The organism is Streptomyces sp. NPDC048636, assembly GCF_040650655.1.
In the GTDB taxonomy this organism is placed as follows: Bacteria; Actinomycetota; Actinomycetes; order Streptomycetales; family Streptomycetaceae; genus Streptomyces.
On sequence record NZ_JBEZHR010000018.1, the window covers coordinates 57,672 to 148,707 of the forward strand.

Consider the following 91,036-nt stretch of genomic DNA (forward strand, 5'->3'; position numbering starts at 1 on the left):
GCGCCCTGGACGGTCGCCCCATCCGGCCCTCCCGCCCCCTCCCACCGGCGCAGCCGTTCACGGCGGGTTCGGTGACCCCAGCGCCCCCGGGCGGCGCACCCGAAGAAGGCCCGCCTTCAGGAGGCCCGCCCTCGGGAGGCCCGTCCTCGGGAGGACTGGCATCAGGAGGGCCACTCTCAGGCGAACTGCTCTCAGGGGGACCGGCCGTGGTGATGCCGCCGGTCGTTCTGCCGTCCACCGTCGCGCGAGCGGCCGGGGAGGGCCCCGCTGTTTCCGCGCCGCCACAGGTGCCAGCGCCACCGAAGCCATCCGCGACACAGCCCAGCGGGGCCCCGGCCGTCACCTCCGTAGTGCCTCCCACGGCCGGGTCACCACCACCAGCGGACCGCCGGATGGCCGCGGCGACCCTGCCGCGCCAGGACCCGGGTGTTCAAGCCCAGCGCAACCAGGCGCCCACGGCCCCGACCCTGATCCCGAGTGCCGCGCCGCCAACCGCCGTGACCCGCGGCAACCAGAGCCCGCCCGCCTCCGGCGGCCTCCCAACGGCGGCTCCCGATCCCCTCGACGACCCCGACCCGCAGGTCGCGGCCGACGCGGCCGGGGTCGAGAACCTGCTGCGCTGCTGGGTCCGGGAGAACCGCGCCCCACGCCCAGACGGCGACACGCTTCGCATCCCCCTCGCCGCGAGCGGAACCGTCCTCCTCGTCCCCGTGCGGTACTGGTCGCCCACCGGCTGGCACCGCTTCGGACCGCCGGTGCTGGAGCACGGTCCTCATGACGCCCCCTCCGTCGGCGCGGTGACCCTCGCGGCGCTGCTCACCCGCGAAGCGGCCTACGGCGCACGGCGTGACGACCCCGACGCGGACGGCACCGAACTGGTCGGCCGTGTCGCGGATTCGGTGCGACGCACCGCCGCGTTCCTCACCCACCGTCGAGCCATGCCCGCCGACCCCGTCGCGAGCACCCCCTTCCTCACCGCCGAACAGTCCCTCGTCCTCGGTCACCCCCTCCATCCCACGCCGAAGAGCCGCGAGGGTCTCTCCGACACCGAATCGTCCGTCTGCTCACCGGAGTCGCATGGCTCCTTCCCCCTTCACTGGATCGCCGTCGACCGGTCCGTGCTGGCGTGCGAGTCGGCCTGGACCGAGCGGGGCCGGACCGTGCCCGCCGAGCGGCTCGCCCTCTCTCTCGCGGGCACCGGCCTCCAACTTCCCGCCGAGACCGTGCCATTGCCGCTCCACCCCTGGCAGGCCCGCGAGGTCAGGCATCGCCCTGCCGTCGGCGCGCTCTTCGAAGCGGGAGTACTCCACGACCTCGGACCGTCGGGCGGCCCCTGGAGCCCCACGTCCTCGGTCCGCACCGTGTACCGGCCCGGTGCGCCCGCGATGCTGAAACTCTCCCTCGGTCTACGGATCACCAACTCCCGTCGTGAGAACCTGCGTAAGGAGCTACGCCGTGGTGTCGAGGTCCACCGGCTGCTCCGCAGCGGACTGGCCGAGCAGTGGCGGGCGGCCTTCCCAGGGTTCCCCGGCTTCGACATCGTCAGGGACCCCGCCTGGCTCGCGGTCGACGGGCCGGACGGGGAACCGCTGACCGGACTCGACGTCGTCGTCCGGCACAACCCGTTCGGGCCGGGCGATGACGCCGTGTGTGTCGCCGGGCTCATCGCGCTCCGCCCCTGGCCGGGACAGCCGGTGATGCGTTCCCGGCTCGCGCATCTCGTCGCCCGGCTCGCCGCCCACACCGGTCGCCCCACGGCGGCCGTCGCCACGGAGTGGTTCCTGCGCTATCTCCACACGGTCGTACGTCCCGTGCTGTGGCTGGACGGAGAGGCCGGGATCGCGCTGGAAGCCCATCAGCAGAACACACTGGTGTTGCTCGACCGCGATGGATGGCCCATCGGCGGTCGCTACCGGGACAACCAGGGCTACTACTTCCGTGAGTCCCGGCACGCCGAACTCCAGCGACGGCTGCCCGGAATCGGCGCCCGCAGCGACACCTTCGTATCCGACGAGATCGCCGACGAGCGGTTCGCCTACTACCTCGGTATCAACAATGTTCTCGGTCTGATCGGGGCGTTCGGGTCTCAGCGGCTCGTCGACGAGCGCGTCCTGCTGGCCGCGTTCCGCCGCTTCCTCGCCGCCGCGGCGGCCGGTCCCGGCCGCATCCGCTCGCCGCTGCCCGCACGGCTACTCGACACAGCCACCCTCCGCTGCAAGGCGAATCTGCACACACGGCTGCACGGCCTGGACGAACTCGTGGGCCCGGTGGACACCCAGTCGGTCTATGTCACCATCGCCAACCCCCTTGTCACAGCGGCAGCCTCCGCTGCCATCCCTTCACCCTGACGACCCCATGCGGCCTGTACCTCCGTGATCAACCCCCTTGCGCCCACACGCTCACCGATACCTGCCACACCGGCCGGCCCCGCGGCCAACGCCCCGCAGCGTCACGCTCCCCGCCGTGCCGGAGAACCACCACGAGCCTGAGACCCATGAGAGGAGAGCGTCGCCGTGCCGCACACCGACTCCACCACGAGCTCCGAGACCGACGACACCATTGACCTGCGGCTGCGCCAGGAAGAGGAGGGCGCCGCACAGCTCAGCGACGAGCGCCTCACCGGGGCGGAGGGCGACGGCCGTCCGGATCTGCTCGACCAGATCTCCGGATGGGGGCCCACCAGCACCCCGGCGGGTGCCTTCCAGCTCGTTCCCGTCCGCATCGGGCGCGATCTCCGTCTGATCGCCCAATGGATGAACGACCCCGCCGTCGCGGCCTTCTGGGAGCTGGACGGTCCCGACGAAGCCACCGCGAGCCACCTGGGTGGCCAGCTCGACGGTGACGGCCGGAGTGTGCCCTGCCTCGGCGTCCTGGACGGGGTGCCGATGAGCTACTGGGAGCTGTACCGCGCCGATCTCGACCCGCTCGCCCGCTACTATCCCGCCCGGCCGCATGACACCGGCATCCATCTCCTCATCGGCCGGGTCAGCGACCGGGGTCAGGGTCTGGGCACCACACTGCTGCGCGCCGCCGCCGATCTCGTCCTCGACCACCGCCCGTCCTGCGCCCGCGTCGTGGCCGAGCCGGATCTGCGCAACATCCCCTCTATCGCGGCATTCCTCGGCGCGGGCTTCCGCTTCTCCGCCGAGGTCGAACTCCCCGATAAGCGGGCGGCCCTGATGCTCCGCGACCGCGCACTGCGCCACCTCCTCTGACCCGTCATCCTCGATCCGCCTTCATATATGCCGAATCCATGATCCGTACCCTCCCCGCGCCGGTAACCATCTGTGATGCGTCGGCTCCGTTGTGCATCTCTGCCTTTGATACACCGCACGCGCCGATCCGGTTCCGCCCCGTCGGGAAGCGCGTCCGGATTCATCGGTCACCGAGCGGATCGAGGAGAGCGATGTCGGTGCCGCCCCGTAGGCTGGCAGCCCTATGACTGAATCGTCCTCGCCTCCCCTCGCCGACCTGCTCCACGCCGCCGTCACCGCCGTCGGCGGCACCGAACGCCCTGGCCAGACCGCTATGGCCGAAGCCGTCGCGGAGGCGATCGACGACAGCTCCCATCTGCTGGTGCAGGCGGGCACCGGGACCGGTAAGTCCCTCGGCTATCTGGTCCCCGCGCTCGCCCAGGGCGAGCGCGTCGTCGTCGCGACGGCGACCCTCGCCCTCCAGCGCCAGCTCGTCGAGCGCGATCTGCCCCGCACCGTCGAGGCGCTGCACCCGCTGCTTCGCAGGCGCCCTGAGTTCGCGATGCTCAAGGGCCGCTCCAACTATCTGTGCCTGCACCGCCTCCACGAGGGCGTACCGCAGGACGACGCCGACGAGGCCGGGCTGTTCGACCCCTTCGAGGCCGCGGCGCCCACCAGCAAGCTGGGCAAGGATCTGATGCGGCTGCGTGACTGGGCCGATGACACCGAGACCGGCGACCGCGACGACCTCACCCCCGGCGTCTCCGACCGCGCCTGGTCCCAGGTCTCGGTGACCTCCCGGGAGTGCCTCGGCGCCTCCAAGTGCGCCTACGGAGCTGAGTGCTTCGCCGAAGCGGCTCGTGAGCGCGCCAAGCTGGCCGAGGTCGTCGTCACCAATCACGCCCTTCTCGCCATCGACGCCATCGAGGGCGCCCCCGTGCTGCCCGGCCATGAGGTGTTGATCGTCGACGAGGCCCATGAGCTGGTCTCGCGCGTCACCGGTGTCGCGAGCGGCGAGCTCACCCCGGGCCAGGTCAACCGCGCGGTGCGGCGCGCCGCCAAGCTGGTCAACGAGAAGGCGGCGGATGCCCTCCAGACCGCCGCCGAGACCTTCGAGCGGCTCATGGAGCTTGCCCTGCCCGGCCGCCTCGAGACGATCCCCGAGGATCTCGGCTACGCGCTGATGGCGCTCCGTGACGCGTCGCGCACGGTCATCTCCGGGCTCGGCACCACACGTGACTCCTCCGTCCAGGACGAGGACGCCGTGCGGAAGCAGGCCCTCGGCGCCGTGGAGAGCATCCTCCAGGTGGCCGAGCGGATCGTGGAGGGTTCCGAGTTCGACGTGGTCTGGTACGAGCGTCACGACCGCTTCGGTGCCTCGCTGCGCGTCGCCCCACTGTCGGTCTCCGGGCTGCTCCGGGAGAAGCTGTTCGAGGACCGCTCGGTGGTCCTCACCTCCGCCACCCTCAAGCTCGGCGGAGACTTCAACGGAGTGGCCGCTTCCTTGGGCCTCAATCCCGACAGTCCCCAGGACCCGGAGGGCGAGGGGGACACCGCCCCGCGCTGGCAGGGTCTCGACGTCGGCTCGCCGTTCGACTACTCCAAGCAGGGGATCCTCTACGTCGCCAAGCATCTGGCGCAGCCCGGCCGCGAAGGCAGCCGCTCCGACATGCTCGACGAGCTCACCGAGCTGGTCGAGGCCGCCGGGGGACGCACCCTCGGCCTGTTCTCGTCGATGCGGGGCGCGCAGGCGGCCGCGGAGGCGCTGCGGGGCCGTCTGGACGTGCCCATCCTGCTCCAGGGCGAGGAGACCCTCGGCGAGCTGATCCGCACCTTCGCCGCCGATCCCAGGACCTGCCTGTTCGGCACGCTCTCCCTCTGGCAGGGCGTCGATGTGCCGGGTCCCAGCTGCCAGTTGGTGGTGATGGACCGGGTCCCCTTCCCCCGTCCGGACGACCCGCTGATGAGCGCCCGCCAGAAGGCGGTGGAGGAGGCCGGGGGCAATGGCTTCATGGCCGTCGCGGCGACCCATGCCGCTCTGCTGATGGCGCAGGGGGCGGGACGGCTGGTCCGGGCCTCCGGGGACCGGGGCATCGTCGCCGTCCTGGACCCCCGGGTCGAGCGGGCGCGCTACGGCTCGTTCCTGCGGAAGTCCATGCCGGACTTCTGGTACACCACCGACCGCAATCAGGTGCGCCGTTCGCTGGCCGCCATCGATGCCGCAGCCAAGGCCGACGGGGCATAGGCCGACGGGCATGGCCCAGCCGTCGAGCTGTCACTGAGTGCGGCCGTCGAGCGCTGTCGCTGCGTACAGACCCTCGCGTGAGTACAGCAGGGCCCCGGAACCGGCGCAGTGGTCCCGGGGCCCGGTCGTTGGGCACGCTAGGGGCGCACCTCGATCCGTTGTGTCAGACGCGCCGCAGCACCGCGACCACCTTGCCCAGGATGGTCGCCTCATCGCCCTGGATCGGCTGGTACGCGGCGTTGTGCGGGAGGAGCCACACATGGCCGTCCTCGCGCTTGAAGCGCTTCACCGTGGCCTCGCCGTCGAGCATCGCGGCGACGATGTCCCCGTTCTCGGCGACGGGCTGACGGCGCACCGTCACCCAGTCGCCGTCGCAGATGGCGGCCTCGATCATGGAATCGCCGACCACCTTGAGGACGAACAGCTCCCCGTCGCCGACCAGCTGCCGGGGCAGCGGGAAGACGTCCTCCACGGACTCCTCGGCGAGGATCGGGCCACCGGCCGCGATCCGGCCGACGAGCGGTACATAGGAGGCGGCGGGCTTGCCGGTGGTGTCCGTCGGCTGTGCGCTGGCCTGGTCCGAGCCGCGGACCTCATAGGCCCGGGGCCGGTGAGGGTCCCGCCGCAGAAAGCCCTTGCGCTCCAGAGCCATCAGCTGATGGGCCACGGAGGAGGTGCTGGAGAGCCCCACCGCCTGGCCGATCTCCCGCATGGACGGCGGGTAGCCGCGCCGCTGCACAGAGTCGCGAATGACCTCGATGACACGGCGCTGCCGGTCGGTCAGCCCAGAACTGTCCGCCCGGATGCCTGGAGGTCGTCCGGGTAGGGCGCGCGAGGGCTTCTGGCCCTCTGGGTTCGTGGCGTCGTTCATGGTGTGGGTCTGGTTCATCGCGTGTGTCTGTTCGAGCCTGCTCTGGGAGCGCTCCTGAGTGGTGATAGTGGTGCTCTCTGCGGTGGTGGTCACGACGGGCCCCTCTCGAGATGTTCTCCCTAGCTGGACAACGGTAGTTGCTTTCGAAAGGTTGCGCCAAACACACGTTCGAGTGAAATTTCGTAGATCGGCTGACGTGGTCACGGGGTTGGGTGTATAGGCCGGGTTCCGGCGGCCCCTTCCGGATGGCTCCAGTCTCCCACTCCGACCCCCGTGAATCCGTGACCCGGCGGGCTCGCGTAGTCTCGTGCCTGCTCCCGGCCCGTGACACGCAATCCGGCCCGGTTGAGCGCCAGACACCAGATCTAGTGGTTTGATGGATGTCAGCCACCTACAAGTTGTGGTCCCTGGTGATTCATCGCCGAGGTTTTCGCCTATGCTTGTGGTCGCTTCACCGGACCTCCACGGTCCGGTCGAGGCTATGCAGCCATGCGTCGTTCATAAGGGTGAGGGAGGGTTCGGAGTCATGCACTGCCCCTTCTGTAGGCACCCCGACAGTCGTGTGGTGGACAGTCGGACCACGGACGACGGCTGTTCGATCCGCAGGCGCCGCCAGTGCCCGGACTGCTCGCGACGCTTCACCACCGTGGAGACGGCGTCGCTGATGGTGATCAAGCGGAGCGGGGTCACCGAGCCCTTCAGCCGCGACAAGGTCATCTCAGGGGTGCGCAAGGCATGCCAGGGCCGCCCGGTCACCGAAGACGCCCTCGCCAAGCTCGGCCAGCAGGTGGAGGAAGCCGTACGCGCCACCGGCAGTGCCGAGCTGTCCACCCATGACGTGGGGCTCGCCATACTCGGCCCGCTCCAGGAGCTCGACCTCGTCGCCTACCTCCGCTTCGCCTCCGTCTACCGCGCCTTCGACTCGCTCGAGGACTTCGAGGCGGCGGTCACGGAGCTGCGAGACCAGCAACGGCCTCCCGCGCACGACCGCGGATCCGGTGCCGACGGGGCCGCGGAGGCCCCCGCACCGGCCATCGCCGCCGACTGACCGGCGGTCCAGACGTACCCGGGGCGCCCCGCGCGGCCGGGTGGAAGACACACACCGTGCCTGGGAAGAAATGGGCACATCAGGGCGTTTTCGCCCGTACAGGGAGGCGGAATGACAGAGACGACGAGCGGCCCGGCACGAGGCTCCCGCTCCAAGGGAAGCAAGGCGAACAAGGGTCTGCGTATCGAGCGCATCCACACCACCCCTGGCGTGCATCCGTACGACGAGGTGGTGTGGGAGCGCCGTGACGTCGTCATGACCAACTGGCGCGACGGTTCGGTCAACTTCGAGCAGCGCGGCGTCGAGTTCCCCGACTCCTGGTCGGTGAACGCGGTCAACATCGTCACGAGCAAGTACTTCCGCGGTGCAGTGGGTTCCCCGGACCGCGAGGCGAGCCTGAAGCAGCTCATCGACCGCGTGGTGCGCACCTACCGCGCGGCCGGGGAGAAGCACGGCTACTTCGCCTCGCCCGCCGACGCCGAGATCTTCGACCACGAGCTGACGTACGCCCTGCTGCACCAGGTCTTCAGCTTCAACTCGCCGGTGTGGTTCAACGTTGGCACCAAGCAGCCGCAGCAGGTCAGCGCCTGCTTCATCCTCTCCGTGGACGACTCCATGGAGTCGATCCTGGACTGGTACAAGGAAGAGGGGATGATCTTCAAGGGCGGCTCCGGCGCCGGTCTGAACCTCTCCCGCATCCGTTCCTCCAAGGAACTCCTCTCCTCCGGAGGCAACGCTTCCGGCCCTGTGTCCTTCATGCGCGGTGCCGACGCCTCCGCCGGAACGATCAAGTCCGGTGGCGCCACCCGCCGCGCCGCCAAAATGGTCGTCCTCGATGTCGACCACCCGGACGTCGAGGCCTTCATCGAGACCAAGGTGAAGGAGGAGGAGAAGATCCGCGCCCTGCGCGACGCGGGCTTCGACATGGACCTGGGCGGCGACGACATCACGTCCGTCCAGTACCAGAACGCCAACAACTCCGTCCGTGTGAACGACACGTTCATGAAGGCCGTGGAGTCGGGCTCGGCGTTCGGTCTGCGCTCCCGGCTGACCGGCGAGGCCATCGAGGAGGTCGACGCCAAGTCCCTCTTCCGCAAGATGGCGGAGGCGGCCTGGGCCTGCGCCGACCCGGGCATCCAGTACGACGACACCATCAACCACTGGCACACCTCGCCGGAGTCGGGCCGGATCACCGCCTCCAACCCGTGCAGTGAGTACATGCACCTGGACAACTCCTCGTGCAACCTGGCCTCGCTCAACCTCATGAAGTTCCTGCTGGACGACGACGAGGGCAACCAGCGCTTCGACGCCGAGCGCTTCGCCAAGGTCGTCGAGCTGGTCATCACCGCGATGGACATCTCCATCTGCTTCGCGGACTTCCCGACCCAGAAGATCGGTGAGACCACCCGCGCCTTCCGTCAGCTGGGCATCGGCTACGCCAACCTGGGCGCCCTGCTGATGGCCACCGGCCACGCCTACGACAGCGACGGCGGCCGGGCCCTGGCCGGAGCCATCACCTCCCTGATGACCGGCACGTCGTACAAGCGCTCCGCCGAGCTGGCGGCCGTGGTCGGCCCCTACGACGGCTACGCCCGTAACGCGGACGCCCACAAGCGCGTCATGAAGCAGCACTCGGACGCCAACGCCACCGCCAAGCGCATGGACGACCTGGACACCCCGGTCTGGGCCGCGGCCACCGAGGCATGGCAGGACGTCATCCGCCTCGGCGAGAAGAGCGGATTCCGCAACGCCCAGGCGTCGGTGCTCGCGCCGACCGGCACCATCGGCCTGATGATGGACTGCGACACCACGGGCGTCGAGCCGGACCTGGCCCTGGTCAAGTTCAAGAAGCTGGTCGGCGGCGGCTCGATGCAGATCGTGAACAACACGGTCCCCAAGGCCCTCAAGCGGCTCGGCTACCAGCCCGAGCAGGTCGAGGCGATCGTCGCCCACATCGCCGAGCACGGCAATGTGATCGACGCCCCGGGGCTGAAGCCCCGGCACTACGAGGTGTTCGACTGCGCCATGGGCGAGCGCTCCATCTCGCCGATGGGCCACGTGCGGATGATGGCCGCCGCCCAGCCGTTCCTGTCCGGCGCCATCTCCAAGACGGTCAACATGCCGGAGTCGGCCAACGTCGAGGAGATCGAGGAGATCTACTTCGAGGGCTGGAAGCTGGGCCTCAAGGCGCTCGCCATCTACCGCGACAACTGCAAGGTCGGCCAGCCGCTCTCCGCCAAGAAGAAGGAAGAGAAGAAGGCCGAGCAGGCCGCGCCCGAGCCCGAGAAGATCATCGAGTACCGCCCGGTCCGCCGGCGCCTCCCCAAGGGCCGTCCCGGCATCACCACCTCCTTCACGGTGGGTGGCGCCGAGGGCTACATGACCGCCAACTCCTACCCGGACGACGGGCTGGGCGAGGTCTTCCTGAAGATGTCCAAGCAGGGTTCGACCCTCGCGGGCATGATGGACGCCTTCTCGATCGCCGTCTCGGTCGGCCTCCAGTACGGCGTGCCGCTGGAGACCTACGTCTCGAAGTTCACCAATATGCGCTTCGAGCCGGCGGGCATGACCGACGACCCGGACGTGCGGATGGCACAGTCGATCGTCGACTACATCTTCCGCCGCCTGGCGCTGGACTTCCTGCCGTTCGAGACCCGCTCGGCACTCGGCATCCACTCCGCCGAGGAGCGTCAGCGACACCTGGAGACCGGCTCGTACGAGTCCTCCGAGGACGAGGTGGATGTCGAGGGCCTGGCTCAGTCGGCGCCGCGCCAGCTGGACGCTCCGGCGGCCAGCACCTCGTCCACGGCCGGGGCCGCCACGCCGGCTCCGAAGGAAGCCCACAGCTCGACCGAACTGGTCGAGATGCAGCTGGGGCTGAACGCCGATGCGCCGCTGTGCTTCTCCTGCGGCACCAAGATGCGGCGCGCGGGCAGCTGCTACCTGTGCGAGGGCTGCGGCTCGACGAGCGGTTGCAGCTGACGCGGTGAGCCGCCCGGAGGTGACCGACCTTCTCTCGGCGGCCTGATGCGGCATGAGGGCGGTGGAGCCGGTGATGCGGCCCCACCGCCCTCGGTCCGTGCGGGGTCCCGCTCCGAGACGCGCTGACGGCGGACGTCCGGGGGCGCAGAGGTGGTGGAAGGGGCGCGCACAACGCTCATGGTGGTGAACCATCGCTGCACGCGGGGTGGTTGGCCATGTGATGCGGGCCACCCGCGGGGCCGTAGGATAGCGCGGTGCTGGTCAAGTGGATTCGCTGCACCGTGATGGACCGTCCGGCTTTCGAGCGGGGGCAGCGGAAGTGGGCGGGGTTGCCCGGGGAACCGGGTTTTCGGGGGCAGGGCGGTGGCTGGAGCCGGGGACGTCACGATGTGGCGCACATCTTCTCGTTCTGGGAGAGCCGGGCGTTCTACGACTCCTTCATGGCCCGGTCGCACGACCGGCTGGCGGCCGCGCAGTCGGGGACCTACAAGGACATGCAGGTCCGGCTGTTCGAGCATCGCTTCGATGTGAAGGTGGGCTTCGAGCCGCGGTTCACCGACGTGGACGTGGTGCGGGTCGCGCACTGCCGGGTGCACGCGGAGCGGGTGGAGCACTTCACGCTGGTGCAGGAGAAGGTGTGGAATCCCGCGATGGCCGGGTCGCCCGGGATGCTGCGCGGCCTGTTCGGCGAGGCGCCGGGGAACGAGTTCCTCGTGCTGTCGATGTGGGACTCCGCCGCGGAGCATGGGAAGTACCGGGCCGAGCGGGTGGAGCGGCTCGGTCTGCGTGCTCAGATCGAGGCGGACGTGGCGGCCATCGCGGGTGATGTGGTGGGCGTCGAACCGGCCTGGACTGTCTGACCGCCTCGGATGCGTGTCGGTTGCCCGGCCTGCGCCCGGGCCCCGATCTGGTACCCGGTCACGGCCGAACGCCCGGCCCTGGTCCGGTGCCCGATGCGGTCAGTCGGCTGAATCCTGGGAGGTGTCCGGGAGATAGGCTCCGGCCCTGACGGCTGCGGCGACGGATGCGGCCGACTGGTCGGCGAGCGGCGTGCCGAGGGGTTCGCGGGTGACCACCGCCCGGAAGAACAGCGGGGCGGATACCGCCCGTACGACCGCCGCCGCATCGGTGCCGGGCGGGGCCTGGCCTCGTTCGACCGCCCGTTGTACGACGCTCTCGCAGCGGGCGAACCGCTCCGCGTAGAAGCCCCGCAGCGCCTCGGCCGTGCGCTCGGACTGGAACGCGGCCGCGATGAAGGCGGTCGGCGCGGCTGCGGCCGAGACGTCGCCGAAGGTGTCGATGACCTCGTGGGCGAGAGCGCGCAGATCTCCGTCCAGGCTTCCGGTGTCGGGGGGCGTCCAGGTGTCCTCGCCCGCGAGGTCGAGCGCGTCCGTCAGCAGCCCCTCGACGCTGCCCCAGCGCCGGTAGAGCGTCGTCTTGTGGACGCCGGAGCGCTCGGCGACGTACTCCACGGTCAGCCCGGGATAGCCGTGCTCGGCGAGGCCGGTCAGCACGGCGTCGCGGACGGCGGCACGAGTGCGGGCGGTACGCCCGCCGGGCCGGACGGTGCCCGGTGTGGCGGAGGCATCTTCTTCGGACAACTGCAACTCCCGTTGCGTTAGGCGTCATGTCGTGTCATGCTGAGGGTAACGCAACCACTGTTGCGTTTGCGGTGGGGCTCCCGCTCCCGCTGCCTGCTCTTCTGCTCGGAGGTTCGTCTTTGCCCACTCAGATCTCGCTGCGCGGCGTCACCCTGTCCCGGGGCGACCGCACGCTGCTCGACGACGTGTCCTTCTCGGTGCGGCCCGGTGAGCGAGTCGGCATCGTCGGGGAGAACGGCGCGGGCAAATCCACACTGCTCAAGGTGCTGGCCGGAAGGGAATCGTCCGGCGACGGCGCGGTGGTGACCGTGGCCGACGGGGGTATGGGGCATCTCGGCCAGACACCCGAGCTGCCTCCGGACCACTTGGTGGGAGACGCGATCGATGCGGCCCTGGCCGAGCTGCGCGTCATGGAGAGCAGACTGCGCGAGCTGGAGGCGGAGCTCGGCGGCTGTGCCCCCGAGGCGCTCGCCGCGTACGGCGATCTGCTCACCGCCTTCGAGGCGCGCGGCGGCTACGAGGCGGACGCCCGAGTGGACAAGGCCCTCCACGGCCTTGGGCTGGGCGCCATCGGGAGGGACCGGCGGCTCGGCAGCCTTTCGGGCGGCGAGCAGGCCCGGCTCGGTCTGGCTTGTCTGATCGCGGCCGCCCCTGAGGTCATGCTGCTCGACGAGCCCACGAACCATCTCGACGGTGCGGCCCTCATCTGGCTCGAGGACGCCCTGCGCGCCCATCCCGGCACCGTCCTCGCGGTCTCCCACGACCGGGTGTTCCTGGACCGGGTGGCGACCGCGGTCGTCGAGGTGGACGCCGACCGGCGCACGTTGGTGCGCTACGGCGGGGGCTATGGCGGATTCGTCGCCGAGCAGACCGCCGCGCGCCGCCGCTGGGAGCAGGCGTACGCGCAGTGGTGCACCGAGACGGCGGCGCTGACCGAGGCCGCCACGACGGTCGCCCGGCGGGTCGCCCCCGGCCGTGGGATGAAGGACGGCAACAAGGTCGCCTACGACCGGGACAAGGGGCGGGTGCAGTCCTCGGTCTCCAGCCGGGTGCGCAATGCGCAGGAGCGGCTGCGCAGGCTCCAGGAGGACCCCGTGGCCCGGCCGCCGGAGCCGTTGCGGTTCACCGCGCGTCCCGAGGCCGGCGGCGAGAGGGGCGTTCTGGTCGGTCTTCACCAGGTGCGGGTGGGCGACCGGCTCGCGGTGGACGGGCTCACGGTCGCCGCGGGCGAGAGGCTGCTCGTCCACGGCGCCAATGGCGCGGGCAAGTCGACCCTGTTGCGGATCATGGCCGGAGTGGATCAGCCGGATGCCGGTCAGGTGGTGCGGCGGGGCCGGATCGGCTATCTCGCCCAGGAGATACCGGTCGCCCGGCCCAGTGAGCGGCTGCTGTCGGCCTTCGGCCGCGGGCTGCCGGGGGCCCCGGAGGAGCTGACGGACCTGCTGTTGTCCTACGGGCTCTTCCGGGGGCGCGACCTCCATGTGCCGGTGGGGTCGCTCTCGGCGGGGCAGCGGCGCCGACTGGCTCTCGCCCGGCTGCTGGCCCGCCCCGCGGACCTGCTGCTGCTCGATGAACCGACCAACCATCTCGCCCTCGGCCTGGTGGAGCAGCTGGAGGAGGCGCTGGCGCAGTGGACCGGTGCGCTGGTGGTGGTGTCGCATGACCGCCTGCTGCGCAGCCGATTCACCGGGCGGCTGTGCGAGATACGCGACGGGCGGCCCATGGTGGACGAGGGGAGCGAGGCACCTGCCGCGGGCCCGATCTAGGGTGGCGACATGGCCAGACCCCGGCGCATCGTCCTGATACGGCACGGAGAATCGGAGGGAAATCTCGATGACACGGTGTACGAACGCGAGCCCGACCATGCGCTGAGGCTTACCGAGCGGGGGCGGCAGCAGGCGCAGGAGGCCGGTAAGCGGTTGCGTGCGACGTTCGACGAGGAGCGAGTTTCGGTCTATGTGTCGCCGTACCGGCGTACCCACCAGACCCTGACCCTGCTCGGACTGGATCCGTCCCGCACCCGGGTGCGGGAGGAGCCGCGGCTGCGCGAACAGGACTGGGGAAACTGGCAGGACCGGGACGATGTGCGGAAACAGAAGGCCTACCGCGACGCTTACGGGCACTTCTTCTACCGCTTCGCGCAGGGCGAGTCCGGTGCGGACGTCTACGACCGGGTGGACGCGTTCCTGGAAAGTCTGTGGCGCAGCTTCCAGGACCCCGCCCATCCGCCGAACGTCCTGCTGGTCACGCACGGGCTCACCATGCGGCTGTTCTGCATGCGCTGGCTGCACTGGACCGTCGCCGAATTCGAGTCATTGTCGAACCCCGGCAATGGCGAGACCCGGTCCCTGCTGCTCGGCTCCGACGGGCGCTACCGCCTCGACCGGCCCTTCGAGCGCTGGTGCACCCCCGAGCCGTACGGCCTCACCGGCTAAAGTGCCCAGCGATGACCGCTGACCGTTTCCACCGGGCCCTCGGGAGCCTGCGCGGGCTGTCCGTGGGCGATGCCCTCGGCTCCCAGTTCTTCGTACCCGCCAACTATCCGTTCCTCAAGCGCCGTGAGCTGCCTCCCGCCCCCTGGCAGTGGACCGACGACACCGAAATGGCGTGCTCCGTGCTGGCCGTCCTGGCCGTGCACGGGCGGATCGACCAGGATGAACTCGCCCGGTCGTTCGCCGAGCACCATGACTTCGACCGGGGCTACGGTCCCGCCGTGAACCGGATGCTCCGGCTGGTCAGAGAGGGCGGCGACTGGCGGGATCTGGCCGCCGCGCTGTTCAACGGACAGGGGTCCTGGGGCAACGGGGCCGCCATGCGGATCGCCCCGCTCGGTGCCTGGTACGCGGGCGATGTGGAGCAGGCGATCCACCAGGCCGAGATCTCCGCCTACACCACACACCAGCACCGTGAGGCGGTTGCGGGCGCGATGGCGGTGGCCGCCGCGGCCGCGCTGGTGGCCGACCCCGCGGGTCACTGCGGCCCGGCGGAGCTGCTGGAGCGCGTGACCGAGGCCGTGCCCCGAAGCGCCGTGCAGGCGGGGCTGCGCCGCGCCCGCGACATGCTCGACTACGCCGACGCGGGCACGGTCGCCGCGGTGCTCGGATGCGGCCGCCGTACCAGCGCCCATGACACCGTGCCGTTCGCCCTGTGGGCCGCCGCCCGCCACCTGGGCTCCTTCGAGGAGGCGTTCTGGCGGACCGCTCAGGCGGGCGGGGATGTGGACACCACGTGTGCCATCACCGGGGGAGTGATCGCCGCCGCGGCGGCGGGAGCACCGCCTCATGAATGGCGGGAGCAGACGGAGGCGCTGCCGGGGTGGCTTCCGGAGCCGCCCGCCTGACGTATGACGCTGCCGGGCCGCTCACCCCCGGCCCGGCACCCGGCACACGCCCCGTGGCCGCGGTTGGGTGAACCGGCCTCCCGCCGCCCGGTGTTGGGCCGGAAGGCCACCGGAGGCGCCGCTGGTGGTGGCGGGCACCGGCGGCCGGATCCGGCGGTCGCGGATCCGGGTTCCGGGCCTCCATGGTGGCGGCGTAAAGTTGTCCTCGCCATGGCCTATGAACCGCCCACCCACAGTGTCGAGCGCTCGCTCCGCGCCACCACAGGAGCAAAGATCGTCGTCGGTGTCGACGAGGTCGGGCGCGGGGCATGGGCCGGGCCGGTGACGGTCTGCGCGGCGGTCACCGGGTTGCGGCGTCCGCCGACCGGACTCACCGACTCCAAGCTGCTGAGCCCCAAGAAGCGCACGATGCTGGCGCAGCAGTTGGAGACGTGGGTCACCGCGCACGCCCTGGGTCACTCCTCTCCGGAGGAGATCGACGACCTGGGGATGACGGCCGCCCTCCGACTCGCCGCCACGCGGGCGCTGGACGGCCTGCCCGTCCGCCCGGACGCGGTGATCCTGGACGGCAAGCACGACTACCTCGGCTCTCCCTGGACGGTTCGTACGGTCATCAAGGGCGATCAGTCCTGTGTGGCCGTCGCCGCCGCCTCCGTGATCGCCAAGGTGCGACGGGATGCGATGATGGCCGAACTGGGGACCGCACACGCGGACTTCCGCTTCGGTGACAACGCCGGATATCCGTCCCCCGTGCACCGCGCCGCACTGCGGGAGCTGGGGCCGACCCCCCACCACCGGCTGACCTGGGCCTACCTGGACGGGCTGCCTCGGTGGCGGCATCTCAAGCGGGTGCGCACCGCACCCGGACCGGTCGGCCTGGAGGGCGAAGGCCAACTCGGCTTCGACTTCTGAGCGGACCATGCGGTGAAAACCGCCACCCGCCGATGCGAATCGCACCGACGTTTGATAGACATCAGCCCATGCCTCTCATCCCCGAGGAGCCTCAGATTCACGAGAGTGTCCCGGGTCCTCGCGCGACACCGGCCGCAGGCCGCACCGCGCCGACCCCTCGTCCTGTTCCTGGTCCCGGCCCCCGGGCCGTACCACGGTGGCCCGGAAGCCCCGGCCCGAGCCGCGGTACCGCCGGGACCTCGTCGGCTCCGTCGCAGCGCTCCACAAGCGATACGACGAAGCCCGTGCCGACCGCTCCGGCGGTCCCGGCTGCCAAGGCCGCTCCCGCTGCCGCCGCGACGGCCGCGCCCCAGATCCAGCTGATCCCCGCTCCGGTGGACGGCGCTCTGGACGCGGCGGACGAGGCGGTCGACCTGCTGCTGGACTCCGGTCGGGCACCCGGTGACATCCTGGTGCTCACCACCGCGGACCAGCATCCGTGGGCGGCCCATGAGTTGTCCTTCGGCGAGGCGTCCTACTGGGCGCAGCACGACGCCGGTGACGACGTCTTCTACGCCGCGGCGGGCGCCGACCGCGCCAAGGGCCGTCCGGTCGTGGTCGTCGCCGTCAACGGCGGGGCGGACGATCTCGTCGCCCGGGCGCTGCCGCACGCGATGGGCCGTGCCGGTGCGCTGCTGGTCGTCTGCGGCGACCCGGAGCGCATCAACACCCTGATCACCGCGGGCGTCTGAACTCGCACGCCTTCGTACGCCCGGTGCCCGGCAGTCTCTGTCCACGGTGACGGGGCTGTCCGGCGTCCGGCCGGACGGTGGCTACACGGCCGCGGAGTGGCTGAGCGCGCCCTGCGCTCCGCTGCGGGGCGGTGCCAGCGGCGCGGCCTCGCCGTCGCCGCCGGTGAAGCCGAGTGCGGTCCGGAGTGAGGAGGCGTGCGGCCGACGGCCGCTCCGCCCTTCGCCGAGGACCTGCCATCCGACGCGGGTCAGCGTGATGTACGCACCGCAGCGCAGCCCGTGCAGCGTGCAGGCGTCCCGCAACCCCCACATCCAGGCGCCGTCCTCCTGGGTCCACTGGCTCTCGCCGTCACGGCAGTAGAGCAGAACGGCGGTGCGCACCGGTGTGCGGCGGCGCAGATCGTGGGGGATGACCCGGCGCAGCTGGGCCAGGAGCGCGTTGCGGAACTCCCAGCCGTCCGCCGCGGAGGTGTCGCGCCGGGAGAACGACGCGCTGGCCGTGAGCCGTTCCTCCGGGTCCAGGACCGCCACGACCGCCGTGGACGGTGTGGGCATATGGCGGCTGTGCAGTCCTGTGACGAGCTCGCGTGGATTGCGGAGCAGGGGAATCCCGGCGGCGGCCCATTCCGAGGGTTCGAGGACCCGCCCGAGCCGGGAAGCGGGATCGGCGGACGGTGGCGGAGCGAAGCCGAAGGTCACGGTCCTCCCTTCGTCAGCGCGCCCAGGGGTCCGTGTCGGGCACGGGCGCAGGCCACGACGCTGCCCCAGCGGGACCACGGACTGGCCGGGGCGGGGAGCTGAGGGCAATTCTTGCGGTCGGTTCCCCGCGCGGCAATGAGCAGTTGGCACTACTGACCGGTTTACGTTGGTCCGCGTTCTAAATTCCCGGTCCGCCCGCGGCCGTGCGTGGGCGGAGCCAGTCACCCCTGCACGGCGAGGATCAGCGGAAACACCTCTGTCGCCCCGGCCTTCCTGAGCAGCCGGGCGGCTACGGCCATGGTCCAGCCGGTGTCCGACAGATCGTCCACCAGCAGCACCGGACCATCCGCTTCGGTGAGGGCCTCCGCCAGCGCCGGCGGCACCGTCAGCGCACCGTGCAGCGCACGCAGCCGCTGGGCGCTGTTGGTACGCGGCACCCGGGTGTCCACCTCCCCGTCCTGGTAGGCGACGGTGCCGAGCACGGGCATCCGGCCGATGGCGGCGATCCGCTCGCCGAGGCTCTCGATCAGCCGCGGCCGGGTGCGGGAGGCGATGGTGACCACGCCCACCGGCCGGGCCGGTGCGTCCGGCGCCCCCGACGCCCATCCGCCGGGGCCCCTGGCCCAGTCGGCCAGCACCGTCACCACTGCCTCGGCCACATCGTCCGAGACCGGCCCGTCCGGGCTCTGCGGGGCGAGCAGCGGCCGCAGCCGGTTTCCCCAGCCGATGTCGGAGAGCCGCCCGAGGGCCCGGCCGGGGGAGGCCTGCTCGCCCGCGGGGATACGGCCCTTGAGGTCGACGCCGACGGCAGGGAGCCCGGTCGGCCACATCCGGCGCGGCTCCACCTCCACACCGGGCCGCCCCAACTCCCCGCGTGCCGAGTCAAGGGAGGCCGCGGACACCTCGGCGGTGAACCGGGCTCCCGCGCAGTTGTCACAGCGGCCGCAGGGCGCCGCCTTCTCGTCGTCCAGCTGCCGGCGCAGAAACTCCATCCGGCAGTCGCCCGACGAGGCGTAGTCCCGCATGGCCTGCTGCTCAGCCTCCCGCTGCCGGGCCACCCAGGCATACCGCTCGGCGTCGTAGGTCCAGGGCTGACCGGTCGCGGTCCAGCCGCCGCGGACCCGGCGGACCGCCCCGTCCACATCGAGCACCTTGAGCATGATCTCCAGACGGGAGCGCCGCAGCTCGACCTGCGGCTCGAGTGCGGGCAGCGAGACCGGACGGTCCGCGGCCGCCAGGACATCCAGGGTGCGGCGCACCTGCTCCTCGGGCGGAAAGGCGAGCGAGGCGAAATACCGCCAGATCGCCTCGTCCTCGCGGCCGGGCAGCAGGAGCACCTCGGCATGCTCCACACCACGCCCGGCACGGCCGACTTGCTGGTAATAGGCGATGGGGGAGGAGGGCGAGCCGAGGTGCACCACGAAGCCCAGATCGGGCTTGTCGAACCCCATGCCCAGCGCAGAGGTGGCGACCAGCGCCTTGACCCGGTTGGCGAGCAGATCCTCCTCGGCCTGCTGCCGGTCGGCGTTCTCGGTCTTGCCGGTGTACGAGGTGACGGTGTGGCCGCGTTGCCGCAGGAACGCGGTCACCTCCTCGGCCGCGGCGACGGTGAGGGTGTAGATGATCCCGGACCCCGGCAGCTCGTCGAGGTGGTCGGCGAGCCAGGCGAGCCGGTGGGCGGCGTCCGGCAGCTGGAGCACACCGAGGCTCAGACTCTCCCGGTCCAGCGGTCCGCGCAGCACCAGGGCGCGCGTGGGCTCCTCACCGCCGCCCGGCTCCCGCCCTCCCGTCCCCAGTTGCTCGGCGACATCCGCGGTGACCCGGGCGTTCGCCGTGGCAGTCGTGGCCAGCACGGGGACGCCGTGGGGCAGATCGGCGAGCATGGTCCGCAGCCTGCGGTAATCGGGCCGGAAGTCATGGCCCCAGTCGGAGATGCAATGCGCCTCGTCGACGACGAGCAGGCCCGTGGCGGCGGCCAGCTTGGGCAGCACCTGATCGCGGAAGTCGGGATTGTTCAACCGCTCGGGGCTGACCAGCAGCACATCCACCTCACCCGCGGCCACCTCAGCCTGGATGGTGTCCCACTCCTCGGTATTGGCCGAGTTGATGGTCCGGGCGCGGATTCCGGCGCGCGAGGCGGCCTCGACCTGGTTGCGCATCAGCGCCAGCAGCGGGGAGACGATGACGGTCGGACCGCTGCCACGCTCCCGCAACAGCGCGGTGGCGACGAAATACACCGCGGACTTGCCCCAGCCGGTGCGCTGCACGACCAGCGCTCTGCGGCGCTCGGCCACCAGCGCCTCGATCGCGCGCCATTGATCTTCCCGGAGCCGGGCGGAGCCGGTGGAGTCGCCGACGAGGCGGGCCAGGACGCGGTCGGCCGAGATACGCAGGTCTTCGTCGCTCATGCCCCCATGCAACCCGATCCCCCCGACAATGCGCGAACGGATCGAGCGGCCTGTGGATAACGTTATCCACAGGCCTGGCGGGGTCGGCCCGGCTGCGAGACCGTCGGGCCATGACTTCACACGACGAAGCGGCCGGGCTCTCCGGCCAGGACCAGGTCACCCTGCGCAGCCCGGCGGAGCTCGCCGACGCCCTGCCCTATGTTCTTGGCTTTCATCCGGACGACAGCATCGTGATGATCGCGCTGCACGGCCCCCGCGGCCGGTTCGGCGGAAGACTGCGGCTCGGCATCCCCGGCACACCCGAAGAGTGGCCCGAGGTCTGCGATCAGCTCGCGGAGTGCCTGATCACCAGTAGCCAGCGGCGCGGCGAGCGCCCGGACGGGATCGTGCTGTTCGTATGCCAGGATCCGGCGCCGGGCGAGTCCGGGCTGGAGGCGATGGAGCGGTTACGGCCGCTCGCCCAGCGTCTGCGCATCGCCTGCGGGGCGATGGAGGTGCCGGTCTACGAGGCGCTGTGTCTGTCCGGCGGCAGGTTCTGGTCCTATGTCTGCCCCGACCGGCGCTGCTGTCCCCCGGAGGGTGTGCCCCTCGCCCTGCCCGGCACCTCGGTGATGGCCGCCGCCGCGACCTTCGCGGGTGTGCACGTGCGCGGTTCGCTGCGCGAGATGGAGGCCCGGCTGTCACCGCTGGTCGGACCTCGCGCCGAGGCGCAGGAGCATGCGCTGGACGTGGCCGCGGGTGAGCTGGTGCCGCGGATCCTGGAGCCCACCGACTGCGCCACGGTGCGGGCGGAGACCCTCGTTCTCGTGGGGGAGATGCTCGACCGGCTTCGCGGGGCTCCACCCGTCGCCGACTTCTGTGCCGCCGATCTCCGCGACGACGGCCTGCTCCGGGACGAGGAGACGGCGGCAGTGATCATCGGACTCCAGGACCGGGTGACACGGGACTGGGCCGCGCGCTGGATGGAGGGGCCGGACACGGAGGCGGCCCTGCGGGTGTGGCGTGCGCTGGCCCGCCGCTGTGTCGGCTCCTATGAGGAATACGCGGCGGCGCCGCTCACCCTCGCGGGCTGGGTCGCCTGGTCGGGAGGCGATGAGCCCGCCGCCCGGGTGGCGCTCAGCCGGGCGCTGAAGGCCGATCCCGAGTATCTCTTCGCCAGGCTGTTGCACCAGGCGTGCAACGAAGGGCTCAACCCGGAGCTGTTGCGCCAGTGCCTTCGTCAGGGCGGAGTGGACCGAGCCGTGCACGCCGCGGTCCAGGAGGAGTTGGCGCGGGCCGGTGTGATCGAGCCGATCGGCCGCGGAGAGGCGGACCCCGTGGAAACGGCGGAGGCGCTGCAATCAGCGGACAGGGCGCTGAGGGCGGCGACGGCGGAAGTGGAGCAGGGCGACCAGCCGGACGACCAGCAGGGCGAGCAGCAGGGGGACGGGGTGGACGAGGGAGAGGGACCGGAGCAGCGGGCGACAGGCGGGGCGGTCGGACCCGGCGGCCCGGCCGCCGCGAGGGCGCCGGGTGGCAGGCGCCGCCCGGAGGGCAGGCCGCGCACACGGCGCCGTACCGGGGGTCGCGGGACGCACAGCCGCCGCTGACCCGCGGTCGCGTCCGGGGCGGCGGTACGCGGAGACAGAGCGGCGGTATGCGGAGACGGATACGAGAATCGCGTGGGACACGGGGGGAGAGAGCGATCTCACGAACATCCACGATCACGCTGAAGTGCCTGTTTATCGTCAGGCAGACGACTATGATCGCGTCATGCCCTACGACCCTTCGGCCTTTCCGGCGTTCGCCGTCACCGTGGACCTGGTCGTGCTCACCGTGCGGCGGCATGCGCTGTGTGCGCTGGCCGTCCGCCGCGGAGAGTCGCCCTTCAAGGGGCGATGGGCGCTCCCGGGGGGATTTGTGCGGGGCGATGAGGACTTGGCCGCGGCGGCGGCCCGGGAACTGGCCGAGGAGACCGGGCTGCTCGCTCATGACCCGGCCCTCCCGGCCCCTCCGAACGCCGCCCATCTCGAGCAACTCGCCACATACGGAGATCCGAAGCGCGATCCCAGGATGCGCGTGGTCAGCGTCGCGTATCTCGCCCTCGCCCCCGATCCGCCCACACCCCGGCCCGGAGGCGACGCGCACAGCGTGCGCTGGGCTCCGGTCGAGACGCTTCTCGACCAGGAGGGAGCGTTCGGCCGCGAGGGCGAGTTGGCGACACCGCTCGCCTTCGACCACGCCCGGATCCTCGCGGACGGGGTCGAGCGGGCCCGCTCCAAGATCGAGTACTCCTCGCTGGCCACGGCCTTCTGCCCGCAGGAGTTCACGGTAGGTGAGCTGCGCCGGGTCTACGAGGCGGTGTGGGGGGTGGCCCTGGACCCGCGCAATTTCCACCGCAAGGTCACCGGCACCCCCGGATTCCTGGTGCCCACCGGAGGAACGACGACCCGTCAGGGCGGCCGCCCCGCCCAGCTGTTCCGGGCCGGAGGGGCCACGCTGCTCAATCCGCCGATGCTCCGCCCTGAGGTGTGACGGCGCGTGACACGACGACTCGTCAGAGGGTGAGGTTCCGACGAAATAGGACATAGCGGGTTACCGTGCTGCGGTACGTCACCAGTCCCCACGTGCCACCGAGCGGTTCCACGCCCCGCGGGAGAAGCAATGATCCAGGCCACCGGACTGACCAGCACCCCCCGCCGCAACCATCCGCCCGTCATCGACGATCTCACCTTCGAGGCCCCACCGGGCCGTGTCACCGTCCTGCTCGGTGGCTCCGGCGCGGGGAAGAGCAGTGCGCTCCGGCTGCTGCTGCAACTCGACCGCGGCCATGGCTCCGCCTTCTTCCGGGGGCGGCCTCTGCACCGCATCCGGCGCCCGGCCCGTGAGATCGGCGTGCTGCTCGAGGATGTTCCGGGCCATCCCGGCCGCACCGCGCGCAGCCATCTGAGGATGCTCGGAGCCGCGGTCGGGGTGCCCGCCTCACGCGCCGATGTGGTGCTCGATGTCGTCGGCCTCACCGACCTGGCCGATGAGCGCATCGGGGATCTCGCCGCCGGGATGGAGCGCCGCCTCGGCATCGCCGCCGCGCTGCTCGGGGACCCGCACACGCTCATCCTCGACAACCCCGCACGGGGACTGTCTCCCCGCGAGACCGCCTGGCTCCATGGGCTGCTGCGCGGATTCGCCGCACAGGGCGGTGCCGTTCTCGTCACCTCCGACGACCCAGAGGGTGTGATCCGCCTCGCCGACCGGGTGCTGACCCTGGAGGGCGGGCGGCTGGTCGCCGATCAGCCGGTCGAGGAGTTCGCCCGCACCCGGCTGCGTCCCCGGGTAGTGGTCCGCTCCCCGCTCGCCAGTCGGCTCGCCGCCGTCCTCGAGGAGGAGGCACACGCCATCCGGCAGGCCGCCGAGGCGGAGGCGGCCGCTGAGGCCGCGGCCAAGGCGGCACTCGCGGCCCGGACGGCAGAGGCCGCAGAAGCGCCCGGGACGGGCGGTCCCGCGGCCGCCGGATCGACCAACGGCACTGCCAGGGCCGCGCAGGCAGGGAAGGCAGGTAAGGGAGGTAAGGCGGAGAAGACTTCCAACGCGAAGTCGCGGTTCGGATTCCGGTTCCGCGCGAGAGCGGCGGCCAAGGCACCGGAACCGGCCCTGGCTCCGGCACCGGCTCAGGCCAAGCTCGCGGCGGGAGCCGCTGGCGCCGCGGGAGGAGTTGGGCCCGCATCGGCCACCGCGACGACCGTAGCCATGGCTGCCGCCACCGCCGACACCGCGCCCACTGTCGCCTTCGCCGCCGCGGCTCCCACCGCCGCGACCAAGGAAATCCGGACCGTCACAGCCGATGGCGCGGCCGTCCGCGACGGCAAGGGGATCTCGGGCGAGGTCGGAACCGAGGCCACAGCCACAGCCGCGGCCGAGCACGAGGGCGGGTTCGAGGAGACGGGGGCGCTCGCCGATCCATTCTCCGTGGTGCGGGACGACGAGGTCCACATCTCGGTCTACGGCCTCCCCACCGCCTCCGTCGGCGAGGCCGCCTACCGCCACGGCATCGTGGTGCACCGGCTCGTCGAGGAGACCGCCGACATGGGGCCGACGACCTCCGCGGGCGTCCGCGCCCGCGATCCCGAGGCGCCGCCGCCCCGCTTCCTGCCCCGGCTCAGCCTCCCCGGCCCGGCCTGGCCGATGCGCTACGAGCTGCGCCGCGCCACCGGCGTACGGACCGGGTGGATGATCGTCGTCGCGTCGATCGTCATCTCGCTCCTCGCCTCCGTGCTGCTCGCCCGTGCGGGCATCGTCGGTGAACTGCACCGGGTCACCGGCTGGCCCGTCGACCTTCCGCTGCCGCCCGTCGCCATCGGCGCGGGGCTCCTCGGCGCGCTCGCCTTCGGAGAGGAGTTCCGCTATCCCGCGCTGGCGCCCGCCCGTGACACCGTGCCACGCCGACTCGGCTTGCTCTCCGCGAAGTTCGCGATCTGCGCCGCCGGGGCGATCCTGCTGTCGATCGGCGTCGTCGTCCTGGACAGCGCGGCCCTTCTGCTCCTCGTCGGCGGTGACGCCGTCCCGCTGCCGGGCGACTGGCCCGAGTTGACCGCCAGCCTCGTCGGGCTGACCGTCGGTTCGTCGTGGGCCGGGCTGCTCGCCGCCGGAGTCTTCCGTTCCACGGCGCTCGGCCTGGCCACGGTGCTCGCCGTACCGGTTCTGGCGGTGCCCGTCGTGGAGCGGGTGCTGCGGGAGCCCGAGCTCCGTTCGCTGGCCATGCTGCCGCACCGGCTGCGCGCCGCCGCGCTCGAACGTCCGACCTCCGAATTCGACCGCGTGTTCGCGGTCCTGATGCGGCTCGCGGGCCAGCCCGTGGGCCAGGCGCTGATGCTGTCGGTGGCCGTCCTGCTCTGCGCGTATGCCCTCACCGGGTTGCGTGGCAGGAGCACGCGCCAGTAGTGCGCCGTGGGCCGGGTGTCCGGTCCGCACCCGGGCGTTCGGGCGTCCGGTCACCGGTTCCTCTCGTGAAGCGGCGCCCCGCCGGACCAGGTCGGGGGCCGTTTCGCAGGTCCATCGCACGAAGTGCTCGCAACTCCGCGAAGGGTGCTGCTTTCTGTCCGATTGAGCGTCAATTATGAGGTAATGGGCGATCACCCTTTCGTGTGCTTTTCACCAAAGACCTCAAGGGCCTTCGGAGCGTCGCCGACAAAGGATGCGTGAGTACCCTTGCGCACACCACGATGACCGCGGCTCGTCCCGCCGACTCCGGCCTGGCCGGCTCGGGCGAGCTTGACCGCTACTCCTACGCCGACGCCCCCGGCGCCGACCGCGGCAGCGTTCCCTCATGGGACGGCGCCGACGCGGAAATCGGACGGGTCGGCCGACGCGCGGCCGGCAACCGGGGCCGTGGACTGCACGGCCAACTCGTCCAGCAGCTGGGCCAGATGATCGTTTCCGGTGACCTGGGGGCGGACCGCCCTCTCGTCCCGGAGGAGATCGGCCAGCGCTTCGAGGTCTCCCGCACCGTCGTACGGGAATCGCTGCGTGTCCTCGAGGCCAAGGGCCTGGTCAGCGCGCGCCCCAATGTGGGCACCCGGGTCCGCCCGGTCAGCGACTGGAACCTCCTCGATCCGGACATCATCGAATGGCGCGCCTTCGGCCCACAGCGCGACGACCAGCGCCGCGAGCTGTGCGAGCTGCGCTGGACCATCGAGCCGCTGGCGGCCCGTCTCGCCGCGGGGCACGGCCGTGAGGACGTCCAGCAGCGCCTCGCCGACATGGCCGAGATCATGGGCCACGCGCTGACCCAGGGTGACACCCTCACCTTCTCCCGCGCCGACGCCGAGTTCCACTCCCTGCTGCTCCAGGTCGGGGGCAACCGGATGCTGGAGCACCTGGCGGGGATCGTCAGCGCCGCGCTGCATGTCTCCGGTGCGCCCAGCACCGGCTGCGAGCGCCTCTCCGAGGCGAGCGTCGGCCACCACCGCCGGATCGTCGAGGCGATCGCCGCGGGCGACGCCGTGGCGGCCGAGTCGGCGATGCGTCAACTGCTCACCGTCCACCCGGATCTCGACCATGCCGAGGTCGGGGTGCCCGCGCCGCGCGAGCACTGACCCCGCGGCGCGTTCCGCGCGCCCCGGAGCGTCGCGCGTCCGCCGATACGGTGCCCGCCCCGCGCGGCACCGGGCAGACGCGCCGGACGGGCCGGGAGGGCGGGTGGGCAGGGCGGCGTCCGGAAGCCGCAGGGCGGGCGGCGGGTGCCGACGCGCGGTGGGCGTACGACGTACGGTGTCGGATGCCGGGCGGACCGCGAGCGGCCAGCGAGGGTCCGGCGGGCGGGCGAGGGTCCGGCGAGCGCTGTACGACGTACGAGAGCGGCGCCGCCGAATCCCGTGTTCCGGGTTCGGCGGCGCGGCGCGCCGGATCCCGGCCGGAGCGATCCGGTAATCCGGCGGCCACGTGGTCATGTGCGGAATCCGTATGTGATCAACTCGGAGGTTTCTGTCCGGTTAGGTGGGTATTAATACCGCTATGGGGTGTGACTCGGGCCACGACGATTGGGCGTAACGCTCTTTGGGGCAGCGCGATGATTAAAGAGGTGGCAGCCGCGGAGGGAATACGGATGTCGCTCGAATCGCTGTACTCCTCCGCACTCCGCCCGCGCCGTCGGTTCATCCCTGCCGGCGGTCGTCGGCTCCCGTCCTCCCCGGGCGGAGCCGGAAGCCGTTTCCAACGTTCCGAGAGGTTGTTCGTGTCGGCCAGCACATCCCGTACGCTCCCGCCGGAGATCGCCGAGTCCGAGTCTGTGATGGCGCTCATCGAGCGGGGAAAGGCTGAGGGGCAGATCGCCGGCGATGACGTGCGTCGGGCCTTCGAGGCTGACCAGATTCCGCCAACCCAGTGGAAGAACGTACTGCGCAGCCTCAACCAGGTCCTCGACGAGGAGGGTGTGACGCTGATGGTCAGTGCCGCAGAAGCGCCCAAGCGCACCCGTAAGAGCGTCGCTGCGAAGAGCCCGGCCAAGCGCACCGCCACCAAATCCGTCGCGGCCAAGACGGTTGCCGCCAAGAAGGCCCCCGCCGCACCGGCCGATCCCGCGGCCGACGCGGGCGCCGCCGACGAGGAGTCCGCGGCGGCCCCGGCGAAGAAGGCCGCCGCGAAGAAGACCACGGCGAAGAAGGCCGCGGCCAAGAAGACCACCGCGGCCAAGAAGACCGCCGCGAAGAAGACCACCGCCAAGAAGGACGCCGCCGACGAGCTCATCGAGGGCGAGGACGCGCTGGAGGAGGCGCCGACGGGTAAGCCCGGCGGCCCCGAGGGCACCGAAGGCGAGCCCGAGAACCAGGGCTTCGTGCTCTCCGACGAGGACGAGGACGACGCCCCGGCGCAGCAGGTCGCGGCGGCCGGTGCCACCGCCGACCCGGTCAAGGACTACCTCAAGCAGATCGGCAAGGTCCCGCTGCTCAACGCCGAGCAGGAGGTCGAGCTCGCCAAGCGCATCGAGGCGGGTCTGTTCGCCGAGGACAAGCTGGCCAACGCGGACAAGCTGGCCCCCAAGCTCAAGCGTGAGCTGGAGATCATCGCCGAGGACGGCCGCCGCGCCAAGAACCACCTCCTGGAGGCCAACCTCCGGCTGGTGGTCTCGCTGGCCAAGCGCTACACCGGCCGCGGGATGCTCTTCCTGGACCTGATCCAGGAGGGCAACCTGGGTCTGATCCGCGCCGTCGAGAAGTTCGACTACACCAAGGGCTACAAGTTCTCGACGTATGCCACCTGGTGGATCCGTCAGGCGATCACCCGGGCCATGGCCGACCAGGCCCGCACCATCCGTATCCCGGTGCACATGGTCGAGGTCATCAACAAGCTCGCGCGCGTCCAGCGCCAGATGCTCCAGGACCTGGGCCGTGAGCCCACCCCGGAGGAGCTGGCCAAGGAGCTCGACATGACCCCCGAGAAGGTCATCGAGGTCCAGAAGTACGGCCGTGAGCCGATCTCCCTGCACACCCCGCTGGGTGAGGACGGTGACAGCGAGTTCGGTGACCTCATCGAGGACTCCGAGGCCGTGGTCCCGGCCGACGCCGTCAGCTTCACGCTGTTGCAGGAGCAGCTCCACTCGGTGCTCGACACCCTCAGCGAGCGCGAGGCGGGCGTGGTCTCCATGCGCTTCGGGCTCACCGATGGTCAGCCGAAGACGCTCGACGAGATCGGCAAGGTCTACGGCGTGACGCGCGAGCGCATCCGCCAGATCGAGTCCAAGACAATGTCGAAGCTGCGCCACCCGTCCCGCTCCCAGGTGCTCCGCGACTACCTGGACTAATACGTGGACTGATCCGTAGCGGCGAAAGCCGTGGCGGCGCATGGAACGGCACCGCGAAGGCCGGACCCCGAGAAGGGGTCCGGCCTTCGTACTGCCTCCGGCCGTACTCCGCACACCCCGTATGGCCCACCACCGGATGCGCTTCTCGCCGGGTCAGGTAACGCTGAGTATGCGCCACGCTCCGTAGGGTCAGGAGGCTGTATGCGTAGGTCGCTCCGCTCGCTCCTCGCCGTTCTCGCGGTCCCGCTGTCCGCCGCTCTCGCCCTGGTGCTGGTCGCCCCGGCGACGGCCGACCGCGGGGTGGTGGGCGGCCAGCCGGTCCGTACGATCGAGGCGCCCTGGGCGGTGGCCCTGTCCAGCCGGGCGGTGTTCGGTGACGCCCGTTCCGGCCAGTTCTGCGGGGGTGCGGTGGTGACTCCCACCACGGTCCTCACGGCGGCCCACTGTCTGAGCCGGGCGGTGCTCGGCCGCAGCTGGCAGGAGGTGCCGGACCTGCGGGTGATCATCGGGCGCAACGATCTGCGGGGGAGCGCCGGGGTGGAGTTCCCGGCGACACGGGTGTGGGTGAATCCGGCGTACCAGGGCGATGGGCGGGCCGGTGATGTCGCGGTGATCACCCTGAGCCGTCCCCTGCCGAACGCCTATGTCCTGCCCATGGCGCGCCAGGGCGACCCGGCGTACCAGGCCGGTACCCAGGCGGGGGTATACGGCTGGGGCGATACGGAGGGTGATGGCAGTTATGCGTCGACCCTGCGGATGGCCACGGTCCGTGTGCTGGCCGACGCGAGCTGTGAGACGGCTTATCCGGGCAGCGCGGAGGGGGACTACCAGGCGGACTCGATGGTCTGCGCCGGACTGCCGCGCGGCGGGCATGACGCCTGCCAGGGGGACAGTGGCGGGCCGCTGGTGGCCGGAGGGCGGCTGGTGGGGCTGGTGTCCTGGGGAAGCGGCTGCGCGATGGCGGGCCGGCCCGGGGTGTATACGAGGGTCTCGGCGGTGGCGCCGCTGGTGGCGGCCCATGGCTGAGCCGTCGGCGCTGGGCCCCGGCACGAGCACGGGCGGCCGCCCCCGTATGGGGACGAACCGCCCGAGATCCGGCCCTGGGCCGGCATCGCTCGTCGTCGTGGTGGGGCGAGGCGTCAGCGTTCGTCGTCGGACGCGGACGCGGACGCCGGAGCAGCGGTCAGCCGCTCGGTCTCGTCCTGTATCTCAGCGGCGATCTTCTTGAGCTCCGGCTCGAACTTGCGCCCGTGATGGGCACAGAAGAGCAGTTCACCGCCGCTCATCAGGACGACGCGCAGGTAAGCCTGGGCGCCGCAGCGGTCGCAGCGGTCAGCGGCCGTCAGCGGGCTCGCGGGGGTGAGAACAGTAGTCACGTCGCCTCTTCTCTAGCTCGACGAGCTGTCGTACCAGGGTCAACATCCAACCAGCCCGAAATCGTTCCCGCTCGTGGCTTTTTCCCAAAAGTTGCTTCTGAGTAGGCCGGATGGTGACGGTTGGCGGCGAATGAGCCGTATTGCGATGGTTTACAGAGTCACGTCGTTTGGTCGGTTATGTCCAGCCGACTGGGTTGCCGGTTGTTCATGAGGACGTGCCCGGAGCCTAAATGGTTCATGCCTGAAAGGGAACGTGATGTGTGCGTCACCCCAACGGGCGATCGAACGTACGAGCGAAATGCGGGGCGCCTCGACTAGCATGGACGTTTCACGGGTGGCGGCACAAAGGCTCTATCAAGCCTCGGTACCCTCTGACGGGCGACCCAGCCACCACCGTGCCCATAAGTCGGGCCAACCAGAAATTCAGCGAGGAGCGAACCGCGTGACCGCCGACACGTCCGTGCCGTCCACTGCGCTGCTGACCGGAGCAGACCGGGGCGGCTCCAACTACACCGCGCGGCACCTTCTCGTCCTCGAGGGCCTCGAGGCCGTGCGCAAGCGTCCCGGTATGTACATCGGGTCCACCGACAGCCGTGGTCTGATGCACTGCCTCTGGGAGATCATCGACAACTCGGTGGACGAGGCCCTCGGGGGCTACTGCGACCGCATCGAGGTCTTCCTCCACGATGACGGCTCCGTGGAGGTCCGGGACAACGGCCGGGGCATCCCGGTCGATGTCGAGCCGAAGACCGGGCTGTCCGGCGTCGAGGTCGTGATGACCAAGCTGCACGCGGGCGGCAAGTTCGGGGGCGGCTCCTACGCGGCCTCCGGCGGTCTGCACGGTGTCGGCGCCTCCGTGGTCAACGCGCTCTCCGGCCGTCTCGACGTCGAGGTGGACCGCGACGCCAAGACCCACTCGATCAGCTTCCGGCGCGGCGTCCCCGGGATCTTCACCGAATCCGGCCCCGACGCCCCCTTCGACCCCTCCAGTGGCCTCCTCAAGGGCAAGCGGGTCCCCAAGACCCGCACCGGCACCCGCATCCGCTACTGGGCGGACCGGCAGATCTTCCTCAAGGACGCCAAGCTCTCCCTGGACACGCTGTACGCCCGCGCCCGGCAGACCGCCTTCCTGGTTCCCGGTCTCACCTTGATCGTCCGGGACGAGCGGGGTATCGACGGGCAGACCGAGCCGGTGGAGGAGACCTTCCGCTACGACGGCGGCATCAGCGAGTTCTGTGAGTACCTCGCCCAGGACAAGGCCGTCTGCGATGTACAGCGCCTCTCCGGCCAGGGCACCTTCAAGGAGACCGTGCCCGTCCTGGACGAGCGCGGCCATATGACGCCCACCGAGGTCACCCGTGAGCTCGGCGTCGACATCGCGCTGCGCTGGGGCACGGGCTACGACAGCACGGTGAAGTCCTTCGTCAACATCATCGCCACCCCCAAGGGCGGCACCCATGTCTCCGGCTTCGAGCGCTCGATCACCAAGACCGTCAACGAGGCGCTGCGCGCCACCAAGACGCTGCGCGTCGCCGAGGACGACGTCGTCAAGGACGACGCCATGGAGGGCCTCACGGCGGTGGTGACCGTCCGGCTCGCCGAGCCGCAGTTCGAAGGCCAGACCAAGGAGGTGCTGGGCACCTCGGCCGCCTCCCGGATCGTGGCCAATGTCGTCGCCAAGGAGCTCAAGGCGTTCCTGACCTCCTCCAAGCGGGACGCCAAGGCGCAGGCCCGCGCGATCCTGGAGAAGGTCGCCGCGGCGGCCCGCACCCGGATCGCGGCCCGTCAGCACAAGGAGGCGCAGCGCCGTAAGACCGCGCTGGAGTCCTCCTCGCTGCCCGCGAAGCTGGCCGACTGCCGCAGCGACGACGTGGACCGCAGCGAGCTGTTCATCGTCGAGGGTGACTCGGCGCTGGGTACGGCCAAGCTGGCGCGCAACTCGGAGTTCCAGGCGCTGCTGCCGATCCGCGGCAAGATCCTCAACGTTCAGAAGGCGTCGATCTCCGACATGCTGAAGAACGCCGAGTGCGGGGCGATCATCCAGGTGATAGGGGCCGGATCGGGCCGCACCTTCGATATCGACCAGGCCCGCTACGGCAAGGTGATCTTCCTCGCCGACGCCGATGTCGACGGCGCCCACATCCGGATCCTGCTGCTCACCCTCTTCCAGCGCTATATGCGGCCGATGGTGGAGCAGGGCCGGGTCTTCTCGGCCGTTCCCCCGCTGCACCGGGTCGAGCTGGTCAACCCCAAGCGGGGTCAGTCGAAGTACATCTACACCTACTCCGACAACGAGCTCCGGGAGACGCTGCTGGACCTCCAGCGCCGCGGTGTGCGCTACAAGGACGGCATCCAGCGCTACAAGGGTCTCGGTGAGATGGACGCCGACCAGCTCGCGGAGACCACGATGGATCCGCGCCACCGCACCCTGCGGCGTATCAACATCAGCGACCTGGAGGCGGCGGAGCAGGTGTTCGACCTGCTCATGGGCAATGAGGTCGCACCGCGCCGGCAGTTCATCACCAACTCCGCGGCCACCCTGGACCGTTCGCGCATCGACGCCTGATCCGGTGGGGCGCCTCTCCACCCACGGGTGGACGGGTGCCGCACCGCCGGTGACCCGGAGATCCACCCCGGCTCCGATCCGCCCGGCGCCGCGCGTCCGTAGCGTCCCGGGGAGTGGTTGTGTCCGCTCCCCGGAGGCTCAGTGTGATGTCGGGAATCCCCCATGCCGTGGTGATCGCCGCGGTGGTCGTCGTCGTGATCGTCCGCCAGTTCCGGCCGCGGAAGGTGGTCGAGGACGTACGGCGCTGGTGGGTGCTGCCGGTCGTCCTCGGCTGGCTGGCGGTGCGGGAGCCGGGGCTGATCGACCCGCACCACCAACTGGCCGCCGTGGCGCTGCTGGTGGGGGATCTGCTCGTCGGTGCCGTCACCGGAGCCGCCTGGGCCTGGACCAGCCGGGTGTGGACCGATGACTCCGGCGCGGTCCGGGCACAGGCGGGGAGGGCCACGGCGGTGGTGTGGGCCGGCGGTCTGGTGCTCCGGCTGACCCTGGCCGGAGCGGGCGCGCTCGCGGGGGTGCGTCAGGAGAGCGGTTCGATCATGCTGACCCTGGCCGTGTCGCTGCTGCTGAGCGGTGCCGTCGTGATGCTGCGGGCGCACCGGCCGGAGTGGGTGACGCAGGGCGCGGGGAAGGGCACACTCGGCCGATGAGCGCATGGACACAGTGGCCGTCACGGCAGGCGCTGTCGGGCCAGGGGCTGCCCCGGATCCGGCGGGTGCTCGATCTCTGCGGATGGACGGCCGCCGTGTGCTGGCTGGTCCGGGGGCTGTTCCGGGACGAGGCACTCCCCGGTTGGGAACGGGCGGCGCTGATCGGCGCCCTGGCCGGGTGCACGGTCGCCATGTTCGTCTTCCGCCGGGTCACGGTGGACCACCGGCTGCTGCCCGCCCTGGCGCTGGTGGCCCTGCTGATCGGCGTGGCGGCCGCGATGCGGACGGCGGGGGCCGACCACCCGGCGGATGTGGTCCGGGGCGCCTGCGGGATCCTCGCGATGGAGCGGCTGCCCTTGCTCGCCGGAGTGGGCTGTGGTGTCACCGCGATGGTGTCCTCCGCGCTCACCGACGCCGATCCGTCGCTGAGCGGTGGCATCACCGGCGCGGGTCTGCTGCTCATCGGCTATACGCTCCGCCTCGACAACGAGGCCCGGGGCAACGGCTATCGGCTGCTCGCCCAGGAGCGGGCCGCCCGGCGGGCCGAGGCCGAGACGGCGGCCCTGGCCGAACGGACCCGGATCGCCCGGGAGATCCATGACGTGCTGGCGCACAGCCTGTCCGCCCAGCTCGTCCACCTGGAGGCGGCACGGCTGCTCATCGAGCGCGGAGAGGACTCCACGAAGGTCCTGGACCGCGTGGTGGCCGCGCGGGGGATGGCCCGCGAGGGGCTTACCGAGACCCGGCAGGCGCTGTCGGCGCTGCGCGGTGAGATGGTGCCGGTCGAGGACTTCCTGCGGGAGTCGGCGGCGGCGGAAGGCGCCGGATTCGCGACGGAGGGGGAGCGGAGAGGGCTGAGCGCCGAGTCGGGGCTCGCGGTGCGCCGGGTCGCACAGGAGGCGCTGACCAACGTCCGCAAGCACGCTCCGGGCGCCCGGGTGCGGCTGCGGCTGGTCTACGCGGAGCGCGTGGTGTCGCTGGAGGTGAGCGACGACGGCGCGCGCCGGGCGCCCCCGGCCGCCGGTCTGGCCACCACCGGCTCCGGGTACGGTCTGCTGGGGATGCGCGAGCGCGCCGAACTCCTCGGCGGCACGCTGGAGGCGGGGCCGGAGGGGGAAGGGTTCACGGTGCGGCTGAGGGTGCCGCTGTGAGGGACGGACATCGGACCGGCGGGGGCGCCCGGAGCGCGGGAGGTTTGACGGCGCGTGAGCGCAGAAGCCGACGGGCGCGAGCCGACGAGGCTCCATGCCCTGCGGTCGCGGCCATGAACGGGGTGGTGGGCACATGACGGACGACGCCAGCGGTGGAGCGCCGCCGGTGACCGCCCGGGTGGTGGTGGCCGACGATCAGACCGTGGTGCGCGAGGGAATCGTGATGCTGCTCGGGCTCCTCCCCGGTATCGAGGTCGTGGGATCGGCCGGGGACGGGGAGGAGGCGCTGCGGCTGGTCGCCGAACTCGCCCCGGACGTCGTCCTGATGGACCTGCGGATGCCGCGCTGCGACGGGGTCGAGGCCACCCGCCGGGTGCGTGCCGCGCACCCGGACACCCAGGTCGTCGTCCTGACCACCTACGCCGACGACGAATCGCTCTTCCCCGCGCTGCGCGCCGGTGCCCGCGGCTACCTCACCAAGGACGCCGACGCGGACGAGATCCTGCGGGCCGTCCGGGACGTGGTGTCCGGGGACGCCGGGCTCTCTCCCAAAGTGCAGCGGCTGCTGCTGGAGCGGCTCGCCGTACGCGACGGGCACGCCCCGCCCGTGTCAGGGCCGCCGCGCGCCGCGCCGGGCCCTCCTGCCGCGCTGCCCGACGGGCTCACCCCACGGGAGGCGGAGGTCCTGGCGCTGGTCGCGGAGGGGCTGTCCAACGCGGAGATCGCGCGCGGGCTGAGCGTCGCCCCCGCGACCGTGAAGACCCACATCAACAACCTCTTCGCCAAGAGCGGCGTGCGCGACCGGGCACAGGCCGTCCGCTACGCCTACCGGCACGGCATCGCCCGTCCCCCTGGGGACACTTCCGAGTCGTTCGTCACGTGAGTCACCTGATGGGGTGAACGTCCGGTATTGAAGGGTCCGGGATCTACCGGATCTGCCCATCCTTGGGCACGCGGCCAATGTGGCAGTGAACAAGGAGTGTTCGGGTGGACATGCACAACGCGCGCGATACGGGACCGGCCCGGCTGGAGGATCCCTGGTACGACGCGCTCGCGTCCGGCTGGGGAGAGTCGGACGACACCGACGACAGGACCCGGCGGGCGGGCCCGCCCGCCGCGGAGGACGTGTACACGGAGGTGCACGGCAGCGCCGCCTTCCAGGAGGTGCGCAGGCGCTACCGCCGGTTCGTGTTCCCCGCGGCCGCCGCGTTCCTCCTCTGGTACCTGGTCTACGTCGTCGCCGCGACCACCGCCCCCGATCTGATGGCCCGCCCCGTGATCGGCGTCCTCAATGTCGCGATGGTCGCCGGACTCGCCCAGTTCGCCACCACCTTCCTCCTCACCTGGGCGTACGCCCGCCACGCGCGGCTGCGCCGGGACCGGGTCGCGCTCGAACTGCGCTGGGTGACCCAGGAGATGATGCGGGGGCACGGGCGGTGACCGGCAATCAACAGAGCCTCGCCCTGCTGCTCTTCGGGGTTTTCGTGGCCGCCACGCTCGGGATCACCACCTGGGCGGGCCGCAGACGTCATGGCTCACCCGAGGAGTTCTACGCGGGCGGACGGCTGTTCTCGCCCATGGAGAACGGTTTCGCCATCGCCGGTGACTACATGTCGGCCGCGTCCTTCCTCGGTATCTCGGGACTGATCGCGCTCTTCGGCTATGACGGGGTGCTCTACTGCGTCGGCTTCTTCGTCGCCTGGCTGCTGGTGCTGCTCCTGGTGGCCGAACTGGTCCGCAACTGCGGCCGGTTCACCCTGGCCGACGTCCTGGCCGCCCGGATGCGCGAGCGCCCGGTCCGGATCGCCGCGGGCGTCTCGTCCGTCACGGTCTGTGTGCTCTACCTCGTCGCCCAGATGGTCGGCGCGGGCAGTCTGGTCGCCCTGCTGCTCGGCGAGACCGGCGCCCACGCCCGTACCTGGACCGTCATCGGCGTCGGCACCCTTATGGTGATCTTCGTGACGCTCGGCGGGATGCGCGCCACCACCTGGATCCAGATCGTCAAGGCCGCGCTGCTCATGGGCGGCGCGATCGCCCTGACCGTCCTCGTCCTCGTCCGCTTCCACGGCGACATCGACGCGCTGCTGAGCACGGCGGCGCGGCACAGCGGCCACGGCCCGGACTTCCTCGCCCCCGGCCTCAAGTACGGCGGCGACTGGACCGCGCGACTGGACTTCGTGAGCCTGGGGCTGGCCCTGGTGCTGGGCACCGCCGGGCTGCCGCATATCCTCTCGCGCTTCTACACGGTGCCCACCGCGCGGGCCGCGCGCCGCTCGGTCATCTGGTCCATCGGCCTGATCGGCGGCTTCTACCTGATGACGATCGTGCTCGGCTTCGGCGCGGCCGCGGTGCTGGGCACCGATGCCGTACGGGCCTCCAACGCGGCCGGGAACACGGCCGTTCCGCTGCTCGCGCTGGACCTCGGCGGCGGCGCCGGATCGACCGGGGGGACGGTGCTGTTCGCGGTCGTCGCCGCGGTCGCCTTCGCCACCATCCTGGCCGTCGTCGCGGGCATCACCCTCGCCTCCTCGGCCTCCGTCGCCCATGACCTCTACGCCTCGCTGAGCCGCCGGGCCGACCGCACCCCGCGCAGGGAGGTCGCGGTCGCGCGGCTCGCGGCGGTGGGGATCGGGGCCGTGGCCATCGGGCTCGGACTGCTGGCCCAGGACCTCAACGTGGCCTTCCTGGTCGGGCTCGCCTTCGCCGCCGCCGCCTCCGCCAACCTTCCGGTGCTGCTCTACTCGCTGTTCTGGCGGCGGTTCACCACCCGGGGCGCGGTGTGGTCGGTCTACGGAGGGCTGATCCCGGCGGTGGCGCTGGTGGTGCTGTCCCCGGTGGTCTCCGGTTCCCCGGGCGCGATCTTCCCCGGGCTGGACTTCCATGTCTTCCCGCTGGAGAACCCCGGACTGGTCTCCGTGCCGCTGGGCTTCCTCGCGGGATGGCTCGGCACGGTCACCTCACGCACGGCCGAGGACACCGCCGGGCACGCGGCCAAGCACGCGGAGACCGAGGTCCGGGCGCTCACCGGGGCCGGGGCCGCCTGACGGCCGCGGGCGGTTCCCCGCGGCCCGTTCAGACCCACACGTAGCGGTGTTCGGGGCGGCCGGTCTCGCCGTACTTGAGACTGAGCCGCACCCGGCCCGTACGCTCCAGCAGTTTCAGATAGCGCTGTGCGGTCTGTCGGCTCAGCGACGACCGCTCGGCGACCTCCTGGGCCGACAGCGGCCCTTCGGCACCGCGCAGTACCTCGCGCACGAGATCGGCGGTGAGCGCGGAGTGGCCCTTGGGCAGCTCCGCGGCTCCGGCCGAGGCGCCGCCCAGCGCGCCGAAGATCCGGTCCACCTGGTCCTGTCCGGCCTCGCCACCGCCCTCCAGCGCACGGCGCAGCGCGGCGTAGCCCTCCAGCTTGGCGCGCAGCCCGGCGAAGGTGAACGGTTTGACCAGGTACTGGAGGGCGCCGTGCCGCATGGCCGCCTGGACGGTCGCGATATCGCGGGCGGCGGTGACCATGATGATGTCGGTGTGATGGCCGAGTTGGCGCAGCCGCCGCACCAGCGCGAGCCCCGTCCCGTCCGGCAGGTAGTGGTCCAGCAGGACGAGATCGGCGTGGCCGTCTTCCAGAAAGGCCAGCGCCTCGGCGGCCGAGTGCGCCTGCCCCGCCACATGGAAGCCCGCCACCTTGGCCACGTAGGCGGCGTTCACCCGGGCCACCCGCAGATCGTCGTCCACGACCAGCACCTCGATGGGGGTGGGCGGGCCGGGTCCGTCGGTCATCGTGGCTCTCCTGTCGCGGTCAGGGGTGCCCCGCCCGGCTCCTCGGCCAGCGCCTCGGGGAGGATCACGGTGAACTCCGCGCCCCCGCCCGCGCGGTCGGACACCTGTGCGCTGCCACCCTGGCGTTCGGCGAGCCGCCGCACCAGAGCGAGACCGATACCGCGCTTGCCGTGCGCGGGCGGCTCCTTGGTCGACCAGCCCTCGGTGAAGACCAGGTCGCGGCGGTCGGCCGGGACACCGGGGCCGGTGTCCGAGACGCGCACCCGCACCGTAGGGGTCCCCTCGTCCGCGCACAGCGCCACCTCGACCGTCGGCTCGCGCGAGCCGACCGCCGCGTCCAGGGCGTTGTCGATGAGGTTGCCGACGATCGTCACCAGGCCCGGCGGATCCACCAGCCGGTCCGGCAGCAGGGTGTCGGAGGCGAGGGCCAGCGAGACACCGCGTTCGGTGGCGACCGTGGCCTTGCCCACCAGGAGGGCGGCGAGCAGTGGGTCATGGACCCGTTCGGTGACCTGCTCGGCGGTGGCACGGTGCACCCCGACCGCCTCGGTGATGAACTCCGTCGCCTCCTCGTGCAGTCCCAGCTCCAGCAGGCCCAGGAGGGTGTGCATCCGGTTGGCGTGCTCGTGGTCCTGGGCGCGCAGCGCGTCGATCAGCCCGCGGGTGCCGTCCAGTTCGCGGCCGAGCCGCTCCAGCTCGGTGCGGTCGCGGAGGGTGGCCACGGCGCCGCCGTCGTCCGTGGGCATCCGGTTGGCGACCAGCACCCGTCCGCCGGAGACGGTCAGCAGATCGGCACCGGTGACGCGCCCGGTGAGCACATCGGCCGTACGGCCCGGCGGCAGCACCGCCTCCAGCGGCTGCCCGGTGGCCTCGGGGCGCAGGTCCAGCAGGCGCTGCGCCTCGTCGTTCAGCAGCCGGATACGGCCGCGCGCGTCGAGGGCGACCACACCTTCGCGGATGCCGTGCAGCATCGCCTCGCGCTCGGCGAGCAGCGCCGAGATATCGGAGAAGGCCAGGTCATGGGTGCGCCGCTGGAGTCTGCGGGAGACCAGGTAGGCCGCGAGCGCGCCGACGGCGAGGGCCCCGCCCGCGTACGCGAGCATCCCCGGCACCGCGCCGACCAGCCGCCCGCGCACCGTCTCGTACGCGATGCCGACCGAGACGGCGCCCACGACGTGGCCGTCCGCGTCGCGCAGCGGGACTTTGCCGCGTGCGGAACGGCCGAGGGTGCCCTGGTCGATCTGCATGACCTCGCGGCCCGCGAGGGCCTCACTGGGGTCGGTGGAGACATGTCTGCCGATCTCGCGCGGTGAGGTGTGCGACCAGCGGACCCCGTGCCGGTCCATGATCACGACATACTCGGCCCCGGTCGCGCGGCGGATCCGCTCCGCCTCGGTCTGCACGGGGCCGCCGGGGGAGGGGCGGCTGTGCTGGAGCGCCTCGGCCAGCCGGGGCCGGGCCGCCGTGGTCTGCGCGATGGCCAGGGCACGGCGCATGGCCTGGTCGTCCAGCTGCGAGCCGAGCGGGGCGAGGAACAGGCCGGTCGCGAGCACGGTGACGCCCGTGGCGATGGCCAGCTGCATCAGCAGGACCTGGGAGAAGACGCGTCGGGGCCAGCCGATGCGCCACCTGGTGGCCGCGAGCCGCGGCCGCGGCGGTATCGCGGCGCTCATGGCAACGAAGGGTAACCAAGAGCGCGGGGCCGGGCTCCAGGTGTGGGCGCCGGAGGGGTCAGGGGCGGGCCGCGGCCACTGCCCGGGCGCCTTGACCCGTCGTACGCGTCACGCGGATGCCGACGACCTCCATACGGGCCGGGGAGCCCAGCGCCGAGCCGCAGCTCTCCGGGCGGGGCGGGGCGGACGCGACCTGGGCGACGCTCACCCGCCACTCCCGGCCGTCGCGGTGGGCGACGGTCACCGACCACGTGGGCGCCGCGCCCTCGGTCCGTGCCACGGCCAGCGCGTCGGCGCCGTCCTCGCCGGTGATCGCCCGGACCGCCAGTTCCGCCGCCTGGCCGGGGCGCTCCCACGCGGAGCGGCCGCGGCAGCCCGCGGTGACGACGCGGCCGTCGCGCAGCGCCGCCAGGACGTCCCGCACACTCCGCGCCGTGGCGCGCCCGTAGGTGTACCCATGCGGCAGGACGACGAGCGTCGGCGAGAAGCGGTGGCCGCCGATGTGGGTGACCTCCCAGGTGCCGTCGACCCCGGACGCGGCGAGCTCGGCGGCGAGCGGACGGCCGAGGATCGCGCAGCAGCGGTCCCGCTTGCCGTTGGTGCAGACGAGCACCAGCGGATCGCCGGTGTACTCCTCCCACTGCCCGGGGGCGCCCTGGGCGGTCGGCCGTCCGGAGGGTTCGCCGTCGTCCGGTGCCGCCAGCGTCAGACCGGCCGGGTCACCGGCGCCCAGCGCCGCGAAGTCGAGGGCCCGCAGCCGACCGGGGTCGGTGAGGGCGGTGGTGCGGATCCAGGAGCGGCCGGGCCGGGTGTGGGCCACGAACACGCGGTGCCGCGCACCGGTGTGCAGATCGGCATGGCGGCCGGGACGGCGGATGAGGGCGACCCGTACGCCGGTGTCCTTGGCGGCGCGCTCCAGCGCGCGTCCCACGGCCGGGTCGAGATGACTCGCCGTGAGGGCCTCGGTGCCCCACGGACCGGGTTGTTCGACCAGCAGCCAGGTGGGGGCGGTGGCCGCCGTCCCGGCGAGCGGCTCGGACAGGTCGCGGGAAGCGGTCGCGCACGTGCTCACAAAGGTAAGCCTAACCTCTCTCGATCTGTGCGGCGCGCCGGAGTGGGACAGGGGGAGCCACATGAGTCACTTCACGCCTCGCGCACCCCATCGCTGGAAGATCACGGTCCGTATTCACCCCCGTACATGCGGTTCCGCGATGCGGAAACAAACGGGAGAATGGCGGACACGGGGGCGGGGAGGCGGGCTGGGATGAGCGGCTTATGGGCGTGGTGGCGGGGGCGACGGCGAAGACGCGGCGGACGACGGGGGCTGGATCCCGCCCTCAGATCGATGGTGCGGGCGGCCTATCGCGACGGGCGGCCCCTTCCGGAGCCGCTCGCCCGCAAGGCGGCGCACGCCGGTGATCCACAAGGGATGACGGTCTACGGCATCGGGCTCGGCAACCGGGGTGCCTACGCCGAGGCGGTGCACTGGCTGGGCAAGGCGGTCGCCGCGGGGGACACCTCGGCGATGGTGGTCCTCGGCACGCTCCATATGGACCTGGGCAATCTGGGCGAGGCGGAGCGGCACTTCCGCCGGGCCGCCGACCGCGGACACTCCGGCGCCCACGTCGCCCTCCACCAGCTGCGGGCCCGCCGTAACGGCAGCGGTCACTGAGCCGCCGTACGTACGCCTGTGGCCGGTCCAGGCGCGCTCACGAGCGCGAACGGGCGGGGCGCGGCACCCCGTGGTGCCGCGCCCCGCCCGTTCAGCCCTCTGTGGCCCGCCCGTTCAGCCCTCTGTGGCCCGCCCGTTCAGCCTTCCGCGGCCCGCCGTCGCCGTTCAGCGCTTCGCGGGCCGCCGTGCGGCTCATACGGGGCCGGCCACCACCGCCACCGGCTTCGCCAGGGGCGTGCCCGAGCCGTCCCGGCGCGGGTCGGGGTCGGGCAGCTGCGCCGCCGCCCCGGCGGCCGTCGCGGCACGGGTCGGCGTGGCGCCCGCCCAGGCCAGCACGAGACAGTCCTCGCCCTTCAGGAACCGCTGGCAGCGCACACCGCCCGTGGCCCGGCCCTTGCGCGGGTACTGGTCGAACGGGGTCAACTTGGCCGACTGCTGCACCGAATCGTCGAGCGTGCCATGCGCGCCCGCCACCGTGAACACCACCGCGTCGGCCGCGGGATCCACGGCCGTGAACGAGATCACCTTGGCGCCGGCACCCAGCTTGATGCCCGCCATACCGCCCGCGGGGCGGCCCTGCGGCCGCACCTGGCTCGCCGGATAGCGCAGCAGATGCGCTTCGTCGGTGATGAAGACCAGGTCCTCCTCGCCGGTGCGCAGCTCCACCGCGCCCACGATCCGGTCGCCGTCCCGGAGCCCGATGACCTCCAGCTCCTCCTTGTTGGCCGGATAGTCGGGGACCACGCGCTTGACGACGCCCTGCTCCGTGCCGATCGCGAGCCCCGGTGAGGACTCGTCGAGAGTGGTGAGGCAGATCAGCTCCTCACCCTCCTCCAGTGTCAGGAACTCCGCGATCGGTGCCCCGCCCGCCAGGTTGGCGGGCCCGGCCTTCTCCGGGAGCATCGGCAGGTCGATCACCGAAAGCCGCAGCAGCCGCCCGGTGGAGGTCACCGCGCCCACATCGGCGCGGGCCGTGGCCGGAACCGCCGAGACGATCACATCGTGCTTGGTGCGCTTGGCCTGTCCCTCGACCGGGACCGGCTCGCCGTTGGCGGTGCGGGCCAGCAGACCGGTGGAGGACAGCAGCACCCGGCACGGGTCGTCCGCCACCTCCAGCGGCACCGCGGTGACCGGCGCGCCCGCCGACTCCAGGAGCATGGTCCGCCGGGGGGTGCCGAACTTCTTGGCCACCTGGGCCAGTTCGGCGGAGACCAGCTTGCGCAGCTCGGCGTCCGAGTCCAGGATCCGGGTCAGCTCCTCGATCTCCGCATTGAGCCGGTCGCGCTCCGACTCCAGCTCAATCCGGTCGAACTTGGTCAGCCGACGAAGCGGGGTGTCCAGGATGTACTGCGTCTGGACCTCGGAGAGTTCAAACCGCGACATGAGGGCTTCCTTGGCCTGCGCCGCGTTCTCACTGGAACGGATCAGCCGGATGACCTCGTCGATATCGAGCAGGGCGACCAGCAGACCCTCGACCAGATGCAGCCGGTTGCGCCGCTTGGTGCGACGGAACTCGCTGCGCCGGCGCACCACCTCGAAGCGGTGGTCGAGATAGACCTCCAGCAGCTCCTTGAGCCCCAGGGTGAGCGGCTGGCCGTCCACCAGCGCCACGTTGTTGATGCCGAAGGACTCCTCCATCGGCGTGAGCTTGTAGAGCTGCTCCAGCACGGCCTCGGGGTTGAAGCCGTTCTTCACCTCGATCACCAGACGCAGACCGTGCTGGCGGTCGGTGAGGTCCTTGACATCCGCGATGCCCTGGAGCTTCTTCGAGCCGACCAGGTCCTTGATCTTGGAGATGACCTTCTCGGGGCCCACGGTGAAGGGCAGTTCGGTGACGACCAGGCCCTTGCGGCGGGCCGTCACATCCTCCACCGCCACCGTGGCGCGGATCTTGAAGGTGCCGCGGCCGGTCTCATAGGCGTCCCGGACGCCGCCGAGGCCCACGATCCGTCCGCCGGTCGGCAGATCGGGTCCGGGCACGAACCGCATCAGCGTGTCCAGGTCGGCGCCCGGGTGCTTGATCAGATGGCGGGCGGCGGCGATGACCTCGCCCAGATTGTGCGGGGCCATATTGGTCGCCATGCCGACCGCGATTCCGGACGTGCCGTTCACCAGCAGGTTCGGATAGGCGGCGGGCAGGGTGATCGGCTCCTGCTCGCTGCCGTCGTAGTTCGGCGCGAAATCGACCGTGTCCTCATCGATGGACTCGGTCATCAGCGAGGTGGCCGAGGCCATCCGGCACTCGGTGTACCGCATCGCCGCGGGCGGGTCGTCATTGCCCAGCGAGCCGAAGTTCCCATGTCCGTCGACCATCGGCAGCCGCATCGAGAACGGCTGCGCCATGCGCACCAGCGCGTCGTAGATCGAGGAGTCGCCGTGCGGATGGAGCTTTCCCATCACCTCGCCGACGACGCGGGCGCACTTCACGAAGCCGCGCTCGGGGCGCAGCCCCATCTCGTTCATCTGGTAGAGGATGCGCCGGTGCACGGGCTTGAGCCCGTCGCGGGCGTCCGGCAGCGCACGCGAATAGATGACCGAGTAGGCGTACTCGAGGAAGGAGCCCTGCATCTCGTCGACGACGTCGATGTCAAGGATGCGCTCCTCGAAGTCGTCCGGCGGCGGGGTCTTCGTGCTGCGGCGGGCCATCGCGCGTGCGGCTCCTTCAACTGCCGGGGCGGGATCTGACGGCGTCCATTGTGGCCCGCCCCGCCGACAACTGTGGAACGGGCCGTGGACAAGCGTGGCCGCGTCCCGTTCCGCCCCCTGCCTCGGGACCCTGTCACGGGGGTGCCGCGGAGGTCCGCGGACACCCCCCGCGGGGCGGAACAGGACCGGAACTTCGCCAGATGTCCATGCGCTTGCATACAGTGACAGGAGCGCTCATCACGCGGCTCGCACCGCCTCCATCACGCGATCGAAGGGACGTACATGCCCATGGGTCACACGGCCACGCAACAGGCCGGCTCCGGCGGCCTGAAAGCGACTGAGCATCGGCTGGCCAACGGACTGCGGGTGGTGCTCTCCGAGGACCACCTGACCCCGGTCGCCGCGATCTGCCTCTGGTACGACGTCGGCTCGCGCCACGAAGTCAAGGGGCGCACCGGTCTGGCTCACCTCTTCGAGCACCTGATGTTCCAGGGCTCGGCCCAGGTGACGGGCAACGGCCACTTCGAGCTGGTGCAGGGCGCCGGCGGCTCGCTCAACGGCACGACCAGCTTCGAGCGCACCAACTACTTCGAGACGATGCCCACCCACCAGGTGGAGCTGGCGCTGTGGCTGGAGGCGGACCGGATGGGGTCCCTCCTGACCGCGCTGGACGAGGAGAGCCTGGAGAACCAGCGGGACGTCGTCAAGAACGAGCGCCGCCAGCGCTACGACAACGTGCCGTACGGCACGGCCTTCGAGAAGCTGGTCGCCATGGCCTACCCCGAGGGCCACCCGTACCACCACACCCCCATCGGCTCGATGGCCGATCTGGACGCGGCCTCCCTGGAGGACGCGCGCGCGTTCTTCCGCACCTACTACGCGCCGAACAACGCGGTGCTGTCGGTCGTGGGCGATATCGACCCCGAGCAGACCCTCGCGTGGATCGAGAAGTACTTCGGCTCCATCCCCTCCCACGACGGCAAGCGCCCGCCCCGCGACGGCGCTCTCCCGGAGGTGATCGGCCAGCAGCTGCGCGAGGTCGTGGAGGAGGAGGTCCCCGCCCGCGCGCTGATGGCCGCCTACCGGCTGCCGCACGACGGCACCCGCGAGGCCGACGCGGCCGATCTGGCGCTGACCGTCCTCGGCGGCGGCGAGTCCTCCCGGATCCACAACCGTCTGGTGCGCCGCGACCGCACCGCCGTGGCGGCCGGATTCGGGCTGCTGCGGCTGTCGGGCGCGCCCTCGCTCGGCTGGCTGGACGTGAAGACCTCCGGCGGTGTCGAGGTGCCCGCCATCGAGACCGCGGTCGACGAGGAGCTGGCCCGCTTCGCCGAGGAGGGGCCGACCCCCGCGGAGATGGAGCGCGCCCAGGCGCAGATCGAGCGCGAATGGCTGGACCGGCTGGCCACCGTCGGCGGCCGCGCCGACGAGCTGTGCCGCTTCGCCGTGCTGTTCGGCGATCCGCAGCTGGCGCTGACCGCCGTGGAGCGGGTGCTCGAGATCACCCCCGAGGAGGTGCGGGCCGTGGCCGCCGCGCGGCTGCGCCCGGACAACCGCGCCGTGCTGGTCTACGAGCCCGTCCAGGGCGCCGAGTCCGCCGATGACGCCGCCGACGACACCGACGCAGAAGGGGAGGCGGCCCAGTGAGCGACGCCGTCACCGCGACCATGAACTTCCACCCGCGGCCGAGCGGCGGGGCGCCCAAGCCGTGGGCCTTCCCGGCCCCCGAGCGCGGTGAGCTGTCCAACGGGCTCACGGTCCTGACCTGCCACCGCCCCGGCCAGCAGGTCGTGGCCGTCGAGGTCAACCTGGACGCCCCGCTGGACGCGGAGCCCGCCGGGCTCGACGGAGTGGCGACCATCATGGCGCGCGCCCTGTCGGAGGGCACCGACAAGCACGACGCCGAGGAGTTCGCCGCCGAGCTCGAGCGCTGCGGCGCCACGCTGGACGCCCACGCCGACCACCCGGGCGTACGGGTCTCCCTGGAGGTCCCGGTCTCCCGGCTGCCCAAGGCGCTCGGGCTGCTCGCCGACGCGCTGCGCGCCCCCGCCTTCCCCGACAGCGAGGTCGAGCGGCTGGTGCGCAACCGGCTGGACGAGATCCCGCATGAGCTGGCCAACCCGGCCCGGCGCGCCTCCATGGCCCTGGCCAAGGAGCTGTTCCCGGCCGAGTCGCGGATGTCCCGGCCCCGCCAGGGCACCGAGAAGACGGTCGAGGGCATCGACGCGGCGGCCGTACGGGCCTACTACGAGGCGCATATCCGCCCGTCCACCGCGACCGCCGTCGTGGTCGGCGACCTCGCCGGGGTCGACCTCGACAAGGCCCTCGCCGACACCCTCGGCGCCTGGACCGGCGGCACGGCCGCGCCCCGCCCGGCCCCGCCGATCGTGGCCGACGACACCGGCCGTGTGGTGATCGTCGACCGGCCCGGCGCGGTCCAGACCCAGCTGCTGATCGGCCGGATCGGCGCCGACCGCCACGACCGCGTCTGGCCCGCCCAGGTGCTGGGCACCTACTGCCTGGGCGGCACCCTCACCTCCCGGCTCGACCGCGTGCTGCGCGAGGAGAAGGGCTACACCTACGGGGTGCGCTCCTTCTGCCAGGTGCTGCGCTCCACGGCCCCCTCGCCGTCCGGCGCTTCCGCGGGCGCCGCGATGCTGGCGATCAGCGGCTCGGTGGCCACCGAGGTCACCGGCCCGGCGCTGGAGGACCTCTGGAAGGTGCTGCGCACCGTGAAGGAGGAGGGGCTGACGGACGCCGAGCGCGATGTCGCCGTGCAGAACCTGGTGGGCGTCGCCCCGTTGAAGTACGAGACCGCGGCCGCCGTCGCGGGCACCCTCGCCGACCAGGTCGAGCAGCACCTTCCGGACGACTTCCAGGCGCAGTTGTACGCCCGGCTCGCCGAAGCCGGGACGGTGGAGGCCACCGCCGCGGTGGTGAGCGCCTTCCCGGCGGACCGGCTGGTCACGGTGCTGGTCGGCGACGCCTCGGAGATCGAGGGGCCGGTCCGGGAGCTGGGCATCGGTGAGGTGACCGTCGTCTCGGGCTGACCCCCGGCGCGACCCCCGGTCCCCCAACGGGCCATCAGCGGAAGGACCCTGGCATCGCATGCGATGTCAGGGTCTTTCCGAATGCCCGTTTTATAGGGAGGTTGGCTGTTTGGTTTGTGGGGAGAGCAACAAAAATCCGGATCTGTTTGGTGATCGAAAGACGGCCCGATTAGCGTCAGTGCGGCTGTTCGCCATCTACACGCCGCACCCGCGGCACGGGCAGCCATCGCCGAGTCCCCGTACGGCGCGAGCCAGGGGAGCCGGGGACCCAATGTCCCCAGGGGTGAATCGGGCGCCTTGTCCTCCGGGACGAGGGGGCCGTAGGAGACCTTCCTGCTCCGAACCCGTCAGCTAACCCGGTAGGCGAGAAGGAAGGAAGGAGTGCGCCACAGCATGGCGTTCACCCGTGCCACCGGGAAACACCGCCGTCCCCGACGGTCCGTCCGCACCGGCGCGAACATCGTGGGAGCGACCACCGTCGCCTCGGGCGTCGTCGCCGGTATCGCCGGACCCGCCCTCGCCGCCGAGCCCGCTCCCGAGCAGACCGGGCTACAGCAGGCGATCGTGATCGACGAGGGTCTGGCCGACCAGATCCAGGCCCAGGCGCAGTCCCAGGAGACCGCCGCCGCGGAGGCCGCGGCCAAGGCGCGGGCCGAGACCATCGCCCGCCAGGAGGCCGCCAGGAAGGCCGAGGCGGCCGCGAAGAAGGCCAAGGCGGAGCGGGCGGCCAAGGAGCGCGCCGCGCGCGAGGCCGAGCGCAAGCGCCTCAACACCTTCGTCTCGCCGGTCTCCGGCTCCTATGTCTCCACCGCCTACCAGGCGTCCAGCGGTCTGTGGTCCTCCGGCAGCCACACCGGTATCGACTTCCACGCGGCCTCGGGCACCTCGGTGCACGCGGTGGGCGCCGGTGAGGTCGTCGAGGCGGGCTGGGGCGGCTCCTACGGCAACAACATCGTCATCAAGATGAAGGACGGCACGTACACCCAGTACGGCCACATGTCCTCCCTGAACGTCTCGGTCGGCCAGACGGTCACCCCGGGCCAGCAGATCGGCCTGTCGGGCGCCACCGGCAACGTCACCGGACCGCACCTGCACTTCGAGGCGCGCACCAGTCCCGACTACGGCTCGGACATCGACCCCGTGGCGTACCTGCGCTCGCACGGCGTCGGCGTCTGACCCCGCCGCGGCCGTGCCCCCGAGGGGCACCTCCGTACATCTGGCACCACCGAAGGCCCCGTCCGCCCGGAGCGGACGGGGCCTTCGGTATGTCGCCCCACTCCCGCTGACCAAAAACATCCATGAAATCCCGTCCGCCATCGGAAATTCCCTGGTTCTGGAATAGAGTTGTCGAACGCCCGGCAATCGGGTGCGTTTCGCTGGGATTAAGGCGGAGGTTCAACAGTGCGGGACCGGAAGTGAACGGGGATACCGCCGAGATCACGGGCGGTCGGCGGATTTCGGCGCATGCGGTGTGCACGGCCATTCGCGAGCACATCGTCTCCGGTGCCTATCCGCCCGGCAGCCGGCTCACCGAGGAACTGCTCGCGCGCCGCTACGGCGTCTCACGGGTGCCCATCCGGGAGGCCCTGCGCACCCTGGAGTCCGAGGGCTTCGTGATCACCCGGCGCCATGCGGGCGCATGTGTCGCCCAGCCCACCGAGCGGGAGGCGGCCGACCTCCTCGACATCCGCGGGCTGCTGGAGCCGCTGGGCGCCGCCCGCGCCGCCCAGCGCCGCACCGAGGCCCAGTTGAAGGTGTTGCGCGGTCTGGTCCGGCTCGGACAGGAGCGGGCCCGCCGGGGGAGCCTGGGTGAACTGCGGCCGCTGGGCGACTGGTTCCACGAGATCCTGGCGCAGGCGTCGGGCAGTCCGAGCCTGGCCGGGCTTCTCGTCCAGGTGCGGCGCAAGATCGCCTGGGTCTACCCGTCCGATGCCCCGCACGAGCCGGAGCGGCGGCCGGAGCGGTCCGGGCCGGGAGGTGTGGGCGGGCATCCCGACCCGGTGGTGCGGGCGGTGGCGTCCTGGGCGGAGCACGGCGCGCTGGTGGACGCGGTCGCGCGCGGCGACGCCGACCGCGCCCGGATCCTCGCCACCGCGCACACCGAAAGCGCGCTCTCGGAATACCGGCGGCGCCGTCCGGCTCAGGTGAGGACTTCGAAACATTCCGTCAACACGGCGAACCGGCGGAATTTACACGGCTCCCGTATACATGATTCCTGACCGATTTCCCGGCCTTACCTTTTTCATGGGCCGGATTGGCAGGGCCGTATTGGCAGGGCTGGATGGGCAGGGCCGGATTCAGCAGGCCGGGTTCGCGGGGTGGGAATTCGGAAACGACAGGGCCGCGGTGACCGGTGGGGTCACCGCGGCCCTGTCGGGAACCGCATCACCGCATGGATCAGACGGTCTCCGGAAGCTCCTCCAGGCCCTCCGCCACGAGCTTCGCCAGGCGGTCGAGCGCCACCTCCGCGACCTCGGCGTCGTCCGCGCTGGAGGCCAGGACGACCTCCTCGCCGCCCTGCGCGCCCAGGCCGAGCACGGCCAGCATGGAAGCGGCGTTGACCGGGGTGCCGTCGCCCTTGGCGATCGTGATGGGGACGCCTGCGGCGGTGGCCGCCCGGACGAAGATCGACGCAGGGCGGGCGTGCAGGCCCTCGGCCCAGCCGATGGTGACGCGGCGCTCAGCCATGGTGTTGCCCTTCAGATGTGACGGGTGGTGTTGTCTAGACCAAAATCATACGGTGTCCGGGTTCACCCGAACGATGTCCGAGTAGGCCCGGCCATGCCCGGACCGGGCCGATACGGACCTTCCCCCGACACCCCGCCCCCACGCAAGGGCGTCCACCATTCGGACCCGTCCGCCAATCCGGACGGGACCGTTCGGACCTGCTCCCGATCGGCGCCCGGCCCTTACGCTTGCCCCATGCCGACGCCGCCGGACCAGTACGCCTACCCGACCCACTGGGAGGCCGACGTGGTGCTCCGGGACGGTGGCACCGCGCAGATCCGCCCCATCACCCCCGATGACGCGCAGCGGCTGGTCAGCTTCTATGAGCATGTCTCCGCCGAGTCGAAGTACTACCGCTTCTTCGCCCCTTACCCCCGGCTGTCCGACCGCGACGTCCACCGCTTCACGCACCACGACTACGTCGACCGGGTGGGTCTGGCGGCCATCGTGGGGGGCGAGTTCATCGCCACCGTGCGCTACGACCGCATCGACGGCCGGGGTCGGTCGGCCAGCGCACCCGCCGACGAGGCCGAGGTCGCCTTCCTCGTCCAGGACGCCCATCAGGGCCGCGGCGTCGCCTCCGCCCTCCTGGAGCACATCGCCGCGGTCGCGCGTGAACGCGGCATCCGCCGCTTCGCCGCCGAGGTGCTGCCCGCCAACACCAAGATGATCAAGGTGTTCACGGACGCGGGCTACACCCAGCAGCGCAGCTTCGAGGACGGTGTCGTCCGCCTCGAGTTCGACCTCGAACCCACCGACCGCTCACTGGCGGTCATGCGCGCCCGGGAGCAGCGGGCCGAGGCCCGCTCCGTGCAGCGGCTGCTCGCCCCCGGCTCCGTCGCCGTCATCGGCACCGGACGCGCCCCCGGCGGCGTCGGCCGCACGGTGCTGCGCAACCTCCTCGACGGCGGCTTCACCGGGAGCCTGTACGCCGTCAACCGCGCCTTCCCCGAAGGCGGTGCGCGGCTCGACCCCGAGGGCGTCCCCGGCCATCGTTCGCTGCGCGAGATCGACGGCCCGGTGGACCTGGCCGTGGTCGCCGTCCCCGCCGACCAGGTGCCGTCCGTGGTGGCGCACTGCGGTGAGCACGGCGTCCAGGGCCTGCTCGTGCTCTCCGCCGGATACGCCGAGAGCGGGCCCGAGGGCCGCGCCCGCCAGCGCGACCTGGTCCGCCAGGCGCGTACCTACGGCATGCGCATCATCGGTCCCAACGCCTTCGGCGTCATCAACACCGCCGACGGCGTACGGCTGAACGCCTCCCTCTCCCCGCAACTGCCCATCCCCGGACGGCTCGGACTGTTCACCCAGTCCGGGGCCATCGGCATCGCACTGCTGTCCGGGCTGCACCGGCGGGGGGCGGGGCTGGCCGGTCTGCCCGGGATCGCGGGGATATCCACCTTCGTGTCCACGGGGAACCGCGCCGATGTCTCGGGCAACGATCTCCTCCAGTACTGGTACGACGACCCGCAGACCGACGTGGCCCTGATGTATCTCGAATCCATCGGCAACCCACGCAAGTTCACCCGGCTCGCCAAGCGCACCGCCGCGGTCAAGCCGGTGGTGGTGGTCAAGGGCGCCCGGCACAGCGGCAGCGCCCCCACCGGCCACGCCGTGCCCACCACCCGGATCCCCGACGCCACCGTCTCCGCCCTGCTGCGGCAGGCGGGCGTGATCCGTGTCGACACGGTCACCGAACTCGCCGACACCGGTGTCCTGCTGGCCTCCCAGCCGCTTCCGGCCGGGCCGCGCGTCGCCATCCTCGGCAACTCCGAGTCCCTGGGGCTGCTCACCTACGACGCCTGCCTCACCGAGGGGCTGCGCCCGCTGCCGCCCCGCGATCTGACCACGGCCGCCGAGCCCGGCGACTTCCGCTCCGCCCTCACCGAGGCGCTCGCCGACGACGGATGCGACGCGGTGGTCGTCACCGCGATCCCCTGGGTCGACGACACCTGCGCCACCGATCTCGCCGCCGCCGTGCGCGAGGCGGCCGACGCGCCCCCCGGCCCCGGCGGGGCCAAGCCCGTCGCCGTGGTCCACCTGGAGATCCCCGACCTGGTGGAGGCCCTGGCCGGGATCGGCGACGGGGGCGACGCCCCGCGGACCCGGCGGATCCCGGCGTACCCCGCGGCCGAGCGGGCCGTCCGCGCCCTGGCCGAGGCCGTGCGGTACGCGCGCTGGCGCGAGGAGGCCGCCGAGCCCGGACGGGTGCCGGAGTACGAGGACATCGACGAGTCCGGTGCCGCGGCCGACATCGAGGTCCTCCTCGCCCCCGCCGCGAGCGCCCCGGCGACCGGCGCCTCCACCACGAGCTGGCCAGCCGATGGCGCCCCCACCGGCGCCGCCTCCCCGGTCGCGAGTTCCCCGACGGGTGGTGTCCCGGCGAACGGGGCTTCCGCCGCGAGCTCCCCGGCCGACGGCGCCGCCGGGAGCTCTCCGGCCCCCGCCGAGAGCGGCGCCGCCGACGGGCGCGCGGAGTCCGGCGCCCTGTCACCGGACGACACCGCGGCCGGTGTGGAGCTGTCCGCCGCCGATACCCAGCGGCTGCTGGCCCGCTACGGCGTCAGCGTGCTGCCCGCCCTGCCCGCGCCCGGCCCTGACGCCGCCGTCCGGGCCGCCGAGCGGCTCGGCTTCCCGGTGGCCCTCAAGCCCACCGCCCCCCAGCTGCGCCACCGCACCGACCTCGGCGGTGTACGGCTCGATCTCGGCGGCGAGGCGGAACTGCGCCGTGCCTACGCCGAGTTGACCGACTACCTCGGCCCGCCCGAGGGGCTGGGGCTGGTCGTCCAGCGGATGGCGCCGCGCGGGGTGGACACCGTGGTCCGGGCCGCGATCGACCCCGCGGCCGGGGCCGTGCTCTCCTTCGGCCTCGCCGGTGCCCCCTCCGAACTGCTCGGTGACACCGCCCACCGCCTCGTCCCGGCCACCGACCGGGACGCCGCCGAGCTCATCCGGTCCATCCGGACCGCCCCGCTCCTCTTCGGCTGGCGCGGGTCCAAGGCCGTCGACACCGCGGCTCTGGAGGAGCTGCTGCTGCGGGTGTCACGTCTGGTCGACGACCATCCCGAGATGGTCGCGGTCGATCTTGAACCGGTCGTGGTCGCTCAGCGCGGACTGTCGGTGCTCGGCGCCTCCGCCCGCCTCGCCCCACCTCCCGTCCGCACCGACCTCGGCCCCCGCCACCTGCCCGCCTACTGATCCACCAGGAGGTCCTGACGGTGGACACCGCGTCCCGGTACCCGGCGCTCCGGCTGCCGGAGGGCTCCTGGTGGGACTGGGACGTCCTCGCCTGGGACTCCGGTGCGTTCCGGCTGGCCGCGGGGGTCGACCTCACCTACCACCACGGCCTGGAGCTCCACTTCGGCGATCCGGCCTTCGTCAGCTGCCCCACGGTGTTCCACGATCCGGCCTTCCGCGCCCCGACCGCCGACGAGCTGGCGACGGTCACCCGGCGGCTCGGTGAACGGCCTGCCGTCCTGGTCGCCTTCGAGGCGGACGCGGACGGCCGGGAGCCCGTCCCCTGCCTCATCGCCGCCGCCCGGCTCGAGATCGTGCGGGGGCGCGTGCTGCGGTACTGGCGCGATGACGCCCCGCCCGGTCAGCGCTTCGCGCCAGGGGTGCGGCCCCCGACGCGGCGGACGGACCCTCCCGCCGCCGCCCCTCCACCGTCCCGAACCGGCCGTCCGCCCTCTCGCACGGCCGGACCGGCCGCACCCACGGATTAGGATGGTGCACATGGCGAAGACCGGTACGACGACCCAGGGGCTGCGCGCGGCGATCGAGCGCAGCGGCTATTACCCGGCACTCGTGGCCGAGGCGGTGGAGGCCGCCGTGGGCGGGGAACCGATCGTGTCCTACCTCGTCCACCAGGAGACGACCTTCGACGCCAACGAGGTCCGCCGCCATGTCACGGTCCTCGTCCTCACCCGTAACCGCTTCATCGTCAGCCACACCGATGAGCAGGCCGCGGACGGCACCTCGCCGTCGCCGTACGCCACCACCTCCACCGAGTCGGTCAAGCTCCAGCGGATCTCCTCGGTGGTGGTCAGCCGGGTCGTCGCCAACCCCGAGTCGTACACCCCGGGCACCCTGCCGCGGGAGGTCGTGCTGACCATCGGGTGGGGCGCGGTCAACCGGCTGGACCTGGAGCCCGCCGCGTGCGGCGATCCCAACTGCGAGGCGGACCACGGCTACACCGGCTCCTCCACCGCCGACGACCTGAGCCTGCGCGTCAGCGAGGCGGGTGACGGCCCCGACAGCGTCCGCCAGACGCTCGCCTTCGCCCAGGCGCTCTCGGAGGCCACCGCGGCCACGCCGGACTCCGGCCGCTGATGTCCGGTTCCGCCACCGGCCCGCTGACCCCGGCCGGCTCCGTCTGGCCCGAGCCCGCGCCGCTCGACCCGCGGGCCGCGCCGCTGCCCCGCTACGGCTCCGGCTCGCTGGCCGATCTGCTGCCCGCCGTCGTCGCGGGGCAGGAGGTCCCGGGGTTCCGTTCCGACCTCCCGCTCGCCCCCGCCGACCGGGTCTGCGTCTTCCTGATCGACGGGCTGGGCTGGGAGCTGCTGCGCGCCCATCCCGCCGAGGCGCCGTTCCTGACCACGCTGCTGTCCAGTTCGCTGGGCGGCACCGGAGCGCCGCTGACCGCGGGTTTCCCGTCCACCACCGCCACTTCGCTGGCCTCGGTCGGCACCGGGCTGCCGCCGGGCGCCCACGGCCTGCCCGGCTATACCGTGGCCGACCCGGCCACCGGGCAGCTGATGAACCAGCTGCGCTGGCAGCCCTGGACGGATCCGTATCTCTGGCAGCCGTACCCCACGGTCTTCCAGCGTGCCGACGCCGCGGGTGTGCACACCTGCCAGGTCTCCGCGCCGACCTTCGAGGAGACCCCGCTCACCAAGATCGCGCTCAGCGGCGGCACCTTCCATGGGCGGCTCTCCGGGGAGGAGCGGATGGACCTCGCGGCCGAGCAACTGGCCGCCGGGGACCGCTCCCTGGTCTATACGTACTACAGCGAGGTGGACGGCAAGGGTCATCGCTTCGGTGTGGACTCCGCGGAGTGGCGTGATCAACTGCGGTATGTGGACAGGCTCGCCCAGCGGCTCGCCGAACAACTCCCGCCCCGCGCCGCCCTCTACGTCACCGCCGACCACGGCATGATCGACATCCCGTTCGACCCGGAGTCGCGGATCGACTTCGACGAGGACTGGGAACTGCGCGCGGGCGTCGCGCTCCTGGGCGGAGAGGGCCGCGCGCGGCATGTGTACGCGGTCCCCGGCGCCGCCGGTGATGTGCTGGCCGTCTGGCGCGAGGTGCTCGGCGACCGGATGTGGGTGGCCGGGCGCGACGAGGCCATCGAGGCGGGCTGGTTCGGACGGCCCGAGGACGGCGGCGGGGTGGCCGAGCGGGTGTACCGGCGGATCGGCGATGTGGTGGCGGCCGCCGCCGACGATGTCGCGATCGTCGCCTCGGAGACCGAGCCGAAGGAGTCCGCGATGGTGGGGCTGCACGGTTCGATGACCCCCGTGGAGCAGTTGGTACCGCTTCTCGAAGTACGCTCCTGAAGCGTGAAGCGCGATCCGTCATCCGCCGTACGAAAGGCTCTGCCACCCTCATGCCCGAGCTGGTGTTCTTCTCCGGAACCATGGACTGCGGAAAGAGCACCCTCGCTCTTCAGATCGAGCACAACCGCTCGGCGCGCGGACTGCAAGGGATGATCTACACCCGGGACGACCGGGCGGGGGAGGGCAAGCTCTCCTCGCGGCTCGGGCTGGTCACCGAGGCGGTCGAGGCCGTCGAGGACATGGACTTCTACGCCCATGTGGTGGGGGTGCTGACGGCCGGGGGCCGCGCCGACTACGTCATCGTGGACGAGGCGCAGTTCCTCGCCCCGGCCCAGATCGACCAACTCGCCCGGATCGTCGACGACCTGGAGGTCGACGTCTTCGCCTTCGGTATCACCACCGACTTCCGCAGCAAGCTGTTCCCCGGGTCGCAGCGGCTGGTGGAACTCGCCGACCGGGTACAGGTGTTGCAGGTGGAGGCGTTGTGCTGGTGCGGGGCGCGGGCCACGCACAACGCCCGTACCGTCGGCGGCCGGATGGTGGTCGAGGGTGCCCAGGTGGTGGTGGGCGACGTCAACCAGCCGGAGAGCGCGGTCGGTTACGAGGTGCTGTGCCGCCGCCACCATCGGCGCCGGATGACGGCCGCCACCGCCCATGCCGCGACGCTGTCACCGGATGTGCTGCCGGTCGACGCACCGGCCGGACCGGGGGGAGCCGGTGCACCAGGCGCGGTGACCGCGGACCGGCGCCACCACGACCAGGCGTCCGCCTCCGCCTGACCCCCTCCCGGTCGATGGCGGCCGTCGTACCGTCAGCCGCTCACGGCCCGGACCACGGTGAAGGCCGCGCCCTCGGGGTCCGTCACCGTGGCCGAGCGCCCGGCCTCCCGCTCCGACGGCGCCGGCACCACCCGTCCACCGGAAGCGGTCACCCGGCGCACCGCCTCGTCCACGTCCGCCACCGCGAAGTGCGTCATCCAGTACGGCCCCCGGTCGCGCGGCAGCGCACCGCCCACGCTCTGGATCGCGCACACCGGCCGGTCGTCCAGCCGCAGGGTGCGGAGATCGGAGCCGGCCGGGTCCGCGGGCTCCGACTGGTAACCGAACACCATCTGGTAGAACTTGGCGACGCCGGTGGTCGAACGGGTCATCAGCTCATGCCAGACGGGGGCGCCCGGCGCCCCGGTCGCCGGGGTCTCCGGCTGGTGCACCTCCTGCCACACCCCGAACACCGCGCCCTCCGGGTCGGCCGCCAGCAGCATCCGCCCCGCCTCGTCCGCGTCGAGCGGGCCCACCGCCACGGTGCCGCCGCAGGCACGGATCATCTCCGCCGTCTCATCGACGTCGTCCGAGGCCAGATAGGTCATCCAGGCCACCGGAAGGTGGCGGTCCGGAGGCAGCTCACCCAGTCCGGCGACCGGCCGGCCGCCTTGTACCGCGCGGACATACGCGCCGAGCTGGAGTGGGCCCGGTGTGAACTCCCAGCCGAACACGGCGTGGTAGAAGTCCTGTGTCGCGGCAAGGTCGTGCACCATCAGACTTGTCCAGCAGGGCGTGCCCGGTGTGCGCCGAGTCGCTGCCTCGGTCATACGTCAATCTCTCCTCGGACCATGTGTGGTGGCCGTACGGCCCCGGGCGCCGGTCGGCGGCGCGGGGCGGTGGTGCGGAGGTGCTGCTGTGGGGGTCCGGAAGATATTTCCACCACCTGCCGCAAGCCGACCCCTGGCCGCGCCGCAATTCGCTGGTTCCCACTGGAGAATGCCCGAAATCACACTGTGCATCCGTTTCGGCTTCATTGCGGTCTTGTGGCCATCAGCTGTACGTCGGGTGACTCGATAGTCCAAAAGTCGCAAGGTTTCTACGTAAGGATGGTTCCCATGAATCCCCTCATCACCGCATCTGAACTCATGGGCGAGGTGGCGGGAGACCGTCCGCCGCTGCTGCTCGATGTGCGCTGGCAGCTCGGTGGCCCTCCGGGGCGCCCGGTGTACGCGGCCGGGCATCTGCCCGGTGCCGTCTACGTCGACCTCGACACCGAACTCGCGGGACCGGCCGGAGCGGCGGGACGTCATCCGCTGCCCGAACTCCCCACGTTCGCAGCCGCGATGCGTGCGGCCGGGGTCGACCGGGACCGGCGCGTGGTGGTGTACGACGGCGGACAGGGCTGGGCCGCGGCGCGTGCCTGGTGGCTGCTGCGCTGGGCGGGCCATCCGTCCGTTCAGGTGCTGGACGGCGGGCTGCCCGCGTGGACGGCCGAGGGCGGTGCGCTGACCACCGACGCCCCCGCCGTGCCCGAGGGGGACTTCGTCCCCGAACCGGGCGCCGTACCACTGCTGGAGGCGGACGGCGCCGCCGAGCTCGCACGGCGCGGTGTGCTGCTCGACGCACGGGCGGCCGAGCGCTACCGGGGCGAGGTCGAGCCCATCGATCCGGTCGGCGGCCATATCCCCGGCGCGCTCTCCGCCCCGACGGCCGAGAACGTCACCGCCGACGGCCGGTTCCTGCCCCCGGCACGGCTGGCCGAGCGCTTCGCGGGACTGGGCGTCACCGAGACCACCGAGGTGGGGGTGTACTGCGGTTCGGGTGTCTCCGCCGCGCATCAGGTGCTGGCGCTGACGTCCGCGGGCATTCCGGCGGCCCTGTACGTCGGCTCCTGGAGCGAGTGGTCCGCCTCCGGCGACCGTCCGGTGGCCACGGGTCCGCAGCCGGGCTGAACGCGCCGGTGAGCCCCGCCGCCCCGGACCGGGACGGCGGGGCCCACCGACTGAGCGCCTCGGGGGCTCGAGGGGCGCCCGGCGCGCGGCCGGGGCGCCCGTCGGCTACTCCTGCTTCTTGCGACGGGTGCCGAAGACGATCTCGTCCCAGCTGGGCACTGCCGCCCGGCGGCCCGGACGGACACCGTCCGCCTCCGCCTGACGGTCCGTGGTCCCGGTCAGCCGGTCACGGTGACCGGCCACCGACCGCGGCATCAGCACATCCGCGTACGCCGAACCCGCGCTCGCCGCCGGTGCGGGCGGCTCCACGGCCTCGGGCTCCTCATCGGGCTCGTCCTGCTGGGCGGCCGACGCGGCGGGCGCGTCGGGAACGACCATGTCCCCCCGGAAGTTGGGCACGGCCTCCAGCAGGCTGGTGAGCGAGTCCCGCTCGCCGCCGACGCCGTCGTCCGCCGAGGCGGACGCCGATGCCGGTGCCGCGCCGTCGGACTCCTCGCCGCCGCGCTCGGCCAGGGGGCGGTCCCGGTCCCGGTCCCGGTCGCGCGGCAGCCGGGCGATCCTCGGTACGAAGGGGAAGCTGGGCTCGGGGGTGTCGTCCGCCTCGCCGATCAGCGCCCGCGCCTCGTCGTCGACGGCCTGGACCAGCCGCCGGGGCGGGTCGTAGGTCCAGCTCGCCGAATGCGGCTCACCGGCGACCCGGTAGACCAGCAGCACCTCCCAGGTGCCGTCGTCGCGCCGCCAGGAGTCCCACTGGGTGGTGTCCTTCTCGGCGCCGCGCAGCAACAGCCGCTCCGCGACGGCCTCGCCGAGCTGCGGTCCGCTGTTCTCGCCGGGACGGCGCACGGGCGTCTTACGGGCGCGCTCGGCCATGAACGCGCGCTCCGCGAGCACCGGGCCCTCGAAGCGGCGCACGCGGTCCACGGGGATGCCCGCCATCTGCGCGACCTCTTCGGCGGAGGCACCGGCGCGTATACGGGCCTGGATGTCACGGGGCCGCAGATGACTCTCGACCTCGATCTCGATCTGGCCGAGCCGAGCGCGGTCATTGCGCACCGCGGCGCGCAGTCGCTCGTCGATGGGAAGCGTGTACTCCGTGCTGTCCGCAGCCTTGAGCACCAGCCGTGTGCCGTCGTTGCTGACGGCCACGACACGCAGTTCGGGCATGGGGACCTCCCGGGTGGTGCCTGCCGACGTCACGGTTGCGTCGCTGCTCTCCCGCTAGACGAGTGTGGCCTGCCCGGGTGCAGCCTGCCACAACTTTGCCGAGTTGCCCGGCGTGTCGGGCATGGGCCCCGATCCGCCGTTATGGCACGGTGACCTGTTTGCCACCCAAAGTGACGGCGCTGTCACCCCGGGCGGCGATCCCCATGTCATGTCGCGGCGGCTCCGGTTGAGTTGCCGCCTTCCGGTCCCTCTCATCGGGTCCGGACAGCCGGATGGAGGAGGGGGGCCAGGGCTCGCCACAGTACTCCATTCGGGCCGCTCGAGTGGAGCGGCGCGCCAGCCGAGTTCGGCCGCGGCATGGTGATCGGACCCTCGATCCTTCGAAGTGGGTCCGGATGTGGGTGGCAAGTTTCACAGAATCGCCAGAATCGGAACGATCTGCTTCGTTTATCGGTCACTTCTCCTTGCAGGCTGGAACGAATGTCCAAGCGAGGGCGAGGGATGGACGGCAAGGCCGAGAGCGCCGAGAGCGACGGACAACAGAAGAGCAGGCGGCTGGAGCTGAGTGTGGCCCAGGTCGCCGGGAGCACGCTGGCGGCGGTGGCCGCCGCGGTGCTCGCCTCCAGGCTCGGTGTGTACGGCACGATCGTCGGCGCCGGTCTGGTCAGCGTGGTCGCGACCGCGGGCGGCAGCCTCTTCCACCATCTGTTCCGGCGCACCGGGGAGCAGATCAAGGAGGCGCGGGAGCAGGTCAGGCCGGTGCGCCGGGGCGGACGCGGCGTCGTGCCCCCGGACCGGGGGCAGGGCGTCTGGAACGCGCCCACCACACATGGCACCCGGCTGCGCGGCGGGCGGCGGCCCGCCCTCGCGGCGGTGGCCGTGTTCGCCGTCGCGATGGTGGCCATCACGGGGATCGAGTGGGTGTCCGGCGGCCCGGTGTCCAACGTCTGGGGCGGTGACCGGGGCGGGACGACGGTCGGCGAGAGCTTCCACCGTCCGAGCGGGTCCTCGGGCTCGAAGAACGACCAGCCTTCGGACACCCCTTCGGACACCCCTTCGGACACCCCGTCCCCGGACCGCGACCCCCGGCGCGGATCGTCCTCCCCGAGCCCTTCCCCCGGGCGCGGTGGTGACGGGAGTGCCGACGGCCGGGACACACCGTCGCCCGGCCCATCCCGGTCCTCCGGTGCGGGCGGCGATGACGACGGCGTCACGCAGGACGGCACCCCCGGCACCTCCGACCCCACCCCGACCCCCTCGACAACCCCGTCACAGAGCGCTCCGGACGGGAGCGCCGAGGACGGCGGGGACGGAGCGGACGGCGGATCCGGTGGGTCCGGTGGGGACACCACGCCAGGGCCGGACTCCTCCGCCGGTGAGTGACCCCGGGCCGGAGGAGTCCGGGCATCCGGTTCGGGAGGTCAGTCGCCCAGCACCCGCCGCAGATAGTCGTTGGCGAACAGCCGGTCGGGGTCCAGCCGGTCGCGGATCGCGGTGAACTCGCCGAACCGCGGGTAGACCCCGGCCAGATAGGCGGCGTCACGGCTGTGCAGCTTGCCCCAGTGCGGGCGGCCGCCGTGCGCGGTCATGATCTGCTCCGCGGCGGTGAAGTACGCCCGGTGCGGGGTGCCCCGGTACAGGTGCACCGCGATGTACGCGGTGTCCCGGCCCGAGGCGGTGGACAGCGGGATGGTGTCGGCGGGCGCGGTACGCACCTCCACCGGGAAACTGACCCGCAGATCCGAGCGGTCGACGGTCCGCTTCAGCTCGCGCAGCGCCTCGACCGCGGCCTCACGCGGCAGCGCGTATTCCATCTCCAGGAAGCGGACCCGGCGCGGACTGGTGAAGACTTTGTAAGGGATGTCCGTGTAGCTGCGGGCGGACAGCGCCCGGCTGGAGATTCTGGCGATTCTCGGGATGCTCGCGGGGACCGCGCGCCCCACCGAACAGGCCACCTGGAAAACGCCGTTGGACAGCAGCTCGTCGTCGACCCAGCCGCTCACCCGGCCCACCGGGGCGGCGGGACCCCGACTGCGGTTGTTCCGCTTGGTGTTGCAGTTTCCGGTGTGCGGAAACCAGTAGAACTCGAAGTGCTCGTTCTCGGCCACCAGCTGTGGGAAGTCGGCCAGCACCCGGTCGAAGGGCATCGGCTCCTCCCGCGCGGTGAGCAGGAACTCCGGCTCCACCCGGAAGGTGACCGCGGCGACCACGCCCAGCGCGCCAAGACCGACCCGGGCCGCCGCGAAGACCTCCGGATGCTCCTTCGCCGAGCAGCGCAGTACTGAGCCGTCCGCCGTGACCAGTTCCACTCCGGCGATCTGGGCGGAGAGCGAGGCGCTGTCCCGCCCGGTCCCATGGGTGCCGGTGGAGGTGGCCCCGGCCACCGTCTGCTCCATGATGTCGCCCATGTTGGTCAGCGAGAGACCATGGGCCGACAGTGTCTCGTTGAGCTGCTTGAGCGGGGTGCCCGCGGCCACCGTCACGGTCCCGGCCCCACGGTCCAGCTCCCGTATCCCGACCAGCCGGTCCGGGCGTATCAGCAGCCCGTCCGTGGCGGCCGCGGTGCTGAAGGAGTGGCCGGTGCCCACCGCCTTCACCGACAGCCCCTCGGCCGCCGCCCCGCGCACCGCCTCGACGAGGTCCTGAGTGGACGACGGGCTCACACTCCGCACCGGCCGGGCCGCCACATTGCCCGCCCAGTTACGCCACACGCTGCTCCGACCGGTCCGTACGGTCCTGACGGCCATCCGCACCCGACCCCTCCCGCTCTGGCGCCGGCCGCAGCCGGCGGTATCCGAGGAACGCCACCGCCGCCGCGAGCGCCCCGGCCACGGCCGGCACCAGGTACCCCGTCCCGGCCCCGGCGGCGTCGACCACCCAGCCGGCCACCGACGAGCCGAGCGCCACCCCGACCGCGAGCCCGGTGGTGGTCCAGGTCATGCCCTCGGTCAGGTTCGCGCGCGGTACGTGCCGTTCGACGAGGGCCATGGTGGTGACCATGGTCGGTGCCACCGACAGGCCCGCGATGAAGAGCGCCCCGGCCAGAAACGGCAGGTTCCCGACCAGTAGGAGGGGGATCATACTCACGGCCATCGCACAAATACCCACCAGCCACTGGCGGGACACCGCTCCGCGCGGTCCCTTCATCCCGAACACCGCGCCCGCCAGGCAGGAACCCAGCGCGTACACGGACAGCACCAGGCTGGCCGCGGCCTTGTGGCCCTCCTCCTCGGCGAAGGCCACCGTCACCACGTCGATCGCGCCGAAGATGGCGCCCGTCGCCACGAAGGTGGCCACCAGCACCCGCAGTCCGGGGGAGCGCAGCGCCGATCCGCCGGTGTGGTGGTCGCGCGGATGCGGCACCGGCTCGGTGGCGCGCTGGAGGGTCAGCGAGAAGACGCCGACGGCCAGGAAGCAGGCCGCCAGCAGCATGCCCGCCTCCGGGAACCAGGCCGTGGAAAGACCGATCGAGATCACCGGCCCGACGATGAAGCACACCTCGTCGACGATCGACTCCCAGGCGTACGCGGCATGCAGCCTCCGGGGAGCGCCCTGGTGGATCGCCGCCCAGCGGGCCCGCACCATCGCCCCCACACTCGGTACGCACCCGGCCGCCACGGCCCAGGGGAACAGCGTCCAGTCCGGCCAGCCCCGGCGTGCGGTCAGCAGCAGCCCCGCGACACCGAACAGCGCCACCAGGGTCGCCGGGCGCAGCACCTTGCGCTGGCCGTGCCGGTCGACGAGCCGGGAGATCTGCGGCCCGGCGACCGCCGCGGACAGCGCGACGGTGGCCGAGAGCGCGCCCGCCAGCCCGTACCGCCCGGTGAGCTGGGAGATCATCGTGACGATGCCGACGCCCTCCATCGCGATCGGCAGCCGCCCGACAAAACCCGCGGCGGAGAACGCCTTGGCACCGGGGGTCGCGAAAAGCGCGCGGTAAGGACTGGGACTGGGCACGACAGGGGCTCCGCCGATGAGCAGGACCGGCCGGTGGGGGCCGGCCAGCGGGGTAAGGAATGTGAGAGCTGATACAGCTTACGGCCGCCGCCGGGTCCGCGCAGGGGTTATTTCCCGCCCGTCAGCGGCTGGTGGCAGGATCGGGAGCATGCCGGATCAGTCAGAACTGCTCTCTCCCGCCCCGTACGACGCCCTGCTCCTGCTCTCCTTCGGCGGGCCGGAGGGGCCCGGGGACGTCGTCCCGTTCCTGGAGAACGTGACGCGCGGCCGGGGCATCCCGCGTGAGCGGCTGAAGGAGGTGGGCCGGCACTACTTCCTGTTCGGCGGCGTCAGCCCGATCAACGCCCAGAACCGCGAACTGCTCCAGGCGCTGCGCAAGGACTTCGCCGAGCACGGCCTGGAGCTGCCGGTCTACTGGGGCAATCGCAACTGGGCGCCGTATCTGACCGACACCCTGCGCGAACTGGTCACCGACGGCCACCGCCGGGTCCTGGTGCTGGCCACCAGCGCCTACGCCTCGTACTCCGGCTGCCGCCAGTACCGGGAGAACCTGGCGGACGCGCTCGCCGCGCTGGAGGCGGAGGGGCTGCCGCGGCCGCGGGTCGACAAGCTGCGGCACTACTTCAACCACCCCGGCTTCGTACAGCCCATGGTGGACGCGACGCTCGCCGCGCTCGACGAGCTGCCCGTGGGTCTGCGCGGCGCGGCGCACCTGGCCTTCACCACCCACTCCATCCCGACCGCCGCCGCGGACACCTCCGGCGCCCCGGCGGACCACGGCGAGGGGGGCGCGTATGTCGCCGAGCACCTGGAGGTGGCCCGGCTGGTCGCCGACGCGGTGCGCGAGCGGACCGGCGCCGAGCACCCGTGGCGGCTGGTCTACCAGTCCCGCAGCGGCGCCCCCCACATCCCGTGGCTGGAGCCGGACATCTGCGACCACCTGGAGGAGCTGCACGGCGAGGGCGCGCCCGCCGCGGTGATGGTCCCGATCGGCTTCGTCTCGGACCATATGGAGGTCAAGTACGACCTCGACACCGAGGCCACGGCCAAGGCCGCCGAGCTCGGACTGCCGGTCTCCCGCGCCTCGACCGTCGGCGCCGATCCGCGGTTCGCGGCGGCGGTCCGCGAGCTGGTGCTGGAGCGCGCGGCCACCGAGCGGTTCGCCGAGGGTCTGGCGGCCGCCGCCCCCGAGCGGTGCGCGCTGGGCGCCCTCGGCCCGAGTCATGACCTCTGCCCGGTGGGCTGCTGTCCGGCCCGCTCCCCGCGGCCCGCGGCCGCGGGGGTCGACTGAGCCCACCGACGTCCACGGCCCGTCACCGCCGCCGGCGCCGCTCGCACCCCACGGGTACATCCGCGAAGGAGCACGATGACCGACCCGCTCACGACCGAACTGCTCGACCTGGCACTGGAGGTCGCCCGCCGGGCCGGGGACCTGCTGCGGGACGGCCGCCCGGCCGACCTCGGCGTGGCCGCCACCAAGAGCAGCCCGATCGATGTCGTCACCGAGATGGACATCGCCTCCGAGAAGCTGATCACCGACTTCCTGGCCGAGCACCGCCCGGACGACGGTGTGCTGGGGGAGGAGGGCGCCAGCCACGAGGGCACCAGCGGGGTCCGCTGGGTGATCGACCCGATCGACGGCACGGTGAACTACCTCTACGGCCTGCCCGCGTGGGCGGTCAGCATCGCCGTCCAGAAGGGCGGCGAGACGGTCGTCGGGGTGGTGGCCGCCCCGGTCCGGGGAGAGACCTACCACGCGGCGCTCGGCCGGGGCGCGTACGCCGACGGCGAGCCGGTGCGCTGCCGCCCCGCGCCCGAGCTGGAGCGGTCGCTGATCGGCACCGGTTTCGGCTACGTACGGGAGCGGCGCATCGGCCAGGCGAGGGTGCTGCATGAGCTGCTGCCCACGGTGCGCGACATCCGCCGCGGCGGATCGGCCGCCATCGATCTGTGCGATGTGGCCTGCGGGCGGCTCGACGGCTACTACGAGCGCGGGCTGAACCCGTGGGACTACGCGGCCGGAGAGCTCATAGCCCGCGAGGCGGGGGCGCTGACCGGTGGACGGCCGGGCATCCCGGGCTCCGGGGAGCTGATGGTCGCCGCCGCCCCCGGCCTGTTCGAAACGCTCCAGGGCCGTCTGGACGAGCTGGGCGCCTGGCACGACTGACGCCACGCCCCGCGGGCTGCTCCCCGCGGACGCCGAAGCGCCCCGGTGCCGCTGGGACACCGGGGCGCTCGGGCGTGGGACCGGAACCGACCGCTGGATCGACGGTGCGTTTCCGGCTCTGAACCTGAATCCGATCCTGGATTCCGGACCTGGATCTGTATCTGGATCGTGAATCAGCGGATCTGTATCCCCGGAGGGATCAGGCTACGGCGCTGACCTCCACGCCATGCTCGGCAGCCAGCCGACGGAGGTCTTCCAGCTCCGCCTGCTCCACATCGGCGAGGAACTCGTCGCCCGTCTCACGGGCATGAGTGAGGTCGGACTGGGTGGTCTCTATACGCTGAAGAATGCCTGCGGTGAACGCGTCCATGGTGCGCCCCCTCGTCGTGGGTCGGTGGCACGGGGGTGTGCCGACGGCGGGGCGATCACGTGCGTAGTCCCTGCGGATGGCAGCAAGATCAAGGGATGCCGAAGACAGGGCGTGATCGCGGGTGTGCAGTCGTCCTCCCCACCCCGTTGTGAGCGGAAACCTCCGGCGCGAAAAGAATCTGAATTCCCTGTTCCGGCGCTTGTGCTCCGCGCCGGTGGCGGTGGTGTGGTCCCCCCGCTTCCCCTTACCGCCGGTTTATGAGACTTCGAGGCAGGATGGAGGGCGCCGGACGCCTATCGAGTTCGGCGCGATCACGCCCGCTGCGGCCATGACGGAAGGACTAACGACGTGCGCGTACTCGTCGTCGAGGACGAGCAGCTGCTCGCCGACGCGGTGGCCACCGGTCTGCGCCGGGAGGCCATGGCCGTCGACGTCGTGTATGACGGAGCGGCCGCCCTGGAGCGCATCGCCGTCAACGACTACGACGTCGTCGTCCTCGACCGGGACCTGCCCCTCGTCCACGGTGATGACGTCTGCCGCAAGCTCGTCGAGCTCGGGATGCCCACCCGGGTGCTGATGCTCACCGCCTCCGGTGACGTCAGCGACCGGGTCGAGGGCCTGGAGATCGGCGCGGACGACTATCTGCCCAAGCCCTTCGCGTTCAGCGAGCTGATCGCGCGGGTGCGGGCCCTCGGTCGCCGTACCACCGTCGCGCTGCCGCCGGTGCTGGAGCGCTCCGGGATCAAGCTGGACCCCAACCGGCGCGAGGTGTTCCGCAACGGTACGGAGATTCAGCTGGCGCCGAAGGAGTTCGCGGTGCTCGAGGTGCTGATGCGCAGCGAGGGCGCGGTGGTCTCGGCCGAGCAGCTGCTGGAGAAGGCGTGGGACGAGAACACCGACCCGTTCACCAACGTCGTCCGGGTGACCGTGATGACGCTGCGCCGCAAGCTCGGTGAGCCCGCGGTGATCGTCACCGTTCCCGGCTCCGGTTACCGGATCTGACCGGGCATGGCGACGACCCCGCTTCCGCCGGCAGCGCCACCGAAACCCAGCTGGGACCCGCCGCACGGCTCGCAGCCCAACCCCTGGCTGCGCCCCACCATCCGGATACGGCTCACCCTGCTCTACGGCGGGATGTTCCTGATCGCCGGTGTGGTGCTGCTGACGATCATCTATCTGCTGGCGGCCGACGCCATCCGCCGCGGCAGTGAGTTCCCGCTCCAGATCGTGCGGATCGACTACAAGCCGACCGACACCTGCCACCTCCCCAGCCAGGGCAACAACGACGCGTTCAACCGCGCGGTGGCCCAGTGCATGAAGCAGCAGCGCGACTACGCCCTGGACGGGCTGCTGCGCCGCTCGCTGATCGCGCTCCTGGGGCTGGCCGTGGTCGCCTTCGCGTTCGGCTACGCCATGGCCGGGCGGGTGCTCTCGCCGCTGGGCCGGATCACCCGTACGGCGCGCCAGGTGGCGGGCTCGGACCTGTCCCGCCGGATCGAGCTGGACGGCCCGGACGACGAGCTGAAGGAGCTGGCCGACACCTTCGACGAGATGCTGGAACGCCTGGACCGGGCCTTCACCGCCCAGCAGCGGTTCGTCGCCAACGCCTCACATGAGCTGCGCACCCCGCTGGCGATCAACCGCACCCTGCTGGAGGTCCACCTCTCCGATCCGCAGGCCTCCCCGGAGCTGGTCCAGCTGGGCAAGACGCTGCTGGCCACCAACGAGCGCAGTGAGCAGCTGGTGGAGGGTCTGCTGCTGCTCGCCCGCAGCGACAACGAGATCGTCGACCGCAAACCGGTGGACCTCGCCGAGGTCGCCTCCCAGGCGATGGACCAGGTCCGGGCGGAGGCGGAGGCCAAGGGCGTCCAGCCGCGCGGGACGCGTGAGCCCGCGGTGGTCCCGGGCAACGGTGTGCTGCTGGAGCGGATCGCGCTGAACCTGGTGCAGAACGCGGTGCGGTACAACATTGCCGAGGGCGGCTGGGTGGAGGTCACCACCGGCATCCGGCAGGGCCAGGCGGTGCTGGTGGTGGCGAACACCGGTCCGGTGGTTCCCGCCTACGAGCTGGACAACATCTTCGAGCCCTTCCGGCGGCTGCGTACCGAGCGCACCGGCAGTGACAAGGGCGTCGGCCTCGGACTTTCGATCGCGCGCTCGGTGGCGCGCGCCCACGGCGGCAGGATCGCGGCGGAGCCCAGGGAGGGAGGCGGCCTTGTCATGCGGGTGGTGCTGCCGCTCTGAGCGGGCAGACGGGCCGGGAAACGGAAGCTGCGGTACCGTCGGGGAGGTGTTCGCTTTGGGCGGAATTTTCGTGATCCGACCCACGCCTGTATGGTGTGTGATCGATCACATGGGCGATTTTCAGGCCATATACTCTCCGTGATGGTCACGGTTGACGGAAAGCCGGGAAAATCCGGGTTTTCGGGGACCGAGATCACGGGAAGTACACGTCATGGCGCATGCGAGTGCGACAGTCGGACCGTGTACGGTCCCGATGGCCATCCAACCCGATCACCTCTTCAGGGGTGCGGTTGGGTGTCGATTGAGTAACAGACCTTGATGTGAGGCAAAATCTCCGCCTCGGGTCGGGCACAAGTCCGGCCTCTCACGCGTTACGTGCGCTGGAGACACCGCAGACACCCAGAGGGGGAGAGCGACATGGCAACGGATTACGACACCCCACGCAAGACCGACGATGACGTCAACGAGGACAGCATCGAGGAACTCAAGGCCCGGCGGAACGACAAGTCCGCGTCGACCGTCGACGTGGACGAGTTCGAGCAGGCGGAGGGGCTCGAGCTGCCCGGCGCGGACCTCTCGAACGAGGAGCTGTCCGTGCGGGTACTGCCCCGCCAGGCGGACGAGTTCACCTGCATGAGCTGCTTCCTCGTGCACCACCGCAGCCAGCTGGCCAACGAGACCAAGAACGGCCAGCCCATCTGCCGCGACTGCGCGGCCTGAGCCACGGCACAGGCGTGGAAGCGGAGCACGGCGGCGTGACCGAGGCGCACCCCGAGCGAGGCCGGACGGCCTCGCTCGCGAGCGCGCTGGGCCGTGGTGTCCGCAGGGGCGGCGAGCGTGCGAGAGCGGGGGTTTACGCGGTCGCCGACCGGATCATCGCGAGCGCTCCACGGATCCCGGTCCGGGACCTGGAGACACTGCGCAGGCAGTTCCCCGGACTCGGCCCGGAGGAGATCGCGGACAAGCTGGTGGCGGGTGCCGCGCACGGCACCTCCACCGTGGGTGCGGGCGTCGGCGCGGCGGCGATGCTGCCCGCACCGCCCGCCATGCCCACCGAACTGGCCGCCGAGATCATCGGTGTGGCCTCGATAGAGATCAAGCTCATCGCCGAGCTGCACGAGGTCTACGGACTGCGGCCGCCCGGCGGAGTACGCCAGCGCGCCACCGCCTATCTCGGCGCATGGGCCGGGGAGCGCGGGATCGATGTCACCGTCCCGGCCACCGTCAACGCGGCGCTGGGCGTCCAGATGAAGCGCGAGCTGCGCCAGCAGGTGCTCAAGCGCAGCTTCCGGAACCTGCCGGTGCTGGCCCCCTTCATGGTGGGCGCGGCCGTCGGAGCCGCCATGAACCGGCGGGACACCAAGAAGCTCGCACGCAAGGTCCGCAAGGATCTGCGCGCCAAGCGGATCCCCTGGAGCGATCTGGTCCCCCTGGCCGAATGAGCCACCGGGGGCATCCCCTGCCGGAAGCGGCACCCCGGCCACCGCTACCGGGCTACCGGCTAGGAGGCGTCCGAGCGCATAGCCGCCAGCGCGGCCGCGAGCGCCTCGGGATCCCGGGTCGAGACATACACATACGGCGTCGGGTCCCGCGGATCGGTGACCTCCACCCGCAGCGCGGTGGGGATGTAGCTGCGCAGCAGCATGAACGCCCGCGGATCGGCCTTGTGAGTCCGCCAGGCGACCGCCTCGTCGGCGTCCAGCGGTTCGGCGGTCCCCAGCGCCGACACCGGGATCTTCGCGTCTCCCGCGACCAGTGAGCCCGCCACCACCCGCACCCGCGCCGAGCCGTACGCACTCACCGCGACGGCGGCGAGCGCCCCGCCGCCGATCAGACCGCCGAGGGTCGGCAGTGTGCCGAACGGCAGCATGATCAGCCCCATGGCGACCCCGGTCATCAGGGCGATGAACCACCAGGAACGGGGCGCGGTCAGGCGTTCGTCGTATGGCTGCATGCCCATCAGCTTGGCATGGCCGCCGATCCGGGCGGTCCGCGCGGGTAAGGTCAGCCGTTGTGAGTGGAACGACAACAGGGCTGAAGCCGCCGGAGGGCGCCAGGGCACCCGTGCGTCACCGCGACGCTCCGGCACCGGGGCAGCTTCTCGACGCCCATAACGACCAGTGCTTCGGCTGCGGGGACCAGGTGGGGGACGGGCTGCGGCTGCGGGCCCGCGCCGGTGAGGGCGTCGCCGTCGCCGCCGAGTTCGAGGTGCGCCCGGTCCACCAGGGCGCGCCGGGGCTGGCCCACGGCGGGCTGCTGAGCGCGGCGCTGGACGAGACGCTGGGGGCGCTCAACTGGATGCAGCGGGTGATCGCGGTGACCGGGCGGCTGGAGACCGACTTCGTCCGGCCCGTCCCGGTCGGCACGGTGCTGCACCTGGAGGCACGGGTGACCGCCGTGCACGGCCGGAAGATCTACTGCGCGGCCACCGGCCGGATCGACGCCCCCGACGGCCCCGTCGCCGTCCGCGCGGAGGCCCTCTTCATAGAGGTGCGGGTCGACCACTTCATCAGGAACGGACGGTCGGAGGAGATCGACGCCGCGCTGGCCGACCCCGACCAGGCCAAGCTGGCGCGCGTATGCGAGGTGAACCCGTGAGCCCGACCCCGCTCGACGTGCGGATCCGCAGGGTCGACCCCGAGGTCCCGCTGCCCGCATACGCCCACCCCGGCGACGCGGGCGCCGACCTGGTCACCACCCGGGCCGCGGAGCTCGCCCCGGGGGAACGCGCGGTTCTGCCCACCGGGGTGGCTATCGCGCTTCCTGAGGGGTATGCCGCCTTCGTGCATCCGAGGTCCGGACTGGCCGCCCGTTGTGGCATCGCCATGGTGAATGCCCCGGGGACCATCGATGCCGGGTACCGTGGAGAGATCAAGGTGATCGTGGTCAATCTCGATCCGCGCGAGAGCGTGCGGTTCGAGCGCTACGACCGGATTGCCCAATTGGTCGTCCAGCAGGTCGAGAAGGTGCGCTTCCACGAGGTGGCGGAGCTTCCCGGGTCGGCGCGGGCCGAAGGGGGCTTCGGGTCCACCGGCGGCCACGCCGCCGTGGACGGCACAAAGGGTGGGAATGGATACGCTTCGGTCGGTTCCGACCGGGAAGGACGATGACGTGTTCGGACGTCGCCGCAAGCGCAGCGAGGAGGACGTCGAGCCACTCGACGTGGCCTCCGAGGAGTTGGCCGAGGACGCGGAGGACGCGGAGGACCCCTCCGAGGCGGTGGAGGCCGCCCGGGTGAGCCTGCCGCCCGCCCCGCGCCCCGAGGGCCCGTGGGACGTATCCGAGGTGCGCGAGCCCGGCGAGGGCCGGGTGGACCTGGGCGGGCTGTTCGTCCCCGGCGTCGAGGGCATGGAGCTGCGGGTGGAGGTCGCGGGGGACGCGATCGTCGCCGCCACCGTGGTGCTGCGGGACAGCGCCGTACAGCTCCAGGCGTTCGCCGCGCCCAAGAAGGAAGGCATCTGGGCCGAGGTCCGGGACGAGATCGCCACCGGGATCACCCAGCAGGGTGGCGTGGTGGACGAGGTCGAGGGATCGCTCGGCTGGGAGCTGCGCGCCCAGGTGCCGGTGCAGCTGCCGGACGGGAAGAACGGCGTGCAGGTGGTCCGCTTCATCGGCGTCGACGGACCGCGCTGGTTCCTGCGTGGAGTGATCTCCGGGCAGGGCGCGGTGCAGCCGGAGACCGGCAGTCTGCTGGAGGCGATCTTCCAGGACACGGTCGTGGTGCGCGGCGAGGGCCCGATGGCCCCGCGCGATCCGATCGTGCTCAAGCTGCCGGAGGACGCGCAGATGGTGCCCGACGGGGTGCAGCAGGACGAGGCGCAGGGCTCGCGGTTCGCGGGCGGCGCCGACCGTCTCCAGCGCGGCCCGGAGATCAGCGAGGTGCGCTGAGCCTCCGCTCGCGCGCACACATCCGGAAGAGACCAGGTCCGAAGGGGCCCGGGGCGATGCCCCGGGCCCCTTCGGCATTCTCCCCGGGGGACGTTGAACGCCGGTGGCCCGCGGGCCGTACTCCTGGGTGCCTCTCCCGCCGGGGCGTGACCGCCCCCTCCGGTCTCGGCGCCCCGGCGGGCCGCTCGCTCGGATCAGGCTGAGCCTTTGGCGCAAGGCCTGGCCTGATCTGGGCGTTCACGGGTGGGCCGTACTCTTCTCTGCGGAGTACGGCCCACCGCTTTTCGCAGGTCGGGGCGGTCGGCGTCAGGGATGCGTCAAAAGGGCGCCAATGGCCGTAAGGGAGCCGTCAACGGGTGCTGTCGGGTGCCCTGGGCGGGGGTTTCCTCTAGGAGTCCGTTCGTATTCGAGCCCCTAGGAGCCCACGATGGCCGACCTGGCCTTCGTCGTCGCCACGCTCGCGGTTTTCGCGGTGGTGGCCGTCGTCGCCAGAGGGGTGACGAAGCTGTGACCGCCGAGAACGTCGTCGGCCTGGTCGTGGCCGTCGCCCTGCTGGGGTATCTGGTCCTCGCGCTGATCTTCCCGGAGAGGTTCTGAGGTCCCGCCCATGAGCCCCGAACTCGCTGGGGTGCTCCAGCTGGCCGCGCTCATAGGCGCGCTCGTCCTGGTGTACCGACCGCTCGGCGACTATATGGCCGCCGTCTACAGCTCCGAGAAGCATCTGCGCCCCGAGAAGTGGATCTACCGCTGTATCGGCGCCGACCCGTCCACCCAGATGCGCTGGCCCGCCTATCTGCGCGGGGTGCTCGCCTTCTCCCTGGTGGGCGTGGTCTTCCTCTACCTGTTGCAGCGCCTCCAGGGAAGTCTGCCGCTCTCCCTCGGCTTCACCCCGATCAGCCCGCACCAGGCGTTCAACACCGCCGCGTCCTTCGTGGCCAACACCAACTGGCAGTCGTACGCGGGCGAGCAGTCCATGGGGCACGCCGTCCAGACGGCCGGGCTCGCGGTGCAGAACTTCCTCTCCGCCGCCGTCGGCATGGCCGTGGCCATCGCGCTGGTCCGTGGCTTCGCCCGGTCGCGCACCGGTGAGCTCGGCAACTTCTGGGCCGACCTGGTGCGCGGCACCGTCCGCATCCTGATCCCGCTCGCGGTGGTGAGCGCGCTGGTGCTGGTCGCCTGCGGTGCCATCCAGAACTTCGCGGGCATCCATGAGGTCGGCCAGCTCACCGGCGGCAGCCAGCAGATGAACGGCGGCGCCGTGGCCTCGCAGGAGGCCATCAAGGAGATCGGCACCAACGGCGGCGGCGTCTTCAACGCCAACTCCGCCCACCCGTTCGAGAACCCGAGCGGTTTCACCAACCTCTTCGAGATCTTCCTGATCCTGGTCATCCCCTTCTCGCTGACCCGCACCTTCGGCAAGCTGGTGGGCAACCTCCGGCAGGGCTACGCGATCCTCGCCGCGATGGGCATCATCTGGCTCGGCTTCACGGCGCTGATGATGTGGACCGAGTTCCACCACGGTGGCGCGGCGCTCCAGGAAGCGGGCGGCGCGATGGAGGGCAAGGAGCAGCGGTTCGGCGTCGGCGCCTCCGCGATCTTCGCCACCAGCACCACCCTGACCTCGACCGGCGCGGTGGACTCCTTCCACTCCTCCTTCACGGGCTTCGGCGGCGGGCTCACGATGCTCGGCATGATGCTCGGTGAGATCGCCCCCGGCGGTGTGGGCTCGGGCCTCTACGGCATGCTGATCATGGCGATCATCGCGGTCTTCATCGCGGGCCTCATGGTCGGCCGCACCCCCGAGTACCTCGGGAAGAAGATCGGCGCCCGCGAGATGAAGCTCGCGGCCTGCTACATCCTCGTCACCCCGACGCTGGTGCTGAGCTTCACCGCCCTGTCGATGGCGCTGTCCACCCCGCCGGACTCGATCCTCAACACCGCCGGGGACTCGGTGAACGGCAGCGGCGCCCACGGCTTCTCCGAGGTGCTCTACGCCTTCACCTCCGGCGCCAACAACAACGGCTCGGCCTTCGGCGGACTCAACGCGAACACCGAGTGGTACAACACCACGATCGGCCTGGCCATGCTGCTCGGCCGGTTCCTCCCCATGGTGTTCGTCCTGGCGCTGGCCGGTTCGCTGGCCGAGCAGAAGCCCGTCCCCGAGACCGCGGGGACCCTGCGCACCGAGAAGCCGCTCTTCGCGGGGCTGCTGGTCGGCGCGATCCTCATCATCACCGGACTGACCTACTTCCCGGCCCTGGCCCTTGGCCCGATGGCGGAGGGACTCTCATGAGCACAGCCACCACCCCCGTACGCACCGCTCCCGAGGGCGGGCACCCGCACGGCCCCGAGGGCTCCGGCGGCCGGGTCTCGGGCGGTCTGTTCGACCCCCGGCAGCTGGTGAGGTCGCTGCCGGACGCCTTCCGCAAGCTGGATCCGCGGATCATGGCGAAGTCCCCGGTGATGTTCGTCGTGGAGATCGGCTCGGTGCTCACCACCGTGCTGGCCGTCCTCGACCCCGGCGACTGGTTCGGCTGGGCCATCACCGGCTGGCTGTGGCTGACCGTGGTCTTCGCCAACCTGGCCGAGGCCGTGGCCGAGGGCCGCGGCAAGGCGCAGGCCGACACCCTGCGCAAGGCCAAGACCGACACCGTGGCTCGCCGGCTGACCGGCTCCGCCGAGGAGCGGGTGCCCGGCACCGAACTGCGCGTCGGCGATCTGGTGGTCTGCGAGGCGGGCGATGTCATCCCGGGCGACGGCGATGTCGTCGAGGGCGTGGCGTCCGTGGACGAGTCCGCCATCACCGGTGAGTCGGCCCCGGTCATCCGGGAGTCCGGCGGCGACCGGTCCGCGGTCACCGGCGGCACCAAGGTGCTCTCCGACCGCATCGTCATCAAGATCACCACCAGACCGGGCGAGACCTTCATCGACCGGATGATCAACCTGGTCGAGGGCGCCGCCCGGCAGAAGACCCCGAACGAGATCGCGCTGAACATCCTGCTCGCCTCGCTCACCCTCGTCTTCCTGCTGGCGGTGGTGACCCTCCAGCCGTTCGCGATCTACGCGGGCGCCGAGCAGACGATGATCGTGCTCACCGCGCTGCTGGTCTGCCTCATCCCGACCACCATCGGCGCGCTGCTCTCGGCCATCGGTATCGCGGGTATGGACCGGCTGGTCCAGCGCAATGTGCTGGCCATGTCGGGCCGCGCGGTCGAGGCGGCGGGCGATGTGTCCACCCTGCTGCTCGACAAGACCGGCACCATCACCCTCGGCAACCGGCAGGCCGCGGAGTTCGTCCCGGTGACCGGGGCGTCCGAGGCGGAACTCGCCGACGCCGCCCAGCTGTCCTCGCTGGCCGACGAGACCCCCGAGGGCCGCTCGATCGTGGTCCTCGCCAAGGAGCGCTACGGGCTGCGGGCGCGGGACGAGGGCGAGCTGAGCCACGCCGCATTCGTGCCCTTCACCGCGCAGACCCGGATGTCCGGCGTCGACGTGGACGGCACCAAGGTGCGCAAGGGCGCCGCGGGCTCCATCGTCGCCTGGGTCGGTCAGCGCGGCGGGGAGGTCTCCGCCGACGCGCAGGAGAAGGTCGACGCGATATCGGCGGCCGGTGGCACCCCGCTGCTGGTCGCGGTCGAGGACGCCGACGGACCTCGGGTGCTCGGCGTGATCCACCTCAAGGACGTGGTGAAGGAGGGCATGCGGGAGCGGTTCGACGAGCTGCGCCGGATGGGCATCAAGACCGTGATGATCACGGGCGACAACCCGCTGACCGCCAAGGCCATCGCCGACGAGGCGGGGGTGGACGACTTCCTCGCGGAGGCCACCCCCGAGGACAAGATGGCGCTCATCAAGCGCGAGCAGGCGGGCGGCAAGCTGGTCGCGATGACCGGCGACGGCACCAACGACGCCCCCGCGCTCGCCCAGGCCGACGTCGGCGTGGCCATGAACACCGGTACCTCGGCCGCCAAGGAGGCCGGGAACATGGTGGACCTGGACTCCAACCCGACCAAGCTGATCGAGATCGTGGAGATCGGCAAGCAGCTGCTCATCACCCGCGGCGCGCTGACCACCTTCTCGATCGCCAACGACGTCGCCAAGTACTTCGCGATCATCCCCGCGATGTTCGGGGCGGTGGCGGGCTACGAGGGCCTGGACACGCTCAACATCATGGGGCTGGCCTCGGCCCAGTCGGCCATCCTCTCGGCGGTGATCTTCAACGCGCTGATCATCGTGGCGCTGGTGCCGCTCGCCCTCAAGGGCGTGCGCTACCGCCCCATGAGCGCCGACCGGATGCTCCGCCGCAATCTGGGCCTGTACGGCCTCGGCGGCCTGATCGCCCCGTTCATCGGGATCAAACTCATCGACCTGCTCATCTCTCTCATCCCCGGGATCGGGTGACCCACCACCATGACCTCCATGAACAGCTCGGTCCGCGGTACGGCGCGGCTGATCGGCGCGGGACTGCGCGCCCTGCTCGCGCTCACCGTCGTCTGCGGGGTGCTCTATCCCCTCGCCGTCACCGGGATCGCCCAGGCCGCCTTCCACGACAAGGCCAATGGCTCCGAGGTGACGTCCGGTGGCGAGGTCGTCGGCTCCGAGATCGTCGGCCAGCGCTTCGACCTCGCCAAGAAGGACAAGGACGGCAATCCGCTGCCGGATCCGCGCTACTTCCAGCCCCGGCCGTCCGCGGCGGGCACCAACGCCTACAACACCCAGTACTCGATCATCGTCTCCGGCGCGTCCAACCTGGCCGCCGACAGCAAGGTGCTGAAGCAGACCGTCATCGACCGGCGGAAGCAGGTGGCCGCGTTCAACCGGGTCGCCCCGTCCCGGGTGCCGGTGGACGCCGTCACCGCCTCCGGCTCCGGTCTGGACCCGGACATCTCCCCGGCCTACGCCACCCTCCAGGTGACCCGGGTCGCCCAGGCCAACGGAGTGGCCCGGGACCAGGTCGCCCGGCTGGTGAAGGACCACACCGACGGCCGTCAGCTGGGCTTCCTCGGCGAGCCGAGGGTCAACGTCCTGAAGCTGAACATCGCGCTCACGCGCCTCGTCCAGCGCTGAGAACCCGGAACAGCGAGGAAAATGGGGTCATGGGACGCGGCAAGCTACGTATCTACCTCGGGGCGGCCCCCGGCGTCGGCAAGACCTACGCCATGCTCTCGGAGGGCCACCGCCGGGTCGAGCGGGGCACCGACCTGGTGGTGGGCTTCGTCGAGCACCACGGCCGCCGCCGCACCGAGGTGATGCTGCACGGGCTGGAGGCGGTGCCCCGCCGGGAGCTGGAGTACCGGGGCGCCGTCTTCACCGAGATGGACGTGGACGCGGTGCTCGCCCGCGGCCCCGCCGTCGCCCTCGTCGACGAACTCGCCCACACCAACGTCCCCGGTTCCCGCAACGCCAAGCGCTGGCAGGACGTCGAGGAACTGCTGCGGGCCGGTATCGATGTCGTCTCCACCGTCAACATCCAGCACCTGGAGTCGCTGGGCGACGTGGTGGAGTCGATAACGGGCGTCCGGCAGCGGGAGACCGTGCCCGACGAGGTGGTGCGCCGCGCCGACCAGATCGAGCTGGTCGATATGTCGCCCCAGGCTCTGCGCCGCCGGATGGCGCACGGCAATATCTACGCCCCCGACAAGGTCGACGCGGCGCTGTCCAACTACTTCCGGCCCGGGAACCTGACCGCGCTGCGCGAGCTGGCCCTGCTGTGGACCGCCGACCGGGTCGACGAATACCTCCAGCAGTACCGCTCCGAGCACAGCATCCGCACCACCTGGCAGGCGCGTGAGCGGATCGTGGTCGGCCTCACCGGCGGCCCCGAGGGACGGACGCTGATCCGCCGGGCCGCCCGGATGGCGGCCAAGGGCTCCGGCAGCGAGATCCTCGCCGTCTACATCGCCCGCAGCGACGGGCTGACCTCCGCCTCCCCCAAGGAGCTGGCGGTCCAGCGCACCCTGGTCGAGGACCTGGGCGGCACCTTCCACCACGTCATAGGGGAGGACATCCCCGGGGCGCTGCTGGAGTTCGCCCGCGGGGTCAACGCCACCCAGATCGTGCTCGGTTCCAGCCGCCGCAAGGCGTGGCAGTACATCTTCGGCCCCGGGGTGGGCGCCACCGTCGCCCGTGAGTCCGGACCCGATCTCGACGTCCATATCGTCACCCACGGCGAGGTGGCCAAGGGCCGCGGACTGCCGGTGGCCCGTGGCGCCCGGCTCGGCCGCTCCCGGCTGATCGCGGGCTGGGTGGTGGGCGTGGCCGGACCGGCGCTGCTCACCCTGCTGCTGACCACCAGCGGAGCCACCCTCGCCTCCGACGCCGGACCCGGCTTCGCCAACGAGGTGCTGCTCTTCCTCTTCCTCAATGTGCTGGCGGCGCTGCTGGGCGGGATGCTGCCCGCCCTCGCCTCGGCCGCCGTGGGTTCCCTGCTGCTCAACTACTACTTCACCCCGCCCACCCACACCCTCACCATCGCCGACCCCGAGAACATCGTCGCCATAGCGATCTTCGTGGCGGTGGCGGTCAGCGTCGCCTCGGTCGTCGACCTCGCCGCGCGCCGCACCCACCAGGCCGCCCGGCTGCGCGCCGAGTCCGAGGTGCTGTCCTTCCTCGCGGGCAGTGTGCTGCGCGGTGAGACCAGCCTGGAGGCGCTGCTGGAGCGGGTCCGCGAGACCTTCGGCATGGACGCGGTGGTGCTGCTGGAGCGGGAGAGCGATGTCGCCCCCTGGACCTGCGCGGGCAGTGTCGGCGGCATCGGGGGAGCCGGGCCGCCCGAGCGGCCCGAGGACGCCGATGTGGACATGCCCGTCGGCGACCATATGGCGCTCGCGCTGTCCGGCCGGGTGCTGCCCGCCGAGGACCGCCGGGTGCTCGCCGCCTTCGCCGCCCAGGCCGCCGTGGTCCTGGACCGGCAGCGGCTGACCGTGGAGGCCGAGCGCGCCACCGAGCTGGCCGAGGGCAACCGCATACGGACCGCGCTGCTGGCCGCCGTCAGCCACGATCTGCGCACCCCGCTCGCGGCCATCAAGGCGGCCGTGACCTCCCTGCGCTCCGATGATGTCGCCTGGTCCGAGGAGGACGAGGCCGAGCTGCTGGAGGGCATCGAGGACGGTGCCGACCGGCTGGACCACCTGGTGGGGAATCTGCTGGACATGTCCCGGCTCCAGACCGGCACCGTCACCCCCCTGATCCGCGAGATCGACCTCGACGAGGTGGTGCCGATGGCGCTCGGCGGCGTCCCGGAGGGAAGCGTCACCCTGGACATCCCCGAGGAGCTGCCCATGGTCGCGGTCGACCCCGGGCTGCTGGAGCGCGGCGTCGCCAACATCGTGGAGAACGCCGTCAAGTACAGCCCGCCGGACTCACCCGTACTGGTCTCGGCCAGCGCCCTCGGCGAGCGGGTCGAACTGCGCGTCGCCGACCGCGGCCCCGGCGTGCCGGACACCGCCAAGGACCGGATCTTCGAGCCCTTCCAGCGGTACGGTGACGCCCCGCGCAGCGCCGGGGTCGGCCTCGGGCTGGCCGTGGCCCGCGGCTTCGCCGAGGCGATGGGCGGCCGACTGGCCGCCGAGGACACCCCGGGAGGCGGGATGACCATGGTGCTCACCCTGCGGGCCGCCCCCGGCCGCCCGCCGGTCCGGCCCGACCTCCCGGCACGGGCCGTTTCCTGACCGGCCCCGGAGCCGTGGCCGGTCAGGACAGGTTGACGACAACACAAGCGAGGGAAGGCAGACCAGATGAACCGGGTGCTCGTGGTGGACGACGAGCCGCAGATCGTACGCGCCCTCGTGATCAACCTGAAGGCGCGCAAGTACGAGGTGGACGCCGCGTCCGACGGCGCGACCGCCCTGCGGCTCGCCGCCACCCGCCACCCCGACGTGGTCGTGCTCGACCTCGGGCTGCCCGATATGGACGGTGTGGAAGTGATCAAGGGGCTGCGCGGCTGGACCCGGGTGCCGATCCTGGTGCTCTCCGCCCGCCAGACCTCAGACGAGAAGGTCGAGGCCCTGGACGCGGGGGCCGACGACTACGTCACCAAGCCGTTCGGCATGGACGAGTTGCTCGCCCGGCTGCGCGCCGCCGTCCGCCGGGCCGAGCCCACCGTGCAGTCGGAGGACCCGGTGACCGTCGAGACCGAGGCGTTCTCGGTCGACCTGGCGGCCAAGAAGGCCCACCGCGACGGCCGCGACGTCCGGCTGACGCCCACCGAATGGCATCTGCTGGAGGTGCTGGTGCGCAACCCCGGCCGTCTGGTCACCCAGAAGCAACTGCTCCAGGAGGTCTGGGGCCCCTCCTACGGCACCGAGACCAACTACCTGCGCGTCTACATGGCCCAGCTGCGCCGCAAGCTGGAGGTGGACCCCTCCCATCCGCGGCACTTCATCACGGAGCCGGGGATGGGCTACCGGTTCGAGCGGTGACGGGTTCGCGGCGGGGGCTCACCGGTACGCTGGCCGTATGAGTTCCGTACGCCAGCCCTCCGAGAAGGGCGACAAGCCGGTGGGCCGCTTTCGGCGGATGCTCGACCGGCTGTCGAGTTCCCAGGAGGAGCTTCACTCCGCAGAGCTCCAGCAGGACGCGGAGGACGCGGGCTGCACCAAGATCGGTGACTGTGGCGACCGCCAGATCGTGAAGGTGACGGGTACGCTGCGCACGGTCACACTGCGGCCGAGGGCCGGGGTGCCCGCGCTGGAGGCGGAGCTCTTCGACGGCACCGCCGCGCTGGACGTGGTGTGGCTGGGCCGTCGCTCCATCATCGGCATAGAACCGGGCCGCAAGCTGATCGCTTCCGGCCGGATCTCCATGAGTCACGGGCGCCGGGTGCTGTTCAATCCGAAGTACGAACTCCGACCGCTCGGACAGGAGTAGCCGGTGACGTCAGACGACAAGCCGTCCCCCACCGATCACCAGGACACCGCCGCGCGCAGCAGAGCGGCGGCCGACACCGCGCTCCTCGAGGCGTTCGGCGGTGTACGGGGCATGGTGGACACCACCGTCCCGGGCCTGGTCTTCGTCCTGCTCTACACGATCAAGCGGGACATCCACCTCGCCGCCATCGCCGCGCTCGGTCTCACGGTGCTGCTGGCGGTGGCCCGGCTGGCGCGCAAGGAGACCCTCAAGCACGCCTTCAGCGGGGTCTTCGGGGTCGCGTTCGGCGCGATCTTCGCCATGATGTCCGGCGACGCCAAGAACTTCTATCTGCCGGGCATGCTCTACACCCTCGGCCTGGCGGTCGCCTACGTCCTTTCGGCGATCTTCCGCTATCCGCTGATCGGTGTGCTGCTCGGGCCGATGCTCAAGGAGAACCTCTCCTGGCGCACCCGCAATCCGGGCCGCTTCCGCGCCTACACCAAGGCCACCTGGGCGTGGGGGCTGATCCTGCTGGCCAAATCGGCGATCCTCTTCCCGCTCTACTGGTGGGGGGACGCCACCCAGCTGGGCTGGGTCAAGGTGGCGCTGGGCATTCCGCCGTTCCTGCTCTGTGTCTATCTGACCTGGATCTTCCTCGCGAAGGCCCCGCCGCCGATCGACGTCATCGCGGAGCTGGAGGCCGAGGAGAAGGCCGAGCGGGACCGCCAGCGCACCCAGGCTGCGACCGAGCGGGCCGCCGACCCGCTGCTCGCCGAGTGGACCGACCAGATCGTGAGCGAGGCCCGCGGCGAGTCGTCCGACCGCCGGCCGCCCCGCCTTCCCTGACGGAGGCCGTCCGCCGACGGCGCACGACAGCGACGAGGGCCCCGGGAACCGAAGTGGTTCCCGGGGCCCTCGCCCGTGTCACAGCGGCCGTGTCACAACCAGCCCGGGGCTCAGCTTCCGGCGGACGGCTCCCGGCGGACCGACAGCAGGTCCTCCAGCTGCTCCTCGCGCGCCTGCGCCGCCACGAACAGCAGCTCGTCGCCGGCCTCCAGGACGTCGTCCTTGTTCGGGGTCAGCACCCGGGTGCCGCGGATGATGGTGACCAGGGTGGTGTCCTCCGGCCACTCCACATCGCCGACCCGGGTCCCGGCCAGGGCCGCCTCCGGCGGCAGCGTCAGCTCGACCAGGTTGGCGTCGCCGTGGCTGAAGCGCAGCAGCCGCACCAGATCGCCGACGCTCACCGCCTCCTCGACCAGCGCCGACATCAGCCGCGGTGTGGAGACGGCGACATCGACGCCCCACGCCTCGTTGAACAGCCACTCGTTCTTGGGGTTGTTGACCCGGGCGACCACCCGGGGCACCCCGTACTCGGTCTTGGCGAGCAGCGAGACGACCAGGTTGACCTTGTCGTCGCCGGTCGCCGCGATGACCACGTTGCAGCGCTGGAGCGCCGCCTCGTCCAGCGAGGTGATCTCACAGGCGTCGGCGAGCAGCCATTCGGCCTGCGGCACCCGCTCCACCGAGATGGCGGTGGGCGCCTTGTCGATGAGGAGCACCTCATGGCCGTTCTCCAGCAGCTCGCCCGCGATGGAGCGCCCCACGGCGCCCGCTCCGGCAATGGCGACCCTCATCGGTTGTTCCCCTCCTCGGGCCCCTCGTCGAAGGCCGCCTCGACCTTCTCCACCTCGTCGGTGCGCATCATCACATGGACGAGGTCACCCTCCTGTAGGACCGTCTGGGAGGTCGGCAGGATCGCCTCGCCGAGCCGGGTCAGGAACGCGACCCGCACCCCGGTCTCCTCCTGGAGCTTGCTGACCTTGTGCCCGACCCATGCGGGGGAGGTGTGCACCTCGGCCAGCTGCACCCCGCCGCTGGGGTCGCGCCACAGCGGCTCCGCACCGGAGGGCAGCAGCCGCCGCAGCATCTGATCGGCGGTCCACCGGACGGTGGCCACGGTGGGGATGCCCAGGCGCTGGTAGACCTCGGCGCGGCGGGGGTCGTAGATCCGGGCGGCCACGTTCTCCACACCGAACATCTCGCGCGCCACCCGGGCCGCGATGATGTTGGAATTGTCACCGCTGCTGACGGCGGCGAAGGCCCCCGCCTCCTCGATGCCCGCCTCGCGCAGGGTGTCCTGGTCGAACCCGACACCGGTCACCCGGCGTCCGCCGAAGCCCGCGCCGAGGCGGCGGAAGGCGGTCGGGTCCTGGTCCACGACCGCGACCGTGTGTCCCTGCTGCTCCAGGGTCTGGGCGAGCGCGGAGCCCACCCGGCCGCAGCCCATGATCACGATATGCATGCGTCTTACCCCGCACTCCTGATGACCGTGCCGACCTGCACAAACACCCTGCTCACATCTTCCTTCCAGGACCTACGGGGCAACGGCGGGAACGCGGTCCCCGCCGCCGGTGCCGAGCGGGGACGGACTGTTCTCGCCGCGGCGCTAGTCCCCACCGTATCCGTACCGGTGGGAAAGTTCCCCGGGGTGGTGGAGAGGGCGCGGGGCCCGGGTGGAATACTGATCATTTCCGATTGGGGCGACCTCGTCGAAATGCGGGGGACGATCACCTCGGCCCCGTGCCGGGAGAAGGCCCAGGGTTTTTCCCGCGTCGCATTCGCCTCATCTTCGCCCCGCATCCAGGACCTTCACTGCACCATCACGGCAATTGGCAATAGAGTCCCCTGCGTTCGAACGGTGTTCCGCGCGTCGGACACTCGGTCATCGCGTGACTAAGATGATCGCCGTATTCCGTTTCCGGACGGGACATCAGGGCTCTGAATCGTTCCTTCCGCGCCCGCGTTCCCAGCACGAGGTTCCTGATGACTGATCACATATCGGAGGCGGTGAGCTGGTGCCTGGCCGTCGTCGCCCTTGTCGTTCTGGTGCTGCTGATGCGCCAGCGGCGGATCACCGCGGGCGTGCGCAGGCGCAACGCCGCACTGGAGGAGAGCCTCCGGGCCCGCGACGAGGAGGTGCGCCATCTCGTCGACATCCGGCTCCCGGCCGTCGCCGAGGGGGTCAACCTGCCCACCCCGCTGCCGGGGTTGAGGGACGAGAAGCTGGCGGGCACCACGTTCGCCCAGAGCCTGCACGCCGTCACGGAGCAGTTCACACGGGCGGTGGACAGGGCGCAGCTGCGGGCGGACGCCTCGGCCAAGTCCGCGCTCAAGGCGTCGATGCGCGCCCTCCAGGGGCTCGCCAATGAGCAGCAGGTGGCCATCTCGCAGATGCAGGACCGGCACGACAACCCCGATGTGCTGCGGGACCTGCTGGAGATCGACCACGCCAACTCCCAGTTCGGCCGCCGCGCCCAGGCCATCGCCGTGCTCTGCGGTTCCTGGCCCGGACGCCAGCGGCTGGCCTCCTCGCTCACCGATGTCGTCCGCGGTTCCAAGTCGCGTATCCGCGACTACCAGCGGGTGCAGGTGCACAGCCTGATCGATGTCGCCGTGGTGAGCCGGGCGGTGGAGCCGATGGTGCTCGCGGTCGCCGAGCTGCTGGACAACGCCGCCCGCCACTCCCAGCCCAACACCAGCGTCGAGGTCAGCCTGCAACCGGTGCACAACGGCGCCTGCATCGTGATCGACGACGCGGGCGTCGGCATGGACGGTCTGGAGGTGCAGCGGGCCGCCACCCTGCTGTCCGGCCAGCGCGCCGTGGACGTCTCCCGGCTCGGTGACCCGCCGCAGTTCGGCTTCGCCGTCGTCGGCCTGCTCGCGGCCCGCTACGGCTTCAGCGTCTCGGTGGACACCCGGTCGCCGTACGGCGGAGTGCGGGCCGTGCTGTTCCTCCCCTCGGCGCTGCTCACCCACGCCGACGCCGGAACCCGCGGTGCCGCCCCGGCGCCGGCGGAGCAGCAGGCCGCCCCGCCGCGCACCCTCCCCTCCCGCCCGACGCGCCGCCGTGCCGAGCCCCAGGCCCCGGCGCCCGGCGCCGCACCCGCCTCCGCCGCGATACCGGCGCAGACCCGGCCCGCCGAGCCCGCCCCTGCCCGCGAACCCTTTCCCACTCCCACCCCCGAACCCGCGCCCGCGGCGGCCCCACCCGCCGCGGACGACGAGGCCGCGCGCAGCCTCGGCGTGACGGCCGGCGGACTGCCCAAGCGCCGCCGCCGTCAGGCCACCGCCGCGCCCGGATCCCGGCCGCTCACCCAGCCCGAGCCGGACACCGGCTCGCACCGGGTCCGCTCGGCCGAGGAAACCGCCCAGCGGATGGGCGCCTTCGCCCGGGGCACCCGCTCCGGCCGGGCGGCCCCTCAGGAAACCGACCCCCGCCCCCAGGACGCCGCCCCCCACAGTGAAGAAGGGAATCGCCAGGCATGAACGACCACTTGGACAACGAGCTGGGCTGGATGCTCGACGAGGTCGTCAAGATGCCGGAGGCGCGGCACGCCATCCTGCTGTCCGCGGACGGGATGCTGCGGGCGCACTCCGCGGGCATCCCCCGCGACGAGGCGGAGCGTCAGGCGGCCGCACTCTCCGGACTCCAGTCCATCAGCCGCAGCACCTCCGAGTTCTGCGATCCGCACGAGAGCCCGTGGCAGCAGACCCTGGTGGAGTTCGTCGGGGGCTATGTCTTCCTGACCGCCGCGGGGCCCGGCGCGTATCTCGCGGTCTCCGCCACCGAGGCGGTGGACATGGAGGCGGTCAGCTACCGGATGCAGAAGCTGGTCGACCGGCTCGGCAAGGAACTCACCAGTCCGCCGCGGCAGGACTTCGGGCGGCAGGGCTTCGGCAGCTCCGCATGAGCCCCGGCCGGCGCGAACGAGGACTGGTACGCCCGTATGTCGTGACCGATGGCCGTGCCTACCCGACCCGCAACACCTTCGACCTGGTGACCCTGGTCATGGCCCACCCCGACCGTCCGCTCTCCGGGCTCAGCCCTGAGAAGCGGCGGGTGATGGAGCTCTGTCTCGGCGGCGCGCTCTCCGTCGCCGAGGTCGCCGGCTATCTGGAGCTGCCGGTGAGCGTCACCAAGGTCCTGCTCGGTGATCTCGTGGACAGCGGCCACATCACCACCCGGTCCCCGATTCCCCCCGCCGAACTCCCCGAGACACAGCTGTTGCAGGAGGTGCTCGATGGACTCCGCGCTCGCCTCTGAGCGGGCCGTCTATCTGCCCGGAACCGTGCGGACGGCAGTCAAGCTGCTGGTGGTGGGTCACTTCGCGGTGGGTAAGACCACCTTCGTGGGCTCACTCTCCGAAATCCGCCCGCTGCGCACCGAGGAGACGATGACGCAGGCCGGAGCGCTGGTCGACGATCTCGCCGGCTCCGAGCGGAAGACCACCACCACGGTCGCCATGGACTTCGGCCGCCTCACCCTGAGCGACTCCCTGGTGCTGTATCTGTTCGGCACCCCCGGCCAGTTCCGGTTCACCCGGCTGTGGACCGATATGACCCAGGGCGCGATGGGCGCGCTCGTCCTCGCCGACACCCGGCGACTGGAGCAGTCCTTCCCGGTGATGTCCGTGCTGGAGGAGCAGGGCCTGCCGTACGCGGTGGCCGTCAACCGCTTCGAGGGGGCACCGGTCTTCGCCGACGAGGAGGTCAGGGAGGCGCTCGATCTGCTCCCCGAAACCCCTCTGGTGGTCTGTGACGCCCGTAACCGGATCTCCTCCACCCGCGCCCTGATCGCCCTCGTCAAGTACCTCCAGTCCCGCCACACCCGTACCTCGCAGGAGCAGGAGAAAGCGTGACCTACCGCTCAGACGTCGGGCCCGACGCCTCCGCAGCGCCACCACCGGGCTGCCCCGCGCACGCCGGAGGCGGCGCCCCCGGCGGCCGCGGCCCGGCCGTCCCGATGTACGGAGCCGACTTCGCCGCGGACCCGCACACCGCCTATGAGCGGATGCGCGCCACCTACGGCCCGATCGCCCCGGTCGAGCTGTCGCCCGGCGTCTACGCCTCGCTCGTCACCAGCTACTCACTGGGCCTGGAGATCCTGCGCGACACCGAGCGGTTCGCCAAGGACCCGCGCAACTGGCGGGCGATGGCCGAGGGCGAGGTGCCCGAGGACTGCCCGGTGGGCCCGATGATGATGTACCGGCCGAACGCCCTGTTCACCGACGGCGAGACACATGCACGGCTGCGCGGCGCGATCACCGACAGCCTGGACCGGGTCGATCCGCACGCGCTCAGCGAGTACGTCGAGCGCAGCGCGGAGACGCTCATCGACGCCTTCGCCAGCAGGGGCGAGGCCGATCTGCTGAGCGAGTACGCCGCCGTCATCCCGCTGCTCGTCTTCAACCAGCTGTTCGGCGCGGTCGCCGCGGACGGCCCCAAGCTGGTCGCGACCATGGCCAAGCTCTTCGACAGCGGCGAGGAGGCCCATCAGGCCAACGAGGATCTGCTGCGCTGGATCTCGGGCCTGGTGGCCGGCAAACGGCAGCAGCCCGCGGCCGACGTCACCTCCTGGCTGATCGCCCATCCCGCGCAGCTGGCCGACGACGAGATGATGCAGCAGATCATCCTGCTGATGGCGGCCGGCACCGACCCGCAGTCGAACCTGATCGCCAACGCGCTGCGGCTGCTGCTGTCGGACGACCGCTTCGCCGGGGAGCTGTCCGGGGGCAGCATGCCCGTCCAGGACGCCATCGACGAGGTTCTGTGGAACGACCCGCCGATGGCCAACTACGGCACCCGGTTCCCCCGGTACGACTGCGACGTCGGCGGCGTACGGCTGCGCAAGGGCGAGCCGGTCCTGGTGAGCTACGCCGCCGCCAACAACGAAGCCGCCATGGCCTCCGACCGCCGCTCGGGCAACCGCGCCCATCTGGCGTGGAGCGCGGGCGCGCACCGCTGTCCCGCGGAGCGCCCGGCCCGCGTGATCGCCTCCGTCGCCATCGAGCGGCTCCTCGACCGGCTGCCGGATATGGAACTGGCCGTCCCCGCGGACCGGTTGCAGTGGCGGACCGGCCCCTTCCACCGCGCCCTGGCCGCGGTGCCGGTGCGCTTCCCCCCGCAATTGGCAACTCCCCGAGCACAGTCCGCAGCGTCCGCGCCCGACGTGGACCGATTCGCCGAGACCCCTGGAGACAGCCAATGGAATCCCTCTCCCGCCCCCTCGTCCTCGACCCCACCGGCCGGGATATCAACGCCGAGGCAACCCGCGTCCGCGAGCGGGGGGAGGCTACGCTTGTTGAGCTCCCTGACGGCGTGGTGGCGTGGGCTGTAAGCCGCCAGGAGCTTCTCAAACAGCTTCTGACCGACCCCCGCGTCTCCAAGGACCCGCGGCAGCACTGGCCGGCCTGGATCAACGGTGAGATCTCTCCCGAGTGGCCGCTGATCACCTGGGTCGCCGTGGAGAACATGTTCACCGCCTACGGGGCCGACCACCGCAGGCTGCGCACCCTGGTCTCCAAGGCCTTCACCGCGCGGCGCAGCGCCGCCCTGCGGCCGCGTATCGAGCAGATCTGCGCGGACCTCCTCGACCGGCTGGCCGCCACCGCGCCGGGGGAGACCGTCGATCTGCGGGAGGGGTACGCGTATCCGCTGCCCATCCAGGTGATCTCCGAGCTGTTCGGGCTCGACGACGAGGGGCTGCGCGAGCGGATGCGCAGGGTCGTGGACAGCATCTTCCACACCTCCGCCGAGCCGGAGGAGGTCACGGCCACCTTCACCGAGATGTACGCCGTGCTGGAGGCGCTGGTCGCCATCAAGCGGGAGAAGCCGGGCGACGACCTCACCAGCGGTCTGATCGCCGTCCGGGAGGAGGAGAGCGACTCCAGGCTGAGCGAGAAGGAGCTGGTCGACACCCTCGCCCTGATGCTCAGCGCCGGCCATGAGACCACCGTCAACCTCCTGGACAACGCCATCCACGCGCTGCTCACCCACCCCGAGCAGCTGGAGCATGTCCGGGCCGGACGGGCTTCGTGGGACGACGTGATCGAGGAGACGCTGCGCCACTCGGCCCCCGTCGCCAATCTGCCGCTGCGCTATGCCGTCGAGGATATCGAGCTGGACAGCGGTGTGGTGCTGCGCAAGGGCGACGCGATCCTCGCCGCCTACGCCGCCGCCGGGCGCGATCCACAGGTACACGGGGAGGGCGCCGACCGGTTCGATGTCACCCGGGCGGTCAAGACCCACCTCGCCTTCGGCCATGGTGTCCATCTGTGCGTCGGCGCTCCGCTCGCGCGGATGGAAGCGGCCATCGCGCTCCCGGCGCTCTTCGAGCGGTTCCCCGGGCTCGCGCTCGCGGTCCGGCAGGACGAGTTGGAGCCGGTGGAGTCGTTTATTTCCCACGGCCATCGCGCCCTGCCCGCCCGGCTGTCCTGACCGGCGGGACGTCCGCGCCCCCGCCCGTTCGCCTCCCAGATGGTGGGCGGGTGGGCGGGGGCCGTGCCGACCGCTTACGATCCTCTGCGTGTCCAAACTGACCGACCTCCCGAAACGGATCCTGATCGGGCGGGCGCTGCGCAGCGACAAGCTGGGGGAGACCCTCCTCCCGAAGCGCATCGCGCTCCCCGTCTTCGCTTCCGACCCCCTGTCCTCCGTCGCGTACGCGCCGGGGCAGGTGATGATCGTTCTGTCCGTGGCGGGGGCGTCGGCCTACAGCTACAGCCCGTGGATCACGATCGCGATCATCGTGCTGATGTTCACCGTGGTCGCCTCGTACCGCCAGAACGTGCACGCGTATCCCAGCGGAGGCGGTGACTACGAGGTCGCCACCACCAACCTCGGCCCCAAGGCGGGACTGACCGTCGCCAGCGCGCTGCTGGTCGACTACGTCCTGACGGTGGCGGTGTCGATCTCCTCCGGGGTGGAGAACCTCGGCTCGGCCGTCCCATTCTTCGTCGAGCACAAGACGCTGTGCGCGGTCGGGATCATCCTGCTGCTGACGCTGATGAACCTGCGCGGGGTGCGGGAGTCGGGCAAGCTCTTCGCGATCCCCACCTACGTCTTCGTCGGTGGCGTCTTCGCGATGATCATCTGGGGCGCCTACCGGGGGCTGGTCCTCGGTGACGATATGAAGGCCCCCACCGCCGGTTACGAGGTCCACGCCGAGCACACCGGACTGGCCGGTTTCGCGCTGATCTTCCTGCTGCTGCGGGCCTTCTCCGACGGCTGTGCCGCGCTGACCGGTGTCGAGGCGATCAGCAACGGCGTACCCGCCTTCCGCAGGCCCAAGAGCCGGAACGCGGCCACGACGCTGGCGCTGATGGGCGGCCTCGCCGTGGCCATGTTCGTCGGCATCATCACGCTGGCCCTGGCCACCGACGTCAAGATGGCCGAGGACCCGGCCCGGGATCTGCTGGACAAGGGGGTCGCGCTCGGCTCGGACTACACCCAGAACCCGGTGATCTCGCAGGTCGCCGCCGCCGTCTTCGGTGATGGCTCGTTCCTGTTCGTGGTGCTGGCCGCGGCCACCGCGCTGGTGCTGTTCCTGGCCGCCAACACCGCGTACAACGGCTTCCCGCTGCTCGGCTCGATCCTGGCCCAGGACCGCTATCTGCCCCGCCAGCTGCACACCCGCGGTGACCGGCTCGCCTTCTCCAACGGCATCGTGCTGCTGGCCTCGGCCGCCGCGGTGCTGGTCTACGTCTACGGCGCCGACTCGACCCGGCTGATCCAGCTCTACATCGTCGGCGTCTTCGTCTCGTTCACCCTCAGCCAGACCGGCATGGTGCGGCACTGGAACCGTCATCTGGCCAGCGAGCGCGACCCGGCGGCCCGCCGCCGGATGGTGCGCGCCCGCGCCATCAACACCTTCGGCGCCTTCTTCACCGGTCTGGTGCTGGTCGTGGTGTTGCTGACCAAGTTCACCCACGGCGCCTGGGTCGCCCTGCTGGGCATGGTCATCTTCTACGTCATCATGACGGCGATCCGCCGCCACTACGACGGTGTCTCCGAGGAGCTCGCCGCCGCCACCGAGCAGCTCGACGAGGAGGAGGTGCGCCCCTCCCGGGTGCACTCCCTGGTCCTGGTCTCCAAGGTCCACAAGCCGACCCTGCGCGCCCTGGCCTACGCCAAGCTGATGCGCTCGCACCGGCTTGAGGCGCTGAGCATCGGCGTCGACCCCGTCGAGACCAAGGCCCTCCAGGCGGAGTGGCACGAGCGCGGAATCGACGTCCCGCTGAAGATCCTCGACTCCCCGTACCGGGAGATCACCCGGCCGGTCATCGACTACGTCAAGAGCCTGCGCCGGGAGAGCCCGCGGGATGTGGTCTCCGTCTACATCCCCGAGTATGTGGTCGGCCACTGGTACGAGCAGTTGCTGCACAACCAGAGCGCGCTGCGGCTCAAGGGGCGGCTGCTGTTCACCCCGGGTGTGATGGTGACCTCCGTTCCCTGGCAGCTGGACTCCTCCGAGCTGGCCCGGAAGCGGGCGCGCAAGCGGGCGGAGTGGAACGCGCCGGGCGCGGTGCGACGCGGTCCGGTGACGCCGCCCAAGGGTGACAAGGGTGAGCGGACCGGCGCCAGGTCGCAGACTCCGGGGAGCTAGGCCGTGTCGTTCGGATCTTTCGCGGGTCCGCGACGCCGGCTACGGCACCTCGCGGCGTTGTCGCCAGACCCGAGTACGCCCAGTACGCGG

At 71.6% G+C, this 91,036-nt stretch carries 77 protein-coding genes and 1 riboswitch; of the genes, 59 read left to right on the forward strand and 18 right to left on the reverse strand.

What is annotated here, in order from left to right; translation table 11 throughout:
- Window positions 1–392 precede the first annotated feature (392 nt).
- From AB0C66_RS32335 to AB0C66_RS32345, 3 genes are all read left to right on the forward strand, one after another.
- The gene (locus AB0C66_RS32335; protein ID WP_362446785.1) at window positions 393–2,348 is read left to right on the forward strand and encodes an IucA/IucC family protein; all 1,956 of its coding nucleotides are present in this window, start codon (window positions 393–395) and stop codon (window positions 2,346–2,348) included.
- A 165-nt stretch (window positions 2,349–2,513) separates the two neighbouring features.
- Window positions 2,514–3,215, forward strand: coding sequence for a GNAT family N-acetyltransferase (locus tag AB0C66_RS32340; RefSeq protein WP_362446788.1), 702 nt, complete (start codon window positions 2,514–2,516; stop codon window positions 3,213–3,215).
- Window positions 3,216–3,438: 223 nt separating this feature from the next.
- Window positions 3,439–5,439 carry an ATP-dependent DNA helicase gene (locus tag AB0C66_RS32345; RefSeq protein WP_362446791.1) on the forward strand — a complete coding sequence of 667 codons (2,001 nt, stop codon included), beginning with the start codon at window positions 3,439–3,441 and terminating at the stop codon, window positions 5,437–5,439.
- Between the two features lie 163 nt (window positions 5,440–5,602).
- On the opposite strand, the gene lexA is transcribed toward AB0C66_RS32345, so the two are convergent.
- Entirely contained in the window at window positions 5,603–6,403 is an 801-nt protein-coding gene (gene lexA, locus AB0C66_RS32350; RefSeq protein ID WP_362446794.1) for a transcriptional repressor LexA, read from the reverse strand.
- Window positions 6,404–6,836: 433 nt separating this feature from the next.
- Here lexA and nrdR point away from each other — a divergent pair, with 433 nt between their 5' ends.
- The 3 genes from nrdR to AB0C66_RS32365 all read left to right on the forward strand — a co-directional run bounded on the left by nrdR (window position 6,837) and on the right by AB0C66_RS32365 (window position 11,200).
- On the forward strand, window positions 6,837–7,358 hold the full coding sequence (nrdR, locus tag AB0C66_RS32355; RefSeq protein ID WP_362446797.1) for a transcriptional regulator NrdR: 522 nt from the start codon (window positions 6,837–6,839) through the stop codon (window positions 7,356–7,358).
- A gap of 111 nt (window positions 7,359–7,469) precedes the next feature.
- Entirely contained in the window at window positions 7,470–10,340 is a 2,871-nt protein-coding gene (locus AB0C66_RS32360) for a vitamin B12-dependent ribonucleotide reductase (RefSeq protein WP_362446800.1), read from the forward strand.
- A gap of 254 nt (window positions 10,341–10,594) precedes the next feature.
- Window positions 10,595–11,200, forward strand: coding sequence for a YdbC family protein (locus tag AB0C66_RS32365; RefSeq protein ID WP_362446803.1), 606 nt, complete (start codon window positions 10,595–10,597; stop codon window positions 11,198–11,200).
- Between the two features lie 99 nt (window positions 11,201–11,299).
- Here AB0C66_RS32365 and AB0C66_RS32370 read toward each other — a convergent pair whose 3' ends face one another.
- The gene (locus AB0C66_RS32370; RefSeq protein WP_362446806.1) at window positions 11,300–11,941 is read right to left on the reverse strand and encodes a TetR/AcrR family transcriptional regulator; all 642 of its coding nucleotides are present in this window, start codon (window positions 11,939–11,941) and stop codon (window positions 11,300–11,302) included.
- Window positions 11,942–12,060: 119 nt separating this feature from the next.
- Between AB0C66_RS32370 and abc-f the strand changes: the two genes are divergently transcribed.
- From abc-f to AB0C66_RS32395, 5 genes are all read left to right on the forward strand, one after another.
- Window positions 12,061–13,707, forward strand: a complete 1,647-nt coding sequence (abc-f, locus tag AB0C66_RS32375) for a ribosomal protection-like ABC-F family protein (RefSeq protein WP_362446809.1) — start codon at window positions 12,061–12,063, stop codon at window positions 13,705–13,707.
- A 9-nt stretch (window positions 13,708–13,716) separates the two neighbouring features.
- On the forward strand, window positions 13,717–14,376 hold the full coding sequence (locus tag AB0C66_RS32380) for a histidine phosphatase family protein (RefSeq protein ID WP_362446812.1): 660 nt from the start codon (window positions 13,717–13,719) through the stop codon (window positions 14,374–14,376).
- A gap of 11 nt (window positions 14,377–14,387) precedes the next feature.
- Window positions 14,388–15,281, forward strand: a complete 894-nt coding sequence (locus AB0C66_RS32385; RefSeq protein WP_362446815.1) for an ADP-ribosylglycohydrolase family protein — start codon at window positions 14,388–14,390, stop codon at window positions 15,279–15,281.
- 210 nt (window positions 15,282–15,491) lie between these two features.
- Window positions 15,492–16,193, forward strand: coding sequence for a ribonuclease HII (locus tag AB0C66_RS32390; protein ID WP_362446818.1), 702 nt, complete (start codon window positions 15,492–15,494; stop codon window positions 16,191–16,193).
- Window positions 16,194–16,261: 68 nt separating this feature from the next.
- Window positions 16,262–16,924, forward strand: coding sequence for a hypothetical protein (locus tag AB0C66_RS32395; protein WP_362446821.1), 663 nt, complete (start codon window positions 16,262–16,264; stop codon window positions 16,922–16,924).
- Between the two features lie 81 nt (window positions 16,925–17,005).
- Here the strand turns inward: AB0C66_RS32395 and AB0C66_RS32400 are convergent, their stop codons facing one another.
- On the reverse strand, window positions 17,006–17,623 hold the full coding sequence (locus AB0C66_RS32400) for a hypothetical protein (RefSeq protein ID WP_362446824.1): 618 nt from the start codon (window positions 17,621–17,623) through the stop codon (window positions 17,006–17,008).
- Window positions 17,624–17,844: 221 nt separating this feature from the next.
- On the reverse strand, window positions 17,845–20,031 hold the full coding sequence (locus tag AB0C66_RS32405) for a RecQ family ATP-dependent DNA helicase (RefSeq protein WP_362446827.1): 2,187 nt from the start codon (window positions 20,029–20,031) through the stop codon (window positions 17,845–17,847).
- Between the two features lie 110 nt (window positions 20,032–20,141).
- Here AB0C66_RS32405 and AB0C66_RS32410 point away from each other — a divergent pair, with 110 nt between their 5' ends.
- The 6 genes from AB0C66_RS32410 to AB0C66_RS32435 all read left to right on the forward strand — a co-directional run bounded on the left by AB0C66_RS32410 (window position 20,142) and on the right by AB0C66_RS32435 (window position 29,332).
- Window positions 20,142–21,620, forward strand: coding sequence for a DUF4192 domain-containing protein (locus AB0C66_RS32410; RefSeq protein WP_362446830.1), 1,479 nt, complete (start codon window positions 20,142–20,144; stop codon window positions 21,618–21,620).
- A gap of 163 nt (window positions 21,621–21,783) precedes the next feature.
- Window positions 21,784–22,545 (forward strand): NUDIX domain-containing protein, encoded by a 762-nt coding sequence (locus AB0C66_RS32415; RefSeq protein ID WP_362446833.1) that lies wholly within the window; start codon window positions 21,784–21,786, stop codon window positions 22,543–22,545.
- A gap of 129 nt (window positions 22,546–22,674) precedes the next feature.
- The gene (locus AB0C66_RS32420) at window positions 22,675–24,948 is read left to right on the forward strand and encodes an ABC transporter ATP-binding protein (RefSeq protein ID WP_362446835.1); all 2,274 of its coding nucleotides are present in this window, start codon (window positions 22,675–22,677) and stop codon (window positions 24,946–24,948) included.
- Between the two features lie 203 nt (window positions 24,949–25,151).
- Window positions 25,152–26,102 carry an FCD domain-containing protein gene (locus AB0C66_RS32425; RefSeq protein ID WP_362446838.1) on the forward strand — a complete coding sequence of 317 codons (951 nt, stop codon included), beginning with the start codon at window positions 25,152–25,154 and terminating at the stop codon, window positions 26,100–26,102.
- 638 nt (window positions 26,103–26,740) lie between these two features.
- Window positions 26,741–28,306 carry an RNA polymerase sigma factor gene (locus AB0C66_RS32430; RefSeq protein ID WP_362446841.1) on the forward strand — a complete coding sequence of 522 codons (1,566 nt, stop codon included), beginning with the start codon at window positions 26,741–26,743 and terminating at the stop codon, window positions 28,304–28,306.
- 201 nt (window positions 28,307–28,507) lie between these two features.
- Window positions 28,508–29,332: a serine protease gene (locus AB0C66_RS32435; protein WP_362446844.1), complete on the forward strand. Its 825-nt coding sequence runs from the start codon at window positions 28,508–28,510 to the stop codon at window positions 29,330–29,332.
- Window positions 29,333–29,445: 113 nt separating this feature from the next.
- Here AB0C66_RS32435 and AB0C66_RS32440 read toward each other — a convergent pair whose 3' ends face one another.
- Entirely contained in the window at window positions 29,446–29,682 is a 237-nt protein-coding gene (locus AB0C66_RS32440) for a hypothetical protein (RefSeq protein WP_362446847.1), read from the reverse strand.
- Window positions 29,683–30,124: 442 nt separating this feature from the next.
- On the opposite strand from AB0C66_RS32440, the gene AB0C66_RS32445 reads away from it, so the two are divergent.
- The 6 genes from AB0C66_RS32445 to AB0C66_RS32470 all read left to right on the forward strand — a co-directional run bounded on the left by AB0C66_RS32445 (window position 30,125) and on the right by AB0C66_RS32470 (window position 37,090).
- A complete protein-coding gene (locus AB0C66_RS32445) occupies window positions 30,125–32,248 on the forward strand; it encodes a DNA topoisomerase IV subunit B (RefSeq protein WP_362446849.1) in 2,124 nt (707 codons plus the stop codon).
- A gap of 146 nt (window positions 32,249–32,394) precedes the next feature.
- Window positions 32,395–32,895 carry a DUF1453 domain-containing protein gene (locus tag AB0C66_RS32450; protein ID WP_362446852.1) on the forward strand — a complete coding sequence of 167 codons (501 nt, stop codon included), beginning with the start codon at window positions 32,395–32,397 and terminating at the stop codon, window positions 32,893–32,895.
- A complete protein-coding gene (locus tag AB0C66_RS32455; RefSeq protein ID WP_362446855.1) occupies window positions 32,892–34,046 on the forward strand; it encodes a histidine kinase in 1,155 nt (384 codons plus the stop codon). Before AB0C66_RS32450 ends, AB0C66_RS32455 begins: the two co-directional genes overlap by 4 nt.
- 133 nt (window positions 34,047–34,179) lie before the next feature.
- Window positions 34,180–34,929 carry a response regulator transcription factor gene (locus tag AB0C66_RS32460; protein WP_362446858.1) on the forward strand — a complete coding sequence of 250 codons (750 nt, stop codon included), beginning with the start codon at window positions 34,180–34,182 and terminating at the stop codon, window positions 34,927–34,929.
- 110 nt (window positions 34,930–35,039) lie between these two features.
- Window positions 35,040–35,486, forward strand: coding sequence for a DUF485 domain-containing protein (locus tag AB0C66_RS32465; RefSeq protein WP_362446994.1), 447 nt, complete (start codon window positions 35,040–35,042; stop codon window positions 35,484–35,486).
- Complete coding sequence (locus AB0C66_RS32470; RefSeq protein ID WP_362446861.1) at window positions 35,483–37,090, forward strand: cation acetate symporter; 1,608 nt, start codon at window positions 35,483–35,485, stop codon at window positions 37,088–37,090. The genes AB0C66_RS32465 and AB0C66_RS32470 overlap by 4 nt, the downstream gene beginning before the upstream one ends.
- 28 nt (window positions 37,091–37,118) lie before the next feature.
- On the opposite strand, the gene AB0C66_RS32475 is transcribed toward AB0C66_RS32470, so the two are convergent.
- From AB0C66_RS32475 to AB0C66_RS32485, 3 genes are read right to left on the reverse strand one after another with little or no spacing between them, the layout of a single operon-like run.
- Entirely contained in the window at window positions 37,119–37,820 is a 702-nt protein-coding gene (locus AB0C66_RS32475) for a response regulator (protein ID WP_362446864.1), read from the reverse strand.
- A complete protein-coding gene (locus tag AB0C66_RS32480) occupies window positions 37,817–39,493 on the reverse strand; it encodes a sensor histidine kinase (protein WP_362446867.1) in 1,677 nt (558 codons plus the stop codon). The genes AB0C66_RS32475 and AB0C66_RS32480 overlap by 4 nt, the downstream gene beginning before the upstream one ends.
- 58 nt (window positions 39,494–39,551) lie before the next feature.
- Window positions 39,552–40,565 carry a sucrase ferredoxin gene (locus tag AB0C66_RS32485; RefSeq protein WP_362446870.1) on the reverse strand — a complete coding sequence of 338 codons (1,014 nt, stop codon included), beginning with the start codon at window positions 40,563–40,565 and terminating at the stop codon, window positions 39,552–39,554.
- A gap of 273 nt (window positions 40,566–40,838) precedes the next feature.
- Here AB0C66_RS32485 and AB0C66_RS32490 point away from each other — a divergent pair, with 273 nt between their 5' ends.
- Window positions 40,839–41,165 carry a tetratricopeptide repeat protein gene (locus tag AB0C66_RS32490; RefSeq protein WP_362446873.1) on the forward strand — a complete coding sequence of 109 codons (327 nt, stop codon included), beginning with the start codon at window positions 40,839–40,841 and terminating at the stop codon, window positions 41,163–41,165.
- A gap of 192 nt (window positions 41,166–41,357) precedes the next feature.
- Here AB0C66_RS32490 and AB0C66_RS32495 read toward each other — a convergent pair whose 3' ends face one another.
- On the reverse strand, window positions 41,358–43,811 hold the full coding sequence (locus AB0C66_RS32495) for a DNA topoisomerase IV subunit A (RefSeq protein WP_362446876.1): 2,454 nt from the start codon (window positions 43,809–43,811) through the stop codon (window positions 41,358–41,360).
- A gap of 282 nt (window positions 43,812–44,093) precedes the next feature.
- Here AB0C66_RS32495 and AB0C66_RS32500 point away from each other — a divergent pair, with 282 nt between their 5' ends.
- The 4 genes from AB0C66_RS32500 to AB0C66_RS32515 all read left to right on the forward strand — a co-directional run bounded on the left by AB0C66_RS32500 (window position 44,094) and on the right by AB0C66_RS32515 (window position 49,080).
- Window positions 44,094–45,458, forward strand: a complete 1,365-nt coding sequence (locus tag AB0C66_RS32500) for a pitrilysin family protein (RefSeq protein ID WP_362446879.1) — start codon at window positions 44,094–44,096, stop codon at window positions 45,456–45,458.
- Complete coding sequence (locus AB0C66_RS32505) at window positions 45,455–46,861, forward strand: pitrilysin family protein (RefSeq protein ID WP_362446882.1); 1,407 nt, start codon at window positions 45,455–45,457, stop codon at window positions 46,859–46,861. The genes AB0C66_RS32500 and AB0C66_RS32505 overlap by 4 nt, the downstream gene beginning before the upstream one ends.
- Before the next feature lie 217 nt (window positions 46,862–47,078).
- Window positions 47,079–47,242: riboswitch (cyclic di-AMP (ydaO/yuaA leader) on the forward strand.
- 12 nt (window positions 47,243–47,254) lie between these two features.
- Window positions 47,255–48,037 (forward strand): M23 family metallopeptidase, encoded by a 783-nt coding sequence (locus tag AB0C66_RS32510; RefSeq protein ID WP_362446885.1) that lies wholly within the window; start codon window positions 47,255–47,257, stop codon window positions 48,035–48,037.
- 239 nt (window positions 48,038–48,276) lie between these two features.
- Complete coding sequence (locus tag AB0C66_RS32515; RefSeq protein ID WP_362446888.1) at window positions 48,277–49,080, forward strand: GntR family transcriptional regulator; 804 nt, start codon at window positions 48,277–48,279, stop codon at window positions 49,078–49,080.
- Window positions 49,081–49,258: 178 nt separating this feature from the next.
- Here the strand turns inward: AB0C66_RS32515 and AB0C66_RS32520 are convergent, their stop codons facing one another.
- A complete protein-coding gene (locus tag AB0C66_RS32520; RefSeq protein ID WP_362446891.1) occupies window positions 49,259–49,549 on the reverse strand; it encodes an HPr family phosphocarrier protein in 291 nt (96 codons plus the stop codon).
- Window positions 49,550–49,783: 234 nt separating this feature from the next.
- Here AB0C66_RS32520 and AB0C66_RS32525 point away from each other — a divergent pair, with 234 nt between their 5' ends.
- The 5 genes from AB0C66_RS32525 to AB0C66_RS32545 are packed head-to-tail and all read left to right on the forward strand — an operon-like array spanning window position 49,784 to window position 55,925.
- Window positions 49,784–52,783, forward strand: coding sequence for a GNAT family N-acetyltransferase (locus AB0C66_RS32525; protein ID WP_362446894.1), 3,000 nt, complete (start codon window positions 49,784–49,786; stop codon window positions 52,781–52,783).
- Between the two features lie 20 nt (window positions 52,784–52,803).
- Window positions 52,804–53,310 (forward strand): hypothetical protein, encoded by a 507-nt coding sequence (locus tag AB0C66_RS32530; RefSeq protein ID WP_362446897.1) that lies wholly within the window; start codon window positions 52,804–52,806, stop codon window positions 53,308–53,310.
- Between the two features lie 10 nt (window positions 53,311–53,320).
- Window positions 53,321–53,917 (forward strand): DUF5998 family protein, encoded by a 597-nt coding sequence (locus AB0C66_RS32535; RefSeq protein ID WP_201878531.1) that lies wholly within the window; start codon window positions 53,321–53,323, stop codon window positions 53,915–53,917.
- Complete coding sequence (locus AB0C66_RS32540) at window positions 53,917–55,146, forward strand: nucleotide pyrophosphatase/phosphodiesterase family protein (protein WP_362446900.1); 1,230 nt, start codon at window positions 53,917–53,919, stop codon at window positions 55,144–55,146. Before AB0C66_RS32535 ends, AB0C66_RS32540 begins: the two co-directional genes overlap by 1 nt.
- Window positions 55,147–55,196: 50 nt before the next feature.
- On the forward strand, window positions 55,197–55,925 hold the full coding sequence (locus AB0C66_RS32545) for a thymidine kinase (protein WP_362446903.1): 729 nt from the start codon (window positions 55,197–55,199) through the stop codon (window positions 55,923–55,925).
- A gap of 32 nt (window positions 55,926–55,957) precedes the next feature.
- Here AB0C66_RS32545 and AB0C66_RS32550 read toward each other — a convergent pair whose 3' ends face one another.
- Complete coding sequence (locus AB0C66_RS32550; RefSeq protein ID WP_362446906.1) at window positions 55,958–56,734, reverse strand: VOC family protein; 777 nt, start codon at window positions 56,732–56,734, stop codon at window positions 55,958–55,960.
- A gap of 288 nt (window positions 56,735–57,022) precedes the next feature.
- On the opposite strand from AB0C66_RS32550, the gene AB0C66_RS32555 reads away from it, so the two are divergent.
- Window positions 57,023–57,859 (forward strand): sulfurtransferase, encoded by an 837-nt coding sequence (locus AB0C66_RS32555; protein ID WP_362446908.1) that lies wholly within the window; start codon window positions 57,023–57,025, stop codon window positions 57,857–57,859.
- Between the two features lie 105 nt (window positions 57,860–57,964).
- Here AB0C66_RS32555 and sepH read toward each other — a convergent pair whose 3' ends face one another.
- Window positions 57,965–59,023 carry a septation protein SepH gene (gene sepH / locus AB0C66_RS32560; RefSeq protein WP_362446911.1) on the reverse strand — a complete coding sequence of 353 codons (1,059 nt, stop codon included), beginning with the start codon at window positions 59,021–59,023 and terminating at the stop codon, window positions 57,965–57,967.
- Window positions 59,024–59,503: 480 nt separating this feature from the next.
- Here sepH and AB0C66_RS32565 point away from each other — a divergent pair, with 480 nt between their 5' ends.
- Window positions 59,504–60,406 carry a hypothetical protein gene (locus tag AB0C66_RS32565; protein WP_362446914.1) on the forward strand — a complete coding sequence of 301 codons (903 nt, stop codon included), beginning with the start codon at window positions 59,504–59,506 and terminating at the stop codon, window positions 60,404–60,406.
- Between the two features lie 38 nt (window positions 60,407–60,444).
- Here AB0C66_RS32565 and AB0C66_RS32570 read toward each other — a convergent pair whose 3' ends face one another.
- Window positions 60,445–61,770 (reverse strand): D-arabinono-1,4-lactone oxidase, encoded by a 1,326-nt coding sequence (locus tag AB0C66_RS32570; RefSeq protein WP_362446917.1) that lies wholly within the window; start codon window positions 61,768–61,770, stop codon window positions 60,445–60,447.
- Entirely contained in the window at window positions 61,724–62,980 is a 1,257-nt protein-coding gene (locus AB0C66_RS32575; RefSeq protein ID WP_362446920.1) for an MFS transporter, read from the reverse strand. Before AB0C66_RS32575 ends, AB0C66_RS32570 begins: the two co-directional genes overlap by 47 nt.
- Window positions 62,981–63,128: 148 nt before the next feature.
- Between AB0C66_RS32575 and AB0C66_RS32580 the strand changes: the two genes are divergently transcribed.
- Entirely contained in the window at window positions 63,129–64,271 is a 1,143-nt protein-coding gene (locus AB0C66_RS32580) for a ferrochelatase (protein WP_362446923.1), read from the forward strand.
- Between the two features lie 75 nt (window positions 64,272–64,346).
- Window positions 64,347–65,147 (forward strand): inositol monophosphatase family protein, encoded by an 801-nt coding sequence (locus AB0C66_RS32585; RefSeq protein WP_362446926.1) that lies wholly within the window; start codon window positions 64,347–64,349, stop codon window positions 65,145–65,147.
- A gap of 199 nt (window positions 65,148–65,346) precedes the next feature.
- On the opposite strand, the gene AB0C66_RS32590 is transcribed toward AB0C66_RS32585, so the two are convergent.
- Complete coding sequence (locus AB0C66_RS32590) at window positions 65,347–65,517, reverse strand: hypothetical protein (RefSeq protein WP_362446929.1); 171 nt, start codon at window positions 65,515–65,517, stop codon at window positions 65,347–65,349.
- 348 nt (window positions 65,518–65,865) lie between these two features.
- On the opposite strand from AB0C66_RS32590, the gene AB0C66_RS32595 reads away from it, so the two are divergent.
- From AB0C66_RS32595 to AB0C66_RS32610, 4 genes are all read left to right on the forward strand, one after another.
- Window positions 65,866–66,519: a response regulator transcription factor gene (locus tag AB0C66_RS32595; protein ID WP_362446932.1), complete on the forward strand. Its 654-nt coding sequence runs from the start codon at window positions 65,866–65,868 to the stop codon at window positions 66,517–66,519.
- Between the two features lie 6 nt (window positions 66,520–66,525).
- The gene (locus tag AB0C66_RS32600; protein WP_362446935.1) at window positions 66,526–67,761 is read left to right on the forward strand and encodes a HAMP domain-containing sensor histidine kinase; all 1,236 of its coding nucleotides are present in this window, start codon (window positions 66,526–66,528) and stop codon (window positions 67,759–67,761) included.
- 417 nt (window positions 67,762–68,178) lie between these two features.
- The gene (locus tag AB0C66_RS32605; RefSeq protein ID WP_014175864.1) at window positions 68,179–68,481 is read left to right on the forward strand and encodes a DUF4193 domain-containing protein; all 303 of its coding nucleotides are present in this window, start codon (window positions 68,179–68,181) and stop codon (window positions 68,479–68,481) included.
- A 35-nt stretch (window positions 68,482–68,516) separates the two neighbouring features.
- Window positions 68,517–69,203 (forward strand): hypothetical protein, encoded by a 687-nt coding sequence (locus tag AB0C66_RS32610; protein WP_362446938.1) that lies wholly within the window; start codon window positions 68,517–68,519, stop codon window positions 69,201–69,203.
- A gap of 59 nt (window positions 69,204–69,262) precedes the next feature.
- Here the strand turns inward: AB0C66_RS32610 and AB0C66_RS32615 are convergent, their stop codons facing one another.
- Window positions 69,263–69,715, reverse strand: a complete 453-nt coding sequence (locus AB0C66_RS32615; RefSeq protein ID WP_362446941.1) for a DUF3093 domain-containing protein — start codon at window positions 69,713–69,715, stop codon at window positions 69,263–69,265.
- Window positions 69,716–69,774: 59 nt separating this feature from the next.
- Here AB0C66_RS32615 and AB0C66_RS32620 point away from each other — a divergent pair, with 59 nt between their 5' ends.
- The 11 genes from AB0C66_RS32620 to AB0C66_RS32670 all read left to right on the forward strand — a co-directional run bounded on the left by AB0C66_RS32620 (window position 69,775) and on the right by AB0C66_RS32670 (window position 81,345).
- Window positions 69,775–70,359 carry a PaaI family thioesterase gene (locus AB0C66_RS32620; RefSeq protein ID WP_362446944.1) on the forward strand — a complete coding sequence of 195 codons (585 nt, stop codon included), beginning with the start codon at window positions 69,775–69,777 and terminating at the stop codon, window positions 70,357–70,359.
- On the forward strand, window positions 70,356–70,871 hold the full coding sequence (gene dut, locus AB0C66_RS32625) for a dUTP diphosphatase (RefSeq protein ID WP_362446946.1): 516 nt from the start codon (window positions 70,356–70,358) through the stop codon (window positions 70,869–70,871). The genes AB0C66_RS32620 and dut overlap by 4 nt, the downstream gene beginning before the upstream one ends.
- A gap of 1 nt (window position 70,872) precedes the next feature.
- A complete protein-coding gene (locus AB0C66_RS32630; RefSeq protein ID WP_362446949.1) occupies window positions 70,873–71,649 on the forward strand; it encodes a DUF3710 domain-containing protein in 777 nt (258 codons plus the stop codon).
- 507 nt (window positions 71,650–72,156) lie between these two features.
- The gene (kdpF, locus tag AB0C66_RS32635; RefSeq protein ID WP_009326374.1) at window positions 72,157–72,246 is read left to right on the forward strand and encodes a K(+)-transporting ATPase subunit F; all 90 of its coding nucleotides are present in this window, start codon (window positions 72,157–72,159) and stop codon (window positions 72,244–72,246) included.
- 10 nt (window positions 72,247–72,256) lie between these two features.
- A complete protein-coding gene (gene kdpA, locus AB0C66_RS32640; protein WP_362446953.1) occupies window positions 72,257–73,942 on the forward strand; it encodes a potassium-transporting ATPase subunit KdpA in 1,686 nt (561 codons plus the stop codon).
- Window positions 73,939–76,050 carry a potassium-transporting ATPase subunit KdpB gene (kdpB, locus tag AB0C66_RS32645; protein WP_362446956.1) on the forward strand — a complete coding sequence of 704 codons (2,112 nt, stop codon included), beginning with the start codon at window positions 73,939–73,941 and terminating at the stop codon, window positions 76,048–76,050. The genes kdpA and kdpB overlap by 4 nt, the downstream gene beginning before the upstream one ends.
- A gap of 9 nt (window positions 76,051–76,059) precedes the next feature.
- The gene (gene kdpC / locus AB0C66_RS32650) at window positions 76,060–76,716 is read left to right on the forward strand and encodes a potassium-transporting ATPase subunit KdpC (RefSeq protein ID WP_362446959.1); all 657 of its coding nucleotides are present in this window, start codon (window positions 76,060–76,062) and stop codon (window positions 76,714–76,716) included.
- Window positions 76,717–76,745: 29 nt separating this feature from the next.
- Window positions 76,746–79,319, forward strand: coding sequence for a sensor histidine kinase KdpD (locus tag AB0C66_RS32655; protein ID WP_362446962.1), 2,574 nt, complete (start codon window positions 76,746–76,748; stop codon window positions 79,317–79,319).
- A gap of 66 nt (window positions 79,320–79,385) precedes the next feature.
- Window positions 79,386–80,069, forward strand: coding sequence for a response regulator (locus AB0C66_RS32660; protein ID WP_362446964.1), 684 nt, complete (start codon window positions 79,386–79,388; stop codon window positions 80,067–80,069).
- Between the two features lie 37 nt (window positions 80,070–80,106).
- Entirely contained in the window at window positions 80,107–80,517 is a 411-nt protein-coding gene (locus AB0C66_RS32665) for an OB-fold nucleic acid binding domain-containing protein (RefSeq protein WP_201878581.1), read from the forward strand.
- Between the two features lie 3 nt (window positions 80,518–80,520).
- On the forward strand, window positions 80,521–81,345 hold the full coding sequence (locus tag AB0C66_RS32670; protein ID WP_362446967.1) for a DUF3159 domain-containing protein: 825 nt from the start codon (window positions 80,521–80,523) through the stop codon (window positions 81,343–81,345).
- Window positions 81,346–81,455: 110 nt separating this feature from the next.
- Here the strand turns inward: AB0C66_RS32670 and AB0C66_RS32675 are convergent, their stop codons facing one another.
- Together AB0C66_RS32675 and AB0C66_RS32680 are read right to left on the reverse strand one after the other, a co-directional pair.
- A complete protein-coding gene (locus AB0C66_RS32675; RefSeq protein ID WP_362446970.1) occupies window positions 81,456–82,136 on the reverse strand; it encodes a TrkA family potassium uptake protein in 681 nt (226 codons plus the stop codon).
- Window positions 82,133–82,804, reverse strand: coding sequence for a TrkA family potassium uptake protein (locus AB0C66_RS32680; RefSeq protein ID WP_254737204.1), 672 nt, complete (start codon window positions 82,802–82,804; stop codon window positions 82,133–82,135). Before AB0C66_RS32680 ends, AB0C66_RS32675 begins: the two co-directional genes overlap by 4 nt.
- Before the next feature lie 521 nt (window positions 82,805–83,325).
- Between AB0C66_RS32680 and AB0C66_RS32685 the strand changes: the two genes are divergently transcribed.
- From AB0C66_RS32685 to AB0C66_RS32715, 7 genes are all read left to right on the forward strand, one after another.
- Window positions 83,326–84,828, forward strand: coding sequence for an ATP-binding protein (locus tag AB0C66_RS32685; RefSeq protein WP_362446973.1), 1,503 nt, complete (start codon window positions 83,326–83,328; stop codon window positions 84,826–84,828).
- Entirely contained in the window at window positions 84,825–85,253 is a 429-nt protein-coding gene (locus AB0C66_RS32690) for a roadblock/LC7 domain-containing protein (RefSeq protein ID WP_362446976.1), read from the forward strand. The genes AB0C66_RS32685 and AB0C66_RS32690 overlap by 4 nt, the downstream gene beginning before the upstream one ends.
- A complete protein-coding gene (locus AB0C66_RS32695) occupies window positions 85,250–85,606 on the forward strand; it encodes a DUF742 domain-containing protein (protein WP_362446978.1) in 357 nt (118 codons plus the stop codon). Before AB0C66_RS32690 ends, AB0C66_RS32695 begins: the two co-directional genes overlap by 4 nt.
- Window positions 85,584–86,201: an ATP/GTP-binding protein gene (locus AB0C66_RS32700; RefSeq protein WP_362446981.1), complete on the forward strand. Its 618-nt coding sequence runs from the start codon at window positions 85,584–85,586 to the stop codon at window positions 86,199–86,201. The genes AB0C66_RS32695 and AB0C66_RS32700 overlap by 23 nt, the downstream gene beginning before the upstream one ends.
- Window positions 86,198–87,679, forward strand: a complete 1,482-nt coding sequence (locus tag AB0C66_RS32705; RefSeq protein ID WP_362446983.1) for a cytochrome P450 — start codon at window positions 86,198–86,200, stop codon at window positions 87,677–87,679. Before AB0C66_RS32700 ends, AB0C66_RS32705 begins: the two co-directional genes overlap by 4 nt.
- Window positions 87,661–88,779: a cytochrome P450 gene (locus AB0C66_RS32710; RefSeq protein ID WP_362446986.1), complete on the forward strand. Its 1,119-nt coding sequence runs from the start codon at window positions 87,661–87,663 to the stop codon at window positions 88,777–88,779. Before AB0C66_RS32705 ends, AB0C66_RS32710 begins: the two co-directional genes overlap by 19 nt.
- Before the next feature lie 88 nt (window positions 88,780–88,867).
- On the forward strand, window positions 88,868–90,946 hold the full coding sequence (locus AB0C66_RS32715; RefSeq protein ID WP_362446989.1) for an APC family permease: 2,079 nt from the start codon (window positions 88,868–88,870) through the stop codon (window positions 90,944–90,946).
- Window positions 90,947–91,036: the final 90 nt, after the last annotated feature.

What these genes read in the sequence shown, in the direction of transcription:
- AB0C66_RS32460 (WP_362446858.1), top strand. Translation starts at nt 34,180, where the DNA reads ATGACGGACGACGCCAGCGGTGGAGCGCCGCCGGTGACCGCCCGGGTG.
- AB0C66_RS32435 (WP_362446844.1), top strand. Translation starts at nt 28,508, where the DNA reads ATGCGTAGGTCGCTCCGCTCGCTCCTCGCCGTTCTCGCGGTCCCGCTG.
- kdpC (WP_362446959.1), top strand. Translation starts at nt 76,060, where the DNA reads ATGACCTCCATGAACAGCTCGGTCCGCGGTACGGCGCGGCTGATCGGC.
- AB0C66_RS32390 (WP_362446818.1), top strand. Translation starts at nt 15,492, where the DNA reads ATGGCCTATGAACCGCCCACCCACAGTGTCGAGCGCTCGCTCCGCGCC.
- AB0C66_RS32680 (WP_254737204.1), bottom strand. Translation starts at nt 82,804, where the DNA reads ATGCATATCGTGATCATGGGCTGCGGCCGGGTGGGCTCCGCGCTCGCC.
- AB0C66_RS32465 (WP_362446994.1), top strand. Translation starts at nt 35,040, where the DNA reads ATGCACAACGCGCGCGATACGGGACCGGCCCGGCTGGAGGATCCCTGG.
- AB0C66_RS32360 (WP_362446800.1), top strand. Translation starts at nt 7,470, where the DNA reads ATGACAGAGACGACGAGCGGCCCGGCACGAGGCTCCCGCTCCAAGGGA.
- AB0C66_RS32615 (WP_362446941.1), bottom strand. Translation starts at nt 69,715, where the DNA reads ATGCAGCCATACGACGAACGCCTGACCGCGCCCCGTTCCTGGTGGTTC.
- AB0C66_RS32605 (WP_014175864.1), top strand. Translation starts at nt 68,179, where the DNA reads ATGGCAACGGATTACGACACCCCACGCAAGACCGACGATGACGTCAAC.
- AB0C66_RS32695 (WP_362446978.1), top strand. Translation starts at nt 85,250, where the DNA reads ATGAGCCCCGGCCGGCGCGAACGAGGACTGGTACGCCCGTATGTCGTG.
- AB0C66_RS32590 (WP_362446929.1), bottom strand. Translation starts at nt 65,517, where the DNA reads ATGGACGCGTTCACCGCAGGCATTCTTCAGCGTATAGAGACCACCCAG.
- AB0C66_RS32565 (WP_362446914.1), top strand. Translation starts at nt 59,504, where the DNA reads ATGTCCAAGCGAGGGCGAGGGATGGACGGCAAGGCCGAGAGCGCCGAG.
- kdpB (WP_362446956.1), top strand. Translation starts at nt 73,939, where the DNA reads ATGAGCACAGCCACCACCCCCGTACGCACCGCTCCCGAGGGCGGGCAC.
- AB0C66_RS32345 (WP_362446791.1), top strand. Translation starts at nt 3,439, where the DNA reads ATGACTGAATCGTCCTCGCCTCCCCTCGCCGACCTGCTCCACGCCGCC.
- AB0C66_RS32510 (WP_362446885.1), top strand. Translation starts at nt 47,255, where the DNA reads ATGGCGTTCACCCGTGCCACCGGGAAACACCGCCGTCCCCGACGGTCC.
- AB0C66_RS32475 (WP_362446864.1), bottom strand. Translation starts at nt 37,820, where the DNA reads ATGACCGACGGACCCGGCCCGCCCACCCCCATCGAGGTGCTGGTCGTG.
- AB0C66_RS32455 (WP_362446855.1), top strand. Translation starts at nt 32,892, where the DNA reads ATGAGCGCATGGACACAGTGGCCGTCACGGCAGGCGCTGTCGGGCCAG.
- AB0C66_RS32675 (WP_362446970.1), bottom strand. Translation starts at nt 82,136, where the DNA reads ATGAGGGTCGCCATTGCCGGAGCGGGCGCCGTGGGGCGCTCCATCGCG.
- sepH (WP_362446911.1), bottom strand. Translation starts at nt 59,023, where the DNA reads ATGCCCGAACTGCGTGTCGTGGCCGTCAGCAACGACGGCACACGGCTG.
- kdpA (WP_362446953.1), top strand. Translation starts at nt 72,257, where the DNA reads ATGAGCCCCGAACTCGCTGGGGTGCTCCAGCTGGCCGCGCTCATAGGC.
- AB0C66_RS32450 (WP_362446852.1), top strand. Translation starts at nt 32,395, where the DNA reads ATGTCGGGAATCCCCCATGCCGTGGTGATCGCCGCGGTGGTCGTCGTC.
- AB0C66_RS32395 (WP_362446821.1), top strand. Translation starts at nt 16,262, where the DNA reads ATGCCTCTCATCCCCGAGGAGCCTCAGATTCACGAGAGTGTCCCGGGT.
- nrdR (WP_362446797.1), top strand. Translation starts at nt 6,837, where the DNA reads ATGCACTGCCCCTTCTGTAGGCACCCCGACAGTCGTGTGGTGGACAGT.
- AB0C66_RS32655 (WP_362446962.1), top strand. Translation starts at nt 76,746, where the DNA reads ATGGGACGCGGCAAGCTACGTATCTACCTCGGGGCGGCCCCCGGCGTC.
- AB0C66_RS32660 (WP_362446964.1), top strand. Translation starts at nt 79,386, where the DNA reads ATGAACCGGGTGCTCGTGGTGGACGACGAGCCGCAGATCGTACGCGCC.
- AB0C66_RS32690 (WP_362446976.1), top strand. Translation starts at nt 84,825, where the DNA reads ATGAACGACCACTTGGACAACGAGCTGGGCTGGATGCTCGACGAGGTC.
- AB0C66_RS32410 (WP_362446830.1), top strand. Translation starts at nt 20,142, where the DNA reads ATGACTTCACACGACGAAGCGGCCGGGCTCTCCGGCCAGGACCAGGTC.
- AB0C66_RS32550 (WP_362446906.1), bottom strand. Translation starts at nt 56,734, where the DNA reads ATGACCGAGGCAGCGACTCGGCGCACACCGGGCACGCCCTGCTGGACA.
- AB0C66_RS32500 (WP_362446879.1), top strand. Translation starts at nt 44,094, where the DNA reads ATGCCCATGGGTCACACGGCCACGCAACAGGCCGGCTCCGGCGGCCTG.
- AB0C66_RS32520 (WP_362446891.1), bottom strand. Translation starts at nt 49,549, where the DNA reads ATGGCTGAGCGCCGCGTCACCATCGGCTGGGCCGAGGGCCTGCACGCC.
- AB0C66_RS32490 (WP_362446873.1), top strand. Translation starts at nt 40,839, where the DNA reads ATGGTGCGGGCGGCCTATCGCGACGGGCGGCCCCTTCCGGAGCCGCTC.
- AB0C66_RS32540 (WP_362446900.1), top strand. Translation starts at nt 53,917, where the DNA reads ATGTCCGGTTCCGCCACCGGCCCGCTGACCCCGGCCGGCTCCGTCTGG.
- AB0C66_RS32420 (WP_362446835.1), top strand. Translation starts at nt 22,675, where the DNA reads ATGATCCAGGCCACCGGACTGACCAGCACCCCCCGCCGCAACCATCCG.
- AB0C66_RS32555 (WP_362446908.1), top strand. Translation starts at nt 57,023, where the DNA reads ATGAATCCCCTCATCACCGCATCTGAACTCATGGGCGAGGTGGCGGGA.
- AB0C66_RS32480 (WP_362446867.1), bottom strand. Translation starts at nt 39,493, where the DNA reads ATGAGCGCCGCGATACCGCCGCGGCCGCGGCTCGCGGCCACCAGGTGG.
- AB0C66_RS32665 (WP_201878581.1), top strand. Translation starts at nt 80,107, where the DNA reads ATGAGTTCCGTACGCCAGCCCTCCGAGAAGGGCGACAAGCCGGTGGGC.
- AB0C66_RS32495 (WP_362446876.1), bottom strand. Translation starts at nt 43,811, where the DNA reads ATGGCCCGCCGCAGCACGAAGACCCCGCCGCCGGACGACTTCGAGGAG.
- AB0C66_RS32535 (WP_201878531.1), top strand. Translation starts at nt 53,321, where the DNA reads ATGGCGAAGACCGGTACGACGACCCAGGGGCTGCGCGCGGCGATCGAG.
- AB0C66_RS32545 (WP_362446903.1), top strand. Translation starts at nt 55,197, where the DNA reads ATGCCCGAGCTGGTGTTCTTCTCCGGAACCATGGACTGCGGAAAGAGC.
- AB0C66_RS32570 (WP_362446917.1), bottom strand. Translation starts at nt 61,770, where the DNA reads ATGGCCGTCAGGACCGTACGGACCGGTCGGAGCAGCGTGTGGCGTAAC.
- AB0C66_RS32335 (WP_362446785.1), top strand. Translation starts at nt 393, where the DNA reads ATGGCCGCGGCGACCCTGCCGCGCCAGGACCCGGGTGTTCAAGCCCAG.
- AB0C66_RS32525 (WP_362446894.1), top strand. Translation starts at nt 49,784, where the DNA reads ATGCCGACGCCGCCGGACCAGTACGCCTACCCGACCCACTGGGAGGCC.
- AB0C66_RS32600 (WP_362446935.1), top strand. Translation starts at nt 66,526, where the DNA reads ATGGCGACGACCCCGCTTCCGCCGGCAGCGCCACCGAAACCCAGCTGG.
- AB0C66_RS32685 (WP_362446973.1), top strand. Translation starts at nt 83,326, where the DNA reads ATGACTGATCACATATCGGAGGCGGTGAGCTGGTGCCTGGCCGTCGTC.
- AB0C66_RS32700 (WP_362446981.1), top strand. Translation starts at nt 85,584, where the DNA reads ATGGACTCCGCGCTCGCCTCTGAGCGGGCCGTCTATCTGCCCGGAACC.
- AB0C66_RS32415 (WP_362446833.1), top strand. Translation starts at nt 21,784, where the DNA reads ATGCCCTACGACCCTTCGGCCTTTCCGGCGTTCGCCGTCACCGTGGAC.
- AB0C66_RS32380 (WP_362446812.1), top strand. Translation starts at nt 13,717, where the DNA reads ATGGCCAGACCCCGGCGCATCGTCCTGATACGGCACGGAGAATCGGAG.
- AB0C66_RS32580 (WP_362446923.1), top strand. Translation starts at nt 63,129, where the DNA reads ATGCCGGATCAGTCAGAACTGCTCTCTCCCGCCCCGTACGACGCCCTG.
- AB0C66_RS32405 (WP_362446827.1), bottom strand. Translation starts at nt 20,031, where the DNA reads ATGAGCGACGAAGACCTGCGTATCTCGGCCGACCGCGTCCTGGCCCGC.
- AB0C66_RS32585 (WP_362446926.1), top strand. Translation starts at nt 64,347, where the DNA reads ATGACCGACCCGCTCACGACCGAACTGCTCGACCTGGCACTGGAGGTC.
- AB0C66_RS32385 (WP_362446815.1), top strand. Translation starts at nt 14,388, where the DNA reads ATGACCGCTGACCGTTTCCACCGGGCCCTCGGGAGCCTGCGCGGGCTG.